Raw genomic sequence first — 115,343 nt, 5'->3', positions numbered from 1 at the left:
TTATGCTTTCTACATGCGAGGTTAATTTGAGGATCTTTTAAAGATCTAAGAACTCTGCGAAAGTATTTATCAGCTACATCCTTTTTACGGACTTTTCTTAAGTTTCTAATTATTTCGTCAGCCACATAAACCGTGTTCGTTTTCTTTGAGAAGAAGATCACCCCTATGTTTTTTAGTTCATTTATTATATCATCAATATTCTGTTTTTCAACCGGCAAAACCATGTAGTTTATAAGCCTTACCTCTTCTTGAGATAGTTCTAATTTGCTTGCTAAAGTTAGTAGAATAGATAATTCGTCTTGGGTGACTTTTTGATCTAGATTATTTCCTTTGTCATTGTTATAGGCAGTTTCTAAACAAGCCTTATAAATGTGATAATCTCTTTCTCGATAGTTATCTAAAATATTATTTTCTTTGTCGATTGTACTCCTTAGGTTCTTAATTTTCGATTTTAGAGATTTTATTTCGTTTTCATAAAGTCGTGCTAACCAATCGCTTTTCATAATGCAATTTCCGTCACGGATAATAATATCTATCAATACATCTAATTGGGAAGTGGTATCTTTGAATTCAAATTCAACATATTTTTGAAATTCAACTTCAATCAATTTGAAAACCTTAGCTATATTGATGTTGTCAATATTTTTTAATTCTCTATCACTTTCACTAAGTATCTTATCAATATCTTTTCGGTTGACAGGGTTTTCGGATATTATAGCATCTATGATTTTTAGGAATGAATTTTTTTCAAAAGAATTTAATTGGTCTAATACTTTTTCTAATTTCATGATTGAAAGGTTTTTTGTTAACCTTCAATCTATCTAAAAATATATTAATAAATTAATATTTATGAATGTAATAATGGTAACTATGAACTTTTTTAGATGAACCGTAATATTTTTTCTACAGACTGACCTTCCCTGTTCCTAAATCCTTCAAAAGAAAAAAAGCCTCTCAGATTTCTCCGAGAGGCTTTCGCTATAATCTATGATTTATTGATCCTTACTTAGAATCTTTTTTATCCTCATCATTTACTTCTTCATATTCTACGTCATCTACGCTATCACCGCTTTCGCCTTCAGCTTGCTGCCCTGCGTCTCCACCTGGCTGACCTTCAGCTCCTTGCTGTGCTTGGTAGATTTCTTGAGAAGCAGCTTCCCATGCTTTGTTCAATCCTTCCATAGAAGAATCAATTGCTGCCACATCTTGGCTGCTATGTGCTTCTTTCAATTTGGTTAAGGCTTCTTCGATGGCAGTTTTGTTGCCTTCAGATAGCTTATCGCCAAATTCTTTCATCTGCTTCTCCGTTTGGAAAATCAAAGAGTCAGCTTGATTGATTTTATCAATCTTTTCTTTCTCTTGCTTGTCGGACTCAGCATTAGCTTCCGCCTCTTTTCTCATTTTCTCGATTTCCTCATCAGACAATCCTGAAGAAGCCTCGATTCTGATTTTCTGCTCTTTTCCTGTTCCTTTGTCCTTAGCAGATACGTTCAAGATACCGTTTGCATCAATGTCGAAAGTAACTTCAACCTGAGGCACACCTCTTGGCGCTGGTGGAATTCCGTCTAAGTGGAACCTACCGATTGAACGGTTATCTTTTGCCATTGATCTCTCACCTTGCAATACGTGGATTTCCACTGAAGGCTGATTATCCGAAGCAGTACTAAATGTTTCTGACTTCTTAGAAGGAATCGTAGTGTTCGATTCGATCAATTTAGTCATTACTCCACCCATGGTTTCAATACCTAATGATAAAGGAGTTACATCTAGTAACAATACATCTTTAACCTCACCAGTTAAAACACCACCTTGAATGGCTGCACCAATTGCAACAACCTCATCAGGGTTTACACCTTTAGAAGGTTTTTTACCGAAGAATTTCTCTACTTCTTCTTGAATTCTTGGCATACGCGTAGAACCACCCACTAAGATTACTTCATCAATCTCAGAATTTGATAAACCAGCGTCTTCTAATGCTTTCTTAACTGGTGCCATTGATCTTTTTACCAAATCGTCAGCTAATTGCTCAAATTTTGAACGGCTTAATTTTCTTACCAAGTGTTTTGGCACACCATCTACTGGCATGATATAAGGTAAGTTCACCTCTGTTTCCGTAGAGCTTGATAATTCAATTTTAGCTTTCTCAGCAGCCTCTTTCAATCTCTGCAAAGCCATTGGGTCTTGCTTTAAGTCAATACCTTGCTCTTCTTTGAATTCGTTTGCTAACCAGTTAATGATTACTTGGTCAAAGTCATCACCACCTAAGTGCACATCACCATTAGTAGATTTTACTTCGAAAACACCATCACCTAGTTCTAAGATAGAGATATCAAATGTACCACCACCTAAATCGTATACGGCAATGTTTTGATCTTTATCTCTTTTGTCTAATCCGTAAGCCAAAGCTGCTGCAGTAGGCTCATTGATAATTCTTTTTACTTCTAATCCTGCAATTTGTCCGGCTTCTTTTGTTGCCTGACGCTCTGCATCATTAAAGTAAGCAGGAACTGTAATCACAGCTTCTGTCACTTCTTGTCCTAAGTAATCTTCTGCAGTAGACTTCATTTTCTGAAGGATCATTGCAGATAATTCTTGAGGAGTATAATTTCTATCACCTACTTTTACTCTAACTGTATCGTTATTTCCAGACTCTACTTTATAAGAAGCTATTTTTTTCTCTTCTGAAATTTCAGAAAACTTCTTACCCATGAATCTTTTAACTGATGCTATTGTGTTGGCAGGGTTGGTAATAGCTTGACGTTTTGCAGGATCACCTACTTTTCGTTCGCCTTTCCCCTCGTCCAAAAATGCTACAATTGAAGGAGTAGTTCTTCTACCCTCACTGTTGGGGATGACAACGGGCTCATTACCCTCCATTACCGCCACACAGGAGTTGGTAGTACCTAAGTCAATTCCAATAATTTTTCCCATGATCTATTTTATTTTTCTAATTCTAAATTCCTTTTCCCATCATGTAACAATGGATGTGCCAATAGGAAATGCGGTCATTTTGCATGACATTATGACATTTGTAGAAAGAATTTTTGTGGAATCGGCAGCTTTTGTAGGCAAATGATTTTCAAAAACCTTTATTTTGTCATTCTCATTCTAATAAGCTATAAATGATTCAAAAAGAACATGATCATATTGAAAATGAAAAACATGATTTTAAAATAGCATTGATAGCTGAAAATATTAGAACTCCAGAAAATGTGGGAATGATGATGCGATTATCGGAAGCTTTTGGAGTAGAGGAAATTTATTTTGTTGGTGACCAAGCTATTGATTTGACTACTAAAGTGAAAAGAGCTTCACGCAACACATACAAGACTGTAAATTATCAATTTGGATCTCCAAGATTGGAAACCTTAAAACATTTGATTGAAAGTGGTTACCACTCTATTGCTTTAGAAATTACAGATAGTAGTAAACCTTTGCAAAAATATAGCCGAATGGGGATAAAAAAAATAGCGTTGGTAGTTGGCTCTGAAAGGCAAGGAGTATCTGAAGAACTACTAAAGCTGTGCCAATACCATTATCATATCCCAATGTATGGAGAAAACTCTTCAATCAATGTGGTAAATGCTTTATCGATTGCACTGTATAAGATAACCGAAAATATACTTTAATTACTTTCCACTTTCACGATCAATTCTTCTATGATTTTTTCGATGCTCATTCCCTCTGCATCTGCTTTAAAATTTTTCACCAAACGGTGACGAAGCACTGGAATAGCTACTGCTTTCACATCTTCAATATCGGGTGAATATTTACCGCTTAATAAAGCATTACATTTAGCTCCTTTAATTAAGAACTGAGAGGCTCTTGGTCCAGCTCCCCATTCTAAATATTCATTCGTGATATTGAAAGCCTTTTCAGTGTTAGGTCTCGTGCTGTGTACGAGTTTTACAGCAAATTCGATGACATTATCAGGGACTGGGACCTTATTAACCAATTTCTGAAAGTATAATATTTCTTCTGATGTCATTACTGCATTTACGCCTTCAAGCTCTTGCCCTGAGGTCTTCACAATATCTAATTCATCTTCATAAGAGGGATAGTCTAAAGTAATATTAAACATGAAACGATCCAACTGTGCCTCCGGTAAGGGATATGTTCCTTCTTGTTCGATAGGGTTTTGAGTGGCTAACACAAAAAATGGATCAGGCAAGGCATAAGTTTCACCTGCCACGGTAACGTTTTTCTCTTGCATCGACTCTAGCAAAGCTGCTTGGGTCTTAGGAGGAGTTCTATTAATTTCATCTGCAAGAATGATATTATTGAAAATGGGGCCTTTAATAAATTTGAAATTACGATCCTTATCCAAGGTTTCAGCTCCGATAATATCTGAAGGCATTAAATCCGGTGTAAACTGAATACGATTAAATTTCAAATTCATAGCCGAAGCAACCGTATTAATTAATAAGGTTTTGGCTAAACCTGGAACGCCCACAAGCAAGCTATGGGAATGACAGAAAAATGAACTTATTACAAGTCTAATAACATCTTCCTGGCCAACAATTACTTTTGAAATTTCTTTTTTTAAGCTTTCGAATTTATCGTGTAAAGCATTTGCAGCTTCAACCTCATTTTCAAATTTCTCCATATTGATCAGTTAAGAATTTGGCAATCTTGATAATGCTCATCTAAAACTATGAAAACGTCAGATTTAGATTCTTCAAACCATTTTGCCAATTTTTCACTTCTTTTTTTATTTAAAGCTGCCTGCTTAATTTTTTGATAATCAACTCTGATGTCAGCTCTGTGCGGTTTAATCCTATCTTTGTAGAATAGAATTCTAACGGCTTGAGAGCGGTCTTGCTGACGAAAAATGATGGGTTTTGTAATACTTCCTACTTTCATCGTGTCAATGGTAAAGAAAACATTTGGATCCAATTCATCTACAGATATTTTTGTACCTCCTTCTTCACCTGCAATAAAATAACCACCACTTGAGGAGGTATTCATATCATCTGAGTATTCAGCAGCAGCTGCTTCAAAAGTAATACTGTCGTTAATGATTAATGTTCGAATACTGTCTAAATAATTTACTGATCTATCAATATCATTTTGAGTAAACTTAGGAAGGATGAGAATGTGACGTGTATTAAATTCATTCCCTCTTCTGTCCAAAAGCTCAATGATATGGAATCCAAAATCGGTTTCTACTGGTTTGGAAATTTCTCCGGGTTTTAGTCTAAGTGCTGTTGCCTCATATTCAGGAGCAAGCTGACCTCTACTAAAAAAACCGATGTTTCCTCCAGACTGCTTAGCGCCTGGTTCTTGAGAATATAACCTAGCAATATCTTCAAAATTTTCACCTTCTAGAATTCGTTCTCTTAATCCATTTAAACGAGCCTTGATATTATCTTTAGCTTCTTTACTCATGGTTGGCTTTTTCACTATTTGCCCAACCTGAACTTGAGTAGAATAAAATGGAAGGCTATCCCGTGGGATATCATCAAAGAAGCTTTGAACTTGTCTTGGAGTCACTTCAATATCGGAAGTTATGGTCCGTTGCATTTCTCCAATCACCATTTGTTCTCTTACGTCACTCTTGATTTCAACTTTGAATTCTTCAAGAGATTTACCGTAGTATTCTTCTATCTTTTCTTCCGACCCAATCTGTTGCACCATCATTTTCATTCGGTTTTCTAATTGAGCATCTACTTGTGCTTCAGATACAGTTACAGAATCAATTTCTGCTTTTGCCAGCATTAATTTATTAACGATAAGATTTTCTAAAACTTCGCATCGTGCCTGAGGACTTCTGCTGTTTCCGCCTCGGGAAAGAAAATCTTTGTAGGCAAGTGCCAAATCCGATTCAAGAACAATATAATTATCAACTTTAGCTATGATCTTATCGACCACTTCTCCTTCAGATTGGCTGAAAGACAAAAATGGCATCGTTAAAAATGCCAAAACACTTATTATTGATTTATGACTACTGATTGTAAATTTCATATTTGTTTGCACTCTTCGCTTTTTCAAAAACTTCCTCTTCTAGGTGATTGGCTATCGCCACTTTTCTTTTATTCAAAATTATTTGTTTGATATCATTCCGTACAAATTCTAAGGGAGATATTTGGTCTGATATTTTATATTCCTTAATTCTTAAGAAGTATAGATTTTCTTCATTTGAATCTTCAACAAATTTATTAGATTTTAAAAAATCGACTTTATTAGTCACTCCTACAAAAGGTGTATTTCTGATCGCTTCATCAAAATTGATCCAAACTGAATCTTCTAAAAAGTATGTTTCAGCAAATCGGAAACAATATGACTTCAATTCTTTAAAATCTTCTGGTTTATTTGAGTTAATAAGTTTTTTAAGTTGGTTGATTTTCGGAGCATCTTTGGTGACAGTAATAAAATAGCCTCTAATAATATTCTGCTTCAGTTCGAAATTATCTTTATTATTTTGATAGTATTCTAGGATTTCTTGATTAGTAACTACCGTATCCAAATTATTGCCTACATAGTATTTTTTATACTCATGCACCATCAATGCGTAGCGGTAATCTAAAACCTTTCGTTCTATAGAGGCCTGATCAAAATTTATTTTTTCAGAGGCTTCTGAGATGAGCAATTGCTTTTTTATCCATGAGTTGACGTATCGATTAACAAGATTAGCACTGTCCTTAGGGTTTATGTCCTTTGCTACGATTCCAGTCAAATCTTTTTGGTATAGCATAGAACTCCCAACTTTGGCAACAGGGATTTGTACTTCTTCAATTGCTTCTTCTTCGCTACTAAAATTTTTTAGATTGATATAATCACAACTTAGAAAACAACTAGAGAAAATAAATAGCGCTATGGTTATATGTTTATTCCTCAATTTTAGATTTTAATTTATTCAATACTTTCTCATTAATATTTACGCTATACTTTCCTTTCAGCGTTTCAATCCATTCTTTTTCCAGATGCTTTTGATAATCCTCCATCAATGCTGGTCTAGCTTCGTCAAAAGTTTTTTGTCTCGGTGGATAGCTTTTAAGTCCGAAGTCTAGTTCTATCATTCCGCTTTTTGATACACTTTTGATATATTCTCCTTCTATTTTGTTTTCCCATTTTGAATGCTCCGATACTTCAATTACTTCCGTAGAAGCAGTTTCGATGCTATTATTATATTGGGCTAATCGCTCATTTGCTTCCGAAAGCAATTGCAAATATATTTTATTTTCATCGGAATAGATAAGATTCACGACTTCCATATTTGTAAAAGTCTGATTTAACTCCTCATATAGCTTTAGAGAATCTTTTTGACTGATAGCTTCGGGTAGCTGTAAGCTTATAAAAGTTGCATATTCTTCATTATCCTTTATTTGCAGCTGATCACTGAGCTGTTTTGCGATTACATACTCCTTTTTTTCTGTTAACGGAAAGTAGCTACCATTTATTGGCTTTTTAAATGGTTTTATAGAGGAGGTGTCTGAAAATACGATGCGAGCAATTTTTAATTTCTTACCACTCCGATATTGACTTTTATTCTTATCGTAGAATTTTTTCAATTCAACGGTATCTTGTCCTACCTTGCTCCATACTTGTTGATTCATTATTTCGAATAAAAGTAGGCCATCTTTGTATTCTTGCCTCAAAAATCTGTATTCAGGATATTTGACTTCTAAATTTTCCTCTTCGAATTTAATAAGTTCAGCCTTCTCATATTCTTCTAACTCTTTGCTAAGCTCTTTTGAAGCATCGTAGGTTTGCAAAAAGTTATTTATAGAGTATTTGCTGTCAGAAATGGTAAATAAGGTCATTTCCAGTTCCTTCTTTTTAAATTCGTCCGTTCTTAAACGTTCTTTTGAATTTAATAGACTATAAGCATCAGGTCTTTTTGTGAAATTGTTCTCTGCTTTTAATTTTTTAATTACTTCAACCTCTTTTAATTCTGATCTTGTATCACGTTGCACTCTTCTGCTAAGGCTCTCGCGCATGCTTTCTAAGCTTCCAACACCTCTTTTATCTTCTAATTTCAAAATATGCCAACCATACGGGCTTTGCACAGGGCGGGAGATATCTCCTTTGTTTTCTAATTCGAAAGCGGCTGTTTCTAGGTTAGAAGGTAGGTTTCCAGCGCCAAACCAAGGTAGGCTTCCACCATTATCTTTTGTGTTTAAATCTTCCGATTCCGTGGTAGCGAGAATAAACCAATTTTCTCCTTTTTTCAGTTTCGCATAGATTTCTCTAACAGCTTTTTCAGTATTGACAGAATCTTCATTCGAAGCCTGTGGAGGAAATCTTTTCATAATATGCGCTACTTTGATTCTACCCAAAGTTTCTCGCTCATCATTTATTTTTATGAGGTGATAACCGAACTGCGTGCGGATGATGGGAGATATATTGCCGACTTGGGTTTCATAAGCAGCAGATTCAAAAGGATATACCATCTGAAATGCTGTAAACCAACCTAATAAGCCATTATTACTTGTGGCAGATGGGTCTTCAGAATAGGTTCTTGCCAAGGCTTCGAAACTTTCTCCCGCTTCAAATTTTCTTTTCACCTCGCTGATTTTTTGATATGCTTTTAAAGTGTCGTCAGCCTTGCCATCTTGATCAACTCTGATGAGAATATGACTTGCATTAATTTCTTTCTGTAAACGTTCGTAGGTTTCATCCACAAGTTCTTTATTGACTTTTTCGGCGGTTAGGTAGGGCTTTTTGATTTCTTCCAAATAGCCGTTTAGCTCCTTGTTATAAGCTTCTGTAGTATCAATCCCTTTTGCTTTTGCTTCCAAAACTTTAAGCTTGAAGTCAATATATAAATCTAGGTAGTCCTCTATCGGCTCTATTTCTCCTTTATTCTTATTACTTTTTTCATATGCATAAACAAATTCATCAGAATAGACAGCTAAAGAATCAATCGTAAATAAAGGATTTACTTCCTTAGTTTTTGGGGCTTTCTGGCTTGTTTTACATGAGCTTATGATTATAAATAGAAGAGGTAATAATAAAGCTTTGATGTTCCGCATTTGACTATAGTGAATTTTGGTTGGCAATTTATGTAATTGGATTCACACAGGAAAATATAAGGCAGTTGAGAGGTGATTAATTTGTGGTTTTTATTGGTGCTTAAATCTTTTATGCATGATACAGGTGTTCTTTTGTTCCTTATTTACAAATTCAACCTTATCCATAATCCTTCTAACGAGCATTAAGCCTATACCTCCTTTTTTCTTTGTCTGTACTACTTCTTGAATGGAAGGTTCTTTATATTTTTTTAAATCAAATTTTTCGCCTTCATCCGATATTTCAAATGTAACGCCATCTCTTTCCACAAAAACTTCAAGATTTATTGCTTCATTAGCATTGCAGTAATTGGAATGTATAATGAGGTTTGCACAAATCTCATCAACAGCCAAGACCATCTGATTAATTTCCAAGTCGTCATGAACATAGGCCTTTAACTTTTCGGTAATAAATTCCCGAATGTCTTTAAGGCGTGTTTTATCGCAATATACTTTAAGATTGAACTTCATGTAATTTCTCCTTCGCTTCCTTCTTGTCACTTACTATTGTCATCAACTGATCTAAGCCTAGAATCTGAAATACATTGGAGACTTTTTCGCTTAAACCATATATTACCATTTTGATACTTTTATTTTTGAAATCATCGATGTAAGACATAAAAACGCCTAATCCTGCTGAGGAAATGTAATTCAATTGGCTCCCGTCTACTAAAATATATTTCACTGAATCATCATTTGCTAATTCAGTCAGAGCTTCATCTAAATGGATACTAGAACTGGCATCTACATCGCCTTCTACCATAATGATGTGATCTTCTCCCTCAATATTTGTTGTTATGTTAATCATACAAGGTTTATTACGTGCTTATTTTCAGTAAGTTGACTGCCATGTTATAAAAATCTAATTATTAAAGCAGTATAATCATCTTCTAGATTCTCTGTGCCGATAAAATCATATAAATATTTGATCAGTCCATTCTGAATTTCTTTGGGACTTTTCTCGTTATTTTGCGCTAAGTAGCTACTTAACCTATCATAACCGAACTCTTCTCCCTTTTCATTCTTTGCTTCTATTATCCCATCGGTGTAAAGAAAAAGGATATCTCCCGCGTTGTAATATATTTTACTGGTATCAATATATTTTTCAAAACTATCATTTCGCACTATACCAAGCCCCATTCCTTTATTGTGAAAATATTCAGTTCTGTTCTCTGTTTTATTGTAAAAAAGACCGGGGCAATGTCCAGCTCGTGAAAAACTGATGCTTTTTTCATTTGAATCGATTGTGTAATAGGCAGCAGTTATAAAGGATGTTTTTTCTAAGCAATGGCTTAAGGCATGATTTGCTCTAGTGAAAAATGTTTTAGAGTCTAAATCAAATTGCACTAAGCTGTGGAATACACCCTTCATCTGAGACATATTGAAAGAGGCCGAAGTCCCTTTTCCAGAAACATCTCCGATTATAACTGCAGTTTTATGATCTGCAGTTTTAAAGAAATCATAGTAATCGCCTCCTACTTCATCTGCTGATTCATAGAAAGCATGCATTTCAAATTCCTTGTCGGAAATTAAAGAATGGGGCAGTAAGCTTTTTTGTACACGAGATGCAATCTTTAATTCTTCTTTATATCGCTCATTTCTTAGTGCTTCTGTTAAGAGTTCGAAGTTTTCAATAGAGATACATGCTTGATTTACAAAAGAGCTAATGATACTTATCATTTCCTTATTGAAACCGTCCGACACGTCTTTTAAAACAACTAGTAAACCAATCTGTCGGTCTTGAATGATCAATGGCATTACCAGGGCTGAACCATAATCAGGATCATTTAAATTCGTGGTCAGCTTGTTAAGGTTCAATTCTTTTTGGAAGTTATTGAGTTTGTGCTTGTTCAGGTAAGCATATAGCCCACTATCCTGAATACTTTTTCGAACCTGCGTGATTTTTAAATCATTAATGTTGGATTTCAAAACTTGATGGGTTTCATCCTCTTCATAAATTTCTAGCCAAGCACTAGTTGAAAAGACCGCATTATTGCTGCTTTCCAGTAATACTTCATAAACTTGATTTTCATTATCTCCTTTTTGAATAGATTGACTTAAGCGCTGAAAATTTAAAACTTCGCTTATTTTTTGCTCAAAAACAGAGGAGGTCGGCAGGTTGAAAAGTATTACTAGTATTGATATCAATGCATATATAAATATAAAACCGGCAATAGTAAGGATAAATACATTATCCAATAGGTCCATTACCAAATTGAACTCTGTAGAGAAACCGAACAGATTATTTATGAAATAATAGAGGTAAAGTATTACTAAAGCTAATAGCAAAATACTTCTCCATTTTTGCTTAAAATTAAGATAAGCAATCCATTTTAGATTAAATGACAATACTAATCCATAAAGCAAGAAAATTCCTAATAATCCATTGAAGAGCCATTGTTGAGAGCTAGTTTGGAAAAAACCGTAGAGCAATGAAGCAAGAATAGAATATTCAAAAATCTGCCATATCACTAATAAACGTTTGTTCTTTTGATAGAGAATCAGTCTTTTCCAAACTATAAAAGTGGAAACCAAAAATATAATTACAGCTCCTAAGTTAAGATGATAGAAAAAATTTACCATTAAAGGATTCTGCATTAATTTGCTATCACTTAATAGGTAGAAAAATAAGCTAACGGCTAGTTGTACCAAGGAGACAATAAGGCCGGTGGAAAAAACATGCCACAGTAAGTCAATAAAATTAATGCTTTCTGCCTTTTGTATTCTAATTTTGAAAAAGAAATAGACAAAAATTATATAGAGAGAAAGCAAGAGCTGAGGGATTTCTTTAGTGATGCCTGCGTTAGCATCATTGATTTCAGCAAATAGCAAGAACAAATCAGCTAGCACTAGCGATAGCCAGCATAGGATTGCAAATAATATTGAGAGTCGTAATAGTCCTTTTTCTGAAATCAATTTTTTACTTTTCTATATTTCGGCAAAATAAGCCTTTAAAAATTATTGTGAAAATAGTTTTACAAACATTAAATTCATGTTTACAAAAAAAGAACTGAAATGCTCAAAAAACTAATATTTACTTCCATTTTATTTATTTTAAGTCTTAACGTCACTGTTGGCCAAATTCAAAAGGGAACAGCCTCTTATTATGCCGATAAATTTGAAGGCAAGCAGACTGCTAATGGGGAAAAGTACAAGCATAAGAATTTAACAGCGGCCCATAAAAGTTTACCATTTGGAACTGTTGTAAAAGTGACCAATTTGGAGAATAAGGAGTCGGTTGAGGTAAGGATAAATGATAGGGGACCTTTTGTAGCTGGCCGAGTAATTGATCTATCGCGATCAGCTGCTGAGAAATTGAAGTTTACCAGTCAAGGTCTTGCTGAAGTACAAATTGAGATAATTGATGCAGGTGATGGAAGGACCAATAGTAATAGGCCTGTTCAAATTGATCAAAAAATTGATAATGAAAGCTACTTTGAATTGAAAGTAAAGAGACAAGACCCAGCAGGTTTTGGTGTTCAAATAGGAAGTTTCAAAGGCTTTGATAATATGCTAAAGCTTTCAGAGAATGTGTATAAGTCATATCGAGCTACTCTATATGTCGAAGTAAAAGAAGTAAATGATGCAAAAGTCTATGCCTTGATAGTAGGTGACTTTAGAAATAGAAAAAAAGCAGATGAACTTAAAGCTAAAATGGCTGACCGATTTCCCGATGCTTTTGTGACTAGATACTAAAGATTACCCAAGACTGAGAACGATAAAGCCCATTTCATCATCCATATTTTTATAAATGTAGATTTTTCCATCCTTTACAAAATAGGTTTCGGGAACTTTGTTAAGGGCAATCTTATCGGTTTCTTTAATTTGATTGAGGTTTTCATCAAAAATGGTCAAGATGATATTCCGGTTTTTCTGTCCCTGCTCAGGAGTGGTTGAATAAGATGAAAATCGGTAATATTGATTTCGAGTTTCATCATAAACTAATTTCTGGAACCGAATACCTTTATTACGTAAAGACATAATTTTACCGATAGCCTCTCTTGATTCAACATCTTTTCCAAAGACCTCGTTTTTGTTTTTACTCAATTGACTTCTATATTTTTTATGAATAACGCTATCATATTCAAAATCATAATAATAGAGTTCGTTTTCCATATCATGGCTTAAGATGAATAGATCTTCTTGGAAATTGGTGTATATGTACGATCTGATCATCATCATTCTTCCGTCTATAGTAAGCGAAATATGATAATCTGAAAGCTTTTTAAGTTCATCGATAAAAAATACCTTGCGGGTATTCTGTGTAAAGTTAAGCTTTGCAAAGCCTCTTAAGTCACCAAATCCTTTATTGATTAAATTGAATGAGATTTTTTTTTCTGGCACAAATAAGCCGCTTGACTCCATCCGAAAATCTTCTGGTATAGCGTCTCCCTCAAATTCATGTCTATCAATGGGGTATTTGTCTACCAATTCTGCTTTCATATTGAAAATCAAGACAGATTGAGAATTAGTAATGGCTATTTTATCTTCTGAGATATAATTAACCTCATCGACTCTGGCTGTTGTCCCGTTAGGGCCTTCAACCTCAAAAGGAATAAATTTCACTAATTGCATTTTATTCATATCAATGACTTCCAATCCATGCCGATTATTAGTATTGAATTTATACATAAAATTTTTCTTCGTGTCGAGCCCATAAAAATTCAATCCATATTTGGTGTCGATAATCTCGCCCTTGGAATCGACCATAACCGAATCAATTGTAATGTTGATTTCCAACTGAGCATTTTCTTGTTTAGTATCTTGATTACAGGAACTAATGGCAAGTGTAAAAACTATGCTGCTGAATAAGAAGAAGTATTTCATATGGAGTTTTAAATCTTGATCTTTAAAAAGCGAATATAAATTATTTATCTATAAAACTAAAAAGATAGTTAAATTTCTTCACATTATTTAGGTTGAAAGAATTGGATATAATGTAAATTCGCCTTTCAGATAATTAGATTAGCGGATTATGACTAAAATTAAAGATAGTATTGCGTGGGTAACAGGCGCTAGTTCTGGAATAGGAGAAGCTGTTGTTTATGAGCTAATCAAGAAAGGAGCGAAAGTGGTGATTTCTGCGAGAAGAAGAGAAGTGTTAGAGGAGGTTAGAGCAAAGTCTGCTAAACCAGAAAATATCATGATTCTTCCTCTTGATCTGGCTGAAATTAAAACTTTTGATTCCAAAGTAGCAGAGGTGTTGGCTCATTTTGGCAGGATCGATCTCTTATTTAATAATGGTGGCATAAGCCAAAGAGGTATGGCCTTAGAAACTGATTTATCAGTGGACCGAAAAATAATGGAAATTGATTATTTTGGTACAATTGCGTTAACGAAGGCGGTAGCTCCTCATATGGTCAATCAGAACGCAGGCCACTTTGTTGTGACCAGTAGTTTAGTGGGAAAATTTGGTTCACCTTGGCGCTCATCATATGCTGCTGCTAAGCATGCATTGCATGGTTTTTTCGATTCCCTGCGAACGGAGCTTCACGATCATAATATTAAGGTCACGATGATTTGCCCTGGATTCATAAAAACTGATGTTTCTGTTAATGCTTTAGGTTCGGATGGACAACCGACAGGAGAAATGGATAATGCTCAAGCTAACGGAATGACTGCTCATGAATGTGCTAAGAGGATAATTAGTGCTGTAGAAAAAGACACACTTGAAACCGTTATAGGCGGCAATGAGCGTTTTGGTGTGCTGCTTAAAAGATTGTTTCCTAGGTTATTTGCTAAGATGATCCTAAAAAGAAATGTAAGATAAAAGATTTGACAAAAAGAAAGCCTGACGTTTGCCAGGCTTTCAACATTTTAATTTTTAAAACTGATTAGCTGATTTCAACTAATTCTATTTCGAAACTTAAGTCTTTTCCTGCTAATGGATGATTAGCGTCCAAAACAATATGGTCATCATTTACTTCTGCAACTAATACAGGCAATGCTTGACCGTCAGGCTGTTGCATTGAAAGTTGCATACCTACCTCTGGTTTGATCTCTTCTGGAACTTTATCATGAGGAACAGGAACCATCATATCGTCTCTTTTGTCACCATAAGCTTCTGCGCTAGGAATATCTGCACTTTTCTTGTCTCCAATTGTCATTCCATCTACCGCTTTGTCAAAACCGGCAATCATCTGTCCTGCACCTAATTCGAACTCAATCGGTTCTCTTTCCAAAGAACTATCAAATACAGTACCGTCTGATAATTTACCTGTGTAGTGAACTTTTACTTTGTCGCCTTTTTTTGCTGTTGACATAATTTTTGCTTTTGTAATTTCTCTTTATAAACTACAAAGTTACCACTATCATTCCCTAAAGAAAAAATATTCTGACTTAAATCCTAAAATTGTTCGTTTATGCAACAATATTGTACGTAATCGAACACATTTTCAAGGCAAATTCTTAAATTGAATGCTCAAAACTACCTTTTAGGCTTTGGCACTGTTTTTATCTTATTCACCATAGAATTTAATTAAAATGGAAAAAGAAATAAATAAAGTATTAATTATAGATGATGATGAAGATGTTTTGTTTGCAGCGAAAATGCTACTTAAAAAACATGTAAAAGAGGTCATTATTGAGAAAGACCCTAGAAAAATTCCGTTTCTGTTAAATCAGGCTACCTATGATGTAATTCTATTGGATATGAATTTCAGTCAGGATACCACCAGCGGAAAGGAGGGAATGTATTGGTTGCAACAAATTAAGGAGCGGGATCCCAAAGCAGTAGTGATTTTAATCACTGCTTTTGGTGATGTTGAAACCGCTGTCAATGCACTCAAGCAAGGGGCTACAGACTTTGTATTGAAACCGTGGCAGAATGAGAAATTAGTAGCCACTATTCATGCAGCAGCACAGCTCAAAAATTCCTATAATCAGGTTAGCCGTTTGGAACAGGAAAAACAGCAGTTGGAAGAATCGATTGATGCCCCATTCAAGTCTATTATAGGCGAAAGTCGAGCTTTACAAAATGTCTTCACCATAATCGACAAAGTAGCCGCAACGGATGCTAATGTGTTGATTTTAGGAGAAAATGGTACTGGAAAGGAATTAATAGCAAGGGCTTTGCATAAAAAATCTATGAGGAAGGACCATTCATTCGTTAGTGTTGACATGGGGGCTTTAACTGATTCTTTGTTTGAAAGTGAACTATTTGGTCACAAAAAAGGAGCCTTTACCGATGCCAAAATTGATAGGGCAGGGAGATTTGAAATTGCTGACAAAGGAACCATATTTTTGGATGAAATTGGAAATTTAAGTGCACCTCTTCAGGCAAAATTATTGAATGTGCTACAGAGTAGAACGGTTACACGTTTAGGAAGTAATGAGGCTATTCCATTCGATACACGATTAATCTGTGCAACTAATGAGGACATCAACGCTAGAGTGAATGAAGGCGATTTCAGGCAAGATTTATTATATAGAATTAATACAGTTGAAATTCATCTACCTGCTTTAAGAGAGCGGATTGAAGATATTCCGCTTTTAGCCGATCATTTTCTAGATACCTATGCTAAAAAGTACAAGAAAGGTGATATGAAAATAAGCCAAAATGCATTGAGGCTTCTTCAAAAGTATCATTGGCCTGGAAATATTAGAGAATTGCAACATGCTATAGAACGTTCATTGATAATGGCTGATCAATCTGTTTTAGAAGTAGATGATTTTTTCTTCTTATCAAGGGGCGGTGGTTCGAATTCACCGCAAATAACAGCAATGGATGATAGTTTTAATCTTGAAGATGTAGAACGACAAACGATTCAAAAGGCAATACAAATACATGGAGGTAATATTTCGAAAGCAGCCGAGGAATTGGGTCTGACTAGAGCCTCTTTATATAGAAGATTAAGTAAATATGACCTTCAATAACCCACTCTTAAAAAAGTTTTTAATTCGACTGATTCTATTGTCCTTAACAATTTTTGTGTGGGCAATCGTAACAGTCTACAATGAGTCTACATTTTTAGGCATAGTTTTTTTGGTCTTGATAGTATTTCAAGCGAGGGCTTTTTTCAAGGAGCAGGCAGCGAATGAAATATCAATAAATCGTTTTTTAGAACAGCTGAAAAATGATGAAATGGACTTCGAACCTGTAGAGAAAAATGAGGATTTAAAAAAACAGTATTTAGCGATAATAGATGCTATTAAAGGAAGGCAAAAAGAAAAGGAAGCAGAGTATCAATACTTCAGAAATATAGTTCAGCATGTTGGAATCGGTATCATAACATTTAATAAGTCAGGTGATATTCAACTGTATAATTTTGCTGCAAAAAAATTATTAAACACCTCATATCAAGTCAATAATATTCAACAACTGGCTAAAGTGAGCGAGGAATTAGTAGACACTTTTAAAGAACTTAAAACCGGAGGAAGCAAATTAATACAAGTCACAATAGGCGAAGAAAGTAGACAGCTGTCTGTATATGCCATTGAATTGCAATTGCATGACAAACAGTTTAAGCTGGTGTCTCTGCAGAATATTCAAACAGAGTTAGATGAAAAGGAGATGGAGGCATGGAGAAATCTTATAAGAGTCTTAACGCATGAAATCATGAATTCCGTTACTCCCATCTCATCGTTGACCGGTACAACTCGTGAAATGCTAAGCGATTATAAAGTGAATGGAGCGGAGGAAGTTCCTATTCAAAAAGATGATATGGAAGATTTGATGTATTCATTAAAAACCATAGAAAGTAGAAGTGAAGGTCTTATCAGATTTTTAAATGAGTTCAGAAATTTAACGCATACACCGACTCCTAAACTCCAGAGTGAAAATGTTAATGTGCTTTTAGAAGGCATATGCTTGCTAATGAGAAAAGATCTGAAGGCGAAGTCTATTAAAGTTCATAAATCATTAGATGAAAGAGTGAAGGAGATTTTGATTGACAGAGAGTTAATTGAACAGGTTATTATAAATTTAATTAAAAATGCATCAGAGTCTTTTGATCCCGAGCAAGGAGAAAAAAATATATGGATTAGTTCCAACCTTGATGCTAAAAAGAGAGTCGTTATCAGTGTGAAAGATGATGGTACAGGAATTGAACCAGAAGCTTTAACTAAAATTTTTATTCCCTTTTTTACAACCAAGAAAAATGGTTCAGGAATAGGCCTAAGTTTATCTAAAGAGATAGTGAGAAAACATCAAGGAAATATTTCAGTTCAATCAACGTTAGGAGTTGGTACGGAGTTTGTATTAAAATTTTAGTGATTACCCTTTAAAAAGTTATATTTGTGGAAAAAATAGTCAAAATGCCAAAAGAAGAAATTCAAAAAACTATTACTACTATATTAGTCGAGAAATTAGGAATTGCCAGTTCAGAGGTAACGGCGGATGCAAGCTTCATTAAGGACTTAGGCATAGATTCCCTTGACTACGCAGAATTAGTAATGGAATTCGAACAGAACTTCAATATTAGAATTCCAGATATGGATGCTGAAAAATTATCAACTATCAATCAAGCTGTTAAGTATATTGACGAAAAAATTCAGGGAGCTGAATAAATTTTTTGAATGATTACTTTTTGAATTGATACCGATGGCAAGTTTCTTATTTCCATCGGTTTTTATTTGTCCTCTAGATACTCCATTCATCAAAAACAATTTTAATGTTTTCCTGAATTTTTTAACAAAAGTAGGCAAGCTTCGTTTTCCTTTCGATGCTATGTTATCCCACTGTCAAACCTTATGAAATTTAAACTATTAATTTTTCTATTTTTTACAGCTGCTCCCTTATTTGCACAACAATATACCATTAGTGGTTACGTAAAAGACGAAAGCTCAGGTGAAGTTTTGATTGGGGCAACCGTTGTCGATAAAAACGATCGTGCCAACGGAATGGCTACCAATATTTATGGCTACTACTCTTTTGAATTACCAAAAGGAGAATATACACTTATGGCCAGTTATGTTGGATACGCCACCAAAGTGATAGAAGTTAATCTTACAAAAGATGTTGCTATAAACTTCAGTTTAAAAGAAGAAACATCCAGCTTAGAGGAGGTAGTTGTTTCAGCAAGAAGGAGTGATGAAAATGTGAGCTCTGTTAAGATGAGCACAGAAAAGCTTCAAATTGAAAGAATTAAATCCATGCCGGCACTTTTTGGGGAAGTGGACGTTGTAAAAAGTTTACAATTACTGCCAGGTGTTTCTACAGCAGGCGAAGGTACTTCTGGCATGTTCGTGAGAGGAGGTAGTTCTGATCAGAATTTAATTCTTTTGGATGAAGCCACTGTTTACAATGCTAGTCATTTGCTCGGTTTCTTTTCTGTGTTTAATCCTGATGCAGTTAAGAATGTAGAAATTTATAAAGGTGGAATCCCTGCTAAATACGGTGGACGTATTTCTTCGATTTTGGATATTCAAATGAGAGAAGGTAATAATCAAAAGTTTGAAGCATCAGGAGGAATAGGAAGTATCAGTAGTCGCTTAACTGCGGAAATCCCCATTGTGAAGGATAAATCTTCTTTGTTATTATCAGGAAGAAGGACCTACGCAGATGTGTTTTTGGGCTTTGCTCAGGATGAAAATATTAGAAATAATACGCTTTACTTCTACGATTTCAATACTAAATTCAATTATAGATTTAGTGATAAAGATAAAATTTTTGTTTCAGGCTATTTTGGTCGCGACAATCTAGGTTTTCAAGATTTGTTCGGATTCGATTGGGGGAACTCCACATTTGCCACTCGCTGGAACCACCTTTTTAACGAAAAATTATTTTTAAATACTACATTATTGTACAGTAATTTTGATTACGGCTTTGATGTCAACTCAGCTGGAACAGGCTTTAATTGGAATTCAGGGCTGCAAGAGTATAATTTGAAGCTTGATTTTGATTATTTCTTAAATAACAACAATACGCTTTTTTTCGGAGCCAATGCTATTTACCATGTTTTTGCACCTGCTGAAATTACTGGTCAAGATTCCAATATTCAAAGCTTCGAGTTGCAAAATGACTTTGCGGTGGAAACGGCAGTATACTTAAGCAACCAACATACTATCACGGATAAATTAAGTATGGAATATGGGATTCGTTATTCATCCTTTGCGAAAATCGGGGCTGATTCGGTCTCTATCTATGCTGAAGGAGAAAGAAAGAGTCCTGAAAATGAAATTAGAACTGATGCTTACGGAAGTGGTGAACTAGTAAAGCATTATGGTGGCTTCGAACCTAGATTAGGTATACGATATATGGTTAATTCTAAAACTAGTTTAAAAGCATCTTATAACAGAATGCGTCAATACTTACAGGTCGCCACAAATGCTACGGCTGGTTTCCCCACCGACCGCTGGATTCCCGCTGATTATCATATAAAACCTGTTATTGGAGATCAAGTGGCTTTAGGGTATTTTAGAAACCTGAAAGATAATGCTTGGGAGATTTCAGTAGAAGGGTATTATAAATGGCTTCAGAATGTAGTGGATTTTCTACCTGGAGAGGATGTTCTTTTAAATGATAGGATTGAAACAGCAGTAGCGGATGGAATCGCTTGGTCTTATGGTGCAGAATTTATGCTAAGAAAGAACATTGGAAAAACCAGTGGCTGGCTGAGTTATACGCTATCAAGAACACAAAGGCAAATTGAAGGTGTTGCTAGTGGTGAGCCCTATTTGGCACGCTATGATAAACCGCATGACATTGCTTTGGTACTATCGCATAAGTTTTCTGAGCGATTATCACTTTCTGGTAACTGGGTATATGCCAGTGGAGCAGCAGTTACTTTTCCGGAAGGTAGATACGTGATTAGTGGTCAAAATATTCCTTATTATGATGATAGTAAACGAAACGATAGCAGAATGCCAGATTTTCATAGAATGGATTTAGGCTTAACCTATGAATTAAATAGTAGATGGAAGCGTTATAATCATGAGATTACGGTATCATTTTATAATGTTTATAATCGAAAAAATCCTTTCTCAATAGAGTTTAGACAAGTCAATAATAATGACCCAACTTTTAATGAAGCTGAGGACGGCCCTATAACTAGCACTAGACCTGCAGCTGTCAAAACAGCTTTGTTCGGTATCATTCCTTCTGTTACCTACAACTTTTCTTTTAAATGATGAGAGCAAATAAGTATAAAATATTGAGTTTAATAATGGCAGTACTTGTCAGCTGGGGGTGCCAAGAAATAATTGATATTGATTTAACTCAATCTGAGAAAAAGCTGGTCATTGAAGGACGTTTAGTGAGTGAAAGTTCATTTCAAAGTATAAAGATTTCAGAATCATTAAATTATTATGACACCAGTGGCCTTTCTCCTTTTGAGGAGGCAGAAGTCATTTTACTTGACGACAACAGTAATCAGATTACACAATTTAATTATAATAGTGAAGACAGTGCGTACACTACCAATAGTCCCATAGCCTTATCAGTAGGTCAGGAATATACCCTTCAGATCGTTGCAAAAGGAGAGCGGCTAGAAGCGAAAGGCACAATACTGAAAAATGCTACCCTAGACTCTTTGTATTATTTATCGGATAAAGAACTGGAAAGTATTGGCCAACCATCTTTTGGAGAGGGCTATTTCTTGTTCGTAAATGGTAGTTTAAATAATGAAGGGGTCGAATATTTTAAGTTGGATGTAACAGTTAATGATACCCTTCAAAATTCACGAGGCGCATTTTCAAATTCTGTTTTAACTTCTGAGTTTTTTGGGAAAGAATTTCTAGCCTTACCTGTGCCAGGCTCATTTGAAGAGGAAGACTCTATTAGCTTGAACCTATACACCTTAAATGAGGATGTTTATCAATATTATGTTGAATTTATAAACCTATTATTTAATGATGGTGGTGTTTTCAGCCCACCTCCTGTGAATCCAACCACTAATATCAAGAATTTAACAGACCCTCAGAATGAGCCATTAGGGTTTATTCAGTTTAGTTCTGTTCAGAATAAAAGCATTGTGATCAAAAAGCGGGAATAGGTTAGTCTTGACCGTAATACTAAGCCTTCGTTTTTAATATTCCGTAAAGCTCAATATAACCCAGTATCTTTAGTTTGAATATTACTCAAAAGTTGACGGCTTTTTATACCAATGTTACTAAAGTTGGAAATTTCCTGAAATCCTTTTCAATTGTTTAACAACTGCTTAAACACCAATTAATATGTATTGATGACCTTTAAGAAACCAATAAAGGTCATGATAACACATTATAAAACTTTAGTAATATCCGATGTCCACCTTGGCACTAAGGGCTCCAAAGCGAAAGAATTGGTAAAATTTCTTAAACAGTGTAGTTGCGACAGATTAATATTGAATGGAGACATAATTGACGGATGGCAACTCAAAAAATACGGTATTTGGAAAAGAAAGCATACTCGTTTTTTTAACAGAATTTTGAAAATGATTGAGGAGCATAAAACAGAAGTCATCTACCTAAGAGGTAATCATGATGATTTTCTAGACCAAGTGCTGCCATTCAAAGTAGGTAATCTTACAATAACACGAGACTTGATGATTGAAAGCAATGGAAGGAAATTCTATGTCGTTCATGGTGATATTTTTGATTCTATTACAACCAATTTGAAATGGGTCGCAAAATTAGGAGATGTGGGCTATACTTTCCTTTTGTGGGTTAATTCTAAATATAATAAGTACAGAAGAAGTAAAGGGCTGCCATATTATTCGCTTAGCCAGGTAGTGAAGTCGAAAGTGAAGTCTGCGGTTTCTTACATAGATGATTTTGAGAAGCAATTAGTTGAAATTGCTAAAATTAAGAATTGCGATGGGATTATTTGCGGGCATATCCACCAACCTGCTTTAAAAGAAATCGAAGGGCTTATCTACATGAATTCAGGCGATTGGGTTGAAAGTATGAGTGCTTTAGGAGAAGATGAGAATGGTAATTGGTCATTAGTGTATTATGCTGATACTTCCGGATATAAGTCTAATCATAAAAAACTGGAAGAACTTAAGTTAGAATACGTATCCCCCGTAGAAACTGAAGAAATAAACATGCGAAAAAAGACTGCATAATAATATTTTGCTGAAAAGGCTTTATATTCGAATATGGCTTTAATCAGTAAGAAGAAGAAGATATTTCCTGTCAGTAATAATCTAATCAAGTACCTAAAAAATCATGGGAGGCAGCTTGATATACCTATCACTTACAATGATTTAACGCGGGCAAATAATGCAATTCCGCTTTATGACAGCGAAGATAATGATACACTCTGGGAAACTCTATTCTTCCCTCAAGACGATATGAAGCATATCTACTATGGGCTTAAAAATATCTATGCTATTCTTAAAGCCGATGGAGATCTGTCTGTAATGGAGCATCTTTATGTAGACAGAGTAGACGCTTGCACTTATGGGAACACTTATCCTTTCCGAGTACGTATCGTGAACCAGATTAATGATAATTTTGACTATTTTTATATTAAAAAAGCAGATGCATCTCGAATTTACGGCTTGGAATTGGAGCATTTGCTGTCTCCCAACAGGATGAGTTATATCGTAAATGGTGATACGCTTATAGAGGAGCATATTCCTGGAATACCAGGCGATCAGTTCATCCGAAATTATATGAATGATGATAAACTGAATAAAATCAGACTGGCAAAAGAATTCGTTAAGTTTACAGAAAGATGTTTTGTGCGACTTTTAGGTGATATGCACTCCAGTAATTTTGTAATTGATATAACCCCTGATTTTGAAGAAATTCATTATAGAATTAAATCCATTGATTTTGATCAGCAGTCCTACGAGGGTAGAAAAGCCGTTTATATGCCTCAATATTTCAAGCAAAATAATCCGATTATTGAATTAGGTTTGGAATTAATGACTCCCGCTACTGTTAAGCAATACCAAAAAGAGGAGCGTTCATTAATTGTAAACAGAATGAAAGCCTCTGATCATAATCTTAAAGAGTTGATGAAGGCCATGCGAAAAGATGTGATTTCAACTCCAGAAAACATCTCTAATTTGAAATTAGAACTCGCAGAGCACTACAAGCACAATGCTTTTAATAATTGTAAAACGATGGGCGATGTAGTAGCCGAGAGCTTGTTATATTTGATAGAGCATAATTAACGAATCAAAATGATTTTCTGATTGAGAGCATCAGTCATTTCCTGTAAGAAAGTCTTAATCATGAGATACTCATCAGGCATATAAATGACTTGGTCATAATCGATGGAATATTCAATTTTCATGACGTCACCTGTTTTCTTGTATTGATACATAAACTTTCCTTTCCCATCTTGTAATGCAATACTTTTGTTGGATGGGTGTTCCAAGACAGTCCATCCGTCTGGTATTTCATATGTATAACTTGCTTTTCGGACTAAGGGAGTGTACAGCGTAAGTGGGTTTTGTCTTTCTTCTGCCTGTAATTGATTCTGAGAAAATTCGTTAAATACAATAGGGTTAATCTTCATATAGTTTTTAGCTACAGAATCAGCAGGTCTAACAAAGGAAAGATACTCTTTAAGAATTTTATTTTCATCAAATTCTTCATTAACATCATGCTTATTGATTTGCCAGTCCATATTTTCAAATATAGTTTCAATCAAATAGTCGTTGTAAGTACGATTATTACTTAAAAAGCGCGAGTCAAAACTATAGACAGCGTATCCTTCTCTTTTTACTTCGTAGGAACCTTTGATTGTAGCGGTATCTGATATTTTGAATTCAGCGGCAACCATTTCTTTATCTTGAAAATTAAATTCTAATGGCACAAATCCAGGGGCCTCTTGCGAAATGACTAAACCGCCATTGTTTATGAAGTTAGGCGGAAGCATATTGAATAATAAGTTTTTGTTAGAGGCATCTAGGAAATAATTTTTACCATTGTACCTCACCATGGAAATATAAACATCGAAGAGTTCAAAATACGGGTTTTCCGGATAGGTAGGCCTATTTTCTAGAGAGCTTAAGGCAATTAAATAGGCATCAAAACCAGATTGGTTTAACATTTTGGTCAATAACATATTGATTTGCTGTGGTGTCCCTTTTCTTGCTTTATACGCTTGTTCAAGGCTTTTGTCATTGTAGGATAAGTCAACTGAGAAATTATTTCTGATAAAGAAATAAAAACCCTTCATTACATCCGTTTTGAACAGCTCGGGATGGTATATTTTATCGATTTCAGTTTGCAAATAGCTATCTCTAGTATATACTTCTCTGAAAAATGGAGCCCCAGCCCAATTATAAGCTAATTCCTCATAATTTTGTGGTAATAAAAATACAGTTGATTTTTTGGGTAAGGTATATTCAGCAAGCTTAAATTTCAACTTGGAAATGAAATAGTCGGACCCAGGAATATCAGCTTCTTGAACGTAAGCAGGAATGCTATCCATCTTAAAATCTTCAATGAGGACATCAGTTTGTTTTCCGTCAATCATTTTTTTGACAGTTTTTCTGTTAAAATCGTCCAAGTTCAAAGAACCTTCCAAGTATTTGTAAAACAACATATAGTTAGGAACCTCAGTAGTATAAGTTGATTTTGCCACCGGTATATCATTCTGAAAATACCAACTATTTAATTGTTTCCAATCGGATATTTTAATTTGATAAGTATACTCAACAATGCTTCCTACCTTGGCATTAGGCAAGCTAAAATAATTTTCAATTATGCCATTGGTGTTCTCCTTTTTTATGGTGGTCTTATTCAAACTATCAATTTGAAGTTTATTATTAATGAGGTTATAAGTATGGCCTGTGATAAAGAGCAGAGAATCATTTTCACTGTAAGGAATCATTGCTTTAGCCCAGCTTAAGCCCTCTTCAGTAAGAATTTCGATTTTTGTAGTATGTGTGAATATTAATTCAAAATTCTCATTGTAAACACTATGACCACTATCTAGAAGGATAATAGCTTCAGCACCCTCTCCAAATGCAGATTTTTGAGATGTAGTGCTTTCTTGTGCTGAGATTTGAACTGAAAATATAATTGATAATAAAGTACTTAAAAATATCTTCTGCATTTTGATTTAAGTTTGTTGATAGATTCTAAATAGCTTAATTGAAATCAATCTAGCAATTATTATTCCAAATGTAATTATCTAATCCTATGTTACGATAAAGCTTAGATTCTGTTGGCGATACTAATATAGCGCTAGAAAATATTTTTTAATTGGCTTAGGCAATCAATTTCATGCGTAGTGTTTGCCTTGTGCTTCTCCTTTTTCGGATTAAAATAAATAGTATCCATGCCGAAATTTCGAGCACCCATAATATCAGTTTGCAGATTGTCTCCTATCATGATACATTCACTTTTTCTTGCATCTGCCTTGTCAATAGCATATTTAAAAATGGAGCTCATAGGTTTTTTGTAACCTGCAGTGTCGGAAGTAACTACTGTCGAAAAATACGGGTGCAAGCTAGAATTTTCTAGTTTTATTTTCTGCACATCTTTAAAGCCGTTTGTTAAAATGTGCAGTTTATATCCCTCCTTTAAGTAGTCTAGGACTTCAATTGTATAGGGCATGAGATGAGGTTTAGTCGGACAAAGCATTAAATATTCTGTGGACAATTTATTACTCAAGTCATTATCGTCTATCGCAAATTCACTTAAAATTCTTAGAAAACGTTGTTCTCTGATTCCATCTCTGGATATTTTATTTTTATTATAATCATTCCATAGCGATCTATTCACACGATCAAAACAATGATTGAATTCTATTAAATTATCGACTCCCAACTTTGTCAGTTGATACTTTAGAAATAATTCTCCCAGCGCTTCATTAGAATTTTTCTCATAATCCCATAGCGTATGATCTAAATCAAAGAATATGTGTTTGTAAGTATTTATTTTACCCATTTTTTGCTGTGTAATATGTTCAAGGCGAGGGTTCTATTTGAATACATCACCTTAAATGTTTCTAAATCTTTTTGTAATTGTTGATCTTTTTCAACGAACTTGTACGTCTGTCCTAGTAAATCTTTTACCTCTTCTTTAACATAATAGAACACCCACTGATCTACTTTTTTTGAGTTTAATACCCCGTTATTTTTTAAATAAGATAAATGTCTTGATGTTTTCGCCTGCGTGAAATCTAGAATAAGCTCGAGATCAGAAATACACATTTCCTGATTCTGATGAACTAAAAACAGGATCCGTAAACGAGAATCATCTGAAAGACACTTGTAGAATTGTACACTAAAATTTAAGGTAAAGTTCTTCAGCCTCATATTACTATGCTAATAATCTTTGTAAATTTAATATTTGAGCAGAGATATCTCTTCTCAGAATCAAAATAGATGTCTTTTAAGAAGCATCTTTTCTAGAAGCTCTTAAAAAGTCAATAATTTATGTCGGTTTAAATAGATCTATGCTTAAAGTTATTAACTTTAAATAAGAAATAACTAAAGTTTAACTGCTACGTTGTAATTATGGTTTGTTTAAAGTAACAAGTTTTATGCGATAAGCATACGGGACTTACTATTAATTTTCTAGAATTGGCTTTTATATATTATATTTGTATTTAATGAAAATCAGACACACGATAATCCCCTTAATTTTATTATTGATGCCATTCATGGGCATGTCGCAGGATGAAGCTGAGAATGATAAAGTTATTCAATTCACAGGAGTTGTGTTAGATGAAGATAGTGCAAGCATTCCAGGCGTGCATATTTATACTCCCGTTTTTGGGAGAGGAACATCAACTAACCAGTATGGTTTTTTCTCTATGCCAGCATTAGAAGGGGACAGTTTGGTAATAAGTGCGGTCGGTTTCAAAAAAGCGACTTACGTAGTACCAAAGATTAAAACAAATACCTTGAAAGTGATTTTTAAGCTTGAGTCAGATCAGGAGATGCTTAATGAGGTGCAAGTTTATAATATGCCACCAACTGTTGAAGCTTTTAAGCAGGCGGTTCTTGCGGTTAGGCTTCCATCAGATTTTGATAATGTTAATCGAAATTTAGATCCTGCTACGCTTCAAGAGATGTATCGAACCCTTCCTGCGGATGGTTCTATGAATCACAGATGGTTTGTTCAGCAACAGGCCTTTTATGACCAAACCAAAAATTCAGTTCGTATCAATCCGTTGTTGAGTCCAATGTCATGGGTTGAAATTTTTAGAGCCATAAAAAGAGGAGATTTTACGAATAACAATTAGATTTTCATTCCTGTACCTTTTCCGCTGAATTCATCAAGTAATTTCAACTAATATTTTGTTTCTTGCTAAAGTAATCAATTGAAATATCGTCCATAGTAGGTCATTTATTTTTTTAAATGGTAGCTTTCTGCTTATTTTAAGTTCTGAAATGCTTTAATAGCTTGAAAAAACTCATCATTATATCACTCTTTTACTGTATGGGAGCTTGGTCTCTTCATGCTCAATCTTTTCAAGAGGTATTAGAAGAGGGATCAGGAAAATTAAAGGTCTATTATTATCCTATAGAGCCTTTCATTTATCAAGATGAAATTGGGAATTTGTTGGGTATTGAAAAGGAAATGATGGATTCCTATCTTCGTTTTGTTGAAAAAAAATATTCAATAAAATTGTTCGTTGAATGGGAACAAGTACCCACTTTCGATTCTGTATTCGAATATGTTAAAAAATCTAAAATCCCAGCTTTTGGAGTCTCTGTAATTTCTAAAACCGATGAGCGATCTAAGCTAGTAGGTTTCTCCTATTCTTACATGCCGGATGTAAGTGTGTTCATCACGCATCTTTCAGTGCCTTTTTTGGATAATGGCACCTCCCTCAAAAATCATATTGACGGATATGAAGCTGCTACTATTTCCAGCACTACCTACAAAACGGATTTAGACGAGTTAAGCAGATCCCATGATCTCCATTTGAACTATGTAGATGTCCCTAATGATGAGGATATTATACGTCTAGTGAGTAGGAACAGAGAGATGGTAGGTTATGTAGGCTTACCCTTTTATGTAATTGAAATTGGAAAAGGAAATCCAGTTAAAAGACATAGTAAATTCCAAGTGAAAAGAGATGGGTATAGGTTTATTTATCAAAGGGAGAGAGGCTGGGAAGAATCAGTCAAAAATTACTTTGAAAGTTATTTATATAGAGCTGAAGCAGATAAAATTATCAGGAGGTACCTAGGGAATGATTATTCAGAACTAATTTGGGGACTAGCTGGTGATAATGTTAGTGATAGGGCAGATGAAATTGCATTCTTGAATAAGGAAAAGGAAATCCAGAGTCAAAGTTTAATGGCTTCAGAACGACAGAAAGAGCTTCAGTGGACCATTATTATTTCTGTAAGTATTAGTTTGGTGTTTGTTGTTGTACTGGTCATTCTTCTTGTAAGGTCGAATAAGATTCGTGAACGAGACAATTTGCTATTGACAGAAAAAGGAGATCAGTTGCAGGAGTTGTTGGCAGAACTGAACAGGAGCAAGGATGAATTATCGCATCAACGATTGCTCCTTCAAAAGAAGAATAAGGAGTTGACGCATCTCAATAAACAGAAAGATGATCTGATAGGGATTGTAGCTCATGATTTGAAAAGTCCAATAAATCAAATGAATGGATTGATCACGATTTTGGGCTTCAAAAGTGAGAAATGGGATAAAGAAGAAATTGATATTTTTGAAAAGCTGGAGAGTTCCAATCTTCATTTAAAGGAACTAGTTGAGCGAATCTTAGACCTTGAATCCATTCAGAAAAAAAGTTTAAATTATAAATTCAGCACAGTGGATATGGCTGATACATTGAAGGAGACGATTAGTGAATTTGAGGAGAAAGCGCAGTCTAAGAATATATCGATCGATTTTTCTAGAGTCACTAATGGAAAGTCGGTCATGGTTGATTCATTTTTTCTGAAGCAGGTGTTTGAGAACTTATTAAGTAATGCTTTGAAATTTTCTCCCTTTAAAAGTCAGGTCTTCGTAGGTACTGAAAGTCATCATGAATACCATCATGTTTACATAGAAGATCAGGGACCAGGGATTTCAGAAAAGGATAAGATGAAATTATTTACCAAATACATGACCCTTTCAGCAAAACCTACAGGAGATGAAAGTTCCACTGGATTAGGTTTATCGATAGTCAAGAAATACGTGGAAGAGATGAATGGTAGCGTGTGGTGCGAAAGCGAGTTCGGAAAAGGCGCAAAATTTATTGTCGCATTTCCTAAAATTTAAAAAATAAGTAAATAGTAAATCTCATGAGAATATTAATCGCAGTTATTTTAATGGCCGGTTTGGCAGTTTCTTGTTCAAATAAGAATGAGAATAAAGTAATTTATATGGTTAGGCACGCAGAAAAAGATGTGGTACCGAATAATAATCCGCCTTTATCTACAGATGGTGTCATTCGCTCGGTAGACTTGACAAGCTGGTTTAAGGACATTGAAATAGATACGATCTTTTCAACTGACTTCTTGCGAACACGGGAAACGGTGAAACCTGTAGCAGAGGCAAAGGGTCTAGAGCTTTCAGTTTATAAAGCTAAGGACTTTGAGGGGTTTGCAGAGAATTTGAAGGAAATGAAAGCTGATACAATATTAATAGTTGGACATAGCAACACAATATTAGAGCAGATAGAAGCTTTTGGTCTTGAGCGTCCGCAGGAAGAGATTAAAGAAAATGAATACGATAAGATTTTTGAAATTAGGGTGGATGCTAAGAAAGTAATTACCCACACCTATGGCACAAAATTTAAGGAGTAATTTCAAACATTTACTCAATAATTCTATTTCATTTTTATGCAATTAAAGCTTACGACTAAAGTCACACAAGATTATATATCAGTAAAAGAAGGGTTTAATGAGAAATTGTTTTTGTCATTAAATCCTCCCTTTCCTCCAGTTAAATTAAAAGAATTCGGAGGATGCAACAAAGGAGACATAGTTCATTTAGAACTGAATTTTATTTTTTTTAAGCAAGACTGGATAAGTGAAATCACTTATGATAATACGTCTGATTCAGTTTTTGAGTTTGTAGATGAAGGAACAAAGCTCCCTTTCTTTTTAAAATATTGGAAGCACCACCATGTAGTTAAAAAGGATAATAAGGATCAGTCTTTAATAATAGATGATATTACATTCAAATCCCCCTTTATTTTAATGGATTTTTTTCTGTTTCCAGTTTTATGGCTTCAGTTTGCCTACCGAAAGCCTATTTATAAAAGGATTTTTAAATCTTAACGTATTGGTAGATTAGAAAATGAAACTTATTTAACGAATATCGGCTAATATTTATATTTTTGCTGTAAATAATATAAATATGATGATTTTCAAGCTTCTTTCTGGTTTATTATTATCTATCCTTTTTGCCTTCAATTGTTCTGCGACCACAGTGCATATTGTACATGGGGAAGACATCAATGTTAGTATACAAGATCCTGTATATCGCAATAGCTTAATTTTTGCCCCCAAATTCGAATATCCAAGGAAAACGATCTTTGAATTGAAAGATAGAGATATCAACTTTTATGCTTTTAATATCAATTCAGAAGAGTATTATTTATGGTTTGAAAAGTCATCTAGTATTCTTGAAATTGATTTAACTAATCTTGGTGACACCTCTTCAGATTTCGCATTGATTTCGAAGACTGATTGGTATAAAGGTGAGTTGGAGTCAAATAATTCATCTTTGATTAAGCTAAATGAATTGGATAGGTTATTCAAAGATGCCTTGGATGATTTAATTAATTTAGCAGAGAATGACAAAAATTATAGAGCAGAGAAGAATTTCAATACTATTGTATGGGACAGTAGATCAGCTAAGCGTTTGTTTAATCATGCGGTAGAGAGCATGACCTATCAATTAGATCAAAAATGGATTCATTGGGTGCCGGCATATTCTCAGTATTGGGAATTGGTGTATAAATTATATTATCAGTATTTTCATACCAATTCTTTTAAGGCTCTAAAAAAAGGTGAAGTTAAGTCACAAATTGAGAAGGACTTCAATTACCCTGAATCGAAACTGTTGGTGTTTCATCATTTTTTTAAGGAAGGTTTAAATTCAACTGACTTAAAAGCACACTATGAATTGTTTGAAGATGACTTAAATGAAAGAGAAGAAAGTTTGGCTGAGGCTATTATACAGAGGCAAGTAGTAAAAGAGTTAGGCGATATACCAAAGATTGAATTCTTATTTGGGCTAGATATTGATGCAGCAATGGAAGGATATTTTGCGCGCAATACATCTGAGATGAAAAATGTGTTGATTTTTTGGTCATTTTGGGATGCTCAAATGAGCTTAGAGTTGAACTTGCTAGCTAAAATAAAGGATGAGTTTGAGGGTTCTTTTAATTTTGTACATATCTGTATTGACGGATATGAATCCCCTGAAAAAGCTAAATCATTCATTTTTCAAAATAGAGTGGAAGGATTTCATTTAATACCTGAACAAGCAACGGCATTTAGAAGCAGTAATTTTAGGAAAGATCAAAAGATTAGAAGTATGCCTTTCTATCTGATCACAAATGATAGTGGAGAAATCATCGAATCAGAATCAATTTCTTTATCTACTAGTTTAAGACTTAAAAATAAGTTGAGATATTATGAAACAAAAAAATAGCCCTGTATACTACAGAGCTATTTTAATTTTGCTTTTCCGAAGATTGTTACTCCTCTTTATCGTCATCTTTACTGGAAGAATTAGAAGATGAAGCATCAGAGGTTGCAGTCTCTTCTGTCACAGATTTTTGTTCTGCTTCCTTCTTTTCCTTGTCTAACTGTTCCTGTTTTTTACCATTAGTGTAGGCTTCATAGGTAGTTTGCTGTGCAAAAGGTCTTTTACCTATTAATTTCTCTAAATCAGATTGGAATATGATTTCTTTCTCCAACAACTGCTGCGCGAGAATTTCTAATTTATCGCGTTTGTCAGTTAAGAGTTTTTTAGTGGTTTCATAAGCTTTCGCTATTAATTTACCTACCTCTTCATCAATTACTTTGGCAGTGTCTTCTGAATAAGGTTTGGTGAATTTGTAATCGCCACCATCTTTAGAATCATAGAAAGACACATTACCAATCTTTTCGTTCATACCATACACACTCACCATGCTGTACGCCATTTTAGTAATTCTTTCCAAATCGCTTAGAGCTCCAGTAGAAATCTTACCAAATACGATCTCTTCGGCTGCACGACCACCAAGCGCCATACACATTTCATCAAATAATTGTTCTGTCTGATGTAAGAACTGCTCTTTTGGTAGATATTGTGCATAACCTAATGCAGCGATTCCTCTAGGAACGATACTTACTTTAACCAAAGGATCAGCATGTTCTAGGTACCAACCAGCAACTGCGTGTCCAGCTTCGTGATAAGCTACAATTTTTTTCTCGTCTGGAGATATTATTTTATTCTTCTTCTCAAGACCTCCAATTACTCTATCTACAGCATCTTGGAAGTCATCCATTTCTACTGCCTTTTTATTTCTCCTTGCGGCAATTAGCGCTGCTTCATTACATACGTTAGCTATTTCCGCACCAGCAAAACCTGGGGTTTGTGCAGCCAACTTTTTAGCATCTACGTCAGCATGAACTTTCAATGGACCTAAGTGTACTTTGAATATTGCTTCTCTTCCAATAATGTCTGGTTTATCTATGCTGACCTGTCTATCAAATCTTCCTGGTCTCATTAGCGCAGAATCTAGTACATCCGGTCTGTTAGTAGCTGCAAGTATGATAACACCCGAATCAGTTGAGAATCCATCCATCTCTACTAATAAAGAGTTTAATGTATTTTCCCTTTCGTCATTTGAGCCTGGCATTCTACCACCACCTCTGGATCTACCGATTGCATCGATCTCATCAATAAATACTATACAAGGAGCTTTCTCTTTAGCTTGCTTGAATAAGTCTCTTACTCTTGCTGCACCAACACCTACGAACATCTCAACGAAATCCGATCCTGATAGTGAGAAAAATGGGACTTCTGCTTCACCTGCAACTGCTTTAGCAAGTAAAGTTTTACCTGTTCCCGGAGGGCCCACTAATAGTGCACCTTTAGGAATTTTACCTCCCAAAGTGGTAAATTTTGATGGATTCTTTAAGAATTCAACTATTTCGGCTACTTCTTCTTTAGCCTCGTCAAGCCCCGCCACATCTTTGAAAGTGATTTTAACTTTATTTTCTGCATCAAATAAGGCTGCTTTTGATTTCCCGATATTGAAAATTTGTCCTCCAGGGCCGCCTTGTCCTGACATTCTTCTCATTAAGAACCAAACACCAAATAATAAGAATATAAGGAAACCATAGCTCCAAAACATTTCAGACCATTGTGTTCTCTCTTCGACTTCATAGCCAATTCTATCTGCTTCAGGAACCTGACTTTCGAGTGCAGTGTAGTTCTTATCAAATATGTCGAGGCTCGGAATCTCAAAAGAGTAATGCGGACCTTGTTGATAGTTCCACGGATTACTGTTTTCTAATTCCTGTATATATTTGGAATTTTGGAGTGCATCCTCTTTTAAATACACTTCGACCAGACCTTGATTTTTGAGCAAGAGGACCTTTTTAACGTCATTGCTCAAATACATTCTTTCAAATCTCTTTTCAGATATTTTTATAGCGTCACTACTGCCACTAAATAAAGATATACCAAATACAACGGATATCAATATGATAATTACCCATATCTGGTAGTTCGGCTTTTGTGGCGGCTTCGGTATTATTTTTTTTCTTTTGTTATCTTTTGGTTTTTCTGCCATTACTTTTTTCCTATTACAATGCTGCTAGCATAACGTTAGCATTCAGCATTATGTTTATGATAAATTTTTAAACACTTTCTACCTCTATGATTTTGGCATCGCCCCATAGACTTTCAAGGTTATAGTGTCCTCTTTTGTCATTTTTGAAAACATGAGCCACAACATTTGCAAAATCTATAAGAATCCATTCTCTATTGTTTTTGCCTTCAGTCATCCATGGCTTTTCATTCGCTTCTTTGTACACGAATTTTTCAATGGACTCAGAAATAGAATCTGCTTGGGTGTCGGAAGTTGCTGAACATATTACAAAATAGTCAGCCACTGCGTTTTTAACTTCTGTTAAATCTAGAATAGTGATGTCTTGAGCTTTTCTCTCCTGCATTCCCTGCACTACTATATTACTTAAAGCTTCTGAATTCATTAAATATTTTTTGGTTTCAAATCTTAGGTGTTTCTTTGCTGTAAATCTACGAAATAATATTGCATAAAATCTTTGCCAATACCTTATTTATGGGGAAACAGCTCGTTTCTCTGCCAAGCTGTCATTCTACAAATGATGTGATGGCACAAATGTCTGCCAAAAACCAATTGCACGAAGGTGCAATCATCATCACAAAACACCAAACTAAGGGGAAAGGTCAGAGAGGAAATGAGTGGAATTCCCCAGCAGGTCAGAACTTAACCTTTTCCATTTTCTTAAGACCGCGTTTTCTTAAGGCAACTCAGCAATTTGAGCTTAATAGAATGGTATCGTTATCACTATTAGATGTGGTAAAAAATTTCAAGGATGAGTCTAGAGTTTTCGTAAAATGGCCCAATGATCTTATCCTCAATAAAAAGAAAGTGGCGGGTATTTTAATTGAGAATTCAATTAGTCAAAATGCTATTTCTGAAAGCATTGTAGGGATTGGATTGAATGTAAATCAAACTGAAAATTTACTGCCTACAGCCACTTCTTTACAACAACAATTTAATAAAGAATTTGAATTGGAAAAGATTCTCCTAGATATTGTTCAACGGCTGGAGCACTACTATTTGATTATGAGGAGTCAGGATTTTCGGTTTATTCACGAATTGTATGAATCAAAATTATACTTGAAGGATAAAGTTGCTTATTATGAAGACGGAATTGGGAAATTCAATGGAATAATTCGAAAAGTTTATCCGGATGGAGTACTAGAAATTGAAGATGAAGGGGGGATTTATAAAAAGTACCAATTCAAGGAAGTCCGTTTACTATCATAATAATACGCTTTTCCTTCAATAAACACATACTCTCTTTAATTATTAAAACTAATGTGGTAATTTTGTGTTGCTAATTGCATTTGAAGAGAAGAAAATAAGTTAAAATGACAGATACAGAAAATTACAAAGTAAAAGACATTTCCCTAGCCGCTTGGGGAAGAAAAGAAATTACGCTAGCTGAAGCAGAAATGCCCGGTTTGATGGCGTTAAGAGAAGAATACGGTAAAGAGCAGCCTTTGAAGGGAGCTAGAATTGCTGGTTGTTTGCATATGACTATCCAGACTGCGGTTTTGATTGAAACACTGGTGGCCTTAGGTGCTGAAGTAACTTGGAGTTCATGTAATATCTTTTCAACTCAAGATCAAGCTGCTGCTGCTATAGCTGCTGCTGGTATTTCTGTTTATGCTTGGAAAGGTATGACAGAGGAAGAATTTAACTGGTGTATTGAACAAACCTTGTTCTTTGGAGAAGATAAGAAACCATTGAATATGATTTTAGACGATGGTGGTGACTTAACTAACATGGTTTTAGATAACTATCCTGAGCTCGCAGAAGGTATCAATGGTCTTTCAGAAGAAACCACTACGGGTGTTCATAGATTGTATGAAAGAATGAAGAAGGGTACTTTACCAATGCCTGCAATCAATGTTAACGATTCAGTTACTAAATCTAAATTTGATAACAAATATGGTTGTAAAGAATCATTGGTAGATGCTATCAGAAGAGCCACTGATGTTATGATGGCTGGAAAAGTTGCTGTTGTAGGTGGTTATGGTGATGTTGGAAAAGGATCTGCCGCTTCTTTACGAGGTGCTGGTGTGAGAGTTATTGTGACAGAAGTTGATCCAATTTGTGCGCTTCAGGCTGCCATGGATGGGTTTGAAGTGAAGCCAATGAAGAAAGCTGTTCCAGAAGCAGATATCATTGTAACAGCTACTGGTAATAAAGATATTATTACTTCAGATTTGTTTGAAGCAATGAAAGATAAAGCAATAGTTTGCAACATCGGTCACTTTGATAATGAAATCGATGTAGACTGGTTACATAAAAATGCTGAGTGGGATAACATTAAGCCACAAGTAGATTTGATTACCATGAAGAATGGAAAGCAAATCATTCTATTAGCTGAAGGTAGATTGGTAAACTTAGGTTGTGCTACTGGCCACCCGTCATTCGTAATGTCTAATTCCTTTACCAACCAAACATTGGCTCAAATTGAATTATGGACTCGTAAAGATAATTATGAGAATGCAGTTTATATGTTGCCTAAGCATTTAGATGAGAAAGTAGCAGCATTGCACTTAGCTAAGATTGGCGTAGAATTAGATTCATTAAGCAAAGATCAAGCGGATTACATCGGAGTGGAGGTTGAAGGACCATTCAAGCCAGAGTATTACAGATATTAATTAATATTTTTTAGCCAACAATCTCGTTTTAAGTTTAGTCAGAACGTGATTGTTGGCTTTTTTAATTTTTTAAACACCAATTACTTGAAGATTAAATTATCTGCAGTTGTGATCACTTTCAATGAGGAAAAAAACATCAGACGATGTCTAAGTTCTTTAACGAAAGTTGCGGATGAAATAATCGTGGTGGATTCTTTCTCCAGTGATAGAACAGAAGAAATTTGCTCCGAATTTCATTGTGAGTTTAAGAAAAATCCATTTGAAGGACATATTCAGCAGAAAAACTTTGCCGTGCAGCAAGCCTCGAATGAATATGTACTTTCCTTAGATGCTGATGAGGAGCTGTCTGAAGAGCTGATAGATTCCATTTTGAGTGTAAAAACAAACTGGGAGTATGATGCCTATTTCTTTAATCGGTTATCCTCTTATTGCGGAAAATTTTTCCGTCACGGAAGTTGGTATCCAGATCAAAAAGTACGACTTTTTGATAGAAGGCTTGCTGAATGGGGAGGCACAAATCCACATGATAAAATTATACTTTCAAGCAGTAGTAAAAAGCATTTGAAAGGAGATCTGCTTCACTATACTTATCATACAATTGAAGAACATTTAAAGCAAGTAAATTACTTTTCTACAGTAGCGGCTAAAGCGGCTTATGATCAAGGCAAAAGATTCACTCTATTTAAATTAATATTTAAGCCGTTCTGGAGGTTTTTTAGAGACTACTTTCTTAAACATGGGTTTCTGGGGGGCTACAGGGGTTTAACAATTTGCCTGCTCACTGCTGTAGAAACCTATTTAAAGATAATAAAGCTCTGGGAAATAGAAAGAGCTAAGAAAACTAATTCACAACATTAACTTTTGCGATTGAATGCTAGATAATTTCAAATCACATTGCAGCCAAAAAGAGAATTCGCCCGTGTTTTCTATAGTTATTCCAACTTGGAATAATCTTAACATTCTGAAAAATTGTATTAAGGCAATTCGTAACCATTCTGAATTGAATCATCAGATCATAGTGTTTATTAATGAAGGAAAAGATGATACGTTGGAATGGGTAAAACAGCAAGAAGATCTTGATTATGTGTTTTCTCCAGAAAATGTAGGAATTTGTTACGCCTTAAATAGCTGTAGGAAGCTTTTCCAAGCAGACTATATGTTGTATTTAAATGATGATATGTATGTTTTACCCAATTGGGACAAAGTGTTGCATGACGAGATCAGATCGTTGGATACGAAAATGTTTATGCTATCAGCTACCCTTATAGAGCCTACAGACACTGGTAATTCATGTGTAGTGGTAAAAGATTATGGCAATGGGCTAGATAATTTTCAGGAAGAGAAACTCTTAAGCGAGTATAAAAGTCTTGTTAAAAACGACTGGAGCGGAAGCACCTGGCCACCTAATATTATGGCTGTCGACCTTTGGGATTTAGTGGGGGGCTTAAGTATTGAATACAGCCCTGGAATGTACTCTGACCCCGACTTTTCGAAAAAGATCTATGAAGCAGGAGTCAAAATATTCAAGGGAAAAGGAGAAAGTTTAGTGTATCATTTTGGTTCAAAATCGACTAAGCGTTTAGGAAAGAATACCGGTAGAATTCAATTTATTATGAAATGGGGGCTTAGTTCGAAAACTTTCACGCAAAACTTCCTGAAAATTGGGGCGGACTATAGCTCGATCATAAAGGAAACTAACCTACCACAGTCAAAGAAAATAGTCAATCGACTCAAAAAGATTTATTACAGTTTTAAATAGAGTGAGGTGAAGATATTAGTTATTAGTAATTTTAGATCAATTGTTACTGTACGGCCGGAAGCTGAAATTTTTATCGGTTTAGCACAAAAAGGGCATGATATTACTGTTATGACTTATAAGGAATCTGAATACATCCCGCGATTTGAGGAGCATGGGATTAAGGTCATTCCATTTCACCCTGAAAAAAAACGTGATAAAGAAAGTATCGCTTTCATAAGGAAAGAGTTAGTAAGAGGAGGATTTGATGTTCTACAGATGTATAACAGCCTTGCTTATTTCAATGGAATTCCAGCAGCCAAGGGATTACCTGTAAAAGTAATTTTATATAGAGGTTATACGGGGAATATTGCTTGGTATGATCCATTTATTTACTTAAAGTATTTCAACAGACGAGTCGATGCAGTAATTTGTAATGTTCAGGCTATCCAAGAGCTGTTTGAAAAGCACTCATTTTCTAAAAGAATTATTTTCAAAACTATCAATAAAGGGCATGATATTTCATGGTACCAAGTAGATGAAAAGGCAGATTTATCGGAATATACGCAAGATCCGGATAATGTGAAATTTGTCTGCACTGCTAACGACAGAAAAATGAAGGGCGTGAAATATCTACTGAAAGCCACACATTACTTAGATAAAGACGCACCTTTTGAACTGTTCTTAGCAGGTAATAATATGGATAGGCCTGAATTCTTAAAGTTGATTAATGACAGTCCAGTTAAAGACAAAATTCATATTCTGGGATTTAGAAAGGATATTCTAGAAGTAGAGAACAATTGCGATGTGTTTGTATTGGCTTCTCTTTACGGTGAGTCTATCACTAAAGCAGCAATTGAAGCCATGGCATTAGGTAAAGCCCCATTGATAACGGATATACCCGGCAATAGGAAACTGGTAGTTTCAGGGGAATCCGGCATTGTAGTACCAAAAGCAAATGCAAAGGAATTAGCAGAAGGGATGAAGCAATATATCTACAATTCTGAGTTAATCAGTAAGTATGGTAAAGCAGCTCAAAACAGAATTCAAACCGTTTTCCATACCAGTAAAACAGTGGAAGAATATGAGAAATTCTATAAAAAGCTGATTTCCTATTAATTATTGTGATGCAACACAGAAAGGGAAGGATTTATTTATTAGCTGATTTTTCTTTCTCAAACTTGAATCTTCGTATTATTGTGTTTTAATTAATCTAATAACCGCCTATTCTGATGAAAAAGTACTTTACCCATGCTTACAAAAACTTTGTATTCAGATTATCAGCACGTAATTCTTTCTTGTTTACTTTTTTTTATAAATACCTATTTAATCCTAAAAAGGGAACTTTAGGCTACTTTTATAACCAGATTTCAAAAAACCTGGATACTACCTTTGTAATACAGGTGGGAGCTAATGACGGTATCAACCACGATCCGATCCATAAATTTGTGAAGCGCGACAAATGGCAAGGTCTTTTGATCGAACCGCAACCTGACGTATTTAGATATCAACTTTTCCCTCTCTATATGCGAGATGAAGGCATTTTCATGGAAAATATTGCTATTAGCGATAAAATCAGCCTAATGGATATGTATAAAATTAGCTTCACTAGAGAAAGATGGGCAACAGGGCTTACCACTTTTCATCGTCCAACTTTGCAAGATAAGGTAGACCGGGGCGATGTCGATATTATTGCGAAGAGAAAAGGTATCACGGTTCCTTCCTCAATAGAAAAGTATATAGATGAAGTTAAAGTGGAATCCAAAACATTTGAGTTTCTTAGGGCTAAATATCAAATTAAAGAAGTGGATGTTTTGCAAATTGATGTGGAGGGTTTCGACTTTGAAGTCATAAAACTTTATGATTTAAGTAATAATAAGCCAAAGGTAATTGTGTTTGAAAGTGGTCATTTGGGTGATGATGAATATGGTGAAGCGGAGCAATATTTCACAGAAAATGAATTTCTAATTAAGAGAGTGAAAGGCGATAGTGTCGCAGTCAGAAAAGATTATAGCTTTGGCATAAATATGATAAAAACCTTTGAATAGAGAAGCAATTTTTACTTTACAGCTCTTAGTACACCACGTCTTAAATAAGGAGGATTAAAAGTTTTAGGTTCAGGGAATATCATGTATCCATCCGTAAAGGAAACTTCGAAGTTTCTGTCTTCAAGATAGGCTTTAAATTTATCTTCATCATAAGGCTTGTGATAGCAGCAAAGAGCTATTTTCAAATTTTTATTTTCTGCAATAATTTTTTCCGCCCCCTTCAAAATATCACCTTCTGCTCCTTCAGCATCCACTTTTAGAAAATTGAAGCTTTCTTTGTCTTTGAAATATTCGTCTAGGGATACATTTTTTGCATCGTTTACATCCGATACAAATTTATTGACAATAACCACTTTTTCCTTCCAAGGAGCAAAAGTCGCTTCAAGTGCTTCGATCCATCGTTCATCTGTTTCAAACAAATAGACTTTCTTTACTTTTTCAATAGCTTCTAAAGCTAAATTCCCTTCTGCTGCACCTACATCTACTAAAATAACATTTTCTTTAATATCAAATTCGGATGTTAAGTACCGGTGTGGGGAATTTTGATCTTGCTCTATCTTTAAAAAATTGTAATTTCTACGAACGCCTCTTTTAGATGATTTCCTTTTAAAATAAAGTCGCTTTCCTTCGGTAACAATATATTTTAGTTGGTTGGATGGATCGGCATACACTTCTATATCCGAACGTTTATATTTTTCCTGAAAGGGATAAGGAAAAACACTAAATCCGGTTTCTTTCAAATATTCAAGTGCATTACTTTTCTCCTGGTCAATAAATTCTTCCTCATTTGAATTGTAGTAATTCAGAACGGTAGATTTTAGTTTATTTTTTTCAATCGGTCGCCTAATAAACTTGGGGACTAGTTTTCGAAATAGTTTAGACACTATATTTTATTTTTTGGTGCAAAATAGAACGATAGCTGATGATATGTGAAATTATGAAAAAAAGCTTCGAAATTATAATTTTTTCAAACAGTAGCTTTAATTATTTATAATCTCCGCAGTGATATTGCAGAACCTATCATAAGGCCTGTTGCTAGCTATGCAGAATCTCCTCAAAAAAAGTTTCATATTTATTAATGGTATTTTCAATAGAGAAGGTATTAAAAGCGGTCTTTCTGCCATTTTCTAATAGCTTTTTTCTAAGTTCTTGATCTTCTACAGCTCTTTTAATTTGGTTTGCAAAGTCTTCATAATTTTCATTTTCATAGAGAAGTCCGTTTTCTTCATGTTGCACTACATCAGGGATTCCAGCAAAATTGGTTGCTACTACAGGAGTGTTCATTGCCATACTTTCCACCAAAGTTAGCCCAAATCCATCCATGGTAGAGGGTAGGACATTCACGGTCATGAGAGTATAGTATTGAATGACAGCTGATTTATCATTCACAATCCCTAGGCATTTTACTTCTTGCGGAACATCGTGAATGTCGGGTTCATTTGGAAACCTATTTCTGTAGTTTTCTTCATCTAAACCAACATAAAGTACTTTCCATTCTTTGGGTAGTAGTTGGAGTGCTTTCACTAATTGAGGTTGATTTTTATAGCGAGCAACACACCCTATCACAATATCTTGATCCGAATAGCCTAATTCATTTTGTAATTTTTTTCTCAGTTCTAAATTTGGCTGGTATTGATCCGTTGGCGTTCCGTTATGGATTACCTTTAATTTATTCGCATGAATCCCTCTTTCTATGAATATTTGCTTCAGCGCCTCACTTACCACCACAAGATGGTCGCAAAAGTAGTTATTGAAGATATTCTGAAAGAATTTATTTAACCCAATCATTTTTTTTGGGTTCTGCCGTCTGGTTTGTATAATTTTTACATTTTTTCCATTCAAAAAATTAATGAGAGGTCCAACATAGCGGTCATTTGATGATTGAGCATTTATAATATGGATATTCTCTTGTTCAATTAATTCTTTTATGATAGAGCGAGTTTTTTTATCTGTCTTGCCATTAAATGGCATATAGACTCTTTTAACTGTGCTATCTTTAACTAAGCTGTCTAGAAATGAACCTTTCAATAGGCCTAAATATACATTGTGTTTTTTTTCAGCCAAGCCCTTAGCTAAGTAAGATATACTGTATGTTGAACCTGCAACACCTCCCTGCGCACAAAGAATTAGAATATTCATAATATAACTGATATAAAATTAAGAATTCATTGGTATAACCTTCTCTCCATTTTTCGGTTATATAGAATAATTAAACTAGTCCGTGGGAGAGCGTATGTCATACGAAAGCAAAGATAAACAAAGAGTATTCAATGAAGAATTTATGCCGCATATAGATGCGATGTATAATTTCGCTTATAGGCTGACTTTGGATGAAGATGATGCCAAGGATCTGGTGCAAGAGACCTTCATGAAAGCGTATAGATTCATCAATTCTTTTGAAACGGGAACCAATGCAAAAGCTTGGCTGTTTCGAATCTTGAAGAATAGTTTTATTAATAATTACCGTAAAAAAAGTAAGCAACCTAATAAGGTAGATTACCAAGAGGTTGAATCATTTTATAATTCAGATTCTGTTAATGAGAATATTACGACTGATCTGAGGGTAGAAACTGTTCAACATTTAATTGGTGATGAAATCACAAATGCGCTTAATTCGCTTGATGTGGATTTCAGAACTGTTATAATACTGTGCGATTTGGAAGGCTTTACTTACGAGGAGATGGCTAAAATTTTAGACATCCCAATCGGTACTGTTAGAAGTAGATTGCATAGGGCAAGAAATTTATTAAAAGAGAAATTGAAGCAATATGCTAGTTCCTTAGGCTATAAGGATAAGCGAAAATAATTGGAGGAGATTTTTAGGTGAGGAAAACATTGGGCATATTTGCATATTAATGGCAACAGCCAAAATTTTTTAAAGAAGAAGCAAACCATGGAAGTTGAGCAAAAGCAAGCATGTACTGAATTATTAGAATTAGTAATTGACGGACAAGCTACCCAAAAGCAACATGATGAGTTAATGGGGCATTTGGAAAAATGTGAAGAATGTAGAGAAGAATACTTATTGAGTAAGTCGATTAAGGATAGTCTTAAAAACCACATTAAACCAAGCACCAGTCCCACGGGATTAGCCAACTCCATCCAAAACAAAATCTCTGAAACGGCCTTCTTAAAATGAAAGAAAAAGGTAAAGCTATTATCTTCTCTGCTCCATCAGGAGCGGGCAAAACCACTATCGTTCAACATTTATTAGATAAACATCCTGAACTAGGATTTTCGATTTCAGCCTGCACCCGAGATAAAAGAGGGAGGACAGAGATAGATGGAGTTGATTATCATTTTTTGACCGTTGAGGAATTTAAAAAACGCATTGATAAAGATGAGTTTGTCGAATGGGAGGAAGTGTACGAAGGAAATTTTTATGGTACGTTAAAAGAAGAGGTCCAAAGAATTTGGGATGATGGGAAAGCAGTAATATTTGATGTAGATGTCAAAGGAGGCTTAAAGCTCAAGAAATATTTCGGGGACCAAGCTCTAGCTGTTTTTGTGAAAGTTCCTTCCTTAGAAGTTTTAGAGGAGAGACTTAAAAATCGTAACTCAGAATCTTCATCTAGTTTATCGCAGAGGCTTTACAAAGCGAAGTTTGAAATGACTTTTGAGAAAGAATTTGATGTTACTTTAGTGAATGAGGACTTACCTACTTCTCAGGAAAAGGCATTAACTATGGTTACAGATTTTATTGGAAAATAATCTTATGCGTAAAAACGTAGGTCTATTCTTTGGTTCTTTTAATCCTATTCACGTAGGCCATCTGATAATTGCTAATACGATGTTGGAGGAGTCTGATGTAGATGAGGTTTGGTTTGTTGTATCTCCTCAAAGCCCCTTCAAAAAAAAAGAATCACTCGCCCACGAGTTTGATAGGTATGACTTGGTACAGACAGCGATTGGCGACCATTTTCATATGAAAGTTACGGACATAGAGTTCGATATGCCTAAGCCAAGTTATACATCAGATACCTTAGCCTATTTAACCGATCAGCATCCCAATCATCATTTTAAATTAATAATCGGACAGGATAATTTGAAGAGTTTCCCTAAATGGAAAAATAGTGATGTTATTTTGCGAGATTATGGTTTATTGGTTTATCCCCGGCCAAACGCAAAAAAATCTGAATTGGAAGGTCATGAAAACGTTCGTTTCGTAGAAGCTCCGATGATGGATATATCGGCCACCTTTATTAGAAAGTCAATAAAAAATAATCGCTCAGTAAAATATTTAGTTCCAGATGCGGTTTTAGATAGGATAAAAGGTAAAAAGCTTTACTTCTGATTTTTTGTCACTTAGGCTTCATTTATCAACCTTAACTTTAATATCTTTAACCCTTTCGAACCACAGCATGAAGAAATTATTTACTGTCTATTTAATATTTTATTCTTTTTTTCACATTAATGCACAGGGCGTAAGAGGTGTAGTCTATGGTGACGAGGGAGAAATTTTGCCTTTTGCCACCATTTATGTGGAGCAAACCGGTTCGGGTACCGCTACCAATCAGGAAGCTTATTATGAATTACAACTGAAAAAAGGGACTTATACCCTCCAGTATAAATTTGTGGGCTATGAAACGGTTACAAAAGAAGTCACTGTTGAGAATGGAAATATTCAACTGGACGTGCAATTGCCTAGGCAAAGTTTGTTATTAAATGAAGTCACAACCACAGCAAAGGCTACTGATCCCGCAAATTGGATGATGCGGAAAGCCATTGCCAAAAGCAGCTATCATCGCCAACAAATTGATGCTTATTCTGCCACTGTTTATGTAAAGGGTAAAGGAAGAGTTACCGATATTCCGTTTTACTTAAGGAGTGTATTGAAAAAAGAAGGTATTGATACCGAAACGATGATTATCACGGAATCGGTCAGCGAAGTGAGCTATCGCAGACCTAATCAGTTTTCCGAAAAGGTGATTTCGATCTATGCATCCAAGGAAACTGATTTTAATGCTAACCCCATGCGTTTTATAGCCGGAAGTTTTTATCAAGATGAAATTGCTTCTGTTATTTCGCCCTTATCCTCCAAAGCTTTTAGGTATTACAAATTTAAACATTTAGGCGCCTTTATGGATGGTAAAAATCTCATCAATAAAATAAAAGTTATCCCTAAAGTACCAGCTCCGAATGTTTTTGAAGGTGAAATTCAGTTGGTGGAAGAGGACTGGGCTTTGTTTAGAGTAGATTTGAATGCTCAGATTGAACTTGGAATTGATGTACGAATTAGACAGGTATATCAAAGTATAAATAATCTAGCCTGGATGCCTATCACCCACCAATTTGATGTAGAAGGTAAACTTATGGGAGTAGGTTTTGAAGGGAAGTACTTAGCTTCAATGAGTAAATATAAAATTGAATTGAACCCAGCTCTGCCTAGAAACATCAAGATTTTGGATAAGGATGATGCAGAACAAGGTAAAATGACCGAAGAGATTATACAAGAGGCTAATGATTTGGTAAATACTCAAAAGCAAGAAAAAGTAGCTGTTAAGTCTGAGGACTTATCGGATATCATGAAAGATTACAAGAAGGCTCAACAAGATTCCTTGGCAAAGCAAGATATAATTGGGATTTATGATTATGAAGTGGATTCTTCTGCTTTTAATCAGGATTCTGTTTTTTGGGCTCAAATTAGACCTATTCCACTTTCTACAGATGAAACTAGAGGTTATGCGAAGCTTGACAGCATCAATGTAGTTCAAGAGATTAAAGCCTCTAAAGACTCCACCAAAAATGTAAAGAAAAGAACCTTTCAACTTACAGATATTATAGTAGGAGGTGATTATAAACTAGACAGTGCAAAAAAGCTATATTTTAAGATCTATAATCCGTTTTTAAATATTCAGTATAATACTGTTGAAGGATTAAATTTGGATTACAGTATTGGTTTAAAACGATATATTCCTATTAAATATGATACTACGATAGATCGTGCCACTGAAGACAGAAGTTATCATAATTGGAGGTCATATGCGCTCATTAAGCCAACGGTTCGTTATTCTGTTGCGAGAAATAGAATTTCAGGGAAAGTTTTAGCCAAGTATCAATTTAAGACAGGTAATGTCGAGTTTAGAGTGGGAAGATATATACAACAATTCAATGATGCCCCAGCTGTTGGACCACTTCTTAACACCAGCTTTACAACAATTTGGGAACAAAACTTCATGAAGATTTATGAAAAAGATTTCATGAAGTTGACCTTTGAGAGAAAGTTTTCGGCCAGAATAGGCATGTCTGCGGATTTAGAATATGAAGAGCGGAAGAGGTTAAATAACAATGCTGATTTTAGGATAATCGATTGGGAGCGAGAATTCACACCGAACTATCCAGTAAATATTAATCCTATAGATGATTTTGATGGGCAGACGGCTTTAACTGCTAATGTGAAATTCTATTATCGACCATTTATTAAATATGTCATAAGAAATGGAATTAAAAGACCTGTAACCCAACGATCAACACGATTTACTTTAGAATACTATAAAGGGTTTAAAAACCTCGCAGGAAGTAATGTTGACTTCGACAGGTTGGTTGTAGGGTACAAAGATGAATTTGATTTTGGTGCTAAAGGACGGACTTATTTTAATACAAAAATAGGAGCATTTTTAAATAGTAATGAGCTTGGCTTTATGGATTATGCTCATTTCCCTGGTAATAGAGCATTTATCACACAAAATGATCCGGTGGAGTCTTTCCGGTTATTAGACTATTACAGGTTCAGTACTGACCAATTTTATGCGCAGAATTTTATCTTTCATAGATTTAGGAAATTACTCATCACTCAAATTCCTGCTACCAGATTTATGGGACTTAAAGAAGGTGCTTTCTTAAATTACCTTTATACACCTGATAGTAATAATTATGCTGAAATTGGATATTCTCTTGACGGCATACTCAAATTTTTCAGAATAGAGGTTGCTACCCAATATGAAAATATGCAGTACAAGGGTTGGGGAGTTAGAGTAGGTATTGCCACTACTCTTGGAGGAAATATTTCAGTTAATGTGCAAGATGATGAGTAGTAAGGAGCTGGTTATACACTTTTCGGTAATTTAATCTCAAAAATAGTATGCTGTTGTTTTGAAGAGTGAATACTGAAACTCCCATCTAGTTTTTGAATGCATTGCTTAACTGTATATAATCCGATACTAATATTTTCAAATTCCTTTTCCGCTTTTGAGAAGCCGTTCATTAGTTTATTGCTTTCTTCATCAATAAGCTGCAGATTAAACAATTTAAATAGTAAGCTAATGCTTTTGGCTTGGTGTGTGAGTGAAAACTGGATTTTATAATCAGTAAGGCTTTCACTCTTCATGAACTGCACAGCGTTCTGAAGAATGTTGAAAGTAATTAGCTTGATCAATGACTCATCGGAATAAAAAATAAAGTTGCTTTCAATACTGATGTTAAGATCAAAATCTTTGATATTTTCAATGTAGATCACTTCATTAAAGGACTCTTGAATGATTGTTCGAAAATCAATCTGACTATTTTCTAATGTTTTGTCTTGTAATTCACTGATCAATTTTAATTCTTCAATTATAATATTTAGCCGCATTGCAGCTTTGTCTAGCATGCTGAAATAATTTAGGGCTTTGGCATCTTCCACATCCTGTAAGGCGATATTGCAAATTCCCATCAATCTTACAATAGGGCCTTTAATATCGTGTGATGATTTATAGATAAAGTTATCTAACTCCAAACTTGTAGTTCTAAGCCTATCATTTACTGATTTTAACTCAATATTTCGCTTATCAACAGTGCCGGCTAACTGTCCGTTTAATACTTCAAGTTCATCCTTTTGGCGGCTGATGACATTTTTGGCGCGTTCAAGTTCTTTTAAATTCAGCTCCAAGTATTCTTTTTGCGATTCAATCTCTTCTTTTTGAGCCTCTACTTTATCATTTTGCTTTTTTAGTGTGCTATTGATTTTCTTATTTCTTTGAAAAATTAGTACTATGAGTATTGAGAACGGGATGATTAATATTAAAATGGAGATGTAAACTAAATTTTGAAAGCTTTTTTCTTTCAGCTCAATTTCGTTCTTTTCCAAGAGCATTCTATTCTTGTTTTCTTCCATTTTTAAATGTATCAAACTCAAATTTCGACCTAGTACATTCACATACAAAGAGTCTTTGAGAATCACATTCATTTTCGATAGTTCATCAGCTGCTTCAAGATTACCTAAACTTTTGTATACTTTTGCCTTCAATTCGTATACCTCAATAATGATATTGTTTGCCTTGATTTTATGAGCTAGTGAGTCACTTTTTGCTAAGTATTCCAATGATTCATTGGCTTGATCTCTGAGGAGAGATAATCTACCAAGCCATAAATAGATTTCGCTCTTTCCTTTTTGGTCTTTGATGGCTTCGCGTATCTTGAAGGACTGCTCGAAGTAATACTGTGCAGAGTCATAATTTTTTTCATGCAGCATTACTTGTCCCATGCCTTGCAAAGCAACTGATTCCCAATTCTTATTTTCATGGTTTTGGGCAATTTGTAGTGAGGAGTTAAAAGATTGGCGTGCTTTGCTGTATTCTTGTTGAGCTAAATGAGTGTTCCCTATATTATTTTGCGAATAGATAATCAGTTCATAGGCTTTATTGTCTTTGGCTGCTTTTAAGCCCGCATCAAGATAGTGATGAGCGCTATCAAACATCTGAGCTTGAAGATAGACTAACCCTATATTATTTAATGTATGTTCCAGTCCATATTTCACCCCTAAATTTTTCTTCATTTCATAAGAGCGCATCAAATATTCTAAAGCATTTTGGTAATTTCCTAAGCTTATGTATACGTAGCCAATATTATTCAAGGCATTGTGCATCAGAATAGAGTCATTGATCTGATTAGCAATTTCCAGAGCTTGAATATTATATTCTAAGGCAAATTCATATTCGCCTTTGTAGGTATAGGTACCTCCCAAAAGCCGTAGGGATTTAGATATATGAACAGGGTCATTTAGTCTTTGAGCGATCATTAAGGCTTGTTCTGCATATTTCATCGCAGAATCTGGTCGATTTAGCCAATTATCGAAAACTAACTCATGGAGTATGTCAATTTGATCATCTTTATTCGAATTTTGCAATAGATTTTTGATACTATCAGTTTGGATGCCTGAAAAAGACTGAAAACTGAAAAGTAAATAGGTGGCTATATATAAAATTCTGAATTTCAATTTGATAATTCTGTTGATCAAGCATAATTAAGATAGTAAATAAATTGGATAGATAATAGTTATTAATTACAGCTGTAGCTAGAGAGATCAGTTTTTAATGTAATATGATGGAGGAAAATTAGTGAGGGCAGATATCAAAGGGAAGTAAATGTTGTTGAAGAACAGATGCCGTTCCCAAAGCATTATGTTTCACATCTTTTATTGCTAGCATACCAAAATTTGCTGCTGCTGATGGATTTGTCGGGTATAAAAAAAGCCTTTCATTTTTATGAAAGGCTTCTAAGAAAAGATTAAATTATCTTTTATTAATTTACAGGTTCAACAGAAACATAAGATCTGTCTTTCTTACCTCTTTTAAATTGAACCACTCCGTTAGTAAGTGCAAATAAAGTATGGTCTTTTCCCATCCCTACGTTTTCACCTGGGTGATGCGCAGTACCACGCTGACGAACCAAGATATTTCCTGCTATTGCAGCTTGGCCACCATAAATTTTCACACCTAATCGTTTACTTTCCGATTCTCTACCGTTTTTAGAACTACCAGCTCCTTTTTTGTGTGCCATGGTTTATATTATTTAGAAATTTTTTCGATTAATACTTTTGTGAAATCTTGGCGATGTCCATTTCTTTTCTTGTAGCCTTTTCTTCTTTTCTTTTTGAATACGACTACTTTATCGCCTTTAACATGACCAAGGATTTTCCCTGATACCTTAGCGCCCTTAACTAAAGGAGCACCTACTTCGACTTTTCCATCATTGTCTACTAACAATACTTTGTCGAACTCTACGGAAGCGCCATCTTCACCCTCCATCTTTGGAGCGTAAACGAACTGGTCTTGCGTTACTTTGAACTGCTTTCCGGCTATGTTTACAATTGCGTACATTGAAATAATTGTTTTTAATAAGTATACTATTTCCCAAAAGGAATGCAAATATAGGGATTTTATTTAATAGTTACAAAAGCTAATGCAATACATCAAGTAATTTGGAGATTTCCTGTTCTGCACATTTGATAAGCGATCGTAATATTGCTTGAAATCGTATAAAATACGAGCGAGTAGAGCATTTTAATACGTTTAACGTAAATTTAGTAGCGAAACACGCTTGAATTGCTTGCTTTTGATGCTTGAATTGCTTTATTTTGAAACATCCAAGCGTTCAAAATATATTAAAAAATGAAGGTAAACATTCCTGAGAAATATACCGACCTCTATATAAAAGCTTTAGGCGATAAAAAGAAGGCTTTACAAATGAAGATTAATCAGTTTAAAGCTGAGATTGAAGAGATAGATAGTCATCTTTCTAATCTGGTTAACTTACCTCTCTTTCAAGAAAATGAAGCCCAGAATTTGCTGCATCAAAAGACGAATGCTTATCATGATCAATGGGCTTGGACTAAGAAAATCACCTATTTTATTGATTTTAAGCGTAAGTTAGTCAAAACGAATGAAGTGGTTGATTTTATTATGGAAAAGGAACCAGGCCTTAATAAATCAAAAGTAAGGAGCTCAGTATCAGCGGCATTATCAAACAAAATGAAGAAGGGGGTGTACAGAAAATTTGAAGACCCGGTTACCGCAAACACCTACTACGGACCACTAGCATTTTTCTTAAATCAACACGAGCCTCAGATAGAGTTTATGCCTGAGGACCTGAAAGAGAGGTTGTTGTATAATAATTAATGATGTAATAAACGGTTGTTAGAGTCATTTTTTTATGAGCTTAAATGCTTGTGTTTGTGGAAAACTTTTGCAACTTTTTTTTATGTTCAAATACAGCCGAAAAACCCCTAAGTAATCCTAAGATAAAGTCATTTAAAATATTGTAATATAGGTAGTTATATACTTATCCACACTGCTCTGTCCATAACTACTGAGCCTTTGATTTATCAGCTTTCTTCCTAATATTTGTAAGCACAGCCAAGAAAATAGGGAAGAAAAAAAAGATTTTTGACTGCGTAATTTTTTCTATCTGCTTTAGTAAGAATTCATTAGCCTGAACCACCCTGTTTTCTTTGAAGAATTTATTACATAACTAAAAAACATTTCAAAGATGAGTGAAGTAACCACATTTCAAGACGAACCAATTTTGAAGGAGAACAAAGACCGCTTTGTATTATTTCCTATACAGCATAAAGATATATGGGAATTTTATAAGATGGCGGAAGCTAGTTTCTGGACGGCTGAAGAAATTGATTTAAGTCAGGATATGAAGGATTGGGAAAACCTGACCGAAGGCGAAACTCACTTTATAAAACACGTACTAGCTTTCTTTGCAGCAAGTGATGGTATTGTAAATGAAAATTTGGCAGAGAATTTTGTGGCGGAAGTTCAGTACACTGAAGCGAAATTCTTCTACGGTTTCCAAATTGCCATGGAAAATGTACACTCTGAAACTTACTCTCTTTTAATTGACACTTATGTGAAAGATAATAAAGAGAAAAGCAGCCTCTTCAATGCTATTGACACCATGGACTGTGTGAAGAAAAAAGCAGATTGGGCATTACGCTGGATTGATGAAGGAAATTATGCGGAAAGATTAATTGCCTTTGCTGCTGTGGAAGGTATTTTCTTTTCAGGAAGTTTCTGTTCCATCTTCTGGTTAAAGAAAAGAGGCTTAATGCCAGGCCTGACTTTTTCTAATGAGTTAATCTCAAGAGATGAAGGCTTGCATTGTGATTTTGCTTGTTTGCTTTACAATGATCATTTAGTAAATAAGTTATCAAAAGAGAAAGTGACTTCAATTATTACTGATGCTGTAGAAATTGAAAAAGAATTTGTAACGGATTCCTTGCCTGTGAAATTGATCGGCATGAATGCAGATTTGATGTGTCAGTATATTGAATTTGTGGCGGATAGATTATTACAAGAATTAAGATGCGATAAAGTCTATGGATCAAGCAATCCATTTGATTTTATGGAAATGATTTCATTACAAGGTAAAACCAATTTCTTCGAGAAAAGAGTTGGAGATTACCAAAAAGCAGGTGTAATGAAAAAAGAAGAAGATAGCGATAAAGCTAAATTCTCTTTGGACGAAGACTTCTAAGAATTGAGAAGCGGGCTATATAAGTGTCCGCCTTTTCATAGCCTCATTTCTGTGAAGGCAGAAATCTAGTTAGAGCAAATAGAATTTATAAAATGAGAGTTCCCCGTCAGTACGGGGGACATGAACCCCATAATAATATAATAGCATGTTAGTTGTAAAAAGAGACGGTAGGAGAGAAACCGTTAAATTCGATAAAATCACTGCCCGCATAGAAAAACTATGCTACGGTCTAGATCTTAATTACATTCAGCCAATTGATGTGGCTAGAAAAGTAATCAATGGCATTTACGATGGCGTAACTACTCAGGAATTGGATAATTTAGCAGCTGAAACTGCGGCTTCGATGACGGTTAAGCATCCTGATTATTCGAAGCTTTCTGCTAGAATTGCCATTTCCAATTTGCACAAAACCACCAGTAAGTCTTTCAGCAATACAATGAAAAGACTTTACACTTATGTGGATGCAAAAACCGGACAAAATGCGCCTTTGCTTTCTACAGAAACCTATGGGATCATAAAAAAACATGCGGCTCAATTAGATTCTGCTATTATCTATGATCGCGATTTTGGGTATGATTTCTTCGGATTTAAAACCTTAGAGCGTTCTTATTTGATGAAAGTGGATGGAAAAATTGTAGAGCGTCCGCAACATATGTTGATGAGAGTAGCAATTGGTATCCATGGGGAGGATATAGAATCAGCTATCAAAACCTATAATTTGATGTCTGAAAAATGGTTTACACATGCTACACCAACTCTTTTCAATGCGGGTACTCCAAAGCCACAATTGTCATCTTGCTTCTTGTTAACCATACAAGAAGATAGTATTGATGGTATCTATGACACTTTGAAGCAAACGGCTAAAATCTCTCAGTCGGCCGGTGGTATTGGGTTAAGCATTCACAACGTAAGAGCAACAGGTTCATATATCAAAGGAACCGGTGGGGTTTCCAATGGTATCGTTCCTATGTTGAGAAACTTTGACATGACCGCAAGATATGTAGATCAAGGTGGTGGAAAAAGAAAGGGTAGTTTTGCTATCTATCTTGAACCATGGCATGCTGATATCTTCGACTTCCTGGATTTGAAAAAGAACCATGGAAAAGAAGAGATGCGTGCGCGTGATTTATTCTATGCTATGTGGATGTCTGATTTATTCATGAAGAGAGTGGAGGCCAATACTGAATGGACTTTATTTGATCCTAATGAAGCACCAGGATTGGATGAGGCTTATGGTGACGATTTTGAAAAACTTTATGAGAAATATGAGCGAGAAGGAAGAGGAAGAAAGACTGTAAAAGCACAAGAGCTTTGGTTTGAGATTTTAGAATCTCAGATTGAGACAGGCACTCCTTATATGTTATATAAAGATGCGGCCAACAAGAAGTCGAATCAGAAAAACTTAGGTACTATTAAGTCGTCCAACTTATGTACTGAGATTATGGAGTATACTTCGAAGGATGAAGTAGCTGTATGTAACTTGGCTTCTATTGCATTGCCTATGTTCGTGCAGCCTGACGAAAACGGTCAGAATTTCTTCGATCACGATAAATTATATGATATTACGTATACGGCAACTGTTAACCTTAATCGAGTAATTGATGTAAATTATTATCCGGTGAAAGAAGCGAAAACTTCGAATATGAAACACAGACCGATTGGTTTGGGGGTTCAGGGATTAGCCGATGCATTTATGCTATTGCGTTACCCGTTTGATTCAGAGGAGTCCAGAAAACTGAATAAAGAAATCTTTGAAACGATTTACTTTGCAGCTATGACGGCTTCAAAAGATTTGGCTGTAAAAGAAGGAGCTTATGAGACTTATAAGGGATCTCCGGTATCAAAAGGAATATTCCAATTCGACATGTGGAATGTTACGCCTTCCGATAGATGGGATTGGACTACATTGAAACAAGAAGTGAAGAAAAATGGAGTGCGAAACTCTTTATTAGTAGCTCCAATGCCAACGGCTTCTACTTCTCAGATTTTGGGTAACAATGAGTGCTTTGAGCCTTATACATCCAACATCTACACAAGAAGAACATTGTCAGGTGAGTTTGTGGTAGTGAACAAGCACTTAATGCGCGACCTAATCGAAAGAGGCATGTGGAACGACAACATGAAGAATAAACTGATTGCCGCTAACGGTTCGGTTCAGGATATTGCAGATATTCCAGCAGATATTAAAGAACTGTATAAAACAGTTTGGGAAATTTCTCAGAAATCAATTATTGATATGGCAGCTGATCGCGGTGCCTTCATTTGTCAATCACAGAGCATGAACCTTTTCATGCAAGATCCTAACTTCGGTAAAATGACTTCTATGCATTTTTATGCATGGAAGAAAGGCTTGAAAACGGGTATGTACTACTTGAGATCAAAAGCAGCAACCAGTGCAATTCAGTTTACAGTTGATAAAAGCCAATTGGGCGAACCTCAACCAGAGCAAAAGCCGCAAGATATCACACAAAATACGGATACTAAAATCAATAGACCTAGCAACACTGGCGGAACTCAGGGTCAAGGACCACAAGCCAATGCTGATGATGATTTAGCAGCGCTTAAAGCAGCGCAAGTTGCTTGCTCATTGGATAATCCGGATGATTGTGAGATGTGTGGATCATAATAAGAATCTAGAGTCTAGATACAAGATTTTAGACTAAAGACAATAAACACAAATTGTTTATTCATAACCGAAAGCCACCTGGGAAACTGGGTGGTTTTTTTGGTTAAGGCATATTACATGTAGCAACATAGATCCTCTTAATTCGTAATAGATACAAAATAAGAAATATGGAATACCAGAAAGATACACTACAAAATCTATCTCAGCTACAATTAGATTTAATTAAGAAAAGAAAGAGCACCGTAGCTTTTTCAGAGCAGGAAGTTAGCAAAGCACAAATTGAGCAAATTTTTGAAGCTACTCGTTGGGCCGCTTCATGTTTTAATGAGCAACCATGGCGATTCATCGTGGCCACAAAAGACAATGAAGCGTTACATGAGAAAGTTTTAAATGGTATTAATCCTCATAATCAAAAATGGGCTCAAAATGCTCCAGTTTTAATGCTGACTTTTGCTAAGAAAAGTTTTTCTTTGAATGAGTCGCCTAATATGCATAGCTGGCACGATGTAGGATTGGCGGTTGGAAATATGTCTGCACAAGCAACCGCTATGGGTTTGTATTTACATCAGATGGCTGGTATAGTGAGAGATAATATATTCAATGACTTCGATATCCCTGAAGACTATGAGGCGGTGACCGCTATAGCTTTAGGTTATAAGTTAGATGTGGAGGATGTCCCTGAAGATTTGAAGGAAAGAGAGCAGAAGCAGCGAAACAGAAAGTCCCTAAATGAAATAATTTTCGATCAGGATTGGGGTAGTAGTTCATTTTAAATTCAGTTCTGTGGAAAATTACAAAATACCAACGGAAACTCGGATTGGTCATGTACATTTGAAAGTTGCTGATTTGGATGAAGCCTTAGAATTCTATCATGGATTGCTAGGTTTTGAGATTACGCAGAAAATGGGTGATCAAGCCGCTTTTATTTCAGCAGGTGGTTATCATCATCATATTGGCTTAAATACATGGCAGAGTAAGGGCTCTGAACCAGCACCTAGTAGATATCCTGGCTTGTTTCATACAGCTATTGTTTATCCTACCAGAACAGCCTTGGCAGAAATTTTTCTTCGTTTAAGACAAGCTAACTATCCATTTACAGGAGCAGCAGATCATGGAGTTTCCGAAGCATTGTATTTAGATGATCCGGATGGAAATGGTGTAGAACTCTATTGGGATCGACCAAAGTCTGAATGGCCGATAGGCGATGATGGAGAAATAGAAATGTATACTAGGCCACTTAATTTGGAGAGTTTATTAGCCGCATTGAGCTGAAATTGAACAAGGCAAGAGAATAACATCATAACCATTCTTTAATATTACCGTATGTATTAAATACAAAAGAATGTATTGAATGTTCTTTCTAAACCAAAATCAATCGTACATATGAAAATTATTGGCATAATTATTCTGATTATCGGACTGATAGGCACGGTTCTCTTTGGAGTCCAAGCAATGCAAGACTCTGAAAGCTTTAGTGTTTTGGGGATGGATATTGCGGTTAGTTCAGCAGATTGGACCCCATTGATTGTAAGTGTAGTAGTATTAGTGGTAGGAGGTTTATTGTATTCTAAAGGGAAAAAGTAATTTTTTGAATCAAGTAAGGTAAATAGGCTGTCTTCGATGAATTATGCAAAGACAGCCTATTTTTTTTATATAACTCTGAAACCAATTACTAACACATCGTCTACCTGCGATTGCTGACCTTTCCAGCTTTCAAATCGATCACCTAATATTGATTTTTGCTTTTCTACTGGTTCAGGAGCAATATCTTGAAGCAGCTTTTTCATATTCTTCACCATAAATTTCCGATCATTAGGCCCACCAAATTGGTCGGCATAGCCATCGGAATAGATGTAAAAAGTAGTGCCCTTTACTAAATCTACTTTATGATTGGTAAAGCGATCATTGTTGCGAGTTTTTCTTTTGCCACCTATCGCCATTTTATTAGCTTTTATGATCGTCATTTCACCTTTTTGGTCCACCATTACCAATGGATTATTAGCACCTGCATATTCTAACGTGTTATTGGTAATATCAATTGCACATAATGCGGCATCCATTCCATCTTGATTATTACTTTCTTTCTGTTTTAATGACCTTTGGATGGCATCATGTAAATGATCTAAAATCTTACCAGGTTCTAAAATATTGTTCTGTTTTACAATGCTGGTTAAATGAGATTCTCCTACTAATGACATAAAGGCACCAGGAACACCATGACCTGTACAATCTACTGCAGCAATGAAGATTTTGTCTTTGGTCTTGGCAAACCAGTAGAAGTCACCAGATACGATATCTCTAGGTTTAAAGTAGATGAAATTTTCCTTTAGGGAAGCACTAATGCTTTCATTGGTGGGAAGTGCAGCGCTCTGTATTCTTTCTGCATATTTAATACTAGCGGTAATATTTTCATTTTTCTTTTCTATGATTTCTTTTTGTTCCACAACCTCTACGGTACGTTTCTGCACCTTTTCTTCCAAGTTTTCATAGAGCATGGCATTTTCAATTGAAATAGCCATTTGTGTTGTCAGCATGTTTAAAATCCGAGTCCTGTCTGCATTAAAGGCTCCATATGAAAGATTATTTTCTAAATATAAAATTCCCAACATTTTGCCCTTGTAAACCAACGGAATGCATAGAACGGATTTAGGGTTTTGCAAAAGTACATGTTCATCTTGAGTGAAATTCCCCTCTTTAGTGGCATCATTTAGCACTATTGTCTCTTCCGTTCGCATCACGTAGTTAACAATGCCGGCAGATATTTGAGGATTTTTACCTCTCGGCATCATATCTTTGATCGGAAGATGTTGCATTAATTCTACTTCCGTATTTTCTACATCGCAACTAGCTTCTACAAACCACTCTTTAGTATCTTCATTCTTTAACATCAAGAAACCTTTCTCAGCTCCAGCATTTTCAATTACCAGATGCATGACTTTATCTAATAATTTAGATAATACTACTTCCCCAGATAGCGTTTGAGAAGATTTGATAATAGTATTAATGTCAATAGTGTTAGCTCCCTCAAAGTTAAATTCAGTAATCTTGGCAGAAGTAGTGGCTAGCGTAGATGATGTAATATCATTGCCTCCATATACAGTGCTTTGTTTTTTCTGTAGCACTTCTGCTTTATTTTGAAAACCTTGTTTGCTATACATTATAATCGATCTATTCAGATGATATTTGGCCTCTTCATGTCGATTTTCAATATCCATCAGTTCCGCCATACGTTCATGAATCATAGCAGGCAGGTGCAGATAATGATATTTCCTAGCACTTTCTATAGCTTGGGTATAGGTCTTAGCTGCGTGCCAGTACTTTTTATTGATGAATTCGCCTTCAGCTTTTAAGAATAAATACTTGGCTTCAAAATTTGCTGGATTCTGGATTTTCCATTTCTTAAATCTTTTAATGGCAGTATTCAAATCAGATTTTTTGTCTCCTGATTTTTGATGCATTATAGCATTGTTCATTCCCGCCCAAAAATAATGTTCGGAGCTGTGCAGCATACCTGCAGAGGCATCCATTAGACTTTTGGATTTTTTTATAGTCTTTTTAGTCTCCTCAAAATCTCTATTTAAATATTGCTTATAGAGCTTATTGATGAAGAAGTAATGCGCAAAATGCTGAGATACATAGCCCTCTGTTTGTTTTGAATATTCCTTTTCAGAGAATTGTTCATCGTCAAAAGAAGTGGCTCTGGCAGTTTTTCCTTGAAAACATAAAACAGCCTGCTTGACTGCTTTGACGGTTCCAATCAGCTCTTGATTATTTGAAAGATTTTTAAGTAATTCTTGATAAATACCGGCTTTCTTTTCAATTTCCTTTAAGGGTATTCCTCGCATTAATTGATGCTGCAAAGTAGCGCAACAGCTACAACCTGTGTGAAATAGATCGCCAGTCTCCAGGCCTGTTTCATAAGCTTTATTGAAATAGCTTTCGGCTTCAATTGCAGGGTTTAGCCAGGAGGTAGCAAAATAGCCATTCACAAAAAGCACTTCACTACGCTGGGTCATATTGCCGTATTTTTCATTTAAATCACGCGCTAATTGGCCAAACTGCTGGCCAGTTTTTCTCATACCCAAAATACCACCCATAAAAATACCCCCAAAAACCAAGTAACCAATGGCACTTTCCGGAGTATTACCTTTCTTCATGCATAAATTAACCATTACCATGGCATTGGCAACGGCTAGTTCCGGTTTAATTTGATAAGCGGATTTTAAAATGGCGGCCATCAGTTTCACGGCTAGAATTACATTTTCATCTTCAGCTCTTTTATGGTTGACAAAGTCGCGAATAGGTTGACCTTTAAACTTGCTTTTGGTCTTTAGCATATTGATAATCAAAGCAGGCTTAGGCGGGTTTTGCGGCAGCTTAATATTAAATATTTTATTCAGCACTTCGCTTCCCGTTGCGTAGGCTTTCTTAAAGTCTCCTATATTAGTATAAAAATGAATTTTCTTTTCATAGGCATCCGCTTTTTGTTTTTTACCGTTGGCCAGAGCAATGGCTTTATCATAGAATTCATTAGCAGCGCCATCTCGGTCGCACAAATGCTCAGCCTCGGCTCTTCTGAGATTGATTTGAAATAGAAGGTCAAGTTCATCTTCGAGCTTTTCACCTTCAATCAATTTCATTCCATTTTCAGCATAATTCAATGCCGATTCATAAGCTGCGCTCAATATTGCTTTTTCACACGCCCAAGAATTTAATTTACTGATTTCAATTTTCTCCTCTACATCATTTATTAAATTTAATGCTTGGTTAAAATGGTTGATCATTTCAAAAAGTATATTGCTTTCTTTATCTTTTTCGGAATTAGACTTAATCATTCTCCCGATGGATAAATGTAGCAATTGTGCTCTTTCATGACCCAATAATTCATAAAAGGCTTGCTGGATTCTGTCATGTACAAATTTGAATTGGATTTCCTCTTTAATAGTTGTAGAAGATAATAACGCTATATTATCCCGTAGCGGGATAATAAGATTTTCCTGTAAGGCCTTCTTTAGGATCGGAATAATGACTTCATTTTTCTGATTACTAAGCTGAGTCAATTCTTGAAGGCTGAAAGTATTTCCTACTACTGAGGCTGTTTTAAGAGTCTCTTGTAAATCTTTCGGTAATTTTTCTGCTTTTTGCATCATCAAATCCAGCACGTTATCGCTGAATCCCATTTTGCTCACTTTGTCTAAATCAAAGCTCCATTTTCTATCACCTGGTTTGGCTGTTATGTAAGCCTCTTCATAAAGATTTCTAAGGAATTGCGTTACAAAAAAAGCATTCCCACCTGTCTTCTGTTGAATTAATTCTGCTAAGGCCATGATTTGTGCACCAGTATCTAACAAAGCATCTTTTAATAATTCTACTATAGAATCGAGGGACAAATTTTCAAGTGCAATTTTTGTTATCGCGAGTTCATCCAGTTTTAATTTATCCAGCATTAACTGAAAGGGGTGTGCTTCAGCTACCTCATTATCTCTATAGGATAGTATAATCAACAGATTCTCAATTTCTTTATCTGCAAGGATGGCATTTAATAAGTTTAAAGAGGCAGTGTCGGCCCACTGCATATCATCAATGAAAATCACTAATGGGTGCTCCGCTTGAGCAATAGATTTAATGAATTTTTGAAAGACGAAGTTCAATCTATTTTGAGACTCTGCGGCACCTAGGTTAGGTAGCGGAGGCTGCTTTCCAATAACAAGTTCCATTTCAGGAATTATTTCCAGTAAAACTTCTCCATTTTCTCCTAAGGTATTTTGTATTTTATCTCGCCAAATTTTTAATTGGTTTTCCTCCTTGGAAAGAATCGATTGAGTAAAGCTTTTGAATGCTTGACTGATAGCAAAATAAGGATTGTTTCTTTGAAATTGGTCAAATTTGCCACTTAGAAACTCTCCTTTTTTTTCAGTTATGGGTTTATTAACCTCGCTTATTAAAGCTGATTTACCTGTTCCGGAAGCTCCTGAAACTAAAACTAATTCTTTACTAAGATTACTAGCTCGCGAAAAAGCGTCCAGCAACTGCTGTATTTCAGTTGATCTTCCATACAGTTTTTCAGGAATTGTGAATTGATTGGAAAAGTCTTCTTGACCAATAGTAAAGTCAGTTATTTTTGATGTTTTTTCCCATTCCTGTTGGCATTTATGCAGGTCATGGAGCAATCCTTCTGCTGATTGATATCGGTCCTCTGCATTTTTTGAAAGTAATTTCAAGATAATTTCTGAGATTACTTTTGGAATCTTGTCGTTTTGTTTATGCGGTGCGACAGGCTTTTTTGCAATGTGGAAATGAATTAATTCTAGTGAATCACTCGCCCGAAACGGTAGCGCACGGCACAGTACTTCATATAGTGTGATGCCTAATGAATACAAGTCAGACCTATAATCAATAATACGGTTTACTCGTCCTGTTTGCTCAGGAGAAATGTACTGTAAGGTCCCTTCTAGACGATCGGGATTTTCTAGATGGTTAGATTTTAAATTTATTTCAGAGGAGATGTTAAAATCTATAATGGATATTTTTTTATTCGTTTGATCATAAAGTATATTGTTGCTATTGATGTCTTTATGAATAATGTGTTTTTGATGGAGTTTTCCTAAAAGAGTGGAGGACTGAATTGCAATATCTAGAAATTCTGAAATACTTACGGTTTGTGTAAAAACTTGAGATAGTGGTGTTCCTGCAACATATTCCAGTACAAGAGCATGTTGTCCATCAATGATTTTTTTACTCAGAGCTTTTCTAAATCCACTGTTTTCTAACTTTTTGCTAATTTGCAACTCATTTTCAAACTGGTTGATTTTCTTATCTGACTCATGCTCCTTTTTCAATAACTTCACTAGCACGTCCGAATCATACTCAGATAATTTCGTCTTATATATGCTCGTTGTTGTCGAATTGTAGATTAATTCTCCTTCCATCATTTTATTTCACTCAAAATGCCCCTTTTATTTTTCCCCCTATTGATTGTAAATATCGATTCTAACTACCTGAAAATAAAATTCTAGTGTCCTTTTAAGATGGAAGGCTTTAAATCATCGATCAGCAGCCTCCCATGTTTTTATTATTTGGACCTCGGCATATAGAGAACAGGATATTTTTGATGATCCAAAGGCTTGTAACCCTTTGGCTGTTCTGGCTTATCTTCATAATTACCGGCTAGTCGTGAGTTATTTAAAGCGAATTGCATAAATAAGTCATAATCTAATGCCATTACTGCTTTTTGTTCCCCGTCTAATGCAGGCATAGTTTCAGTACCTGCTCTATTTTGATAATAATTACTCCAGCCCTTGCTTGCAGGATTATAAAGCGTGTCTGTATACACTAAATTTTGCTTAGGAGATGGATAAAAATCATTTTGTGGAGGGAAAGTTGCTGTTCCGTGGCAGCTCAAGCAAGCCGAAGCTCTAAAGTGGAGATAAGACTTACCACCTGAAGCCTTCCCCGCTTTATCCAAAACAAAAACACTATCTGCTGATCCATCTGCTGTGATTCCGCCTACCATCGCCACATCTATTGGACCAGAAAGTCTATCTCCATAGCCTATGTTAGCTTGATAATAGTCTGGTGCACTAGGATTCAAATAGGTTTGATTCAAGGATTTGGTAGTATCCATCTGTTTAGGGTCATTACCCCAAGCAACCCCTAAAAGTTCTAGTCGATCAAAAGTTGATTTACCTTGGCTTTCTTTATCGTAAATAAATGTTGAAAATACCCATCCTGTTTCAGGTGCTGCAATAGTATCTTTTATGATAATATCAAATTGTATCCAAGCCAATTCTTGTAAAACGGGTCCTTTGTCTTTTTCTGGACCGTATGCCATTTCTCTGTAGATAGGGAAGGTTCCTGCTCCTTTCATTATATCCCAATCTTCGCCAGTTGCAGTGGTTCCAGCAGCTTTAATGATGATTGCATTCTGCTCAAATTGAGCAGCTTCAGTGGTGTATTCAGGATAAAACCCACTTGTATCGTTCGATTTCCAAAGTTTATCGAGAGTCAAAGAAGCTACATCGTTGTAGTAGACCAACGCATGGTTTTGCATCGGGCCTTCAAAACCGTAATCCTTAAAAATATCATTTTTCAAAACTTGTCCTGTCATGGTCCCATAAACAGTTTCTAGGCCTTCCCAACCCGGCCCCTGGTATGCTTGTGCACTCCAAGCCATATTATACCAGTCCTTTCTATATTCACTATTAGGCCATTTTTTAGGTTCATTGATCATTACCTGCATGGCATCGTAAATATATTCTCTAATGCTCATTACATAATCGCTTGCGTTTTCCCTTGTGATTGCTTGGCCTTGCGTGATCTTTTCCCATGGATAATTCTTAGCTGCTACACTTTTTGGGTAGTTATAATTAGCTTTGAAAAATGGTCCTGAATAAATAGAGTCAGGAGGATAAACGCCATTATTGTCTGCAAATGGTTTTAGTATAATCTCTTCATTGAGGGGTTTTGAATCTTCGGCTTTGTATTCCTCTTTTTTCTGAGAACAAGCGGACCAGAAAATTGAAATGAGAGCAATGGCAGTAAATGCGGACAGGTTTAAAGGTTTTGATCGAAACATGGTAATAGTTTAAGTTTTCAATATAAAGTTGTAATATAAGTTTAATTATATATTTCTGGAATTTTTCATAGAAAAGATAGATAAAATTGAGTCCAAATAGCTTTGCTCGAATTAATTTTTGGAAATCATTCTAAAAAAACTGAAAATTATCTGAATTTGTAGCTAATAAAATTTACAGTAAAATTTTATCTTTCTGAGCATGTTTATCTATATATTGATCTTATCGTGGCAAATCTTATCGAATCCTCTTGAGATTGAGAAAGAAAAAGATGAAGTTATTCTTAGCTTGGAAGAGTTGTATTCATTTGAAGATAAAAGCAATCAATTGACTTTTTCAGATGTCAAATCTCCCTCCTTTGAGTCGAATTTTGAGCAAAGACCTGATTTTGAACCGGAGGACTATAATAGAAATTCTACTTACTGGGTGAAATTAAATTTTGTGTTGCCAAAATATGATGGGAGTTATATTATGGAGTTTTATGATCAAACTATAGATAGCATTAATGTATTTATAAGACAGGACAAGGGTGTTTATCGAAAATATAATCTTGGTGATTCTTACCCATTCAGCAGCAAATCTATTAAACACAAGAACTTTGATTTAACCTTAGATGCCGATAGCGAATATGTAGCTTATATCCAGGTAAGAAATTCTCAATATGCAGATATCAGAATTGCGATCAAGCGAATTGATCGTTTTATTCAATATAGCTTAAATGAATACTTCCTTTACGGTATTTTTTATGGGATGATTATCATCATTTCCTTATATAATTTATTGATCTATCTGGCAATAAGGGAGATTAAATATATTTACTATACTTTTTATATATTGAGTGTGGGCTTCTATGCTTTATGTATCGATGGGATAGCCTATCAATATTTATGGCCTGAGCAGCCCAAATGGAATCAATTGGCATACGGTGTGGCACTCTATTCTATCATTCTTTGGTCTACTATATTTTCAATACGATTTTTGAATACTAAAATTAGGGCGCCTAAACTTCATAAGTTGATCCTTACAATATTAATATCTCGATCGCTGCTTTTTGTTTATGCTCTATTCTTTGATCCGACCTTATTCCGTTTCCGAAATGTTGAAATAATACTTTTATCATTAATTTTTGTAAGCAGTATTTTTGTATTTAGAAGAGGGTATAAACCGGCAAGATTTTTCGTTGTGGCTTATGGAATACTTTTTACGGGCTTTCTTATGCGAGCACTCATCAATTGGTCTGTCATTCCTTTTAATACCTTCAATTATTATAGCCTTCACATAGGGTTTATTCTAGAGATGTTGTTTCTAACCTTTGCCCTTTCGGATAGGGTGAGAATCTTAAAGTCTAATAGAGATAGAGCATTAAAAAGAATCGTAACTCAACATGAACAAAATGTACAAGTCATTAATAGAATAAATAAAGGACTTGAGAAGAAGGTAGAAGAAAGAACGAGTGACCTCAATGAAAAGAATATAGAGCTAGAAGAAACCAACGAGCAGATTAATAAACAATCTAGAGAAATTGCGGAAATTAATTCTATGTTGGACCTGGACAATTGGCGACTGAAAAATAACATCAAAAAAATACAGAGAGAAAGATTGCTTAATAAAAACCTAAATTTTAGCGAGTTTACTGACATTTTCCGGACCAAAGAGCTATGCTATGAAATTTTAGCTGCCTTTAAATGGAAAGAGGGTTATGCCTGTCAAAAATGCAATAACCGTAAATACCATTTAAACAAAGCAAATCTCGCTCGAAGATGTACTAAATGTGGGTATAACGAAAGTCCCACGGCCTTCACAATTTTTAAAGGGATTAAATTCGATTTACCGAAAGCTTTTTTTATCGTATATGCTCATCTTAATGAGGATCAATATACATTGGATGACCTTTCCGATTTAATGGAAATGCGGAGGAATACTATATGGGAATTCAAGAAGAAAGTGGAAGAGGAAATTGAGAATAACGGCAAATCCTACTTGAACAATCTGCTACATTTTGGCTACGAAAGACTTGCAAATTTCGTTGAACTTAAGTAATAATTGTATTATTCTAATTTTAACGAAAAATAATTGTATTGTTTTTTAATCAGGACAACAAAAATAAAATATCAACTCATTAATTCCAATCAAATAAAAAACATTGTTTTTAAAGCGTTATAAAATTAGTAAAAACTCTTATTTTTCTAATTGTATAATATAAAAATATCTATTTTTTAATTTTGTTTTCATTGAAACATTAGCATAACTTCAAGCTATGTAAGTTAGAATTATGGCTATTTGAATTGCCTAAAATGTTTTCTTATGAATAAAAAAATACAATTATTTCTGCTGTTATTTTTCTTGGTCAGCTCTGCAATGGCACAAGTAGAATTAAAAGGCACCGTGACTGATGTTGCAAATCAAGAGCCAATTCCTGGAGTCTCTATAAAGATAGTGGGAACAGACAGGGGGACGGTTACTGATTTGGATGGTAATTATAATTTGAATATTGCTGAAAATGCAATTTTACGATTTTCATTTATTGGGTACAAGACTCAGGAAGTGTCTGTAAATGGTAGAACTTCCATTAATATCCAATTAGAAGAAGATATTGAGGCGTTAGAAGAGGTGGTCGTGGTTGGTTATGGCTCCATAAAAAAGAGCGATTTAACCGGTTCAATTTCATCTATTAAGTCCGATGAAATGATTAAAGCTCCAGCAGCGGATCCTATGCAATCTTTACAAGGAAAAGTCGCTGGCTTGCAAGTCTTAAATAGTTCAGGTCAGCCAGGCTCGGAATCTAATGTCCGTTTAAGGGGAATCAATACCTTGAATGATAATAGGGTTTTATATGTAGTAGATGGCGTTATTATAGAAGGTGGAATAGGTTTCTTAAATAGTAATGACATAGAATCAGTTGAAGTGTTGAAGGATGCTTCATCAAAGGCAATTTATGGAACGCGAGGGGCTAATGGAGTGATTCTAATTACAACCAAAACCGCTAAAGAAGGTGAGGGTAGTATTTCAATTTCGTCAGAATACGGACTTGAGAATATTGCCAATAAAATTGGGGTAATGTCGGGCCCTGAATTCGCTAATTACATTAATGATGTGAATCCTGGCACCTATAATAATATAGGAGTTCTTCCTGATACTGATTGGCAAGATTTAGTATTCCAAGATTGGCAACCAGTTCAAACCTATACTATTTCAGCAAAAGGGGCTACCGAAAAATTATCATATTATATTTCAGGTGGTTATTTCGGACAAGAAGGCATCGTGCCAAAATCGGATTTTGAAAGGTTTACTTTTAAACTCAATACCAGTTATCAAGTAAAACCTTATTTAAAATTAGGAACTAATCTAACAGGCATAAACCTCAAAGCAACTAATCCGCCGGGTGTGGTGAATACTTTAATCAGGGCGTGGCCAATCAATGCGCCTTATAACAGTGATGGTTCATTTGCTGAAGTTCAGGGGAGCAATCCTTTGGCAGCCATTGAATATAATAATTCAAGTCGGAATCAAATTCGAGCTTTAGGAAACTTTTATGCTGAGGTTAATTTTTTAGCTGGATTTGAATTTAGAACCAGTTACCAGTTTGACTTGAATAATGATAAAAACCGGTCATTCACACCGGAATATTTTGTTGCTCCTCTTCAACAAAATGAAGAAAGCAATATAAATGTTGGGTTTGGAGAAAGTAGAAATTGGATATTTGAGAATACGCTTTCTTACAACAAAGAATTTGATAGAAGTACTTTAAATAGTGTGATAGGGTATACTGCTCAAGAAATTAATTCAGAGTTTGTAAATGGAGGCCGTAGAAATTTAATTGGAATAGACCCAAGTCTATGGTATTTAAATGCAGGTTCAGAAGATTTGCAAACAAATTCAAATGGTGCTGCTACCAGTGCGCTCACTTCTATACTTTTCAGAACGAACTACGCTTATGATGGTCGTTATCTGGCTACTGTTACATTCAGAAGAGACGGGTCTTCTCGCTTTGGAAGAAACAACCGTTATGCAAATTTTCCAGCTGTTGCCTTGGGATGGAATATTTCGAATGAGGACTTCTATCCGTCAAATTTTGTAGTCAATCAGTTGAAGTTTAGAGGTAGCTATGGATTAAATGGGAATCAAAATATTCCTGCCAATGATCAATTTTCAAGAATTGGTTCAGGAGTGAATTCGGTATTTGGTTTCGATGATGCGCTTATCAACGGGGCATCTTTTGTGGGGAGCCCAGGAAATTCCGATCTACGATGGGAAACTACTGCAGAATATGACCTAGGAATAGAATTTGATGTTTTTGAGAGTCGTTTAACTGGTGAATTGGACTATTACAACCGTACTACGCGCGACATCCTAGTAAATCTAGACTTGCCTGGCTATGCAGGTGCTGGAGCCTTTGTCCAGAAAAGATTCAATGCAGCCACCGTTAACAATAGCGGAATTGAATTTGCCTTGAATTGGGTGGATGACATTGGTGAATTCACTTATGGTTTTGGCATTAATGGATATACCAATAAAAATGAAGTACAAAATCTAGGCGAAGATATAGGAGCTTCTGAGCAAATCATAGGTGGAGACTTAGGGAATGGGCAGCGGGTCACTTACACAGAAATTGGCATGCCAATCGGTTATTTTTATGGTTATAAAGTGGCAGGGATATTCCAAAATTCTGAACAATTGAATGAATTTCCAAAGCTAAGTCAGCAAGGTATCGGTGATTTTATTTATGAAGATGTAAATGGAGATGGCGAATTAAACGACCAAGACAAAACATTTATTGGTTCTTGGATTCCTGATTTCGTTTATGGTTTCAACTTTAACATAGGGTATAAAGGGCTTAATATTTCTGCTGATTTTGCTGGTCAATCAGGGAATAGCATTTACAATGGAAAGCAAGCCATTAGATTTTCAACACTTAACTTTGAAGATCGATTTATAGATAGATGGACTGGCGAAGGAACTTCAAATACTGACCCTAGAGCATCACTTTCTGGGATTAATTACCAACCTTCTGATTATTTCGTTGAAGACGCATCTTTTTTGAAGCTCAGAACACTCACTATAAATTATCAGATACCGCAAGCATTTCTCGATAATATTTATCTCAAGTCAGCCTCTGTCTTTTTCAGGGGAACAAATCTTTTTATTTGGACTGATTACTCTGGCTATACACCAGAATTAGGTAGTGGTAATTCTGCTCTTGGAGGAGTAATTGACAATGGGGTTTATCCCACTACCAGAGTATTAAGTGCTGGTTTAAATGTGACATTTTAAAAATTATAATTGATGAAGACGTACAAGATATATTCATTAATCGGCTTTTTAACCATCTTATCTATTCTTGGATGTAAAGATGAGTTCTTAGAAAGGTCACCACAGGCGACTTTAGTAGCGGGTAATTTTCCCGCTACAGGTGAAGAAGCAGTAATTGCTACCAATGGTATTTACAATACCTTAAGAATTTGGGGTATTTATTCAGGTGGGTTTCCTTTAATCGATATCATGACAGATGAAATGGTCAAAGGAAGTAACCCTGGAGATGGTGTTCAGGTGCTCAACTTTCAGGATTATACGTTTACTTCTGATGATGGCAATATCGAAACATGGTATAGAACTTTATATTTAGGAATTAGGAGATCTTATTTAGTATTGGAGAAGGTACCAGAGATTGAAATGGATTCGCAGCTTCAGAATAGGTTGTTGGGAGAAGCTAGGTTTTTACGTTCTTTTTTCTACTTCAGTTTAGTGCAAGCCTTTGGAGATGTCCCATTGGTAGAGTCATCCGAGGCTCCAGATGGATTAGAAAGAACTAATAAGGAAGTCATTTATCAGGATATTATTTTCCCCGATTTATTGTTCGCTATTGATAATTTGCCGGAAAAGTCAGAATACGCAAACGAAGATGCTGGAAGAATTACCAGAGGTGCAGCAAGAGCTATGTTGGCTAGAATTCATTTGTATCGAGGCGAATTTTCTGAAGCAGCTACTTATGCATTGGAAGTAATCAATTCTCAGCAATACGGTTTAGAAGATGAATTCCAAATGGCTTTTCGAGTAGCTACTGAACATGGGCAGGAATCCGTTTTCGAAATTGGGGCAGTTGCTGAAAATAGCTTTGCTTTGGGAGGCAATCAATATGCCAATACTCAGGGCGTCAGAGGTACTCCCAATTGGGGTTGGGGCTTTGGTAGACCATCTTACCCTTGGATGGAAAAGTTGGATAATGATAATGACCCAAGATTAGATGGCTCCGTAATTTTCTTGGGTGATGTTATCGATGGGGTTAGCATCCAGGGAGATGGAACAACGCCAGATACCACTTATGCTGAAGATGGAACAACCATTCTTGAAATTGAAACTTATAACAGAAAGGTCTATGCCACAGGAGAACGAAATGCTGACCGCTGGGGACATAACCGCAGGGTGATTCGCTATTCAGATGTTTTATTGATGGCGGCAGAAGCGCTCAATGAAACAGGAAATGCTTCCCAAGCTTTAAATTACCTCAATGAGGTAAGACAAAGAGCTAGAGGAGATGATGATCAACTATTACCAGATATCGCTACAACCGATCCCAACCAATTGAGAGAAATTATCTACGAAGAACGCAGCCGAGAGCTTGCTTTTGAAGGCCTGCGTTATTGGGACTTGATCAGAACTGATCGTGCGGAAGAAGTTTTAAGTCCATTAGGATTTGAAGCTGGCAAGCATGAATTATTCCCAATTCCGCAATCTGAAATTAACATCTCGGAAGGAAAGATTTCCCAAAACCCCAACTGGAATTAAAATTTTTACACTTTAAACAAAAACGACTATGAGAATGCTAAGTAAAATGAAGTACTGGATCGGCGCCTTAATGTTAAGTGCACTGATTTTCACGGCTTGTAATGACGATGACGAGGAAGCACCAGCTTTAACAATTGAAGCTTTGACCGCGGTAGGAACTGATATCACTACCGGAGATGAAATTACTGTCGATCTGAATTCAGCAACCTCTGCATCAGATGTACCACCAGATGCAGTTTTTGAAATTACATTTGATAGAGAAATTGATGCAGCTACAGCAACCGCTTCAAATATTTCAGTAAGTGATGGTGATAATGATGTAGCGGTAACAGTGGCGGCAAGCGGAAGTGTGGTAACAGTTACTCCAGAAGAAGAATTGGTTCAAGGAACTGATTATACAGTGACCGTTGCAGCTGCTTTAGCAGCTGCTGATGGTGGAACTGTAACGAATGGTTCGAGAACTTTTAAAACTGCAGGAAGATTGCCAGTTGTTGCTCCACAGTCCGATAGTCAAGTGGCTTATTGGAAATTTGACGGAGATGCAGCAGATGAAATGGGTAATTATGCTGATGGAGAAGAAATTGCAATTGAATATCAAGAAGATCGCTTTGGAACAGTGAATAGTACTGCTTATTTTGATGGAGATGCAAGTATTATTGAAGTTCCATCAGCAGCATCCTTACTTGATGATGCCGAAAGTTTTACAATTAGTTTTTGGATGAAAACTCAACCAGAAGGCCATGTGAACGAGAATGGAGATCAAACAGGAATGTTTGTTTTTGGATTAGGAGCCTTTTTTGGTATCCAATATGAGATTTTTGGCAGTTATGAAGGTTCAAAATATGCGGTTAGCTATATAAATGAAGAAGGCGTTGAAACTGCAGAAGATATGTTTTTCCCTAGTGAAGCAACCGACAATACTAATGGTGGATGGCAAGGTTGGGATTTTGCAAGAAGCCTTTCTCCTACTCAAATGCAAGATATCTTAGTGGATAGTTGGTATCATAATGTATTTACTTATAATGCTGAAGAGAAAAAAGGATATTTGTATTTTAACGGTCAATTAATGAAAAGTTTTGACTTTAATTTATGGCCAGATGGCGATGCTAAAAGAACTATTTCTGGCGTAACTTATAGAGGTGCCGAGCCTGAAGTCTTTGATGATATTGCCTTCGGTTTTATTCACTCTAGAGCAGGCAGTTTGTTCGATGACGCAGCATTTGGAAATTATGATAGTCCTACATCTCAACATTTTAAAGGATGGTTGGATGATTTCAGAATAATACATGCTTCATATTCAGAAGGAGATGTTACTGAATTATATGAGGCCGAAAGACCATAATAGTTTAATTGTTTTTTTTTAGGCAGAGACTGTACCAAGTCTCTGCTTTTTCTTTTCACTTTTAATCATAAATTCTTTTTTAGATGATAAAATCACCTAAATATTTTCTTTATGCCTTATTGACATTTCTAACAGCAGCAAGCTTATACTCCTGTCAAGAAAACACTGAACAAGAACCTGATGAACAGGGATTATTGCAACTTAGAAGCATTAGAATAGGTGCTCTTGATTTAACCGAAGCGGAGATAACCGAAGATGCTCCATTTGACAAAGGGCTTGTTATTGAATTTAATGATCCATTAGATAGAAAATCAGCAGAAGAAAGCATTTCCATTTCTGCAGACGAAGGTAATGTTGTATTAAATTTTTCCTACCTCAATGATGATAATTCCATTTCAGCATTGCCTGAAGATAATTTCCAAACTAATACTGTTTATACTGTTAGCATAGATCCTTTACTTTCTGTTAACAATAAAGAATTCCCAGGCGGAACTTATCAGTTTAAAACTCAACAGGGGGAATTCAAATTGATAAGTGCAGAAGTAGATGGCATATCGTTACAAAACACTAACCGGACTGATAATATATCTTTAAATCCTGAAATCATCCTAGCATTTGATCAAACCCTAAATCCTAATACCGATTTTGATGATTATATTTTACTAATCAATAAAGGAGCTCGCTTGCCTTTAAACTTCAATCTTTCAGAGGATAAAAAAACATTGCAAATCCAAAGCCAAGAAGAGGCACGAGATTTGGTTCGCTACAACTTTAGCATATCAAATAATTTACCAAGTGAAAATGAATTTCAATTTTCAGGATTCGAAAAAGCTTTCTATACTCAATTAGATTCCACTTACAAATTTGATGAAATATCAGATGAGGCACTTTTAACTAAAATTCAAGAACAAACCTTCAAATATTTCTGGAATTTTGCCCATCCCAACAGTGGCTTGGCGAGGGAAAGAAACACCTCCGGAGATTTAGTCACCATCGGCGGTTCAGGTTTTGGTGTGATGGCTATAATAGTAGGCATTGAAAGAGGTTTTATTACAAGGCAAGAAGGAATTGACCGTTTCGAAAAAATTGTTAATTTCCTTACTGAAGCAGACCGATTTCATGGCGTTTGGCCGCATTGGATGAATGGAAATACGGGAAGTACGATTGCTTTCAGTGAACTTGATGATGGGGCGGATTTAGTGGAAACTGCTTTTATGATTCAAGGGTTGTTAGCGGCAAGGCAATATTTGAATGAATCAAATTCTCAGGAATTGGCTATTATTAACCAAATTACCACACTATGGGAAGAAGTAGAATGGGATTGGTTTACAAAAGGGGGAGAAGATGTGCTCTACTGGCACTGGTCTCCAGAAAATGAATGGGCTATGAATCTCCCAATTAGAGGCTGGAATGAAAGCTTGATTATTTATGTGCTTGCTGCTTCTTCACCTACTCACCCTATTGAGAAATCCGTCTATGATGCTGGCTGGGCTAGAAATGGCGGAATTATCAATGGCAGCTCAAGCTATGATATCGTAATGCCTTTAGGAGAAAATAGAGGTGGGCCTTTATTCTTCGCTCATTATTCTTTTTTAGGATTAGACCCGCGTAATCTTCAAGATCAATATGCTAATTATTGGGAGCAAAATCAGGCTCATTCTTTAATCAATCAGGCTTATTGTATTGATAATCCGAACAATTTTGTGGGCTATGGTGAAGCATCTTGGGGCTTAACGGCCAGTGATAATCAGGAGGGTTACAGTGCGCATTCGCCAGGAAATGATTTAGGGGTGATTACGCCAACAGCAGCTATTTCTTCCATTCCTTATACTCCTGAGGAATCAATGAAAGCAATCAAGCATTTTTATTATTTGCTTGGGGATAGGTTATGGGGTGATTATGGGTTTTATGATGCATTTAATGTAACGCTAGATTGGTATGCAGATTCTTACTTAGCAATTGATCAAGGCCCAATTATTACCATGATTGAAAACCACAGAACGGCATTAATCTGGGACATTTTTATGCAAGACCCTGAGGTACAAAATGGGTTAATGGATTTAGGATTTACTTATTAATTGATATTTGAAATGAAGTACTTTTTTTTACTACTGACTACTGCAATACTTTTTACCTTTTGTTCTGCTCCAAAAGAAGAAAAAGAACAAAATAATCATAGTGTTAATATTGATGAGGATTCTCTATTGAATCTAGTGCAATATCAAACCTTTCAGTATTTCTGGGAGGGTGCTGAGCCTAATTCTGGATTAGCAAGGGAAAGATTTCATGAGGATGATGTATACCCTTCAAATGACAAACATATCGTGACCACGGGAGGCTCAGGATTTGGCTTAATGGCGATTATAGTGGGAGTTAAGAGAGGCTTTATTCAGCGAACAGAAGCTATTGATAGATTTGAACAGATATTGAATTTCTTGGAAAACGCAGACCGCTTTCATGGAGCTTTTCCGCACTGGTTAAACGGAGAAACTGGAGAAGTAAAAGCATTTAGTAAGAAAGATGATGGGGGAGATTTGGTAGAAACTGCTTTTTTGATTCAGGGATTACTAACCGTGAGGCAGTTCTTGGACTCGTCAATTGAAGCCGAGAAAAAATTAGCTCAAAGAATAACATCAATTTGGGAAGAGGTAGAATGGGACTGGTATACTAAAGGAGAAGATGTTTTATATTGGCACTGGTCACCAAATTATGAGTGGGAAATGAATTTCCCAGTTGGAGGATACAATGAGTGTCTTATCATGTATGTTTTAGCAGCTTCCTCCCCTACTCATCCGATAAACGCTGATGTATACCACAAAGGTTGGGCGAGAGAGGGAGCCATCGCTAATGATACAACAGCTTATGAATTACCAACCATATTGGATCATTATGAGCATGCCAACAAAGCAGTAGGTCCCTTATTTTGGGCACATTATTCTTATCTAGGTTTAAACCCTAAAAATCTTAATGATAAATATGGAGACTACTGGGATCTAAATAAAAATCACGCACTTATTCAATATCGACATGCAGTTGATAATCCTAAGAATTGGGAGGGATATGGTGAAAATATGTGGGGTTTAACTTCCAGTTATTCTATGGGAGGATATGCAGGGCATAGTCCCAGCGATGATTTAGGTGTGATTTCTCCAACGGCCGCTCTTTCCTCTTTTCCTTATACCCCTAAAGAAAGCATGCAATTCCTAAAATTCTTGTATGGACCCAAAAGGGATAGCTTAATAGGAAATTATGGACCTTATGATGCTTTTTCATTTGAACATGATTGGTATTTACCTCGCTATTTGGCCATTGATCAAGGGCCAATACCTGTCATGATTGAAAACCATCGTTCAGGCATGATATGGGAACTTTTTATGCGAAATAAAGAAATCGAAAATGGGCTATCTAAACTTGGATTTTATTATGAAGAATAAATTGAAATATTATGGCTTAGTAGGCTTCATATTTTTTGCGTTGAATTTATACGCACAGGAAAAGGCTGATTTCTTAAAAGCTAAATTAATAGAGCGAGAGGATACGTTAAATTATAGAATTCTATATCCTGAAAATTTTAATCCCGCTGAAAAATATCCACTCATACTTTTTTTGCATGGAGCGGGTGAAAGAGGAGATGATAACGAGAAGCAGCTTGTTCACGGAAGTTCTTTGTTTCTCAATCAAGAAAATCGTGAAAATTTTCCTGCAATTGTGATATTTCCGCAATGTGCAACGGCAGAGTATTGGGCAAAAGCTGAGATAGTTCGGTCCTCTGAAGGCAATACATTTGAATTTGATTATTCAGGTGAGCCCAATAGAAGCATGGGCTTAGTCATGAAAATGGTCGAGAAATATAGTAGAAATCATTTTATCAACGAAGAGCAATTGTTTGTAGGAGGGCTTTCAATGGGCGGAATGGGTACATTTGAAATTTTGAACAGGATGCCCAACACATTTGCTGCGGCCCTTGCAATTTGCGGTGCTGGAGACCCTTACAGCGTTGGTAGTTATGCTGGGAAAACAGATTTGTGGATTTTCCATGGAGCGAAAGACAATGTTGTAGATCCAGAATATTCCAAAAGAATGGTTAAAAATTTAAAAGACGCAGGGGCTAATGTGAAATTTACGCTTTATCCAGAAGCTAATCATAATAGCTGGGATCCTGCTTTTGCTGAACCTGAATTACTCACTTGGTTATTTTCGAACTCAAAATAGATTACAAATGGAATAGTTATAAACCCTACTTACCAATCGAAGTGAATATATCAAGTCATGGAATGTTGGATAATTAGGCTTTTGAACTTTGACTATTCCATGTGACGACCAAAACATAAATAATATACAGATGAAATACTTATTAGCATCCTTTCTTAGCCTTTCATTGATTTTGGGCAGTTGTACAAATGTTCAACAAGATGAAAATACTTCTAATATTAACCAAAAGGTAGATTCATTGCTTGCTATCATGACCCTAGAAGAAAAAATTGGGCAATTGAATTTGCCATCTGCTGGTGATGTAAGTACAGGGATCAGTACCAACAAAGGCATAGCCAAACAAATAAAAGAGGGGAAAGTAGGGGGATTATTCAATATTAATGGCTTGGACAAAATCCGCGCTGTTCAAAAAGTTGCAGTGGAGGAAAGTAGATTAGGTATTCCTTTAATTATAGCGAAAGATGTAATTCATGGATATAAAACGACTTTCCCAATTCCAATCGGACTTTCGGCAAGTTGGGATATGGAGTTGATTGAAAAATCTGCAAGAATAGCCGCTGAAGAAGCCTCTGCTGATGGCATTGCCTGGACATTTTCGCCTATGACGGATATTTCTAGAGACCCGCGTTGGGGAAGAGTTTCGGAAGGAAGTGGTGAAGACCCTTATTTAGGAGGTCAAATTGCTGCAGCTATGGTGAAAGGCTATCAAGGAAATGATTTATCTGCAGCCAATACTTTGTTGGCCTGTGTAAAACATTTTGCCCTTTACGGTGCCTCTGAAGCTGGAAGAGATTACAATACAGTGGATATGGGACGCTTGAGGATGTATAATGATTATTTCCTGCCTTACAAAGCGGCAGTAGGTGCTGGAGTGGGAACTGCAATGGCCTCTTTTAATGAGGTTGATGGAGTTCCAGCTACCGGAAATAAGTGGTTGATGACTGATGTTTTGCGTGAAGCTTGGGGCTTTGACGGATTTGTGGTGAGCGATTATACAGGTGTAAGTGAAATGATCGCCCACGGAATGGGTGATTTGCAGCAAGTTTCTGCTTTGGCAATTAATGCCGGAGTGGAAATGGATATGGTGAGTGAGGGTTTTTTAAGCACACTGGAAAAATCGGTTGAAGAAGGTGAGGTTTCTGAAGCAACCATAACTAATGCAGCTAGACTGATTTTGAAAGCCAAGTTTCGATTAGGCTTATTTGATGATCCGTATAGATATATGGATGAAGAAAGAGCTTCTAAGGAAATTTTCTCAGCAGAAAACAGAGCAGTTGCCAGAAAAGTTGCTTCCGAATCTATGGTTCTATTGAAAAATGATGATGCTTTACCTATTCAAAAAGATGCTAAAATAGCTTTGATAGGCCCATTAGCCGATAATAAGGAAAATATGGTAGGGACCTGGAGTGTAAGTTCGGATATCAGTAAATCGATTTCGATTTATGATGGGATTAAGCAATTCTCTACTAATCCTGAGAATGTGAAATATGCCAAAGGTTCTAATTTGGTGGCAGATCCGGAATTGGAAAAACGTATTGGCATGTTTGGCAAAAATACTTACCGAGATGACAGACCTGAATCTGTATTGATTGCGGAAGCTGTGGAATTAGCTAAAAATGCTGATGTGGTAGTGGCTGTCCTGGGAGAAGCTTCTGAAAGTTCTGGGGAAAGTTCAAGCTTAACGGATATCAGTATTCCTGATATTCAGGTGAATTTATTAAAGGCATTGAAAGCCACCGGTAAAAAAGTAGTAGTGGTTTTATTAAGTGGAAGACCATTGGTTTTAAATGAAATATTAGATGATTCAGATGCTATTTTGAATGCTTGGTTTCCGGGTTCTGAAGCGGGTCTGGCTTTGGCAGATGTTTTATTCGGTGATGTAAACCCATCCGGAAAATTGACCATGACCTATCCGCAAAATGTGGGGCAAATTCCTATTTACTACAGTCACAAAAACACAGGTCGGCCGTTGGAAGGGGAGTGGTTTCAGAAATTCAAAACCAATTATTTGGATGTATCCAATGAACCGGAATTTCCTTTTGGCTATGGTTTGAGCTACAGCCAATTTGAATATGGAGAAATGAAGTTGAGCAGTTCAGATTTAAAAGCAGATGATAAATTGAAAATTACTATTCCTGTGAAGAATTCCAGTGAAAAGGATGGCAAAGAAGTAGTGCAATTATACATTAGAGATAAAGTTGGTACAACTACTCGTCCCATGAAAGAATTAAAATCATTTGAAAAAGTATTGATTAATGCAGGAGAAACAAAGAATGTTGAATTTGAAATCACAACCGAAGATTTGAAATTCTACACTTATGATAATCTGACAGATCAAAATATCATCCATACTTGGGAAGCAGGTGAATTTGAAATTATGGTCGGAACTAATTCTTCAGATCTTAAATCTGAAACTATAAATTGGACTAAATAAGTTTAATTAAAAATACTATTACTGCGAAATTCTACTCTTTCGCCATAGAGCTTTATTAGCTATATTTTAAAGGTGATAGGGCAGTTTTGTAATACATTGGGAAAAGAGCTAACTCGACCACTTCCGAGGAACTCGGAAAAGCGGGAAGGAGGAAAGTTTAGCGGGCAGGCGTGGGACTTGCGGGAAGAAGCATTAAACTTTCTTGAATTTTTGTTTCTTTTTGTTCAAGCAAAAAGAAAGGAAGAAAAAGAAAGCAAAAATCGTTGCCTTTAGAAATTTTATAAAAAGAGAGTAAAGGGGGAATTTACCTCTTTGTATTAGTTTGTAATTATAATGAATGAAGACTTATTTTCTAGAAAAGTATTATTTTTCTGATGAACATTGTTAAAATGAGATATTTAATTTTCTTACTCTTTATATTATTGAATTACCAAGTGTATTCCCAAACCACCAAGGTATGCACTTTTAACATCAAATATGAAAACCCGAAAGAGGGGGTTCATAAGTGGGATAACAGAAAAGAGCAAATCCTGAAATTCATAAAAATAGAGGATTTAGATATTGTTGGAATGCAAGAGGTGTTGCATTCTCAAATTAGATTTTTGGAAAATAGATTAGCTGAATATGCTCGAATTGGCGTTGCAAGAGATGATGGCAAAAGTAAAGGTGAATATTCCCCGATATTTTACAAAAGGAATCGCTATTCCATTATTGACAGTGCAACTTTTTGGTTATCTCCAAATCCTGAAATTCCTGCCAGAGCTTGGGATGCAGCACTTCCAAGAGTTTGCACTTGGGCGAAATTGATAGATCAGGAAACAAAAGAGCTGATTTTAGTTCTGAATACACATTTTGATCATGTAGGAAGTGAAGCACTTTCAAAAAGTGTGGATTTAATTTTGTCAAAGATCAATGAACTAGAACATAATGGTAAAGTGATATTGATGGGAGATTTCAACTTGGGGCCTGAATCTGCTCCTATTCAAAAAATTATTGATTCAGAATTAAATGATGCTTTTGAAGCTGAATTGAATCTGGGACCTATTGGTACTTTTAATGCGTTCAAAATTGGAATAAACTATGACAGAAGGATTGATTATGTCTTTTATCAAGGTTTTGAAATCAAAAGCTACAAAAATTATAGTTTAAGAATTCAGGATACATTTTTATCAGATCATTTTCCAGTGGTGGTGGAGTTTGAATAAGTAGATTGAAATTGAATCCTTCTTCCCCAATTTTCCCCATATTTGCATAATACTTTAGAATCCGATTATTATGCAAAGCCCATTACCTATCATCAACCTTAAAAAAGGAAAAGAAAAGTCATTAGAGCGATTTCATCCTTGGATATTTTCTGGTGCCATACATCCCGTACCCCAAGATGTGAAAGAGGGCGATTTTGTTGAAATTCATACTCAGGATAAAAGATTTATTGGTATTGGTTATTTTCAAGTAGGCTCAATTGCAGTTCGAATGCTGACATTTCAAAAAGAGGAAATCAATCAAGATTTTTGGAAGAGGAAACTGCAATCCGCTATTGAATTAAGAATGACTGCAAATCTGTGGAATAGTACGGAGACTAATGTTTTTAGATTAGTTCACGGAGAGGGTGATGGTTTTCCGGGACTCATAGTGGATTATTATGATGGATGTGTGGTTTTTCAAGCGCATACAGTAGGCATGTATAAGATTAAGGAAGTCTTCTTAGAAGCCCTAAAAGATCTATTAGAAGAGCAGTTAAAATCAGTGTATGATAAAAGTAATCATACACTTCCTTTTAAAGCAGAGCTGGAAACTACAGATGGCTTTGTTTACGGTGAAGAAAAGGAAGAGTGGCTGGTAAAAGAATATGGGAATACCTTTAATATTAATGTGGTTACAGGGCAAAAAACAGGCTTTTTTATAGATCAAAGGGAGAATAGAAAACTGTTAGAGCAATACAGTAAAGGTAAAAAAGTATGCAATACATTCTGCTATTCAGGTGGTTTCTCCATTTTTGCTTTGGAAGCGGGTGCCGACTTAGTTCATAGTGTTGACAGTTCTCAGGGAGCTATGATTTTAACCGATCAAAATGTCAAATTGAATTTTCCAGATGCTAAAAACCATCAATCTTATACAGCGGACGTATTTAATTTCTTAAATGATATGCCTGATGAGTACGATGTTATTGTACTGGATCCACCCGCATTTGCCAAGCACAGAAAAGTACTAAAAAATGGATTGCAAGGGTATCGAACCATCAATGAAAAGGCTATGAAAAATATGAAATCCGGAGGTGTGCTTTTTACCTTCAGTTGTTCGCAAGTGGTAAATCAAGAGCAATTCAGAACTGTAATATTTTCTGCGGCAGCCAGAGCAGGCCGACAAGTACAAATACTGCATCAGCTTCATCAACCTGCCGATCACCCAATTAATATTTTTCATCCAGAAGGTGAATATTTAAAAGGCTTGGTTTTGAGAATCGTCTAGACTCTAGTATCTAAATTCTAGGCTCTTTATTACCACCTGATAATTTTTCCGGCTCCTTTGATCCATGTAAATTTCTTGTCCAGCAGTAATACTATCAATCAAATTTTCATTGAAATTTTTAATAGTGGCAAGCTCCAAACCTGTATTATAGCGAATAGAAAAATCATCTTCTAATTCTTTCATGAGTTGATCCAATCGGTGCAAATCATCATTCACGCAGATAGAAAATGAAATAGCTGTGTTCTGCATCATATTAATCTTGATGTGATGCTTATTGAGCGCTTCAAATATTTTTCCAATTAGCGCTTCTGTGATGAAAGTGAAGTCATTCAATTTGAAGGTAATCAAACTTTGTCTTTCTTTTATAATTATACATGGTATTTGGTGAACCGTTTCACATTCATGAATGATAGTACCGCCTTTTTCCGGTGAACTGAATGAACGGACATGCATAGGGATCCCAGCATTAGCCAAAGGCTTTATCGTTTTAGGATGAATGACGGAGGCTCCGTAATAAGTCATTTCTGCAGCCTCTTGGTAAGAAAGCTCTTGATATAGAACAGCGTCTTTGATTTTTTTTGGATCGCCATTCAGTATACCAGGAACATCTTTCCAGATAGTAACGGCCTTTGCATGAAGGCATGAAGCGAAAATTGCAGCGGAAAAATCAGATCCTTCTCTGCCCAAGGTGGTAATTTTACCGTCTGCAGTGCCGCCTAAAAATCCTTGGGTAATGACTAATTGGTTTTTATGAAATTCTGCTTGTGTAGTCTTATTTATAAGGTCTTTGGTTGTCTCCCAATTAACTAAGGCATCTCGAAAGCTTTCATCTGTTTTGATACAATCTTTTGCATCAATCTTAGAAATAGTAAATCCTTCTTTTTGTAGGTAATGGAGCAAAATTGAAGAAGAGATTATTTCTCCAAAGGATATGATGCTGTCATAGGATTCGTCATAGCGAGTTTTTTTTATATCTGAAAGTTGAGCATTTAATTCGTGAAAAATTTCTTCTAGTAAATGGGAAACTGCTGCTTCATTTTCTTTAAACAACTTAGTAACTATGGATTGGTGATATTGGAAGAGAGTACGAATGGCTGTAGTAGTTGAAAGTGAATTAAGCCTCAAGTGCAAAATTTCTTCCAAAGCATTAGTAGTTTTGCCCATTGCGGAAACCACTATAAGTATTTTTTCACCAGGAAATCTTTTGAGAATTTCTGACATATTACAAACCGCCTCTGAGTCCTTTATGGAAGCCCCACCGAATTTAAATACTTGCATGTGTTCCTTTTTCTATAATAATTGACAAAATAAGCTGCAATTTTTTCATAATTTAGCGTCAATACAAATAAATATTCCATGCAAACTAAATTAGCCACTTCTGTTGGCATCACCTTAGACCGATTTATCAAAAAGAAACAAAATGATTTTGCCTTTGCTTCGGGCGAACTGTCTCAATTGTTGAGAGACATTGCTTTGGCAGGAAAAATCATTCAAAGGGAAGTAAATAGGGCCGGCTTGTTGAATATTAGTGGTGCTTATGGGGCTGAAAATGTGCAAGGTGAAGAACAACAAAAGCTTGATGTAATTGCAAATATTCGTTTTATAAGGGCTTTAAAAAATGGAGGAGAGGTTTGTGCTATTGTGTCCGAGGAAGATGATGAGATTTTGGATATAAAGAATCCTGATGGAAGATATATTGTAGCCATGGATCCTTTAGATGGTTCTTCTAATATAGATGTCAATGTTTCTATAGGTACGATCTTTTCGATTTTTAGAAGGGTGTCTCCTGTGGGAAGCAAGGTCACTGAAGAAGATGTTTTGCAAAAAGGGTCAGAACAAGTGGCGGCTGGATATTTATTGTATGGATCTTCTACCATGTTGGTTTATACCACAGGTAGAGGAGTAAATGGTTTTACATATGATCCTTCTTTAGGAGAGTTTTTCTTATCACATGCTGAGATGAAAATTCCAGAAGATGGTCAAATCTATTCTATTAATGAAGGAGGTTATAGAAGCTTTGATCCAAAGGTGCAGCAGTACATTGAAAGATGTAAAGATAAAAAATTTACTGCCCGTTACATTGGCTCATTAGTGGCAGATTTTCACAGGAACCTCTTGAAAGGGGGTATTTACATTTACCCTTCTACGGAAAAAGCTCCTAATGGTAAGTTAAGATTAAATTATGAATGTAACGCCTTAGCTATGATTTGCGAACAGGCTGGTGGTTTGGCAACTGACGGTAAAACAAGGATTTTAGACATTCAACCGGAATCTTTACACCAGAGAGTGCCTTTTTATACGGGATCTAAAAAGATGGTGGAAGATGCTTTGAAGTAATTTATTTCTGCTCTTCCCAAGCATTATTCATTTCTTCGATAATACCTAAAATATCCTCTTTCCCGGTCTGTTTTTCAGCGGAACTAACAAAATATGGAGGAAATTCTTCCCATGTGCTCAGCATTTTCTTTTTGAAAACGGAGATATTCTGCTGGGTTTTATTAAAAGACTGTTTATCAGCTTTTGTAAATATTAAGGATAGAGGCAATCCGTTTTTGCCAATAAAATCCAAAAAGTCTACATCGGCTTTTTGAGGTGGAAGGCGAGAATCAATTAAAACGAAAATACAGACAAGATTTTCTCGATTTTTTAAGTAATCACTAATCATTTTGCCCCAGTTCTCATTGGTCTTTTTGCTCACTTTAGCGTAACCGTAGCCAGGTAAATCTACTAAATACCATTTCTCATCCATTAAAAAATGGTTGATCAGCTGGGTTTTTCCTGGTTTTGAAGATGTTTTGGCTAGGCTTTTTCTGTCTGTCAGCATATTGATCAAAGACGATTTGCCAACATTAGAACGGCCAATAAATGCATATTCAGGTAAATCAGTTTCAGGACTTTTTCTGTAATCCGTATTGCTTATAATAAATTCTGCATTTTTGATTCGCTTCATTTTGCAAAGATAGAGGCTTTAATGTTCTTAGAAACTTATGAATGCTAAAGAATTATTAGATTTCACTGATTTTTGTGTGAATGTAAGTTTTGATGCAAATAAATAATTAATTTTATGGAGGCTTAATTCAAAGATAAAAAGAAGTGATTTCTGATAAAAATGGACTAGTATTTATATATTTATCACTTCATTTCGTAAAAAATTGAATAAAAACGGGAAGTTTAGCTTACTTTTTTTGATATAACATAAAAAGTAGTTTAATTTAAGTGATTATTTTAGTGAAGCGACCTAACTCGCTATAATTTACCGAATTAAAGAATACGATGATATATAAATTTAGATTCTTTCTAGTCTTCTTACTAAGTGTAGCTTTTGCCTTTAATTTAAAAGCGCAGGAACCTAATCCTGAATTAGCTAAGGAATTTCTTTTCACGGCCGAGGAGATTTTGAAAGAAACCAAGGCTTTGAATCAGGCCGTTGAAATGTACAAATTAGCTGCAGAAACAGATCCTAATAGTGTAGAGGCTAATTACAAAACGGGTGATACTTACTTGCAGATAACTGATAAGGCTAAGGCAACTCAATATTTATTACGCGCCTACCAGTTAGATTCTGATTACAAGTTCGATATGCTGTACAAGATAGGAAGTGCTTATCAATATGGATATGAATTCGATAAGGCAATTGATTATTATAAGCAGTACAAACAAAAGTTAGAGAGTAATACGGGTTATAAAGGCGCAGATAGGACACCTATGTATGAGGTAGATAGAAGAATTGAGGAGTCTAATACAGGAAAAAGATTAGTGGCTGACCCAGTCAACTATTCAATCACTAGTGTTGGTACAGCTATTAATTCTGAGTCTTGGGATTTTGCTCCTGTAGTCAATGCTGATGAAACCGTTATGATCTTTACTTCACGAAGAGGACCAGATCAAGGGAACTTAAATGAAAACGTATTTGATGATAATTTCTACTATGAAGACATTTTCATTTCAAAAAAATCAGGTGGAGAGTGGCAAACTGCTGAAAATATTGGGCCAGTAGTGAACACAAGATTCCATGATTCTAATTTTGGATTTGCTCCTGATGGCAAGACGCTATACATCTACAGCGATGAAGGGAATGGTGATATCTATTTTACTAACAATCTCTCTGAAGATACTTGGTCAGAACCTATCGCATTGAGCGATAATATTAATTCCAGTGGATATAACGAGAAGTCAGTTTCGCAGTCTGCCGATGGAAATACGCTGTTCTTTTCAAGTAACCGACCGGGCGGTAATGGTGGTTTTGATATTTATTTTTCAAAAAAGAATCGAAAAGACGAATGGGGTCCTTCTCAGAATTTAGGGAGAGTGATTAATACAGAAGGAGATGAGGATGGATCTTTTATTCAGTATGATGGAAAAACACTGTACTTTAGTTCAACTGGTCATAGCGGAATGGGAGGCTATGATATTTTTAAATCTGAATATGATAGCACTAGCCAAGAGTGGAGCAATCCTGAAAATTTAGGTTACCCATTAAACTCACCTGATGATGATATTTATTTAGTAATGAGTAAAGATGGTAAAACGGGTTACTATTCTACAGTTCGAGAAGAAGGGATGGGCTATACAGATATTTATAAAGTAAAAATTGGCGGAAGTGAAGATGATACGGATAAAAAGGTGGCTAATAAGAAAGCCACTGTAGACGAAGGAGAAGATAAAACAGAGAAAGAAGAAGTCGCAAAGGTAGAAGTGCCGGAGTCGAAGGAAGATGAGATGACGACAGGTGCACCGGTTAAATTGATGGTCAGAGTGGTTGATGCAAAAACTAACCAAAATATAGATGCAAGTGTTAAATTAAAAGGTCAGAAAGACAATATTAATGTACCTGCAGAAAGTAATGAAAATGGAATTTATACATTTGTGATTGTGAGAGATGAAGCAACCAATTTCATGCTTGCAGCTGAAAAGTCAGGTTATATTTTTGCCAACAAAAGAATCACTCTCCCTGCTTCCACAGGAGAAGAGCAAACGATCAGACAAACGCTCAGTCTGGATAGACCGGAAGTAGGTACTTCCAAAACTTTAAGAAATATATTCTTTGAATTTGGTAAGGCCACTTTCACATCTGCATCTTATGAAGAATTAAATAAGATGGTGAGCTTTATGGAAGCTAATCCGCAAGTAAATGTAGAAATTGCGGGCCATACTGATAATATTGGTTCAGCATCTGTTAATAAGAAGCTGTCTCAACTTAGGGCTAACAAAGTGGTGAATTATTTGACGGAAAAGGGTATAGATCGCAGAAGACTAAATGCTGTGGGTTATGGTGAAGAAAGACCTATTGTTAGTAATGATGATGAAGTAATGGGAAGAGAAATCAATAGAAGAGTGGAGTTTATTGTAAAAGAGTAAATGCTCAGAAAATATTTTAAATATGAAGGGGGTGTTTAGCATCCCTTTTTTATTTTATTTAAATGAAAGAATGAATGAAAAAGTATGCAATTATAGTAGCAGGGGGAACAGGGAAACGGATGGGAGAAAGTCTTCCAAAGCAATTTCTCAAGCTCGGTGGTACGCCAATTTTAATACATACTTTGCAGGCTTTTTATACAGCTGATCCTGAAATAGAAATAATTTTAACGCTTCCTCAAGAAGAAATTCAATTTTGGGATGAGTTGAACATCTGGCATCAAAATTATATAGAACATCAAGTTGTGGCGGGCGGAGAAACACGTTTTCATTCTGTTAAAAATGCACTGCAGTTTGTTGAGAGTGGTCTTGTAGCCGTTCATGATGGAGTGAGGCCCTTTGTTTCTGCGGCAACCATAAAGCAGTCCTATGAGCAAGCGAAAGAGAAGAAAGCAGTTGTGACAGCCGTTTTGATGAAAGATTCTGTTAGGCAAATAGATGAGAAAGGGGGGAGCAAGAATATTGACAGGAGTTCATTAAGAATGATTCAAACCCCTCAAACATTTGATGCAAAATTACTGAAGGCAGCTTACAACACTGAATTTAAATCTTTTTTTACAGATGACGCCTCCGTTGTGGAATCCTATGGGCATAGTGTGACGCTGATCGAGGGTCAATATCAAAATATCAAGATTACGACTCCTGAAGATTTGCTTATTGCAGAGGCTTTATTAGAGGCAAAGTAAGCTTAAGGGCTTACTTTGCTAATATTCATCTTCGTTAAAAAAGAAGTCTTCTTTTGAAGGGTAATCCGGCCAAATTTCCTCAATATTTTCATAGGGTTGTCCATCATCCTCTAATTCTTGTAAATTTTCTACTACCTCCAATGGAGCCCCTGAACGAATAGCAAAATCAATTAATTCGTCTTTCGTGGCTGGCCACGGAGCATCTTCTAAGTATGAAGCTAATTCTAATGTCCAATACATATTCTACCGTATTTTTTTGATGCGCAAAAGTATGATAAAAAATTATAAATCAAAGCTTTAATTGCATATGACTTTACATGCATACTAAAATAATATGCGCAAAGTTCAAATTATTTAAGATTTTTGTTCAAATCACGAAGTTCCTCCATGATTTGTTGCTTTACGGCAAGCTTTCTTTTTTGTTTTTCATGTTTAAAGCCAACCATTTTATCTAATTTTTCTGTTCCTAAGTTAAATTTTTCTAAATTCTCTTCAAACACATTAAGTTCTCTTTGATCTCTTGAAATCAAATCCCTTAAAATATTCATTTTTAACTTAAGAGCATCTTTTTCTTCTATATCTTTCTTCGCTTTCCGTTCGAACAAATTTTCTACGAAACTCTTTTCAAAAATATAATCATTTAAAGTGAAATATTCCTCATTTAATGATTTATTAAATGTTTTGCCTGAATTCTTCCACTTTTGTTGAATCGCTTTTGCTCTTTCAATGGATTCAGTAGGGCTCAAATTCTTAGCTGCTTTCAATTCTTCAATCAAGCTTCGCTTTTCATTATCATTCCCTTGCTTATTCTGCAATTTGGAATTTTTAGAACTTCCTGCTTTTCTTCCAGCTTGAGTATACTTTTTAAATTCCTTCAAAAGTAGAGCATATTTCTCTTTCGGAATATTTTCAAGTTCCTTCCATTCTTCCACTAATTCATTGCTTTTCTCTGTCAATTCTACAGATTCTAGCTTGGCATTTTGAAGCTGTTTAGCGTTCTCTATTAGCGTTTCATATTGTTTTTCTCGTGCAGCCAGCATTTCTTTCTTCGCTTCATGAAATGCCTTTTTCTTTTCATAAAATTCATCATAAATGCCTTGAAAAGTGGTTTCCACCTCTTCTTTTTTGTCATCATCGACTGCGCCTACTCTGATCCACCTTTGACGAAGCTCTTTCAGTTTTTCGGTAGCTTCTCTCCAATCAGGGTTAGATGCGTAACTTTTAGCTTCTTCTATTAGAGTAGATTTGACCTCCAGATTACGTTTTCTATTTTGACTAATGTAATCCTCGAGCATCTTTTCCAGCATTTCTAAGCGATCTTTAATTGCAACGAAATCGCCAATCCCATCATAGGTAGACAAGGATTCTTTCAAATTCACAACTTTCATCAAAAAGGAGCCTTTATTGTCTTCCGTGTCAATCTGATGCTGCACCTTGTCAACTTTTTCTTTCAAAGATGTAAACCGATCCTGAAAAAACTGCAGAGCAGTTGCCTCATCATCTTTTACTTCGCCTATCTCTCTCTGCGGAAAACCCTCTTGTTCCCTTAAAATTACTTTTCCGCCTTCAATGAAAGCTAATTCTTGCTGTAAATCAGTCAAAATATTATAATTTGGTTTTTGTAAAATTTGGTGCAAAATTAAATTTAATTTGCAATATAGCCATAAGGTAGTTGTGTTATTAATGATGATATTCCTTAATTTGATATTCAATTGATGATAAGAGGAAAAATATAGCAAAAAAATAGATATGAGTGAAGAAAAAGTAATTTTTTCAATGGCAGGGGTGTCTAAGATTTACCCTCCTAAGAAAACAGTGTTGAAAGATATTTATTTATCTTTCTATTATGGGGCTAAAATTGGCGTTTTAGGTCTGAATGGTTCCGGAAAGTCTTCTTTGTTAAGAATAATTGCTGGAATCGACAAGGATTATCAAGGAGAGGTGGTAGCATCTAAAGAGTATTCAGTAGGAATGCTAGAGCAAGAGCCTCAATTAGATCCTGATAAGACGGTGAAGCAGGTAGTTGAAGAAGGGGTAGCGGAAACGGTGAACTTATTGAAAGAATTTGAGGAGATCAATGAGAAATTTGCCGATCCCGAAGTGTTGGATAATCCTGATAAAATGAACGACCTGATTGAACAACAGGCCAAAGTTCAAGAAAAATTAGATCATGCGAATGCTTGGGAGCTGGATAGCAGATTAGAACAAGCCATGGATGCTTTAAGAACGCCTCCGGCAGATTCTCCAGTAAAGAATCTTTCAGGAGGAGAGAGGCGTAGAGTGGCCTTATGTAGATTGTTATTGCAGGAGCCAGACGTGCTACTATTGGATGAGCCTACTAACCATTTGGATGCTGAGTCTGTTCATTGGTTAGAGCATCATCTACAGCAGTATAAAGGAACAGTAATAGCCGTGACACACGATCGTTATTTTTTGGATAACGTAGCGGGATGGATATTAGAATTGGATAGAGGAGAAGGAATCCCATGGAAAGGAAACTATTCCAGTTGGTTAGACCAGAAGCAAAAACGATTGGCTCAGGAAGAGAAAACGGAGTCCAAGCGTCAAAAGACCTTGCAAAGAGAGTTGGAGTGGTCTAGGATGGCTCCAAAAGCAAGACAAGCTAAATCTAAAGCCCGTTTGAGTTCCTATGAAAAAATGCTAGATGAAGAGGGTAAAGAGAAAGAACAAAACTTGGAACTCTTCATTCCACCAGGACCGCGTTTAGGAAGCAAAGTCATTGAAGCAAATGGAGTGTCAAAAGCCTATGGCGATAAACTTTTATATGAAGATCTTAACTTTTCTTTGCCACAAGGTGGAATCGTAGGGATTATTGGTCCTAATGGTGCAGGTAAAACCACTTTGTTTAAGTTAATTACAGGTCAAGAAGAGCCTGATGCTGGTAATTTTGAGGTAGGTGAAACGGTTAAGATCTCCTATGTTGATCAAGCGCATGATAATCTAGATCCCAATAAATCTGTTTGGGAAAATATCTCAGGAGGTAATGAATGGATTCAGCTAGGAAATAACAAAATCAATTCACGAGCTTATGTAAGTAAGTTCAATTTTGCGGGAGGCGATCAGGAAAAGAAAGTAGGCGTACTGTCTGGTGGTGAGCGAAATAGAGTGCATTTAGCCATGTCTATTAAGCAAGAAGCCAACTTGCTTTTACTCGATGAGCCTACCAATGACTTGGATGTAAACACCCTTCGAGCTTTAGAAGAAGGTTTAGAAAATTTCGCTGGTTGTGCCGTAATTATTAGTCACGATAGATGGTTCCTTGATAGAATTTGCACCCATATTCTAGCTTTTGAGGGTGATTCTCAGGTTTACTGGTTTGAAGGTAACTTTTCGGATTATGAGGAAAACCGTAAGAAAAGATTAGGTGATGATGCTATTCCAAAACGAATAAAGTACAAAAAACTTACTAGGTAATTATTATATAATCTGAATTTTAAAGCTCAGTCTTAAGTGGACTGGGCTTTTTTAGTTTTGATAGTGCTGTTTTAAAATTTCAGCTTATCTTTAAATAGTTAAATTAGCTGTTACGTATGAAAGCATCAATTTCAAAATCTGATAGAAGAGAATTTTTAAAAAAATTAGGGTTAGGTAGCTTACCCTTCTTTATTCCTGCCACCAGTTTTGCAAATTCAGCACTGAAAGGCAATAGCAATGCAGCAAATAGGGTGAATTTTCAATTTGATGGCATAAGTTATTCTCCTGAAGAATATTTAAATAAGCTGTTGCAAATAAATAAGCAACATAAAATAGAACCTGATATTTATGGATACGGAGGTGCCACTACTGCTCTGGAGGAAAAGTTTGCAGAGATTTCAGGGAAACAGAAGGCTATTTATTTACCTACTGGAACTATGGCAAATCAATTAGCTATTAAATTACTAAATGGTCAAAATACCAAAGTGATCGTTCCTGAAAATTCTCATATTTACAGAGATGAAGCAGATGCTGCGCAAAGCGTGCATGCTAAAAGGCTTATTCCAGTCGTTAATAATAAGCCCTATTACAACCGCAAAGAATTAGATTCAACAATTAGTGAATTACAGTCAAACGAAGTCTTTAAAAGCGGTATTGGAACTGTTGTAATTGAGAATCCAGTCCGGAGAGCCTTTGGAACAGCTATTCCTTTAGATAACATTAAAGAGATTTCTCAATATTGCAAAGAGAAAGGTTATAAAATGCATTTGGATGCTGCAAGAATTCATTTGGCAGAAGCTTATCATAATACCTCGATAAGGGAGTATTCAGCACCATTTGATACTGTATATTTTTCTCTGTACAAGTACCTTAATGCAGCAGGCGGAGCCATTTTGTGTGGTGATGCTGAGTTGATCGATCAGGTAGCTCATCAAATAAAAATTCATGGAGGCACTATTTATCAAAACTGGAATAATACTGCTATGGCACTATATTCCTTAAATGGAATAGGAAGTCGATTTAAAGAAATGGCAATCAAAGGCAAGAATCTGATAAAGCAGTTAAATAAAATTGATGGGATTGAAGTAGAAAGCACATCGGAGGGTACTAATCTTTATAAAATGTATGTCAGTCCAGAAATGAATGGTTTTGAATTTGATAAATATTTAGAAAATAATTATGCGATTTCTATTAGACCCCCTAATCCAAAAGGTGAAATTCGATTTTCAATTAATGAAAGTATTCTTTTTCAAACAGTGGATGAGATAGTATTAGCATTCAAAGATGCAGCGGAGAAAATGAAATAAAAAAAGGCTCCTTCGTGGAGCCTAGAAATTAATCTTTAACTTCACTTAAGCCCATAGCCTTTAACATAAATCGTGGCAATGACTTCTTTGGATCTCTTTTCTTTAAGTTTAGGTACCAGCCTATTTTTTTCATAATTGGAACCTTATGGGTTTCTACAAATTCAATTAAAGCGCCATCAGGATCCTCTACATAGGTAAAATGTCCTGCTGCTTCGCCCATATCAAAGCTATTGGCGGAATCTACTGTAAAAGGAAAGCCTTTAGATTCACATTCGGTTTTTAGGGCTTCCATTCCATTAATATCATAGCAGAGATGGATATATCCCAAATCTCCCCAGAATCTATTTTCGAATATCTTTTGTGGTTTTCGATTAACAGCCACCACTAATTCAATTTCTGAAGCACCCAGTAGTGGACTAAAAGCACCTTCTCTTGCTTTGCTATGTCTGAGCAATACTCTTTTTACTTTCTTATCTCCACCAGGTATTGCTTTGAGATCGTCAAAAACACCTTCTTCATCATAAGTCACAGTATCGTAGCCGAGGATGTCGGAATAAAGTGTTCTTGCCTTTTCTATGTCTGTTACACCAATAATGGCTCCGTTTGGTCCTCCTGGTAAATCGGTTTTTCTCTGTTGAAACCAAGAGTTAGAAGTTACAATTTGGAAGATATTATCCCATGGGTCTTTGATAAAAAATGTTGGTTTCCCATATGGGTCTTTTTGTAGTTCGCCTAACACATTTAATCCTCTTCTATTGAAAAGATCATAAGTGGCATCAACGTTTTTACTTTTCATTTTGGCTATATTGATCCCTAAATCGCCTAACTGAGGCTGAAAACTTGGGCCTTCGGGTGTGCGCGAAGTATATTGCCATATTTCAAAGCCACCGCCACCTTGCATATTAATAGCTAATATTGCATGTCGGCTTCGCGCTTCGCCTCCAGTGTAAGGCAACATTAAAGCAGCTTCCGCAGCTTCCTCAAAAACGGGTACACTCATGCCGAAATTTTGTCTGTACCATCTGAAAGCAGCATGGACATCGGATACACCTATTCCAATTTGCTGAATTCCACTTATTATTTTTCCGTCCATGACTAATCTATTTTCAAATTTTGGCTAAAATAATGGAAATCGATGAAACGGACTTGCTAATGCAGTGAAAATCGGTTGTAATTTATTTAAGGTATCGGATTAAAGTGCTTATTCAAACGATTGATAATTATTTTTGGATTTACAACAAGACTTTTTTTCAAAAAATCAATGTAAATTAGAATTTTAAATTATTGACACAAGCTTACAATTCACAACGATATGAAGAGAATATTTACATTTATAATTATAAGTTTAATAGTACATTCTTTAGCCGCGCAGGATGTGAAAAGCCCAGATAAAGTGCTCGGCTACCAACTAGGAGAGAAATTTACTTTCCATCATCAGGTAGTCGATTATTTTAAATACCTAGCTGATAATTCTAATCAGCTTATTTTAAAACAATATGGAGAGACCTATGAAGGACGGCCGCTCTACTATGCGGTGATTTCGTCTCCAGAAAATATAAAACAGCTAGAGGGGATCAAAAGTAACAACATAGCGCAAACGGGTTTGAACGGGAGCTTAGGAGCGCAGGCGGATAAGGCTGTGGTTTGGCTTAGTTACAATATTCACGGAAACGAAGCATCGTCAACTGAAGCTTCTATGAAAACTGCCTATCAACTTTTGAGTGGAGGAATGGAAAGTAAAGAGTGGTTGAGAAATACAGTGGTCATTATGGATCCATGTGTTAATCCTGATGGAAGAGATCGATATGCTAATTTTTATAGAAGATATGGAGCTAAAAACTTCAATCCTAATTTGGATGTAGTTGAGCATGGTGAACCATGGCCAGGAGGTCGACCGAATCATTATTTATTTGATTTGAATAGAGACTGGGCTTGGCAAACACAAGTTGAATCAGAATCCAGAATGAAAGCGTACCACGAATGGATGCCTCATATTCACGTGGATTTTCATGAACAATCCATCAATAGTCCCTACTATTTTGCCCCAGCTGCTGAACCGCTACATGAAGTTATCACAGATTGGCAAAAGGACTTTCAAATACAAATCGGACAAAATCATGCGAAGTATTTTGATGAAAATAATTGGCTTTATTTTACACGCGAACGTTTTGATTTATTCTATCCTAGCTATGGTGATACTTACCCGACTTTTAATGGTGCAATAGGAATGACTTATGAACAAGCAGGTAATGGCAGAGCAGGTTTGGGTGCTTTGACGAACTTAGGCGACACCTTAACCTTAAAAGACAGGCTTGAACATCATTACACAACGGGGATGAGTACTATTGAAATTGCTTCTAAAAATGCAGAGAAGCTGAATACTGAATTCCGTAACTACTTTTCAAAAAATATTAATAGCCCAGAAGACCCATTTAAGACTTACTTAATAAAATGGGAGGAAGATAAAAAGGACGATATAAAGTCTTTATTAGATTTCTTAGAAGACCAAAAAATTGAGGTGGGGTCTATAGGGAGGCAGCAAAGCCTATCGGGCTATAGTTATTTTAGAAGAGAACAAAACAGTTTTAAATCCAATGAAAAAGATCTGATCATTAGTGCTTATCAACCCAAATCTACTTTGATTCAAGCTTTATTTGATCCAAAGCCAAATTACAGCGATTCTTTGACTTATGATATCACAGCTTGGGCTATTCCGTACGCTTATGGTTTAGAAACTTATGGTTTGAAAAGTAGAATCAATCCTGAGCCTATTGAAGAAAGCGAATTCGATAGAGGGGATTTAGAGCAATCTTATGCCTATGCTGTCAAATGGAACTCCTTCAATTCGGCTCAATTTTTAGCAAAAGCACTTAAAAATGATATAAAAATCAGAATTGCTTATAAAAACTTAAAGTTCAATTCGGAAGAATTTAAAAAGGGTAGTTTAATTATTACTCAAACCAATAATGAGCAATTTGAAGATTTGAAAGAAGAGTTGTTAAAGCTATCTAATGAATTTAAAGTCAAGGTTTATCCAGTTTCTTCAGGATTTGCAGATCAAATTTACGACATCGGGTCTTCAGAAATCCAATTTTTAAATGCGCCTAAAATAGCCGTTTTAATGGATGAGGGAGTTTCTTCTTTGGCTTATGGGGAAATATGGCATTTCTTCGAGCAGTCACTGGATTACCCAATCCATAGTATACGAGTAAACAACTTTAGCCGTGTAGAGATTTCAGATTATGACCAGCTTATTCTACCGTCAGGTAGTTACTCTAATTTATCAGAGGAAGGGAGCGCTAAGCTAGTTGAATTTGCTAAATCAGGTGGTAAGTTGATCGCAATGGGCTCGGCAATTTCATTATTTGCAGATCAAGAAAAGGAAGAAGATGGTTTAAAATCGAAAAAAGCAGATTCATCGGAGGATGCCTTGGCGGTATACGAAAATGCTGAACGTAAGAGACTTTCTAGCAGTATATTTGGAGCTATTTATGAGGTGCAACTTGATCATAGTCATCCGCTTGCATTTGGACTTGATAATCAGTATTTCAGCTTGAAAACTTCAGGTGTTGCTTACGATTATTTACCTAAGGGCTGGAATGTGGGAATTATTAGATCTGAGGCGGCACATATTGCAGGATTTGCAGGCTTCAAGGCAAAAGAATTACAAGTAAACAGTATGGTTTTTGGAGTTGAAGCTAAAGGTCGAGGTGAAATTATTTATTTGCAAGACGATCCTCTTTTTAGGGCATTCTGGTATCAAGGTAAGATGCTGTTTGCTAATGCGCTCTTTATGGTGGGTAATGACTAAACGAAAAAGGGACTGTTTTTTTAAGCTATTTAGCTGAAACAGTCCCTTTTTTTAGAAGTTTTAAATTGCAATGTTAGAATTCAAATTCAGGCAATTTCTCTAGTATGTCATTGCTCATGTCTTCTAAAGTATAGCTAGGTTTCCAATTCCAATCAGCTTTTGCTTGACTGTCATCAATGCTGTTAGGCCATGTGTCGGCAATCTTTTGTCTATAGTCTACTTTGTAAGTAATCTTAAAATCAGGGCGCTGTTTTTTGATAACTTCATAAATATCCTTTGGAGTAAAGCTAAGTGCCCCTAAGTTATAACTTGATCGAACGCTGATTTTCTCTGCTGGTGCTTGCATTAGGTCAATGGTAGCTTTTATCGCATCTGGCATGTACATCATAGGTAAATACGAATCTTCTCTCAAATAACACTCAAAGTCTTCACCATTAAGTGCCTTATGAAAAATATCAACTGCATAGTCTGTCGTGCCACCTCCCGGTAGTGATTTGTAACCAATCAGACCTGGATACCTTAGACTTCTTACATCCACACCATATTTTTCATGATAATAAGCACACCATCTTTCTCCTGCTAATTTGCTAATACCATAAACAGTGTTGGGGTCCATTATACAATCTTGAGGAGTGTTATCAACCGGAGATTTAGGTCCAAAAACTGCAATAGAACTTGGCCAATATACTTTAGATAATTTTTTCTCTCGAGCTACTTCCAGCACATTCAGAAGACTTTGCATATTGAGGTCCCAGGCGAATATCGGGTTTTGCTCTCCCTTAGCAGATAAAATAGCTGCTAGCATGTAAATTTCGCTAATTTGGTACTGATCAACTATTTTAGCTAGTCTTTCAGCATTCATAACATCCAATTGCTCGAATGGCTCATTGGGAAGAGGATCCTTTCTGGGTGCTTGAATATCGGATGCAATAACATTAGTGCTTCCGTAAATAGCTCTTAACTCAGCTGTTAACTCGGTGCCAAGCTGACCATTTGCTCCTATTACTAATATTGTATTCGTTTCCATCAATAAAATTTTGCACGAATTTCGTTATTTTATTTTGCTAAAAAAATAATTGGAATGAATTGGCAGTATTATGTGTTGGATGGCAGTGGCAGGATGGTTGTTATTTAGAAAAATAATAAATAAGCAGAACTACTTACATCTATTTTATTTCCTGTTACTTAAAAGTTATTTTTGCGTATTCATTTAGAATTATGAAAGAAAATTTCAAGGCAATAAGTTTATCATTTAAAAATGCTCCGATAGAAATTAGGGAGCAGGTCTCTCTTAATGATGAGGCTATTGGTAAGTTATTGAATTATTTCAAAGAGTTTACTTCCGTTTCTGATGTTATGGTGCTCTCCACTTGTAACAGAACAGAGGTGTATTATTCTAATGAAGAAGAGCTTTCTGAAGATATCATAAAATTAATAGGGATCGAAAAGGGGATCCATGATTTTGATTCTTTTAAACCCTATTTTGAAGTCATCAATGAGCACAACCACGCTGTCGAAAGGTTATTCAGAGTTTCGATGGGGCTTGAAGCGCAAGTAGTGGGAGATATTCAAATTTCAAATCAAGTAAAAAGAGCCTATCAACTTTCAGCTGACGTACATTTGGCTGGGCCTTTTTTGCATCGATTGATGCATACGATTTTCTTCACTAACAAAAGAGTGGTGCAAGAAACTCCGTTTAGAGATGGAGCGGCTTCTGTGTCTTATGCTGCAACGGAATTAGTAAAAACTTTGACCGCAGATATCAGAAACCCCAAAGTATTAGTTGTTGGAGTAGGGGAAATAGGTGAAGATGTGTGTAGAAATCTTGTTGGAGAAAATAGATTATCAGTTAAAATCACCAATAGAACCGAAGATAAGGCGAAACAATTAGCTGCTGAATGTGATTTTGGGGTACACCCGTACACTGAATTGTGGGACGGAGTTAATGAGGCAGATGTAATCATCTCCTCTGTGGGCGCTTCTGAGCCAATTTTCACAAAAGATAAAGTTGACGCTCTAGATATTTTAAGCTTTAAATATTTTATTGATTTATCAGTGCCTCGTTCAGTTAGCAATGAGGTAGAAGAAAATCCAGCAGCATTGGTTTTTAACGTTGATAGCGTGAGAAGCAAAGCCGATGAAGCCTTAGAAAAAAGAATTTCTGCAATCTCTCAAGTAGAGCAAATCATAGAAGAATCAATAGAAGAGTTCAATGACTGGTCAAAAGAAATGGCTGTTTCTCCTACGATCAATAATTTAAAAAATGCATTGGAGCAAATAAGACAAGAGGAACTGGCTCGCTACTTGAAAGAAATAGAAAGTGACGACCGCCAGTTAGTTGATAAAGTGACGAAAAGTATGATGCAAAAGATATTGAAATTGCCTGTTCTGCAGTTAAAAGCCGCTTGTAAAAGGGGCGAAGAAGAAACCTTGATAGGTGTTTTAAATGATTTATTTAATCTTGAAAAAGATACTATCAAAAAGTAAATCGATAATGCTTGTAGGATAAATGCTTATCCTCTATTTTTGCCAATAAATTTTAAAGAGAAAGATATGTTTTACGATATACCGGTAACAGAAGGAGCCAATACGTTTTTTTGGATATTAGTCACTTTAGTTGGGCTAGTTAATGCAATAGCATTCATTGATAAGAGAAATACCGATAAAGAAGAGTCGGAATCGTAATATTTCTGAAGTTGAAAAGTTATAATAGTATGAAAAAGATATCCATAATTTTCATACTTTTTTTATGCATATCAATAAGCTTTGAAGCTAAGAGTCAGTCCTTTGTTGGTCTTAGAGGAGGAATTAATATCCCCTCTGTAAATTACACTAATTTTGTTCGTGGCCCTATAGTCACGGGTTTTAGGAATGAGTTTTTCATAGCTCCCAGTTTTGGTGTTTCTTACCGAAATATGCAAAGTGAGAAGATTGGGGTTCAGATAGATCTGAATTATTCCACTAAGGGTTGGGGCCAACTAACTCTACTGGAAACAAATACTTTTATCACTAGAATTAATTACTTAGAATTGCCCTTTTATTTACATTGGCAATTAATCGGGAAAAAGAAATTAAAATTCTTTGTCGATGCTGGGGTATATGTAGCATGGGCATTAAGTGCTGAACAAGAGATTGCAAATGATGTTGATCTAGTTGAAAATCAAATTATTTATTCTGTAGAGAAGGATAATCGTGGTGATTTTGGTATTTATGCCGGTGCCGGAGTTTCCTATGACTTTTCGATTTTCATTCTTCAACTAGACGGCAATTTTAAGTCTGGATTTGCCAATATCCTTCCAGTAAATCCTTTCATAAAGGAGAATCCTCCAATTTCAACCAATCAAGTCCCATCCGTACAACTTAGCGTATTATTTCCTATTTCAAAGGATTAGAAATTATAGAAATCTGAAATTTATAATTTCCCTGATTTCATCTTTTCAAAACAAAATCAGTACTATTTCAGTGTAAGAAGTAATGGCATTAAATGATCATAATATGAAAAGACTTTTGTTTATATTCTTCAGTATAGTTTTTTCCCATTCACTTTTGGCTCAGCAAAAGCCAGTGGAAATCTTTTATGAGAAATCGGAGGAGGGTTTTGTTTTCTTTGGGAGAAATATTGAACAAGTTCCCTACATGGTGCAGATTAATTTTAAGAATCTGCAGAATCTTAGCAGTGACTCCGGTGATAAAACCTTTATAAGGACTGTGCAGCCCAATGCGTCTAAACAAAAATTATTGGAGATAAAGAAGCAAAGTGAAGAAAAAGGAACTTCATTTGATTTTAACTTTCTGTATACAATTGGGGATCCATCACTAAAAGTTGATAGCGATTTCCCTTATTTGTTGCCTTATAAACATGGCAAACGAGTTAGGGTTGGACAAGGTAATAACGGATCCGGTACTCATAGAGGAATTAATGCCATAGATTTTAATCTTGAAATTGGGGATAGTATATATGCAGCAAGAGACGGTGTAGTGATAGAAGTTAAAGAAGATTCAGATACTAGTGGGAATGCTCCAAAATATGAGCCATATGGTAATTTTATTAAGGTTTATCATGAAGATGGGACTTTAGGAAGTTATGTCCATTTGGTGAAAAAGGGAAGTTTGGTGAAGAAAGGAGACCGAATTAGAAAAGGTGAATTGATAGGAATAAGTGGAAATACAGGCTATAGTTCAGGTCCACATTTGCATTTTATGGTAGCGCAGAATAGAGATTTTCAAAATTTCACTTTGCCCATCAAATTTTTAAATTATGAAAACAAGCTTTTTATTCCGCTTGAATCCAAGGGCTATTATGCTTATCATCCTGGAAAACCTGATTTTAAAGTGGAAGATAAATTTCAAGAATCAGAATTTGAAGGTAAAATAGAACCCTCTAGCCTTAATAATAAGATTGAATTTGATTCAAAAGAATACGGTGATTATATATTGATTTATGTTGATAATGGAATGAAAACTGAAATGAGCGGAGTGTTGAAACTGCAATTAAAGAATCTTATCAGTACCAAAAAATTACCCTATAAGTTTAGCGTGCCTGCTAAAACTAGGATGTATTTATTGGCATTAAGCCCAGATGATAATGGCGCATCTTTTGGCTACCAACTTTCAGGAGAATTCAAGTAGATTTTTATGATGTAAAGCTCAACTCCACTAACTAATTAACGTATGTAGCAACATGGAAAAAGCAAAATTATTATATTTTTATGATCCCTTGTGCGGATGGTGTTTTGGATTCAGTCCCGTAATTAAAAAGCTAGAGAAAGAATTTCAAAAACAAATAAATTTTGAAGCCATTAGCGGTGGAATGGTGCTGGGAGAAAGAGTGAAGCCTTTAAGCGAGATGAAAGACTATCTAAAGGAAGCTATGCCCCGTTTGGAGGAAATGACTGGGGTAAAGTTTGGTAAGCCTTATTTGGATATCTTGGAGGAAGGTAGTTTAATGTTGAATTCGGAATTACCGTGTGTAGCTATGACGGTTTACAAATCGATGACCAATAACTCTAGTATTGAGTTTGCGTCCGCTTTGCAATCGACTTTATACGAGAAAGGCATTAACCTTAATGAAATTGAAAATTACGAGGAGTTGGCCAACCGTTTCGATTTGCCTTGGGAAGTTTTCAAAAGTAAGATGGAAGAGCCTGCATACAAAGAAAAAACCTATAGGGAGTTTCAAATAGGTCAACAAATGGGGATCGGAGGTTTTCCTTCTGTAGTGCTAAGTATTGGAAACCAAGGGTATTTAATTGCACGAGGTTACAGAGCAGAGGATGAAATGAAAGCTGTGATTGAGGAGATTTTAGCTAAAGAGTCGGCAACTTCAAAATAAAGCAATTCTACTCGAGTATATGCTCTTTTTGGTTTTACGCCAAGAATATAGGGCGTTGGGCAATTCAAGGCTCCAAACTTCCAATTTCCCATATATTTTCTTAAATGTAGCCATTTTTAACTTTAGCACTATCTGCCCAATGACCTATATTTAGTGTTAGCGAGATTTTTTATAGTTCAAGATTAGAGATGTATTCTAAATATTTGATTGATTCCCAGGTAATAGCTTCTCTTCCTCCAACTATAAAGAGTGAAGTATCTTTTGAAAACACACTTAACTTATAATGGCGGCCATAATTTATAGATGAAGGGATTATCGACCAATCATCCGTTACTGGATCGTAAACTGTTATATCTGTGGTTGCTGGTGAATCCTTACCAGCGGTTTCAGAACCACCAATAAACATCATCCTTTCTTTGTAATACACAGCTTCTTGATTATAAATCATGTAGGCGCTTGCAGATTCAATTTTTTTCCATGTATCATTAATTGGTTTATAGGAGTACATTATGCCTGCACTCCACAGGTAAAACATGTCATCAACTCGAACAGATCTCGGTCGTTGCAAATCAGACGGGATTGTATCTTCCGAATAAGTTTCTGAAACAGGGTCGAAGATGTACATCTTTGTAGGGTTATCAGGTTCTGATGGGATGTAACCACCCATGATATAGATTTGCCCAGCATAAGATTCAGATGTCGCCCAATAAAGACCTTCAACTGGGAAATCAGTTGTGTATGACCAAATATCTGACGCTATATCATAATACTGAACTTTGCTAGACATTTGATTGCCAAAAAGATAGATTTTATCATTAATTAACTCACTAGTTACACCCGCCTGTTCCTCAATTAAATCCGTGGTTTTGTGCCATTTATTAGTCTTTAGGTCATAATATTCTCCACTCCTAGGAGCATTAGAAGCGCCTCCAAGTACGAATATTTTATTACAAGACATTTCGAAAGCAGCGTCAAATCTCCTTACATTCATTGGTTCTAATTTAATCCACTGGTCTGTAGCTGGAAGGTTTGATGAACAGCTATCATCTCGAGAGAGATCATCATCGATACAAGCTGATAAGACAAGGAGGACGGGAAGACACTTTAGAAGTTTATTAATGATCTTAAACATTAATTGAGTAGCAAATTCTCTCTAACGCCTATATAAAACCCGTTTGCTATACTAGGCTATGAAATATTGAAAGTAGTAATTTATGCTTTCTCCGCAAACCAACCCCGTTTATTAATTGCAAAAAATTAAAATAACTATGTGCCTTAAATGCTATGAGCAATATCCTTGCTGGCTAGCTATGAAAAGCAAGCATAAATTACGGGATATTTAGCAGTCAATTTGCTACAAGGTGGTGAGCAAATGGGTTTTTATACAATGTTGTAAATCGTTTCTATTTGGTGTCCTTCTTTAGCCTTTTAGGATTCATTCTGGTATCGAAAAAGGTAACAATTTTTACTGATTTGCTATCATATTTATAGTACATGGTAGTCTGCTTCGATATTACAAATCTGTGAAGGCCTTTTACCGAATCAGATTTAGGTGCACTATCTGGGTATTTTGAAATTTGAGCAAATACGGTGTCGAGCTTGCCAATAAAAGCCTTTTTCACCTTCAGAGACCATTCCAATTCAAGATAGTGAAGCAGTTTTTCTAACTTGTCAGATGCTCGTTTCGAGAGTAATATTTCTCTCATTACCGATGTCTTGCTATAAAGTCATCGTAGTTAACCACTTCTCCCTTTTCAAGCTCTTCTATTCCCTTTAGAATATCCTCTTTCTCATTCTCCGGGAGAGTTGTCCAAAAGTCCGAATCGGGTTGTTTTACAAACAGATTCTTAATTGATTCAAGAATAGTTGGATTATCTGTTTCAAGAATCATTTTCATTATCCTGAGTTTTTCGGCTTGAATGTTCATGCTCTTTCTATTTGTACAAAGATAATAAAATAAACGCAGTCGTAAATGAACAGTTTTAATGGATTGATTTTAATAGTACCAATTGATGATTTAGGACCGAATGATTTACAACGGCCTTGTATATGAAAAGTAGCGGACTTTTATGCACTTACTTTTCGGTTTATTATTGGCTTTAAATTTATAAAATTCATTGTCGTTTAAGCACTTAAATCACTATTTTTTATATACGGTCTTGTCAACAGTTATTTTTCCACCGTTTTAAATTCTGGTCTTTTTATTTCCGCAAAACATTCTGGATTTGGTTTGATAGTCGGACTGTTAAAAAAATCATTCGCTGCTTGCATTGCACATTGATTGCTCCAATTAGTAGTAGGGCCATGTTTCCAACCTTTAAAAACCAAATGGAAGCTATTCGTCAGCTTGTTAGCCATTGATTCAGCCCATTTCACAGGCGTTTCATTGTCATATTCTCCACTTATCAATAAAACAGGAATATTACTTTTAATGGGTTCATTTTCAATGTCTGCAACTTTTTGTACGCCCCAAATCTCACAAATTTCCTTTTCAAATACTGCTGGCGATAATCCTTTTGTTTGTGGATATTTGATTGATTCAGATTTGATGATTTCTTGAGAGTTGAAAGGATATTCTTCAGCGCACCATACAGATAAACGCATTCCTATGCCTATACCCTTTCCAGGTTCTTGGAAAAGATAGGACAGTTGTTCTTCAACTGATGTCAAGTCGTTATTTAATAGTCTGTCAATCTCAAAAGGAATATTAGGTACCTCACCAGTGTTCGCAGAACTAAAAACTGAAATCAAATCTTCACCTTTTAAATAGAACGTTTCGATTTTTCCATTTTTTGGATTCTCTATTTCTACTTGTAGTGGATGTATAGTTTTTTCTTCCAAATACTTAAAAAAACGGTTTTTAATATTTGGAAAGGATGAATTGCACTTTTCATCATTTTCACAATCCGAAAGCAACTTTGTAATAGTTTCTAAAAGATTTTTCACGCTCTCTTCATCATAGTTTACTTCTAATGGTAGTGGTGAATCCATTACAACACTTCTGATTTTATCGGGATAATCTCTTATTAAAACCTGCCCTATTTTAGTGCTGTAAGACATTGTAAGCAAGTTATATTTTTCAATTTTCAACACATTTATCAAGTCATTAATATCGGCTGCAATTTGATTTGTTGTGTAATAGTTTAGGTCAATTCCTTTTCTGCGCAATTGTTCATTGCACGCTTTGGCTGCTTTTTGAAAAAGACTATCAGTTTTGGTAGTATCAAAATTTGAAAGATCAGATTGATAAACCGCTTTTGACCATTCGGGGCAATCTAAACTTGGTTTTGCGTATTGAGTGCCCCTTTGCTCAAATAAAATGAAATCTCTATCATCTAGATACTTGTAGTATTCCATATATTGTGATGCACGCATAGAAGTATAACCAGGACCACCAACTGTATAGATAATTGGATCTTTTTTTGGATTCTCACTTCTGCTTCTGAATATATAAACTGGTATGTGTATAGTGCTACTTTTCGGATTTCGCCTATTCTCCAAAACTTCCAAATATCCAAATGTATAGTTTTGTTTTGCAGAAATTTCGTGTGTTGTCTCTTTGGATTCTTTGAAAGTTGGTAGAAAATCAGACTTATTTATGCTGTTTTGTGCACAAGAAGTAATGCTGAAAAATAAGTATAGTATAGTGACTAACTTCATAATCTTATTTAGTTTCTTTTGTTGCTTTCCAAACAGCTAAAAAGTCTTTGTCAACTGAATGCGTTGAGCCATACAAAAAACCATCTTTATAGTAGAAAGATGTATTATAAATACCTGAATTGTCGCCCGAAACCAAAGCTCCATAAATAATTCCTGATTGTGTGTTTATTCTACCTTCACGAATCTTTACTTCGTCTCTGTAAAAATAGCCTTCAAGTGAATTATCACCAACATTTGTAATAATCATTTTGGCAAAGTTATAATCAGAATCGTTTTCTGGACTTAAATCTATTTTCCAGCTACCTTTAAGTAATGTGATGTCCATTGTTGCTGATTCTGAAATATTCTCGGATGGTATTTTTAAATTAGCATTTAAGTTGCTTGAAAAAACAAGTAAGAAGGAGGAGGTGATAAATAAGATAGTTTTCATTTGTAAATTTTTAAATTATTAATATTCACAAAGAAACTGTGTTTTAAATTGTAATGCATTCGCATTTGTTAAGAAATCAAGTTTTTTTTATTCTACTCAAACTTTGTTCTGAAACTCCTAAATAGGAAGCAATATACTTTTGTGGCACTTTTTGAAATAGGTCGGGATTTTTATTAATTAAACTATTGAATCGCTGTTTTAAATCAAGTATTTGCATATCTGATAATTTTTCAACGGTTGCGAGGTATGCTTTTTCTGCAATTATTCTACCCAATTTTTCTAATTGATGATGCTTTTTGTAAAGATTAAGAAGGTCTTTCTTATTGAATTCATAAAAAATTGTATCCGTAAGTGTTTCAATATAGATTTGACTAGGATTTTCCTTTAGAAAACTTTCAAAATCCGTAGCAAACCAATTGGGAAAATAAAAATGGTGTGTGAAGTCTTTACCATCAATAATTTTGTAGCCACGTAAAATTCCTTTTTCAAGGAATAAAATCTTGTTAGTGGCTCTATTTTGATTGAATAATAGTTGATTTTTTTTTACCTCTTTTCTTTTTGATGAATTTAGAAATAGTTCATAAATGTCATCCGACAAGTCAATGTTTGATTGAATTATTTCTTTCATTTTGTTGTGTGGCACAATGTTTTGTTTTAATTGCTTACAGCAATTAGCTAAATAAACCCAAAGGTTTATTTAGCTAGATTATTATTTTTAGCAGCCTAATGGATTTTTAATTAGAGTAAAGATTAAAGAAGTGTTCTGTGTCCTTTATGTCTTCTAACCCTAAGATCCAACAAACCTCTGAAAGGTCCGAAAAGTCCAATCCGCCTGCAGCTATAGCCTTATTATAATAACGGTCCTCTTTTCCATTATATCTGTTTGATAAATCAATAGCTAATTGCCATACATCAATCAAGTGGGGATTTTTAATCTTCTCTCTCCACATAGTATATTCAGGAGATCTAAATCCGGGCGTTCCATTGCCAACCCCATTACCATCAGGTATTTTTTGATAATCAATATTTTTCTTCACGAAATCCAAGCTAACGGCTGAGGTAACTTCTTCATTCCAATCACTATGTTGTACTATGTGAATCCTGTTTGATATATTCATGCTTGGTAAATCAGCTTGAATAGCCTGTATTAATTTGGCGGAAAAATCAGATTGACCAGCGTCTGCAACCCAAATATCACCTTGATTTTCAAGGGTTGCTTTTGCAATTTTTTTAACTTGTGTAACAGCTTGATCAAAATTTGCATGTGCGTCTGTCCAGTTGTCTCCAAATGCAAGCTTAAATAATTCATTTGGGGGGACATATAAACCGTCCTGAGTGCCATAAGTACCAGCAACTGCATGATAATTTATTCCCGAATATTTGCTATCAGTCAATAGTGTTATTAAAGCAGCTACTGATTGAAGGTCATCTACATCAGTTTTACAGTCAAAGTGGGCTAATAATAAATCTTTATCTATATCAAAGGGTCTGGATTTTTGAGCTCTCGAGTCTTGGGCAGTACTAGTGAAAGAAATGAAAATCGAACTTATTGCGATTAAGATTATTGTTTTTGATTTCATAGGATGTAGGTTTTAAATATTCCTTTCACTTTAAATAAAGTTACTGGTTTTCTTAATCTGTGCAAATTGTTGCGAACCTTAATCGTAAAAGGCGTTTTTTAAAGACGGCTTTTACAAATTGTTGTAAGTTCGTTTTTTTGCGTTTATAATAGTGTGTATTTCAGAAATGGTGTTTGGCTTTTTATATTCCTTTTCAATAAAGTCGATAACCGTCATGTGATTTAATTCTAGTTCCTGTTTTATTCTTTTGAGTTCATGATAATAAAAATAAACTCTATCTCCTGAACTACCAGATATAAATCCTGATTTTTCGTAATCTCCAGCAACAAAACTTAAATAGAAAATTCCTTCTGCTGTCAATAAATTACTGCAATCAAAAATCAGTTCTGAGCAATCGAATTTTGACAGATATGGAATGGTAAATCCACAAATGATACTTCAAACTTATTATTGATTGTTTTGAGCTTCTTGCAGTCCAAAATCTGAACCTCAACCTCTGGCTTATTACTTTTAGCCAAATCAATCATATTCTCCGAAAGATCAGTTGCCAAGATCTTTAGTTTGGGATTTAAGTCTAGAAAATAGCAGGTGATATTACCTGGTCCGCAACCAATTTCCAGTACGGAAGCATCTGCTCTTAATAGTATGTTACAAAAGCTCTTGTATGTGTCGTTATAGAGCTCAAGCGACATAAATCTATCTTCGTATAGCTGAGCAATATTATTCCAAGTTTTGTGTGTTTCTATATATCGGTCTTCCATTTCGTGTTTGTAAAGGCACATGCTTTACAAAAGTTAAAGGTTAGGGTTTACACTATATTTTGGCTCAGCCTAATTGATTTTTGTTTGTCTCTTAAATGCAATCATTTTCAACTTTTGCACTATCTGCCGAATGGCCTATATTTAGTGTTGGGTGTATTTATGTTGTATTCAAAGATTTTAAAAATTCATCCGCTGTCATTACAGGTAGTAAAGACTTTTTAAAATCCTTTCCATTTCTTGTTATTATTATTTCGCAGTCTGATTCTGTTGCACTGAAATATTGTAAAGCATCTTCAAAATCGTTAAAAGACGAATTAAGCCCCTTTTCAATTGTACGTTCGTCTAAAGAACATATTTCGCTGATTATTTTAAATTTCCTTAGTTTTTCTCTCGCAATCTTTGTGCTCTCGAATTTTGCAAGAAAATTGTTTACCGTTTTAAAAGAAATAGGAGAAACAATAATTGTTAATTTTCCTTTTTCTGCTAGAGTTGCAATTTTTGCAATCGGCTCGTAAAAAGGTTTCCGTTCTCCTAAAAAGTCTAAGAGAATATTAGTGTCAATAAAAATCCTTTTGCTCATTTATACTTCTCCATTAGATAATCCGAATAGACTTTTTTGTGATCCAAATCAGAGGGTATTTCAGTTCCAGATGAGATGCTTTTCACAAATGGCGAAATCTCAAATTCTGAGGTGTTATTTTCCGTAGTTAAGGATTGTAAATAGGCTTCAATAAGTCGTGATAAACTCATTTTTTTATTGGAGGCATATTCTTTGGCTTTCTCAATAATCTTTTGATTAAGCTTTAAAGTTAATTTTGTGTCCATAGTCATCTATTTATACGTTCAAATATAAAAAATAAATACGTATAATTTAATTCTGTGATGACTTTTCTTGATGAGGTCAAATTAAACCTAACGACCTGCTAAAATGCGTTTGCTACATTTAACGGACGATGTACTAAATTAGCAAAGCAGAACCATATCTACAATAACTCAGTCCTAAATGGATAGACCTACTTTGTTTTCTCTTTGAGTGAAACTAAACGTTTGGTTTTGTGGGGATTTACCTGTTCAATTTGCTAGAGGCAGTAAGTAAATGCATTTTTAGCTTATGTTGTGGGTATTATTCTTATTCCTCTAATCTGCTTGCTATGTCCATTCGCCCATGAAGAATTCTTATGATTTCGATCCTTTGAAAATCTAACACTCTATAAAATATTATGTGTCTATTGGTTTTAATTCCTAAAAGGCCATCCTTAACTTGAGGATATTGTTTCCCTAGGTTTGGTTTATTTGCAATATCATTACACCTTGAAAGAAGCATTTGATAATAATCGTCTGCTTGACCTTCTGACCTGGTTTCAAAAGTGTAAATCTAAATTCGATTTAGATCTTCTACAGCTTTTCGAGTTAATTGGTATTTAACCATTCGCTTTCTTACTAGCCTTTAATTCCTGCAAATTTTTTATTGGGTCAAAGTCGTGGGCGGTTCCACTATCAAGTCCTTCTTGGATAGCTTTTTTTAGGGCTATAGTTTTATTTTCTTCATTTTCTAGGAGTCTAAGCCCAGCCCTAATAACTTCACTTACATTCTTATAGCGTCCTTCTGAAACTTGTCCATGTACAAATTGGTCGAAATAATTACCGAGAGAGATAGATGTATTTTTGCTCATAACTATAAATGTTTAAACAAAAGTACCAAAAATTGGTAACTACTGCAAATTACCCACAACGTTAAGCATATGGCTTTGTGGCGGTTTTCGAAGTGCCTTCTTGCTTGCCGGCACCATACTTAATTAAATGTACTAAATTTTCCTTAACCACCGTAACCGCCATAAGCTATATGTAGTGGGGCAACTGCCTTTTACAATTCAACTTAGTGCCAAAGAAAGTGATTGGTTATTCAAACGAACTTTATTCAGCAATATAAGCACTATACTTTTTACAGTAAATAGGATCTGACAAAATGCATTGGGCATTTAATCAATTATGGAAAATCTGCTACATCAATTAGGCCGTTTAGGCAAATTTAAGGTATATGTTTTATTACTTGTAGTTGAATAAATTACGCCAATCCTAAGTAAATACTAACAAAGGCAATGGTGTTAAAAAAGCCATGTACCATAATCATAAACCACAAATCATATTTGCGTATGACAAATATTATGGCAAAGAGAGCTCCTGTAGATCCGGCAACAAGTTGTCCTGTAATTCCTTGCTGCATGTGCATATATCCGAAAAAGCTAGAAATTATTAGGATAATAATGACAAGACTTATCGTACTGTCCCCAAAGAATTTGATGAACTGTCGCATAAGGTATCCACGGAAAATAATCTCTTCACCAAAGGCTGCTGTAGCCCACACTATTAATATCCAGGTAATAGTGGTTGGAAGATTTCCTTTCAAGTGGTCCATACTTGAATAATCAATAGGAACTCCTGTGAGCATCTCGATTCCAGGAACTAGGACAATTACATATAAGGAAAACAGTCCAAATGCTAATAAAGGGGCGATAACCAACAAGTTTTTCGCATTGAATTTTTCACGATATAATCCAATTGCTGAAAATAGCTTTCCCTTGTATTCAAAATAATTAGCTGCAATGATTATTAAAGAGATAATTATATTTTCAAAAACGGTTCGAGTAATTGGCCCAAAGTACATGAAACAAATGATGCTAAAGGTAATTAATGGAATTAAGTTCTGTCGTGTAGTGATTTTGTTCATTGTTTATAGATTTTCGATTCTATACAAATTTGAGTCGAAAACCCCTGTTTTCTGAATTTTTATAGTGTTTTGGTACGAAAACGCTTTTTTTAGGTATAAAGATTTTAATGTGAAATCGATTGGTAGGAAAGCTCTGGTTTTAGGTACAAAAAACTATGCAGACAGAAGTTCCTTATTGAAAGTTTTGGAAACGGGAAGGTCCATTTCGGTCAAGTAAATGGTGTTTGAATTTTTCCAAGACTTGAAATGAGAGGGGTTGATAAGGTGTGAGCGGTGCACTTGGATAAGGAAATCAAATTCTTCTTTCAGGTTCTTTAAAGAGTTACGAATGAGTTTGGAATGAAGCGTATTATTTTGGGTGTAAAAAATCTCCACATAGTTCTGTGCATTAGAAACACAGATCAATTCAGACTTTTTTATTTTTAAGATATCTAGTTTGTTATCTCCCTTTATGGTCAGGATATCATCCTTAAGAGGTATTAGTTTGATGAGGTAGTTTCTTGCGATCGCTAGGAAAGTTAAGTTTACAATTGCCGCTTTCATCATGATTTCAGTGTTCCATTGAAGAAAAGTATAGCCTCCAGTAATGAATGGGCTTTTGTAAAGTGCAAAAGTACCTGCCGTGTGAAGGATGTAAAAAAATAAGAGGGTGCTAATTTCCAGGCCAAATGACCACTTCTGCAGTTTATCATAAATTACCTTTTGGATCACAGCTATGAGCGCATATCCTAAGAAAGCGATCAAGTTGAATCCGATGCTGGACCTGATCCAAAAAAAGAACCCTGTAGTGTTATCAGTAAAGGGCCTGACAAAAAACATGAACAGAAAGCCCCAAAGGGCAAAGAGCAGGCCTACAAGTAAGTGATATCTGATGGATGGATTCAGTTTATTCATTTCCACTGATCATTATTTAGAAATTTTATAACCACAAAAGTATTCATTGTAGGAAACTGCTTGATAATATTAGATGATTTCTTTTAGTTAAATGTAGTTTTCAGGTAACCTCCTTTTGATCAGAGGCTATTCTGTAGGTTGTTACCAACGCCTACAAACGCCTACATAAAACTTGTTTGCCTATGTTGGCTATGAAAAGCTAAACTAAGCAATTTATGCGGTTTCCACCAAGGCTCACTGTTGATTAAAGTGATGCTGTCCCAATACAGCGAGTCCAGCGGGTCGGTAAAAACTTGTCCGCCCGATGATGGCAAATAGTTGAGTTGAATGAATAACCTTGAAAGCTAGTTAGCCCTACAATTCTCGGTCCGCCCGTTGATAAAGTTGCCACAAAGTGAAAGCATAAATTGCTGGCTGGTTACTGCTGGGTTTGCTACAAAGTGCTGAGCAAATTGGTTTTATGTGATGTTGTAAAACGTTGTTTATTAATTAAGTAGCTTCTTCATTTCTTTAATTGCATCTGTATAGTCTGACATTTTATGACTTTCTCCAATGTGTATAGGAGAATAATTTAATCGATTTGTCAGATCTTTAAAGGGCATATTTTCTAGACTTCCGAACTCGTGTTTCCACCATTCTAAGTCTGCAATTCTGTGATTTTGGAAGCCTGTAGTTTTACGGTCATTATCAGTTGGTAAGAAAATAAGGTTACCGATGATATTACAAAGTTTATCAAAATCAGTGATTATTCCGTCATACAATAGTTGTCCGTAAAGTGTCTCGCAGAATATATTGTCGATATTCTTTAAATCCTTCGATGTTATGTCAGGAAGTATTACATTATATTGTGTACGAGCATTTGAAATAAGCCAGCACTTTTTTCTGTCGACATAAAATATAGTGGCATTCCATTTTCCAAGCATTCCATGCTCGTAATTATGGTCAGCAACAATTAAACGCTTAACCAGCTTCTCTAGCTTTTTCGATGTGTGAATTGGAGTACTCAAAATGTTTTACAACGCCCATATAAAAACCATTTGTTATATTAGGCTATGAAATACTGAAAGCAGCAATTTATGCGCTTTTAGCAAACCTTCAATGTTAGATAATAATGAAAACGTCCGCATACACGCTGGTAAACTAAATGTAAAGCTGCTTGCCACGAAGTGCAAGCATAAATTGCGGGCAAGCTATGCATAATGTTTGCTACAAGGTGCGGAGCAAATGGGTTTTACACAACGTTATGCTGCGTTTATATTAGCTGGTTGAATGCTATTAAGTTCATCTTGTTTGTCATTACTTTCCTCTTCAATGTCAAAATCATCTTGCAAACCAAGCCAAAATTTCGCTGATGTTCCAAAGTACTTTGCTAATCTTAAAGCGGTGTCAGCTGTAATTTTTCTGCGTCCCCTTATAATTTCACTAATTCGGGTTTGAGGTATAAAAGTATCCTTGGCCAGTCTATATGCTGAAATTTCCATGGGTATTAAGAACTCTTCATTGAGAACTTCTCCTGGATGTATGTTGTCTAATTTTTCCATAATCTCAAATTAATGATAATCCGTAATTTCAATTTCAAAGCAATTTCCATTTTCCCATTTGAAGATTATTCTCCATTGCTTATTTATTCTGATACTGTAGAATTCTTTTAAGTTTCCACCTAATTTTTCCAGCCGATTCGAAGGTGGAGTTCTCAGGTCTTGTAAATCTTGAGAGTTATTAATCATTCTTAATTTTCTTCTGGCAATGTTTTGAATTTCGTTGGGAAGCTTTTTTGATCTTTGACCGTTCCAGATCTTCTCTGTTTCTTTACTTCCAAAAGATTTTATCATGATTACTCTTTGCGTTACTAACGCCAAAGATAACTAATTAGTTTCGTATTAGGAAATGTTGATGAGGCGAGGATTCCAGTGCTGCATAACGTTAAGAATATAGTGCGTTGGGCATTTCAAGGCTCCAAACTACCAATTCCCTATATATTTTCTTAAATGTAATCATTTTCGGCTTTAGCACTATTTGCCCAATGACCTATATTTAGTGTTGTGTGCTTTTACTTTTTTATCTCTCTTAAATCATCTGTTAAATGACTTTCTACAGCTAATCCAAACATTACATTTTCACCATTATCGTTCTCAAAAATAGCTTTATCAGCTCTCCCATTTTCAAACTGCTTATTTATAAAATCTACAAATTCTACCAATGATTTAGAGATGATAAAATGGTCATATTCATCTGTTCCGAAATTTATTACCTGACCATATACTCCCTCGGAATCGGGGTCTAAGTCTAACCCAATAAAGTTTCCATTATTGTCACTAAAAATTGGTATCCACTTTTCATAATACGCTCCTGATTTTATTGTACCTTCAGGAGTAATGTCACCATTCCATTTTGAGTTAAAATTAAATTGATCCTCAATCTCTTTAAGTTTCTTTATTTCAGCCTTGATCTGTGAAAGTGTAAACATTCGCATTCCACACATGACACCTCCATTAAACCAAGATTCTTGCTCCCCATTATTCAATTTATAAAGAGCTTTAAACTCCTCTGGCAATTCCGAACCAATTTGATTTTCAAGTTCTTCAATTTCTTCGTTGGTTGCTGGAGGATTCAATCTTTTGAAATAAACAGGCAACTTATCTTCTAAATATTTCTTATACGTTTTCCAATTTTCTGACATTGAATTGTTGCTTTCATACTCCACTTTATAAGAAGTTAATAATGTAATAGCCAGAATCAAAATTTTTATATTCAACATGGTCTAATCATTTTAGGTGTCTGCCATAATTTTAAATAACGCCCTATAATATTTTTATAAATGAGCATCCTGTAATCCTCATTTTCTTATTCTAATTTCTAAGCTCTACCGTTAGCTTGTGAAGTTAATGGCATAGTAATATAGAGAATTGCACACAACGTCATGCTATCAATCGTTTTGATTGGGAATCTTAGTAATTTGATGACCTTTCATAATGATTCGATAGCTGATGTGTCTGTTGCACAACTCAAAAATAGCTAAAATTTGCTGGCATATGTAGGTGATTTTCAGTATTTTTAAATAAACTCTTGCAAGGAAAAAAGCCCATCAACCTAAGCTGTTTACCACCTTCCAGCTCTCTGATAGAGTGCCTTTGAACAGCTTTTACAGAAGACTTAAGGACATTTTGGACTTGCGTTATCTCTATAAAGAAACACGCAAATACTACGGTCTTTGCGGTCAAAAATCACTTGATCCTGTCGTGTTTTTTAAGCTATGTCTGGTAGGTTACTTAGAAAATATTATCAGCGATCGTAAGTTGATTGATCATTGCAGTATGCGTTTAGATATTCTGTTTTTCCTGGACTATGACATAGATGAGGAACTGCCCTGGCATAGTACGCTAAGCCGGACCAGGCAGTTATTTCCAGAGGAAGTGTTCGAATCAGTATTTGAGCATATTTTCAGCATGTGTGTAGCAAAAGGAATGGTTTCTGGTCATACCCAGGCCATCGACTCTGCTCCAGTTAAGGCCAATGCCAGCATGGATAGTCTTGAATTAAAGGTGCCTGAAGAAGAGTTAGAAGAACACTTGCGTAAAGTACGCTA

Annotated in this window: 102 protein-coding genes (1 of these 102 running past the window's edge); 54 read left to right on the top strand and 48 right to left on the bottom strand. The window is 35.5% G+C overall.

Going from position 1 to position 115,343, the window contains the following annotated elements; all coding sequences use genetic code 11:
* Nucleotides 1-788, bottom strand: partial view of a hypothetical protein gene (locus tag B9Y84_RS18285; protein ID WP_085518847.1) — the 5' end (the start) only. The gene continues 1,069 nt to the left of window position 1, outside the view; only the first 788 of its 1,857 coding nucleotides appear in the window; it begins with the start codon at nt 786-788; its stop codon lies off the left edge, out of view.
* A 214-nt stretch (nt 789-1,002) separates the two neighbouring features.
* Nucleotides 1,003-2,931 carry a molecular chaperone DnaK gene (gene dnaK, locus B9Y84_RS18280; RefSeq protein ID WP_085518846.1) on the bottom strand — a complete coding sequence of 643 codons (1,929 nt, stop codon included), beginning with the start codon at nt 2,929-2,931 and terminating at the stop codon, nt 1,003-1,005.
* 191 nt (nt 2,932-3,122) lie between these two features.
* On the opposite strand from dnaK, the gene B9Y84_RS18275 reads away from it, so the two are divergent.
* Nucleotides 3,123-3,629, top strand: coding sequence for a TrmH family RNA methyltransferase (locus B9Y84_RS18275; RefSeq protein WP_085518845.1), 507 nt, complete (start codon nt 3,123-3,125; stop codon nt 3,627-3,629).
* Here B9Y84_RS18275 and B9Y84_RS18270 read toward each other — a convergent pair.
* The 7 genes from B9Y84_RS18270 to B9Y84_RS18240 form a co-directional block, all read right to left on the bottom strand.
* Nucleotides 3,626-4,606: an AAA family ATPase gene (locus tag B9Y84_RS18270; RefSeq protein ID WP_085518844.1), complete on the bottom strand. Its 981-nt coding sequence runs from the start codon at nt 4,604-4,606 to the stop codon at nt 3,626-3,628. The two genes, B9Y84_RS18275 and B9Y84_RS18270, sit on opposite strands and share 4 nt — an antisense overlap.
* Nucleotides 4,607-4,611: 5 nt before the next feature.
* Nucleotides 4,612-5,964 (bottom strand): peptidylprolyl isomerase, encoded by a 1,353-nt coding sequence (locus B9Y84_RS18265; protein ID WP_085518843.1) that lies wholly within the window; start codon nt 5,962-5,964, stop codon nt 4,612-4,614.
* Nucleotides 5,945-6,838, bottom strand: a complete 894-nt coding sequence (locus B9Y84_RS18260; RefSeq protein ID WP_085518842.1) for a peptidylprolyl isomerase — start codon at nt 6,836-6,838, stop codon at nt 5,945-5,947. Before B9Y84_RS18260 ends, B9Y84_RS18265 begins: the two co-directional genes overlap by 20 nt.
* On the bottom strand, nt 6,828-8,975 hold the full coding sequence (locus tag B9Y84_RS18255) for a peptidylprolyl isomerase (protein ID WP_085518841.1): 2,148 nt from the start codon (nt 8,973-8,975) through the stop codon (nt 6,828-6,830). Before B9Y84_RS18255 ends, B9Y84_RS18260 begins: the two co-directional genes overlap by 11 nt.
* A gap of 90 nt (nt 8,976-9,065) precedes the next feature.
* A complete protein-coding gene (locus tag B9Y84_RS18250; protein ID WP_085518840.1) occupies nt 9,066-9,482 on the bottom strand; it encodes an ATP-binding protein in 417 nt (138 codons plus the stop codon).
* Nucleotides 9,466-9,819 (bottom strand): STAS domain-containing protein, encoded by a 354-nt coding sequence (locus tag B9Y84_RS18245; RefSeq protein ID WP_085518839.1) that lies wholly within the window; start codon nt 9,817-9,819, stop codon nt 9,466-9,468. The genes B9Y84_RS18250 and B9Y84_RS18245 overlap by 17 nt, the downstream gene beginning before the upstream one ends.
* 44 nt (nt 9,820-9,863) lie before the next feature.
* Nucleotides 9,864-11,927 carry a GAF domain-containing SpoIIE family protein phosphatase gene (locus B9Y84_RS18240; RefSeq protein ID WP_085518838.1) on the bottom strand — a complete coding sequence of 688 codons (2,064 nt, stop codon included), beginning with the start codon at nt 11,925-11,927 and terminating at the stop codon, nt 9,864-9,866.
* A 99-nt stretch (nt 11,928-12,026) separates the two neighbouring features.
* Here B9Y84_RS18240 and B9Y84_RS18235 point away from each other — a divergent pair, with 99 nt between their 5' ends.
* Nucleotides 12,027-12,707, top strand: coding sequence for a septal ring lytic transglycosylase RlpA family protein (locus B9Y84_RS18235; protein ID WP_085518837.1), 681 nt, complete (start codon nt 12,027-12,029; stop codon nt 12,705-12,707).
* A gap of 3 nt (nt 12,708-12,710) precedes the next feature.
* Here the strand turns inward: B9Y84_RS18235 and B9Y84_RS18230 are convergent, their stop codons facing one another.
* Entirely contained in the window at nt 12,711-13,838 is a 1,128-nt protein-coding gene (locus B9Y84_RS18230; RefSeq protein ID WP_085518836.1) for a DUF4221 family protein, read from the bottom strand.
* Between the two features lie 148 nt (nt 13,839-13,986).
* Between B9Y84_RS18230 and B9Y84_RS18225 the strand changes: the two genes are divergently transcribed.
* A complete protein-coding gene (locus tag B9Y84_RS18225) occupies nt 13,987-14,781 on the top strand; it encodes an SDR family oxidoreductase (RefSeq protein ID WP_085518835.1) in 795 nt (264 codons plus the stop codon).
* Nucleotides 14,782-14,845: 64 nt separating this feature from the next.
* On the opposite strand, the gene B9Y84_RS18220 is transcribed toward B9Y84_RS18225, so the two are convergent.
* Entirely contained in the window at nt 14,846-15,274 is a 429-nt protein-coding gene (locus B9Y84_RS18220; RefSeq protein ID WP_085518834.1) for an FKBP-type peptidyl-prolyl cis-trans isomerase, read from the bottom strand.
* 220 nt (nt 15,275-15,494) lie between these two features.
* Between B9Y84_RS18220 and B9Y84_RS18215 the strand changes: the two genes are divergently transcribed.
* From B9Y84_RS18215 to B9Y84_RS18185, 7 genes are all read left to right on the top strand, one after another.
* Complete coding sequence (locus B9Y84_RS18215; protein ID WP_085518833.1) at nt 15,495-16,886, top strand: sigma-54-dependent transcriptional regulator; 1,392 nt, start codon at nt 15,495-15,497, stop codon at nt 16,884-16,886.
* Nucleotides 16,873-18,222 carry a sensor histidine kinase gene (locus B9Y84_RS18210; RefSeq protein ID WP_085518832.1) on the top strand — a complete coding sequence of 450 codons (1,350 nt, stop codon included), beginning with the start codon at nt 16,873-16,875 and terminating at the stop codon, nt 18,220-18,222. Before B9Y84_RS18215 ends, B9Y84_RS18210 begins: the two co-directional genes overlap by 14 nt.
* Before the next feature lie 44 nt (nt 18,223-18,266).
* Nucleotides 18,267-18,518, top strand: a complete 252-nt coding sequence (locus B9Y84_RS18205) for an acyl carrier protein (protein WP_085518831.1) — start codon at nt 18,267-18,269, stop codon at nt 18,516-18,518.
* 183 nt (nt 18,519-18,701) lie between these two features.
* Nucleotides 18,702-21,080: a TonB-dependent receptor gene (locus B9Y84_RS18200; RefSeq protein WP_085518830.1), complete on the top strand. Its 2,379-nt coding sequence runs from the start codon at nt 18,702-18,704 to the stop codon at nt 21,078-21,080.
* A gap of 35 nt (nt 21,081-21,115) precedes the next feature.
* Nucleotides 21,116-21,943, top strand: coding sequence for a DUF4249 family protein (locus B9Y84_RS18195; RefSeq protein ID WP_245830884.1), 828 nt, complete (start codon nt 21,116-21,118; stop codon nt 21,941-21,943).
* Between the two features lie 216 nt (nt 21,944-22,159).
* Nucleotides 22,160-22,996, top strand: coding sequence for a UDP-2,3-diacylglucosamine diphosphatase (locus tag B9Y84_RS18190; RefSeq protein ID WP_245830886.1), 837 nt, complete (start codon nt 22,160-22,162; stop codon nt 22,994-22,996).
* Between the two features lie 33 nt (nt 22,997-23,029).
* Nucleotides 23,030-24,055 carry a hypothetical protein gene (locus B9Y84_RS18185; RefSeq protein WP_085518827.1) on the top strand — a complete coding sequence of 342 codons (1,026 nt, stop codon included), beginning with the start codon at nt 23,030-23,032 and terminating at the stop codon, nt 24,053-24,055.
* Here the strand turns inward: B9Y84_RS18185 and B9Y84_RS18180 are convergent.
* The 3 genes from B9Y84_RS18180 to B9Y84_RS18170 form a co-directional block, all read right to left on the bottom strand.
* On the bottom strand, nt 24,052-25,950 hold the full coding sequence (locus B9Y84_RS18180) for a DUF3857 domain-containing protein (RefSeq protein ID WP_085518826.1): 1,899 nt from the start codon (nt 25,948-25,950) through the stop codon (nt 24,052-24,054). The two genes, B9Y84_RS18185 and B9Y84_RS18180, sit on opposite strands and share 4 nt — an antisense overlap.
* Before the next feature lie 131 nt (nt 25,951-26,081).
* A complete protein-coding gene (locus B9Y84_RS18175; RefSeq protein ID WP_085518825.1) occupies nt 26,082-26,786 on the bottom strand; it encodes a YjjG family noncanonical pyrimidine nucleotidase in 705 nt (234 codons plus the stop codon).
* Complete coding sequence (locus B9Y84_RS18170) at nt 26,774-27,157, bottom strand: ArsR/SmtB family transcription factor (protein WP_085518824.1); 384 nt, start codon at nt 27,155-27,157, stop codon at nt 26,774-26,776. The genes B9Y84_RS18175 and B9Y84_RS18170 overlap by 13 nt, the downstream gene beginning before the upstream one ends.
* Nucleotides 27,158-27,453: 296 nt before the next feature.
* Here B9Y84_RS18170 and B9Y84_RS18165 point away from each other — a divergent pair, with 296 nt between their 5' ends.
* From B9Y84_RS18165 to B9Y84_RS18145, 5 genes are all read left to right on the top strand, one after another.
* On the top strand, nt 27,454-28,089 hold the full coding sequence (locus tag B9Y84_RS18165) for a carboxypeptidase-like regulatory domain-containing protein (RefSeq protein ID WP_085518823.1): 636 nt from the start codon (nt 27,454-27,456) through the stop codon (nt 28,087-28,089).
* Nucleotides 28,090-28,250: 161 nt separating this feature from the next.
* A complete protein-coding gene (locus tag B9Y84_RS18160) occupies nt 28,251-30,086 on the top strand; it encodes an ATP-binding protein (protein WP_139828093.1) in 1,836 nt (611 codons plus the stop codon).
* A gap of 23 nt (nt 30,087-30,109) precedes the next feature.
* Nucleotides 30,110-30,613 (top strand): SixA phosphatase family protein, encoded by a 504-nt coding sequence (locus B9Y84_RS18155; RefSeq protein WP_085518821.1) that lies wholly within the window; start codon nt 30,110-30,112, stop codon nt 30,611-30,613.
* Between the two features lie 36 nt (nt 30,614-30,649).
* Nucleotides 30,650-31,090 carry an SRPBCC family protein gene (locus B9Y84_RS18150; RefSeq protein WP_085518820.1) on the top strand — a complete coding sequence of 147 codons (441 nt, stop codon included), beginning with the start codon at nt 30,650-30,652 and terminating at the stop codon, nt 31,088-31,090.
* 79 nt (nt 31,091-31,169) lie between these two features.
* Nucleotides 31,170-32,471: a hypothetical protein gene (locus B9Y84_RS18145; protein ID WP_085518819.1), complete on the top strand. Its 1,302-nt coding sequence runs from the start codon at nt 31,170-31,172 to the stop codon at nt 32,469-32,471.
* 46 nt (nt 32,472-32,517) lie between these two features.
* Here the strand turns inward: B9Y84_RS18145 and ftsH are convergent, their stop codons facing one another.
* Nucleotides 32,518-34,605, bottom strand: a complete 2,088-nt coding sequence (gene ftsH, locus B9Y84_RS18140; protein WP_085518818.1) for an ATP-dependent zinc metalloprotease FtsH — start codon at nt 34,603-34,605, stop codon at nt 32,518-32,520.
* A 67-nt stretch (nt 34,606-34,672) separates the two neighbouring features.
* Nucleotides 34,673-35,026 (bottom strand): ribosome silencing factor, encoded by a 354-nt coding sequence (gene rsfS / locus B9Y84_RS18135; protein ID WP_085518817.1) that lies wholly within the window; start codon nt 35,024-35,026, stop codon nt 34,673-34,675.
* A gap of 89 nt (nt 35,027-35,115) precedes the next feature.
* Here rsfS and B9Y84_RS18130 point away from each other — a divergent pair, with 89 nt between their 5' ends.
* The 6 genes from B9Y84_RS18130 (at nt 35,116) to B9Y84_RS18105 (ending at nt 41,039) form a co-directional block, all read left to right on the top strand.
* Nucleotides 35,116-35,850 carry a biotin--[acetyl-CoA-carboxylase] ligase gene (locus B9Y84_RS18130; RefSeq protein ID WP_085518816.1) on the top strand — a complete coding sequence of 245 codons (735 nt, stop codon included), beginning with the start codon at nt 35,116-35,118 and terminating at the stop codon, nt 35,848-35,850.
* Between the two features lie 104 nt (nt 35,851-35,954).
* Nucleotides 35,955-37,256, top strand: a complete 1,302-nt coding sequence (gene ahcY, locus B9Y84_RS18125; protein WP_085518815.1) for an adenosylhomocysteinase — start codon at nt 35,955-35,957, stop codon at nt 37,254-37,256.
* A gap of 84 nt (nt 37,257-37,340) precedes the next feature.
* The gene (locus B9Y84_RS18120) at nt 37,341-38,114 is read left to right on the top strand and encodes a glycosyltransferase family 2 protein (RefSeq protein WP_085518900.1); all 774 of its coding nucleotides are present in this window, start codon (nt 37,341-37,343) and stop codon (nt 38,112-38,114) included.
* A 13-nt stretch (nt 38,115-38,127) separates the two neighbouring features.
* On the top strand, nt 38,128-39,015 hold the full coding sequence (locus tag B9Y84_RS18115) for a glycosyltransferase family 2 protein (RefSeq protein WP_085518814.1): 888 nt from the start codon (nt 38,128-38,130) through the stop codon (nt 39,013-39,015).
* 6 nt (nt 39,016-39,021) lie between these two features.
* Nucleotides 39,022-40,110: a glycosyltransferase family 4 protein gene (locus B9Y84_RS18110; protein ID WP_085518813.1), complete on the top strand. Its 1,089-nt coding sequence runs from the start codon at nt 39,022-39,024 to the stop codon at nt 40,108-40,110.
* Nucleotides 40,111-40,223: 113 nt separating this feature from the next.
* A complete protein-coding gene (locus B9Y84_RS18105) occupies nt 40,224-41,039 on the top strand; it encodes an FkbM family methyltransferase (protein WP_085518812.1) in 816 nt (271 codons plus the stop codon).
* An 11-nt stretch (nt 41,040-41,050) separates the two neighbouring features.
* On the opposite strand, the gene B9Y84_RS18100 is transcribed toward B9Y84_RS18105, so the two are convergent.
* Together B9Y84_RS18100 and B9Y84_RS18095 are read right to left on the bottom strand one after the other, a co-directional pair.
* Nucleotides 41,051-41,923, bottom strand: a complete 873-nt coding sequence (locus B9Y84_RS18100; RefSeq protein WP_176223835.1) for an FkbM family methyltransferase — start codon at nt 41,921-41,923, stop codon at nt 41,051-41,053.
* A gap of 151 nt (nt 41,924-42,074) precedes the next feature.
* On the bottom strand, nt 42,075-43,178 hold the full coding sequence (locus B9Y84_RS18095; RefSeq protein ID WP_085518810.1) for a glycosyltransferase family 4 protein: 1,104 nt from the start codon (nt 43,176-43,178) through the stop codon (nt 42,075-42,077).
* A gap of 94 nt (nt 43,179-43,272) precedes the next feature.
* Between B9Y84_RS18095 and B9Y84_RS18090 the strand changes: the two genes are divergently transcribed.
* The 5 genes from B9Y84_RS18090 (at nt 43,273) to B9Y84_RS18070 (ending at nt 48,073) form a co-directional block, all read left to right on the top strand.
* On the top strand, nt 43,273-43,845 hold the full coding sequence (locus tag B9Y84_RS18090) for a sigma-70 family RNA polymerase sigma factor (protein WP_085518809.1): 573 nt from the start codon (nt 43,273-43,275) through the stop codon (nt 43,843-43,845).
* 87 nt (nt 43,846-43,932) lie between these two features.
* Nucleotides 43,933-44,178 carry a zf-HC2 domain-containing protein gene (locus B9Y84_RS18085; protein WP_139828092.1) on the top strand — a complete coding sequence of 82 codons (246 nt, stop codon included), beginning with the start codon at nt 43,933-43,935 and terminating at the stop codon, nt 44,176-44,178.
* Nucleotides 44,175-44,750: a guanylate kinase gene (gene gmk / locus B9Y84_RS18080; RefSeq protein ID WP_085518807.1), complete on the top strand. Its 576-nt coding sequence runs from the start codon at nt 44,175-44,177 to the stop codon at nt 44,748-44,750. Before B9Y84_RS18085 ends, gmk begins: the two co-directional genes overlap by 4 nt.
* A 4-nt stretch (nt 44,751-44,754) precedes the next feature.
* The gene (gene nadD / locus B9Y84_RS18075; RefSeq protein WP_085518806.1) at nt 44,755-45,333 is read left to right on the top strand and encodes a nicotinate (nicotinamide) nucleotide adenylyltransferase; all 579 of its coding nucleotides are present in this window, start codon (nt 44,755-44,757) and stop codon (nt 45,331-45,333) included.
* Nucleotides 45,334-45,400: 67 nt separating this feature from the next.
* Nucleotides 45,401-48,073: a DUF5686 and carboxypeptidase regulatory-like domain-containing protein gene (locus B9Y84_RS18070; protein WP_085518805.1), complete on the top strand. Its 2,673-nt coding sequence runs from the start codon at nt 45,401-45,403 to the stop codon at nt 48,071-48,073.
* Between the two features lie 11 nt (nt 48,074-48,084).
* On the opposite strand, the gene B9Y84_RS18065 is transcribed toward B9Y84_RS18070, so the two are convergent.
* The 3 genes from B9Y84_RS18065 to rplU all read right to left on the bottom strand — a co-directional run bounded on the left by B9Y84_RS18065 (nt 48,085) and on the right by rplU (nt 51,115).
* Nucleotides 48,085-50,232 carry a tetratricopeptide repeat protein gene (locus B9Y84_RS18065; protein WP_139828091.1) on the bottom strand — a complete coding sequence of 716 codons (2,148 nt, stop codon included), beginning with the start codon at nt 50,230-50,232 and terminating at the stop codon, nt 48,085-48,087.
* A 305-nt stretch (nt 50,233-50,537) separates the two neighbouring features.
* Nucleotides 50,538-50,795: a 50S ribosomal protein L27 gene (rpmA, locus tag B9Y84_RS18060; protein ID WP_085518803.1), complete on the bottom strand. Its 258-nt coding sequence runs from the start codon at nt 50,793-50,795 to the stop codon at nt 50,538-50,540.
* A gap of 8 nt (nt 50,796-50,803) precedes the next feature.
* Complete coding sequence (gene rplU, locus B9Y84_RS18055; protein WP_085518802.1) at nt 50,804-51,115, bottom strand: 50S ribosomal protein L21; 312 nt, start codon at nt 51,113-51,115, stop codon at nt 50,804-50,806.
* Nucleotides 51,116-51,406: 291 nt separating this feature from the next.
* On the opposite strand from rplU, the gene B9Y84_RS18050 reads away from it, so the two are divergent.
* The 6 genes from B9Y84_RS18050 to B9Y84_RS18025 all read left to right on the top strand — a co-directional run bounded on the left by B9Y84_RS18050 (nt 51,407) and on the right by B9Y84_RS18025 (nt 57,489).
* On the top strand, nt 51,407-51,913 hold the full coding sequence (locus B9Y84_RS18050; RefSeq protein ID WP_085518801.1) for a hypothetical protein: 507 nt from the start codon (nt 51,407-51,409) through the stop codon (nt 51,911-51,913).
* Between the two features lie 370 nt (nt 51,914-52,283).
* Nucleotides 52,284-53,279 (top strand): ribonucleoside-diphosphate reductase small subunit, encoded by a 996-nt coding sequence (locus tag B9Y84_RS18045; RefSeq protein ID WP_085518800.1) that lies wholly within the window; start codon nt 52,284-52,286, stop codon nt 53,277-53,279.
* Between the two features lie 145 nt (nt 53,280-53,424).
* The gene (locus B9Y84_RS18040) at nt 53,425-55,905 is read left to right on the top strand and encodes a ribonucleoside-diphosphate reductase subunit alpha (RefSeq protein WP_085518799.1); all 2,481 of its coding nucleotides are present in this window, start codon (nt 53,425-53,427) and stop codon (nt 55,903-55,905) included.
* A gap of 167 nt (nt 55,906-56,072) precedes the next feature.
* Nucleotides 56,073-56,678, top strand: coding sequence for a nitroreductase family protein (locus B9Y84_RS18035; RefSeq protein WP_085518798.1), 606 nt, complete (start codon nt 56,073-56,075; stop codon nt 56,676-56,678).
* A 10-nt stretch (nt 56,679-56,688) separates the two neighbouring features.
* The gene (locus B9Y84_RS18030; protein WP_085518797.1) at nt 56,689-57,177 is read left to right on the top strand and encodes a VOC family protein; all 489 of its coding nucleotides are present in this window, start codon (nt 56,689-56,691) and stop codon (nt 57,175-57,177) included.
* A 111-nt stretch (nt 57,178-57,288) separates the two neighbouring features.
* Nucleotides 57,289-57,489, top strand: a complete 201-nt coding sequence (locus B9Y84_RS18025; RefSeq protein WP_085518796.1) for a hypothetical protein — start codon at nt 57,289-57,291, stop codon at nt 57,487-57,489.
* 65 nt (nt 57,490-57,554) lie between these two features.
* On the opposite strand, the gene B9Y84_RS18020 is transcribed toward B9Y84_RS18025, so the two are convergent.
* Together B9Y84_RS18020 and B9Y84_RS18015 are read right to left on the bottom strand one after the other, a co-directional pair.
* On the bottom strand, nt 57,555-62,837 hold the full coding sequence (locus B9Y84_RS18020; protein ID WP_085518795.1) for a trifunctional serine/threonine-protein kinase/ATP-binding protein/SpoIIE family protein phosphatase: 5,283 nt from the start codon (nt 62,835-62,837) through the stop codon (nt 57,555-57,557).
* Between the two features lie 140 nt (nt 62,838-62,977).
* Nucleotides 62,978-64,480, bottom strand: coding sequence for a hypothetical protein (locus B9Y84_RS18015; protein WP_085518794.1), 1,503 nt, complete (start codon nt 64,478-64,480; stop codon nt 62,978-62,980).
* Between the two features lie 199 nt (nt 64,481-64,679).
* Between B9Y84_RS18015 and B9Y84_RS18010 the strand changes: the two genes are divergently transcribed.
* From B9Y84_RS18010 to B9Y84_RS17960, 10 genes are all read left to right on the top strand, one after another.
* Nucleotides 64,680-66,518 carry a 7TM diverse intracellular signaling domain-containing protein gene (locus tag B9Y84_RS18010; RefSeq protein ID WP_085518793.1) on the top strand — a complete coding sequence of 613 codons (1,839 nt, stop codon included), beginning with the start codon at nt 64,680-64,682 and terminating at the stop codon, nt 66,516-66,518.
* A 264-nt stretch (nt 66,519-66,782) separates the two neighbouring features.
* The gene (locus B9Y84_RS18005) at nt 66,783-69,749 is read left to right on the top strand and encodes a SusC/RagA family TonB-linked outer membrane protein (protein WP_085518792.1); all 2,967 of its coding nucleotides are present in this window, start codon (nt 66,783-66,785) and stop codon (nt 69,747-69,749) included.
* Between the two features lie 12 nt (nt 69,750-69,761).
* On the top strand, nt 69,762-71,261 hold the full coding sequence (locus tag B9Y84_RS18000) for a RagB/SusD family nutrient uptake outer membrane protein (RefSeq protein WP_085518791.1): 1,500 nt from the start codon (nt 69,762-69,764) through the stop codon (nt 71,259-71,261).
* Nucleotides 71,262-71,307: 46 nt separating this feature from the next.
* Entirely contained in the window at nt 71,308-72,603 is a 1,296-nt protein-coding gene (locus B9Y84_RS17995; RefSeq protein WP_176223834.1) for an Ig-like domain-containing protein, read from the top strand.
* Nucleotides 72,604-72,686: 83 nt separating this feature from the next.
* Entirely contained in the window at nt 72,687-74,681 is a 1,995-nt protein-coding gene (locus B9Y84_RS17990) for a glucoamylase family protein (protein ID WP_085518789.1), read from the top strand.
* Nucleotides 74,682-74,693: 12 nt separating this feature from the next.
* Entirely contained in the window at nt 74,694-76,037 is a 1,344-nt protein-coding gene (locus B9Y84_RS17985; RefSeq protein ID WP_085518788.1) for a glucoamylase family protein, read from the top strand.
* Nucleotides 76,027-76,815: a carboxylesterase family protein gene (locus B9Y84_RS17980; RefSeq protein WP_245830883.1), complete on the top strand. Its 789-nt coding sequence runs from the start codon at nt 76,027-76,029 to the stop codon at nt 76,813-76,815. Before B9Y84_RS17985 ends, B9Y84_RS17980 begins: the two co-directional genes overlap by 11 nt.
* 130 nt (nt 76,816-76,945) lie before the next feature.
* Entirely contained in the window at nt 76,946-79,249 is a 2,304-nt protein-coding gene (gene bglX, locus B9Y84_RS17975; RefSeq protein ID WP_085518899.1) for a beta-glucosidase BglX, read from the top strand.
* 389 nt (nt 79,250-79,638) lie between these two features.
* Nucleotides 79,639-80,454, top strand: a complete 816-nt coding sequence (locus B9Y84_RS17965) for an endonuclease/exonuclease/phosphatase family protein (RefSeq protein ID WP_176223833.1) — start codon at nt 79,639-79,641, stop codon at nt 80,452-80,454.
* A 70-nt stretch (nt 80,455-80,524) separates the two neighbouring features.
* A complete protein-coding gene (locus B9Y84_RS17960) occupies nt 80,525-81,718 on the top strand; it encodes a class I SAM-dependent rRNA methyltransferase (RefSeq protein WP_085518784.1) in 1,194 nt (397 codons plus the stop codon).
* Between the two features lie 3 nt (nt 81,719-81,721).
* Here the strand turns inward: B9Y84_RS17960 and B9Y84_RS17955 are convergent, their stop codons facing one another.
* On the bottom strand, nt 81,722-82,996 hold the full coding sequence (locus B9Y84_RS17955) for an aspartate kinase (RefSeq protein WP_085518783.1): 1,275 nt from the start codon (nt 82,994-82,996) through the stop codon (nt 81,722-81,724).
* A gap of 78 nt (nt 82,997-83,074) precedes the next feature.
* Here B9Y84_RS17955 and fbp point away from each other — a divergent pair, with 78 nt between their 5' ends.
* Nucleotides 83,075-84,055 carry a class 1 fructose-bisphosphatase gene (fbp, locus tag B9Y84_RS17950; protein WP_085518782.1) on the top strand — a complete coding sequence of 327 codons (981 nt, stop codon included), beginning with the start codon at nt 83,075-83,077 and terminating at the stop codon, nt 84,053-84,055.
* A gap of 1 nt (nt 84,056) precedes the next feature.
* Here the strand turns inward: fbp and yihA are convergent, their stop codons facing one another.
* Complete coding sequence (yihA, locus tag B9Y84_RS17945; RefSeq protein ID WP_085518781.1) at nt 84,057-84,668, bottom strand: ribosome biogenesis GTP-binding protein YihA/YsxC; 612 nt, start codon at nt 84,666-84,668, stop codon at nt 84,057-84,059.
* Between the two features lie 323 nt (nt 84,669-84,991).
* On the opposite strand from yihA, the gene B9Y84_RS17940 reads away from it, so the two are divergent.
* The gene (locus B9Y84_RS17940; RefSeq protein ID WP_245830882.1) at nt 84,992-87,076 is read left to right on the top strand and encodes an OmpA family protein; all 2,085 of its coding nucleotides are present in this window, start codon (nt 84,992-84,994) and stop codon (nt 87,074-87,076) included.
* 74 nt (nt 87,077-87,150) lie between these two features.
* Nucleotides 87,151-87,819 carry a 2-C-methyl-D-erythritol 4-phosphate cytidylyltransferase gene (locus B9Y84_RS17935; RefSeq protein WP_085518780.1) on the top strand — a complete coding sequence of 223 codons (669 nt, stop codon included), beginning with the start codon at nt 87,151-87,153 and terminating at the stop codon, nt 87,817-87,819.
* Nucleotides 87,820-87,837: 18 nt separating this feature from the next.
* On the opposite strand, the gene B9Y84_RS17930 is transcribed toward B9Y84_RS17935, so the two are convergent.
* Complete coding sequence (locus B9Y84_RS17930; protein WP_085518779.1) at nt 87,838-88,059, bottom strand: DUF2795 domain-containing protein; 222 nt, start codon at nt 88,057-88,059, stop codon at nt 87,838-87,840.
* 110 nt (nt 88,060-88,169) lie between these two features.
* On the bottom strand, nt 88,170-89,420 hold the full coding sequence (locus tag B9Y84_RS17925) for a DUF349 domain-containing protein (protein ID WP_139828090.1): 1,251 nt from the start codon (nt 89,418-89,420) through the stop codon (nt 88,170-88,172).
* Nucleotides 89,421-89,568: 148 nt separating this feature from the next.
* Between B9Y84_RS17925 and ettA the strand changes: the two genes are divergently transcribed.
* Both ettA and B9Y84_RS17915 read left to right on the top strand, forming a co-directional pair.
* On the top strand, nt 89,569-91,254 hold the full coding sequence (gene ettA / locus B9Y84_RS17920) for an energy-dependent translational throttle protein EttA (protein WP_085518777.1): 1,686 nt from the start codon (nt 89,569-89,571) through the stop codon (nt 91,252-91,254).
* A gap of 116 nt (nt 91,255-91,370) precedes the next feature.
* Nucleotides 91,371-92,561: a threonine aldolase family protein gene (locus B9Y84_RS17915; protein ID WP_085518776.1), complete on the top strand. Its 1,191-nt coding sequence runs from the start codon at nt 91,371-91,373 to the stop codon at nt 92,559-92,561.
* Between the two features lie 28 nt (nt 92,562-92,589).
* Here the strand turns inward: B9Y84_RS17915 and B9Y84_RS17910 are convergent, their stop codons facing one another.
* Nucleotides 92,590-93,654 (bottom strand): VOC family protein, encoded by a 1,065-nt coding sequence (locus B9Y84_RS17910; protein ID WP_085518775.1) that lies wholly within the window; start codon nt 93,652-93,654, stop codon nt 92,590-92,592.
* Between the two features lie 219 nt (nt 93,655-93,873).
* Here B9Y84_RS17910 and B9Y84_RS17905 point away from each other — a divergent pair, with 219 nt between their 5' ends.
* Nucleotides 93,874-96,372, top strand: coding sequence for a M14 metallopeptidase family protein (locus B9Y84_RS17905; RefSeq protein WP_085518774.1), 2,499 nt, complete (start codon nt 93,874-93,876; stop codon nt 96,370-96,372).
* A gap of 73 nt (nt 96,373-96,445) precedes the next feature.
* On the opposite strand, the gene B9Y84_RS17900 is transcribed toward B9Y84_RS17905, so the two are convergent.
* Nucleotides 96,446-97,399 (bottom strand): NAD-dependent epimerase/dehydratase family protein, encoded by a 954-nt coding sequence (locus B9Y84_RS17900; protein ID WP_085518773.1) that lies wholly within the window; start codon nt 97,397-97,399, stop codon nt 96,446-96,448.
* A gap of 191 nt (nt 97,400-97,590) precedes the next feature.
* On the opposite strand from B9Y84_RS17900, the gene hemA reads away from it, so the two are divergent.
* From hemA to B9Y84_RS17880, 5 genes are all read left to right on the top strand, one after another.
* Nucleotides 97,591-98,859, top strand: a complete 1,269-nt coding sequence (hemA, locus tag B9Y84_RS17895; protein WP_085518772.1) for a glutamyl-tRNA reductase — start codon at nt 97,591-97,593, stop codon at nt 98,857-98,859.
* Between the two features lie 66 nt (nt 98,860-98,925).
* The gene (locus B9Y84_RS20950; protein WP_013455077.1) at nt 98,926-99,057 is read left to right on the top strand and encodes a hypothetical protein; all 132 of its coding nucleotides are present in this window, start codon (nt 98,926-98,928) and stop codon (nt 99,055-99,057) included.
* 29 nt (nt 99,058-99,086) lie between these two features.
* Nucleotides 99,087-99,764 carry a porin family protein gene (locus B9Y84_RS17890; protein ID WP_085518771.1) on the top strand — a complete coding sequence of 226 codons (678 nt, stop codon included), beginning with the start codon at nt 99,087-99,089 and terminating at the stop codon, nt 99,762-99,764.
* Nucleotides 99,765-99,867: 103 nt separating this feature from the next.
* A complete protein-coding gene (locus B9Y84_RS17885; RefSeq protein ID WP_176223832.1) occupies nt 99,868-101,001 on the top strand; it encodes a M23 family metallopeptidase in 1,134 nt (377 codons plus the stop codon).
* A 52-nt stretch (nt 101,002-101,053) separates the two neighbouring features.
* Nucleotides 101,054-101,704, top strand: coding sequence for a DsbA family protein (locus B9Y84_RS17880; RefSeq protein WP_085518769.1), 651 nt, complete (start codon nt 101,054-101,056; stop codon nt 101,702-101,704).
* 169 nt (nt 101,705-101,873) lie between these two features.
* Here B9Y84_RS17880 and B9Y84_RS17875 read toward each other — a convergent pair whose 3' ends face one another.
* The 19 genes from B9Y84_RS17875 to B9Y84_RS17785 form a co-directional block, all read right to left on the bottom strand.
* Entirely contained in the window at nt 101,874-102,695 is an 822-nt protein-coding gene (locus tag B9Y84_RS17875; protein ID WP_176223831.1) for a Kelch repeat-containing protein, read from the bottom strand.
* A gap of 412 nt (nt 102,696-103,107) precedes the next feature.
* Complete coding sequence (locus B9Y84_RS17870) at nt 103,108-103,410, bottom strand: type II toxin-antitoxin system RelE/ParE family toxin (protein ID WP_085518767.1); 303 nt, start codon at nt 103,408-103,410, stop codon at nt 103,108-103,110.
* On the bottom strand, nt 103,410-103,631 hold the full coding sequence (locus B9Y84_RS17865; RefSeq protein ID WP_085518766.1) for a hypothetical protein: 222 nt from the start codon (nt 103,629-103,631) through the stop codon (nt 103,410-103,412). The genes B9Y84_RS17870 and B9Y84_RS17865 overlap by 1 nt, the downstream gene beginning before the upstream one ends.
* Nucleotides 103,632-103,873: 242 nt before the next feature.
* On the bottom strand, nt 103,874-105,364 hold the full coding sequence (locus B9Y84_RS17860; RefSeq protein ID WP_085518765.1) for an alpha/beta fold hydrolase: 1,491 nt from the start codon (nt 105,362-105,364) through the stop codon (nt 103,874-103,876).
* 4 nt (nt 105,365-105,368) lie between these two features.
* Complete coding sequence (locus tag B9Y84_RS17855) at nt 105,369-105,794, bottom strand: hypothetical protein (RefSeq protein WP_085518764.1); 426 nt, start codon at nt 105,792-105,794, stop codon at nt 105,369-105,371.
* Nucleotides 105,795-105,870: 76 nt separating this feature from the next.
* Complete coding sequence (locus tag B9Y84_RS17850; RefSeq protein ID WP_085518763.1) at nt 105,871-106,422, bottom strand: Crp/Fnr family transcriptional regulator; 552 nt, start codon at nt 106,420-106,422, stop codon at nt 105,871-105,873.
* 106 nt (nt 106,423-106,528) lie between these two features.
* Entirely contained in the window at nt 106,529-107,374 is an 846-nt protein-coding gene (locus B9Y84_RS17845) for a hypothetical protein (RefSeq protein WP_085518762.1), read from the bottom strand.
* Between the two features lie 111 nt (nt 107,375-107,485).
* Nucleotides 107,486-107,734 carry a hypothetical protein gene (locus tag B9Y84_RS20780; RefSeq protein ID WP_085518761.1) on the bottom strand — a complete coding sequence of 83 codons (249 nt, stop codon included), beginning with the start codon at nt 107,732-107,734 and terminating at the stop codon, nt 107,486-107,488.
* 20 nt (nt 107,735-107,754) lie between these two features.
* The gene (locus B9Y84_RS20775; RefSeq protein ID WP_085518760.1) at nt 107,755-108,156 is read right to left on the bottom strand and encodes a class I SAM-dependent methyltransferase; all 402 of its coding nucleotides are present in this window, start codon (nt 108,154-108,156) and stop codon (nt 107,755-107,757) included.
* Nucleotides 108,157-108,292: 136 nt separating this feature from the next.
* Nucleotides 108,293-108,715, bottom strand: a complete 423-nt coding sequence (locus tag B9Y84_RS17830) for a type II toxin-antitoxin system VapC family toxin (RefSeq protein WP_085518759.1) — start codon at nt 108,713-108,715, stop codon at nt 108,293-108,295.
* Nucleotides 108,712-108,960 carry a DUF6364 family protein gene (locus B9Y84_RS17825; protein WP_085518758.1) on the bottom strand — a complete coding sequence of 83 codons (249 nt, stop codon included), beginning with the start codon at nt 108,958-108,960 and terminating at the stop codon, nt 108,712-108,714. Before B9Y84_RS17825 ends, B9Y84_RS17830 begins: the two co-directional genes overlap by 4 nt.
* Before the next feature lie 304 nt (nt 108,961-109,264).
* The gene (locus tag B9Y84_RS17820) at nt 109,265-109,510 is read right to left on the bottom strand and encodes a type II toxin-antitoxin system RelE/ParE family toxin (protein WP_262494128.1); all 246 of its coding nucleotides are present in this window, start codon (nt 109,508-109,510) and stop codon (nt 109,265-109,267) included.
* 46 nt (nt 109,511-109,556) lie between these two features.
* Entirely contained in the window at nt 109,557-109,808 is a 252-nt protein-coding gene (locus B9Y84_RS17815) for a type II toxin-antitoxin system ParD family antitoxin (RefSeq protein ID WP_085518757.1), read from the bottom strand.
* 392 nt (nt 109,809-110,200) lie between these two features.
* Nucleotides 110,201-110,863: a CPBP family intramembrane glutamic endopeptidase gene (locus tag B9Y84_RS17810; protein ID WP_085518756.1), complete on the bottom strand. Its 663-nt coding sequence runs from the start codon at nt 110,861-110,863 to the stop codon at nt 110,201-110,203.
* A 153-nt stretch (nt 110,864-111,016) separates the two neighbouring features.
* Nucleotides 111,017-111,757 (bottom strand): LytTR family DNA-binding domain-containing protein, encoded by a 741-nt coding sequence (locus B9Y84_RS17805; RefSeq protein WP_085518755.1) that lies wholly within the window; start codon nt 111,755-111,757, stop codon nt 111,017-111,019.
* A 485-nt stretch (nt 111,758-112,242) separates the two neighbouring features.
* The gene (locus B9Y84_RS17800) at nt 112,243-112,764 is read right to left on the bottom strand and encodes a DUF6933 domain-containing protein (protein ID WP_085518754.1); all 522 of its coding nucleotides are present in this window, start codon (nt 112,762-112,764) and stop codon (nt 112,243-112,245) included.
* Nucleotides 112,765-112,998: 234 nt separating this feature from the next.
* Nucleotides 112,999-113,298: a HigA family addiction module antitoxin gene (locus tag B9Y84_RS17795; RefSeq protein ID WP_085518753.1), complete on the bottom strand. Its 300-nt coding sequence runs from the start codon at nt 113,296-113,298 to the stop codon at nt 112,999-113,001.
* A 9-nt stretch (nt 113,299-113,307) separates the two neighbouring features.
* Nucleotides 113,308-113,589, bottom strand: coding sequence for a type II toxin-antitoxin system RelE/ParE family toxin (locus B9Y84_RS17790; protein ID WP_085518752.1), 282 nt, complete (start codon nt 113,587-113,589; stop codon nt 113,308-113,310).
* A gap of 218 nt (nt 113,590-113,807) precedes the next feature.
* Complete coding sequence (locus tag B9Y84_RS17785; protein ID WP_085518751.1) at nt 113,808-114,515, bottom strand: SMI1/KNR4 family protein; 708 nt, start codon at nt 114,513-114,515, stop codon at nt 113,808-113,810.
* Between the two features lie 337 nt (nt 114,516-114,852).
* Here B9Y84_RS17785 and B9Y84_RS17780 point away from each other — a divergent pair.
* Nucleotides 114,853-115,343, top strand: a 491-nt coding sequence (locus tag B9Y84_RS17780; protein ID WP_139828096.1) for a transposase, incomplete at its 3' end; no start/stop codon positions are given.

This window comes from Marivirga sericea, from assembly GCF_900177665.1.
Classification (GTDB): domain Bacteria; phylum Bacteroidota; class Bacteroidia; order Cytophagales; family Cyclobacteriaceae; genus Marivirga; species Marivirga sericea.
This window is presented reverse-complemented; position numbering and strand designations above follow the sequence as displayed.

Coding starts and splice junctions, on each gene's coding strand:
- dnaK (WP_085518846.1), bottom strand. CDS start 2,931: ATGGGAAAAATTATTGGAATTGACTTAGGTACTACCAACTCCTGTGTG.
- B9Y84_RS18275 (WP_085518845.1), top strand. CDS start 3,123: ATGATTCAAAAAGAACATGATCATATTGAAAATGAAAAACATGATTTT.
- B9Y84_RS18270 (WP_085518844.1), bottom strand. CDS start 4,606: ATGGAGAAATTTGAAAATGAGGTTGAAGCTGCAAATGCTTTACACGAT.
- B9Y84_RS18265 (WP_085518843.1), bottom strand. CDS start 5,964: ATGAAATTTACAATCAGTAGTCATAAATCAATAATAAGTGTTTTGGCA.
- B9Y84_RS18255 (WP_085518841.1), bottom strand. CDS start 8,975: ATGCGGAACATCAAAGCTTTATTATTACCTCTTCTATTTATAATCATA.
- B9Y84_RS18250 (WP_085518840.1), bottom strand. CDS start 9,482: ATGAAGTTCAATCTTAAAGTATATTGCGATAAAACACGCCTTAAAGAC.
- B9Y84_RS18245 (WP_085518839.1), bottom strand. CDS start 9,819: ATGATTAACATAACAACAAATATTGAGGGAGAAGATCACATCATTATG.
- B9Y84_RS18235 (WP_085518837.1), top strand. CDS start 12,027: ATGCTCAAAAAACTAATATTTACTTCCATTTTATTTATTTTAAGTCTT.
- B9Y84_RS18230 (WP_085518836.1), bottom strand. CDS start 13,838: ATGAAATACTTCTTCTTATTCAGCAGCATAGTTTTTACACTTGCCATT.
- B9Y84_RS18225 (WP_085518835.1), top strand. CDS start 13,987: ATGACTAAAATTAAAGATAGTATTGCGTGGGTAACAGGCGCTAGTTCT.
- B9Y84_RS18220 (WP_085518834.1), bottom strand. CDS start 15,274: ATGTCAACAGCAAAAAAAGGCGACAAAGTAAAAGTTCACTACACAGGT.
- B9Y84_RS18215 (WP_085518833.1), top strand. CDS start 15,495: ATGGAAAAAGAAATAAATAAAGTATTAATTATAGATGATGATGAAGAT.
- B9Y84_RS18210 (WP_085518832.1), top strand. CDS start 16,873: ATGACCTTCAATAACCCACTCTTAAAAAAGTTTTTAATTCGACTGATT.
- B9Y84_RS18205 (WP_085518831.1), top strand. CDS start 18,267: ATGCCAAAAGAAGAAATTCAAAAAACTATTACTACTATATTAGTCGAG.
- B9Y84_RS18200 (WP_085518830.1), top strand. CDS start 18,702: ATGAAATTTAAACTATTAATTTTTCTATTTTTTACAGCTGCTCCCTTA.
- B9Y84_RS18195 (WP_245830884.1), top strand. CDS start 21,116: ATGGCAGTACTTGTCAGCTGGGGGTGCCAAGAAATAATTGATATTGAT.
- B9Y84_RS18190 (WP_245830886.1), top strand. CDS start 22,160: ATGATAACACATTATAAAACTTTAGTAATATCCGATGTCCACCTTGGC.
- B9Y84_RS18185 (WP_085518827.1), top strand. CDS start 23,030: ATGGCTTTAATCAGTAAGAAGAAGAAGATATTTCCTGTCAGTAATAAT.
- B9Y84_RS18180 (WP_085518826.1), bottom strand. CDS start 25,950: ATGCAGAAGATATTTTTAAGTACTTTATTATCAATTATATTTTCAGTT.
- B9Y84_RS18175 (WP_085518825.1), bottom strand. CDS start 26,786: ATGGGTAAAATAAATACTTACAAACACATATTCTTTGATTTAGATCAT.
- B9Y84_RS18170 (WP_085518824.1), bottom strand. CDS start 27,157: ATGAGGCTGAAGAACTTTACCTTAAATTTTAGTGTACAATTCTACAAG.
- B9Y84_RS18165 (WP_085518823.1), top strand. CDS start 27,454: ATGAAAATCAGACACACGATAATCCCCTTAATTTTATTATTGATGCCA.
- B9Y84_RS18155 (WP_085518821.1), top strand. CDS start 30,110: ATGAGAATATTAATCGCAGTTATTTTAATGGCCGGTTTGGCAGTTTCT.
- B9Y84_RS18150 (WP_085518820.1), top strand. CDS start 30,650: ATGCAATTAAAGCTTACGACTAAAGTCACACAAGATTATATATCAGTA.
- B9Y84_RS18145 (WP_085518819.1), top strand. CDS start 31,170: ATGATGATTTTCAAGCTTCTTTCTGGTTTATTATTATCTATCCTTTTT.
- ftsH (WP_085518818.1), bottom strand. CDS start 34,605: ATGGCAGAAAAACCAAAAGATAACAAAAGAAAAAAAATAATACCGAAG.
- rsfS (WP_085518817.1), bottom strand. CDS start 35,026: ATGAATTCAGAAGCTTTAAGTAATATAGTAGTGCAGGGAATGCAGGAG.
- B9Y84_RS18130 (WP_085518816.1), top strand. CDS start 35,116: ATGGGGAAACAGCTCGTTTCTCTGCCAAGCTGTCATTCTACAAATGAT.
- ahcY (WP_085518815.1), top strand. CDS start 35,955: ATGACAGATACAGAAAATTACAAAGTAAAAGACATTTCCCTAGCCGCT.
- B9Y84_RS18115 (WP_085518814.1), top strand. CDS start 38,128: ATGCTAGATAATTTCAAATCACATTGCAGCCAAAAAGAGAATTCGCCC.
- B9Y84_RS18105 (WP_085518812.1), top strand. CDS start 40,224: ATGAAAAAGTACTTTACCCATGCTTACAAAAACTTTGTATTCAGATTA.
- B9Y84_RS18095 (WP_085518810.1), bottom strand. CDS start 43,178: ATGAATATTCTAATTCTTTGTGCGCAGGGAGGTGTTGCAGGTTCAACA.
- B9Y84_RS18090 (WP_085518809.1), top strand. CDS start 43,273: ATGTCATACGAAAGCAAAGATAAACAAAGAGTATTCAATGAAGAATTT.
- B9Y84_RS18085 (WP_139828092.1), top strand. CDS start 43,933: ATGGAAGTTGAGCAAAAGCAAGCATGTACTGAATTATTAGAATTAGTA.
- gmk (WP_085518807.1), top strand. CDS start 44,175: ATGAAAGAAAAAGGTAAAGCTATTATCTTCTCTGCTCCATCAGGAGCG.
- nadD (WP_085518806.1), top strand. CDS start 44,755: ATGCGTAAAAACGTAGGTCTATTCTTTGGTTCTTTTAATCCTATTCAC.
- B9Y84_RS18070 (WP_085518805.1), top strand. CDS start 45,401: ATGAAGAAATTATTTACTGTCTATTTAATATTTTATTCTTTTTTTCAC.
- rpmA (WP_085518803.1), bottom strand. CDS start 50,795: ATGGCACACAAAAAAGGAGCTGGTAGTTCTAAAAACGGTAGAGAATCG.
- rplU (WP_085518802.1), bottom strand. CDS start 51,115: ATGTACGCAATTGTAAACATAGCCGGAAAGCAGTTCAAAGTAACGCAA.
- B9Y84_RS18050 (WP_085518801.1), top strand. CDS start 51,407: ATGAAGGTAAACATTCCTGAGAAATATACCGACCTCTATATAAAAGCT.
- B9Y84_RS18045 (WP_085518800.1), top strand. CDS start 52,284: ATGAGTGAAGTAACCACATTTCAAGACGAACCAATTTTGAAGGAGAAC.
- B9Y84_RS18040 (WP_085518799.1), top strand. CDS start 53,425: ATGTTAGTTGTAAAAAGAGACGGTAGGAGAGAAACCGTTAAATTCGAT.
- B9Y84_RS18035 (WP_085518798.1), top strand. CDS start 56,073: ATGGAATACCAGAAAGATACACTACAAAATCTATCTCAGCTACAATTA.
- B9Y84_RS18025 (WP_085518796.1), top strand. CDS start 57,289: ATGAAAATTATTGGCATAATTATTCTGATTATCGGACTGATAGGCACG.
- B9Y84_RS18020 (WP_085518795.1), bottom strand. CDS start 62,837: ATGATGGAAGGAGAATTAATCTACAATTCGACAACAACGAGCATATAT.
- B9Y84_RS18015 (WP_085518794.1), bottom strand. CDS start 64,480: ATGTTTCGATCAAAACCTTTAAACCTGTCCGCATTTACTGCCATTGCT.
- B9Y84_RS18010 (WP_085518793.1), top strand. CDS start 64,680: ATGTTTATCTATATATTGATCTTATCGTGGCAAATCTTATCGAATCCT.
- B9Y84_RS18005 (WP_085518792.1), top strand. CDS start 66,783: ATGAATAAAAAAATACAATTATTTCTGCTGTTATTTTTCTTGGTCAGC.
- B9Y84_RS18000 (WP_085518791.1), top strand. CDS start 69,762: ATGAAGACGTACAAGATATATTCATTAATCGGCTTTTTAACCATCTTA.
- B9Y84_RS17995 (WP_176223834.1), top strand. CDS start 71,308: ATGAAGTACTGGATCGGCGCCTTAATGTTAAGTGCACTGATTTTCACG.
- B9Y84_RS17990 (WP_085518789.1), top strand. CDS start 72,687: ATGATAAAATCACCTAAATATTTTCTTTATGCCTTATTGACATTTCTA.
- B9Y84_RS17985 (WP_085518788.1), top strand. CDS start 74,694: ATGAAGTACTTTTTTTTACTACTGACTACTGCAATACTTTTTACCTTT.
- B9Y84_RS17980 (WP_245830883.1), top strand. CDS start 76,027: ATGAAGAATAAATTGAAATATTATGGCTTAGTAGGCTTCATATTTTTT.
- bglX (WP_085518899.1), top strand. CDS start 76,946: ATGAAATACTTATTAGCATCCTTTCTTAGCCTTTCATTGATTTTGGGC.
- B9Y84_RS17965 (WP_176223833.1), top strand. CDS start 79,639: ATGAGATATTTAATTTTCTTACTCTTTATATTATTGAATTACCAAGTG.
- B9Y84_RS17960 (WP_085518784.1), top strand. CDS start 80,525: ATGCAAAGCCCATTACCTATCATCAACCTTAAAAAAGGAAAAGAAAAG.
- B9Y84_RS17955 (WP_085518783.1), bottom strand. CDS start 82,996: ATGCAAGTATTTAAATTCGGTGGGGCTTCCATAAAGGACTCAGAGGCG.
- fbp (WP_085518782.1), top strand. CDS start 83,075: ATGCAAACTAAATTAGCCACTTCTGTTGGCATCACCTTAGACCGATTT.
- yihA (WP_085518781.1), bottom strand. CDS start 84,668: ATGAAGCGAATCAAAAATGCAGAATTTATTATAAGCAATACGGATTAC.
- B9Y84_RS17940 (WP_245830882.1), top strand. CDS start 84,992: ATGATATATAAATTTAGATTCTTTCTAGTCTTCTTACTAAGTGTAGCT.
- B9Y84_RS17935 (WP_085518780.1), top strand. CDS start 87,151: ATGAAAAAGTATGCAATTATAGTAGCAGGGGGAACAGGGAAACGGATG.
- B9Y84_RS17930 (WP_085518779.1), bottom strand. CDS start 88,059: ATGTATTGGACATTAGAATTAGCTTCATACTTAGAAGATGCTCCGTGG.
- ettA (WP_085518777.1), top strand. CDS start 89,569: ATGAGTGAAGAAAAAGTAATTTTTTCAATGGCAGGGGTGTCTAAGATT.
- B9Y84_RS17915 (WP_085518776.1), top strand. CDS start 91,371: ATGAAAGCATCAATTTCAAAATCTGATAGAAGAGAATTTTTAAAAAAA.
- B9Y84_RS17910 (WP_085518775.1), bottom strand. CDS start 93,654: ATGGACGGAAAAATAATAAGTGGAATTCAGCAAATTGGAATAGGTGTA.
- B9Y84_RS17905 (WP_085518774.1), top strand. CDS start 93,874: ATGAAGAGAATATTTACATTTATAATTATAAGTTTAATAGTACATTCT.
- B9Y84_RS17900 (WP_085518773.1), bottom strand. CDS start 97,399: ATGGAAACGAATACAATATTAGTAATAGGAGCAAATGGTCAGCTTGGC.
- hemA (WP_085518772.1), top strand. CDS start 97,591: ATGAAAGAAAATTTCAAGGCAATAAGTTTATCATTTAAAAATGCTCCG.
- B9Y84_RS20950 (WP_013455077.1), top strand. CDS start 98,926: ATGTTTTACGATATACCGGTAACAGAAGGAGCCAATACGTTTTTTTGG.
- B9Y84_RS17890 (WP_085518771.1), top strand. CDS start 99,087: ATGAAAAAGATATCCATAATTTTCATACTTTTTTTATGCATATCAATA.
- B9Y84_RS17885 (WP_176223832.1), top strand. CDS start 99,868: ATGAAAAGACTTTTGTTTATATTCTTCAGTATAGTTTTTTCCCATTCA.
- B9Y84_RS17880 (WP_085518769.1), top strand. CDS start 101,054: ATGGAAAAAGCAAAATTATTATATTTTTATGATCCCTTGTGCGGATGG.
- B9Y84_RS17875 (WP_176223831.1), bottom strand. CDS start 102,695: ATGAATGTAAGGAGATTTGACGCTGCTTTCGAAATGTCTTGTAATAAA.
- B9Y84_RS17870 (WP_085518767.1), bottom strand. CDS start 103,410: ATGAGAGAAATATTACTCTCGAAACGAGCATCTGACAAGTTAGAAAAA.
- B9Y84_RS17865 (WP_085518766.1), bottom strand. CDS start 103,631: ATGAACATTCAAGCCGAAAAACTCAGGATAATGAAAATGATTCTTGAA.
- B9Y84_RS17860 (WP_085518765.1), bottom strand. CDS start 105,364: ATGAAGTTAGTCACTATACTATACTTATTTTTCAGCATTACTTCTTGT.
- B9Y84_RS17855 (WP_085518764.1), bottom strand. CDS start 105,794: ATGAAAACTATCTTATTTATCACCTCCTCCTTCTTACTTGTTTTTTCA.
- B9Y84_RS17850 (WP_085518763.1), bottom strand. CDS start 106,422: ATGAAAGAAATAATTCAATCAAACATTGACTTGTCGGATGACATTTAT.
- B9Y84_RS17845 (WP_085518762.1), bottom strand. CDS start 107,374: ATGAAATCAAAAACAATAATCTTAATCGCAATAAGTTCGATTTTCATT.
- B9Y84_RS20775 (WP_085518760.1), bottom strand. CDS start 108,156: ATGTGCCTTTACAAACACGAAATGGAAGACCGATATATAGAAACACAC.
- B9Y84_RS17830 (WP_085518759.1), bottom strand. CDS start 108,715: ATGAGCAAAAGGATTTTTATTGACACTAATATTCTCTTAGACTTTTTA.
- B9Y84_RS17825 (WP_085518758.1), bottom strand. CDS start 108,960: ATGGACACAAAATTAACTTTAAAGCTTAATCAAAAGATTATTGAGAAA.
- B9Y84_RS17815 (WP_085518757.1), bottom strand. CDS start 109,808: ATGAGCAAAAATACATCTATCTCTCTCGGTAATTATTTCGACCAATTT.
- B9Y84_RS17810 (WP_085518756.1), bottom strand. CDS start 110,863: ATGAACAAAATCACTACACGACAGAACTTAATTCCATTAATTACCTTT.
- B9Y84_RS17805 (WP_085518755.1), bottom strand. CDS start 111,757: ATGAATAAACTGAATCCATCCATCAGATATCACTTACTTGTAGGCCTG.
- B9Y84_RS17795 (WP_085518753.1), bottom strand. CDS start 113,298: ATGGAAAAATTAGACAACATACATCCAGGAGAAGTTCTCAATGAAGAG.
- B9Y84_RS17790 (WP_085518752.1), bottom strand. CDS start 113,589: ATGATAAAATCTTTTGGAAGTAAAGAAACAGAGAAGATCTGGAACGGT.
- B9Y84_RS17785 (WP_085518751.1), bottom strand. CDS start 114,515: ATGTTGAATATAAAAATTTTGATTCTGGCTATTACATTATTAACTTCT.